This is a genomic window from Kribbella endophytica, assembly GCF_054781295.1.
On the sequence record NZ_BAAGUR010000003.1, the window covers coordinates 954,233 to 1,065,379 of the forward strand.

99 protein-coding genes (2 of these 99 only partly in view) are annotated in these 111,147 nt (G+C 69.4%); 47 read left to right on the top strand and 52 right to left on the bottom strand.

Annotation, left to right across the window (positions count from 1 at the left end; all coding sequences use genetic code 11):
- Positions 1–588: the beginning of a class I SAM-dependent methyltransferase gene (locus ACYVIO_RS30915; RefSeq protein WP_460654447.1), read on the bottom strand. 678 nt of this gene lie to the left of the window's left edge; 588 of the gene's 1,266 nt are visible here — the first part of the coding sequence; its start codon is at positions 586–588; its stop codon lies beyond the left edge, outside the window.
- A gap of 117 nt (positions 589–705) precedes the next feature.
- Positions 706–1,071 (bottom strand): hypothetical protein, encoded by a 366-nt coding sequence (locus ACYVIO_RS30920; protein WP_460654448.1) that lies wholly within the window; start codon positions 1,069–1,071, stop codon positions 706–708.
- A gap of 174 nt (positions 1,072–1,245) precedes the next feature.
- On the opposite strand from ACYVIO_RS30920, the gene ACYVIO_RS30925 reads away from it, so the two are divergent.
- Positions 1,246–1,818: an ArsR/SmtB family transcription factor gene (locus ACYVIO_RS30925; protein ID WP_460654449.1), complete on the top strand. Its 573-nt coding sequence runs from the start codon at positions 1,246–1,248 to the stop codon at positions 1,816–1,818.
- Positions 1,815–3,194, top strand: coding sequence for an MFS transporter (locus ACYVIO_RS30930; RefSeq protein ID WP_460654450.1), 1,380 nt, complete (start codon positions 1,815–1,817; stop codon positions 3,192–3,194). Before ACYVIO_RS30925 ends, ACYVIO_RS30930 begins: the two co-directional genes overlap by 4 nt.
- Here the strand turns inward: ACYVIO_RS30930 and ACYVIO_RS30935 are convergent.
- Positions 3,124–4,230 (bottom strand): hypothetical protein, encoded by a 1,107-nt coding sequence (locus tag ACYVIO_RS30935; protein WP_460654451.1) that lies wholly within the window; start codon positions 4,228–4,230, stop codon positions 3,124–3,126. The two genes, ACYVIO_RS30930 and ACYVIO_RS30935, sit on opposite strands and share 71 nt — an antisense overlap.
- A 156-nt stretch (positions 4,231–4,386) precedes the next feature.
- Entirely contained in the window at positions 4,387–6,054 is a 1,668-nt protein-coding gene (locus ACYVIO_RS30940) for an acyltransferase (protein ID WP_460654452.1), read from the bottom strand.
- 97 nt (positions 6,055–6,151) lie between these two features.
- Between ACYVIO_RS30940 and ACYVIO_RS30945 the strand changes: the two genes are divergently transcribed.
- The 5 genes from ACYVIO_RS30945 to trpC all read left to right on the top strand — a co-directional run bounded on the left by ACYVIO_RS30945 (position 6,152) and on the right by trpC (position 11,592).
- A complete protein-coding gene (locus tag ACYVIO_RS30945) occupies positions 6,152–7,237 on the top strand; it encodes a LacI family DNA-binding transcriptional regulator (protein WP_460654453.1) in 1,086 nt (361 codons plus the stop codon).
- A gap of 210 nt (positions 7,238–7,447) precedes the next feature.
- Complete coding sequence (locus ACYVIO_RS30950) at positions 7,448–8,764, top strand: ABC transporter substrate-binding protein (protein WP_460654454.1); 1,317 nt, start codon at positions 7,448–7,450, stop codon at positions 8,762–8,764.
- Between the two features lie 90 nt (positions 8,765–8,854).
- A complete protein-coding gene (locus ACYVIO_RS30955) occupies positions 8,855–9,835 on the top strand; it encodes a carbohydrate ABC transporter permease (RefSeq protein ID WP_460654455.1) in 981 nt (326 codons plus the stop codon).
- On the top strand, positions 9,828–10,667 hold the full coding sequence (locus ACYVIO_RS30960; protein WP_460654456.1) for a carbohydrate ABC transporter permease: 840 nt from the start codon (positions 9,828–9,830) through the stop codon (positions 10,665–10,667). The genes ACYVIO_RS30955 and ACYVIO_RS30960 overlap by 8 nt, the downstream gene beginning before the upstream one ends.
- A gap of 148 nt (positions 10,668–10,815) precedes the next feature.
- Positions 10,816–11,592 carry an indole-3-glycerol phosphate synthase TrpC gene (trpC, locus tag ACYVIO_RS30965; protein ID WP_460654457.1) on the top strand — a complete coding sequence of 259 codons (777 nt, stop codon included), beginning with the start codon at positions 10,816–10,818 and terminating at the stop codon, positions 11,590–11,592.
- Here the strand turns inward: trpC and efeB are convergent.
- The 4 genes from efeB to thpR are packed head-to-tail and all read right to left on the bottom strand — an operon-like array spanning position 11,585 to position 15,477.
- A complete protein-coding gene (efeB, locus tag ACYVIO_RS30970) occupies positions 11,585–12,853 on the bottom strand; it encodes an iron uptake transporter deferrochelatase/peroxidase subunit (protein WP_460654458.1) in 1,269 nt (422 codons plus the stop codon). The genes trpC and efeB overlap by 8 nt on opposite strands.
- Positions 12,853–13,995, bottom strand: a complete 1,143-nt coding sequence (gene efeO, locus ACYVIO_RS30975) for an iron uptake system protein EfeO (RefSeq protein WP_460654459.1) — start codon at positions 13,993–13,995, stop codon at positions 12,853–12,855. The genes efeB and efeO overlap by 1 nt, the downstream gene beginning before the upstream one ends.
- 39 nt (positions 13,996–14,034) lie before the next feature.
- The gene (gene efeU, locus ACYVIO_RS30980; RefSeq protein WP_460654460.1) at positions 14,035–14,871 is read right to left on the bottom strand and encodes an iron uptake transporter permease EfeU; all 837 of its coding nucleotides are present in this window, start codon (positions 14,869–14,871) and stop codon (positions 14,035–14,037) included.
- Between the two features lie 42 nt (positions 14,872–14,913).
- A complete protein-coding gene (thpR, locus tag ACYVIO_RS30985) occupies positions 14,914–15,477 on the bottom strand; it encodes an RNA 2',3'-cyclic phosphodiesterase (protein WP_460654461.1) in 564 nt (187 codons plus the stop codon).
- Between the two features lie 30 nt (positions 15,478–15,507).
- Here thpR and ACYVIO_RS30990 point away from each other — a divergent pair, with 30 nt between their 5' ends.
- Positions 15,508–16,974 carry an LLM class flavin-dependent oxidoreductase gene (locus ACYVIO_RS30990; protein ID WP_460654462.1) on the top strand — a complete coding sequence of 489 codons (1,467 nt, stop codon included), beginning with the start codon at positions 15,508–15,510 and terminating at the stop codon, positions 16,972–16,974.
- On the opposite strand, the gene ACYVIO_RS30995 is transcribed toward ACYVIO_RS30990, so the two are convergent.
- The 3 genes from ACYVIO_RS30995 to ACYVIO_RS31005 are packed head-to-tail and all read right to left on the bottom strand — an operon-like array spanning position 16,971 to position 20,140.
- Complete coding sequence (locus ACYVIO_RS30995; protein ID WP_460654463.1) at positions 16,971–18,371, bottom strand: mycothione reductase; 1,401 nt, start codon at positions 18,369–18,371, stop codon at positions 16,971–16,973. The genes ACYVIO_RS30990 and ACYVIO_RS30995 overlap by 4 nt on opposite strands.
- Before the next feature lie 21 nt (positions 18,372–18,392).
- Positions 18,393–19,694: an MFS transporter gene (locus tag ACYVIO_RS31000; protein WP_460654464.1), complete on the bottom strand. Its 1,302-nt coding sequence runs from the start codon at positions 19,692–19,694 to the stop codon at positions 18,393–18,395.
- Positions 19,691–20,140: a MarR family winged helix-turn-helix transcriptional regulator gene (locus ACYVIO_RS31005; RefSeq protein WP_460654465.1), complete on the bottom strand. Its 450-nt coding sequence runs from the start codon at positions 20,138–20,140 to the stop codon at positions 19,691–19,693. The genes ACYVIO_RS31000 and ACYVIO_RS31005 overlap by 4 nt, the downstream gene beginning before the upstream one ends.
- Before the next feature lie 95 nt (positions 20,141–20,235).
- On the opposite strand from ACYVIO_RS31005, the gene ACYVIO_RS31010 reads away from it, so the two are divergent.
- The gene (locus ACYVIO_RS31010; RefSeq protein WP_460654466.1) at positions 20,236–21,324 is read left to right on the top strand and encodes a hypothetical protein; all 1,089 of its coding nucleotides are present in this window, start codon (positions 20,236–20,238) and stop codon (positions 21,322–21,324) included.
- Here ACYVIO_RS31010 and ACYVIO_RS31015 read toward each other — a convergent pair.
- Positions 21,266–23,332: a S9 family peptidase gene (locus ACYVIO_RS31015; protein ID WP_460654467.1), complete on the bottom strand. Its 2,067-nt coding sequence runs from the start codon at positions 23,330–23,332 to the stop codon at positions 21,266–21,268. The genes ACYVIO_RS31010 and ACYVIO_RS31015 overlap by 59 nt on opposite strands.
- 185 nt (positions 23,333–23,517) lie before the next feature.
- Here ACYVIO_RS31015 and ACYVIO_RS31020 point away from each other — a divergent pair, with 185 nt between their 5' ends.
- On the top strand, positions 23,518–24,867 hold the full coding sequence (locus tag ACYVIO_RS31020; RefSeq protein ID WP_460654468.1) for an FAD-binding oxidoreductase: 1,350 nt from the start codon (positions 23,518–23,520) through the stop codon (positions 24,865–24,867).
- Positions 24,868–24,990: 123 nt separating this feature from the next.
- Here ACYVIO_RS31020 and ACYVIO_RS31025 read toward each other — a convergent pair whose 3' ends face one another.
- Positions 24,991–27,495, bottom strand: coding sequence for an ATP-binding protein (locus ACYVIO_RS31025; RefSeq protein WP_460654469.1), 2,505 nt, complete (start codon positions 27,493–27,495; stop codon positions 24,991–24,993).
- A 248-nt stretch (positions 27,496–27,743) separates the two neighbouring features.
- Between ACYVIO_RS31025 and ACYVIO_RS31030 the strand changes: the two genes are divergently transcribed.
- Complete coding sequence (locus ACYVIO_RS31030) at positions 27,744–28,913, top strand: InlB B-repeat-containing protein (RefSeq protein ID WP_460654470.1); 1,170 nt, start codon at positions 27,744–27,746, stop codon at positions 28,911–28,913.
- Positions 28,914–28,956: 43 nt separating this feature from the next.
- Here the strand turns inward: ACYVIO_RS31030 and ACYVIO_RS31035 are convergent, their stop codons facing one another.
- Positions 28,957–30,423 (bottom strand): NCS2 family permease, encoded by a 1,467-nt coding sequence (locus ACYVIO_RS31035; protein ID WP_460654471.1) that lies wholly within the window; start codon positions 30,421–30,423, stop codon positions 28,957–28,959.
- 71 nt (positions 30,424–30,494) lie between these two features.
- Between ACYVIO_RS31035 and ACYVIO_RS31040 the strand changes: the two genes are divergently transcribed.
- Entirely contained in the window at positions 30,495–30,815 is a 321-nt protein-coding gene (locus ACYVIO_RS31040) for a DUF2530 domain-containing protein (RefSeq protein ID WP_460654472.1), read from the top strand.
- Position 30,816: 1 nt separating this feature from the next.
- Here the strand turns inward: ACYVIO_RS31040 and ACYVIO_RS31045 are convergent, their stop codons facing one another.
- Positions 30,817–31,725: a DUF3027 domain-containing protein gene (locus tag ACYVIO_RS31045; protein WP_460654473.1), complete on the bottom strand. Its 909-nt coding sequence runs from the start codon at positions 31,723–31,725 to the stop codon at positions 30,817–30,819.
- Positions 31,726–31,811: 86 nt separating this feature from the next.
- Between ACYVIO_RS31045 and ACYVIO_RS31050 the strand changes: the two genes are divergently transcribed.
- Entirely contained in the window at positions 31,812–33,674 is a 1,863-nt protein-coding gene (locus tag ACYVIO_RS31050) for an MFS transporter (protein ID WP_460654474.1), read from the top strand.
- A 4-nt stretch (positions 33,675–33,678) separates the two neighbouring features.
- Here the strand turns inward: ACYVIO_RS31050 and ACYVIO_RS31055 are convergent, their stop codons facing one another.
- Complete coding sequence (locus tag ACYVIO_RS31055) at positions 33,679–35,202, bottom strand: MFS transporter (RefSeq protein WP_460654475.1); 1,524 nt, start codon at positions 35,200–35,202, stop codon at positions 33,679–33,681.
- Between the two features lie 97 nt (positions 35,203–35,299).
- Between ACYVIO_RS31055 and ACYVIO_RS31060 the strand changes: the two genes are divergently transcribed.
- A complete protein-coding gene (locus tag ACYVIO_RS31060; protein ID WP_460654476.1) occupies positions 35,300–36,019 on the top strand; it encodes a TetR/AcrR family transcriptional regulator in 720 nt (239 codons plus the stop codon).
- A gap of 3 nt (positions 36,020–36,022) precedes the next feature.
- Here ACYVIO_RS31060 and ACYVIO_RS31065 read toward each other — a convergent pair whose 3' ends face one another.
- Both ACYVIO_RS31065 and larE read right to left on the bottom strand, forming a co-directional pair.
- Positions 36,023–36,406: a cold-shock protein gene (locus tag ACYVIO_RS31065; RefSeq protein WP_425834935.1), complete on the bottom strand. Its 384-nt coding sequence runs from the start codon at positions 36,404–36,406 to the stop codon at positions 36,023–36,025.
- 212 nt (positions 36,407–36,618) lie between these two features.
- Entirely contained in the window at positions 36,619–38,088 is a 1,470-nt protein-coding gene (gene larE, locus ACYVIO_RS31070; RefSeq protein WP_460654477.1) for an ATP-dependent sacrificial sulfur transferase LarE, read from the bottom strand.
- Positions 38,089–38,172: 84 nt separating this feature from the next.
- Here larE and ACYVIO_RS31075 point away from each other — a divergent pair, with 84 nt between their 5' ends.
- From ACYVIO_RS31075 to ACYVIO_RS31085, 3 genes are read left to right on the top strand one after another with little or no spacing between them, the layout of a single operon-like run.
- Entirely contained in the window at positions 38,173–39,102 is a 930-nt protein-coding gene (locus ACYVIO_RS31075; RefSeq protein ID WP_460654478.1) for a TauD/TfdA dioxygenase family protein, read from the top strand.
- 55 nt (positions 39,103–39,157) lie between these two features.
- Complete coding sequence (locus ACYVIO_RS31080) at positions 39,158–39,736, top strand: TetR family transcriptional regulator (protein ID WP_460654479.1); 579 nt, start codon at positions 39,158–39,160, stop codon at positions 39,734–39,736.
- Positions 39,736–40,695, top strand: coding sequence for a R2-like ligand-binding oxidase (locus ACYVIO_RS31085; protein ID WP_460654480.1), 960 nt, complete (start codon positions 39,736–39,738; stop codon positions 40,693–40,695). The genes ACYVIO_RS31080 and ACYVIO_RS31085 overlap by 1 nt, the downstream gene beginning before the upstream one ends.
- Here ACYVIO_RS31085 and ACYVIO_RS31090 read toward each other — a convergent pair.
- Complete coding sequence (locus ACYVIO_RS31090; RefSeq protein ID WP_460654481.1) at positions 40,626–41,831, bottom strand: MFS transporter; 1,206 nt, start codon at positions 41,829–41,831, stop codon at positions 40,626–40,628. The genes ACYVIO_RS31085 and ACYVIO_RS31090 overlap by 70 nt on opposite strands.
- Positions 41,832–41,940: 109 nt before the next feature.
- Here ACYVIO_RS31090 and ACYVIO_RS31095 point away from each other — a divergent pair, with 109 nt between their 5' ends.
- Positions 41,941–42,810: a LysR family transcriptional regulator gene (locus tag ACYVIO_RS31095; protein ID WP_460654636.1), complete on the top strand. Its 870-nt coding sequence runs from the start codon at positions 41,941–41,943 to the stop codon at positions 42,808–42,810.
- Here ACYVIO_RS31095 and ACYVIO_RS31100 read toward each other — a convergent pair.
- The 9 genes from ACYVIO_RS31100 to ACYVIO_RS31140 all read right to left on the bottom strand — a co-directional run bounded on the left by ACYVIO_RS31100 (position 42,787) and on the right by ACYVIO_RS31140 (position 52,603).
- Entirely contained in the window at positions 42,787–43,854 is a 1,068-nt protein-coding gene (locus ACYVIO_RS31100) for an MSMEG_0565 family glycosyltransferase (protein WP_460654482.1), read from the bottom strand. The two genes, ACYVIO_RS31095 and ACYVIO_RS31100, sit on opposite strands and share 24 nt — an antisense overlap.
- The gene (locus ACYVIO_RS31105; protein WP_460654483.1) at positions 43,854–44,675 is read right to left on the bottom strand and encodes a carbon-nitrogen hydrolase family protein; all 822 of its coding nucleotides are present in this window, start codon (positions 44,673–44,675) and stop codon (positions 43,854–43,856) included. Before ACYVIO_RS31105 ends, ACYVIO_RS31100 begins: the two co-directional genes overlap by 1 nt.
- Before the next feature lie 31 nt (positions 44,676–44,706).
- Positions 44,707–45,543 carry a carbon-nitrogen hydrolase family protein gene (locus ACYVIO_RS31110; protein WP_460654484.1) on the bottom strand — a complete coding sequence of 279 codons (837 nt, stop codon included), beginning with the start codon at positions 45,541–45,543 and terminating at the stop codon, positions 44,707–44,709.
- A complete protein-coding gene (locus ACYVIO_RS31115) occupies positions 45,540–47,108 on the bottom strand; it encodes an MSMEG_0567/sll0787 family protein (protein WP_460654485.1) in 1,569 nt (522 codons plus the stop codon). Before ACYVIO_RS31115 ends, ACYVIO_RS31110 begins: the two co-directional genes overlap by 4 nt.
- Positions 47,105–48,175 carry an MSMEG_0568 family radical SAM protein gene (locus ACYVIO_RS31120; RefSeq protein ID WP_460654486.1) on the bottom strand — a complete coding sequence of 357 codons (1,071 nt, stop codon included), beginning with the start codon at positions 48,173–48,175 and terminating at the stop codon, positions 47,105–47,107. The genes ACYVIO_RS31115 and ACYVIO_RS31120 overlap by 4 nt, the downstream gene beginning before the upstream one ends.
- Before the next feature lie 10 nt (positions 48,176–48,185).
- Positions 48,186–48,698: an MSMEG_0572/Sll0783 family nitrogen starvation response protein gene (locus tag ACYVIO_RS31125; RefSeq protein WP_460654487.1), complete on the bottom strand. Its 513-nt coding sequence runs from the start codon at positions 48,696–48,698 to the stop codon at positions 48,186–48,188.
- A gap of 29 nt (positions 48,699–48,727) precedes the next feature.
- A complete protein-coding gene (locus tag ACYVIO_RS31130; protein ID WP_460654488.1) occupies positions 48,728–49,552 on the bottom strand; it encodes an amidohydrolase family protein in 825 nt (274 codons plus the stop codon).
- A 10-nt stretch (positions 49,553–49,562) separates the two neighbouring features.
- Positions 49,563–50,849 carry an MSMEG_0569 family flavin-dependent oxidoreductase gene (locus ACYVIO_RS31135; RefSeq protein WP_460654489.1) on the bottom strand — a complete coding sequence of 429 codons (1,287 nt, stop codon included), beginning with the start codon at positions 50,847–50,849 and terminating at the stop codon, positions 49,563–49,565.
- 128 nt (positions 50,850–50,977) lie between these two features.
- Positions 50,978–52,603, bottom strand: a complete 1,626-nt coding sequence (locus tag ACYVIO_RS31140; RefSeq protein WP_460654490.1) for an AMP-binding protein — start codon at positions 52,601–52,603, stop codon at positions 50,978–50,980.
- A 188-nt stretch (positions 52,604–52,791) separates the two neighbouring features.
- On the opposite strand from ACYVIO_RS31140, the gene ACYVIO_RS31145 reads away from it, so the two are divergent.
- Complete coding sequence (locus tag ACYVIO_RS31145) at positions 52,792–54,258, top strand: restriction endonuclease (RefSeq protein ID WP_460654491.1); 1,467 nt, start codon at positions 52,792–52,794, stop codon at positions 54,256–54,258.
- Here ACYVIO_RS31145 and ACYVIO_RS31150 read toward each other — a convergent pair.
- A complete protein-coding gene (locus ACYVIO_RS31150; protein ID WP_460654492.1) occupies positions 54,251–55,192 on the bottom strand; it encodes a DUF6454 family protein in 942 nt (313 codons plus the stop codon). The genes ACYVIO_RS31145 and ACYVIO_RS31150 overlap by 8 nt on opposite strands.
- A gap of 113 nt (positions 55,193–55,305) precedes the next feature.
- Here ACYVIO_RS31150 and ACYVIO_RS31155 point away from each other — a divergent pair, with 113 nt between their 5' ends.
- The 4 genes from ACYVIO_RS31155 (at position 55,306) to ACYVIO_RS31170 (ending at position 58,639) form a co-directional block, all read left to right on the top strand.
- A complete protein-coding gene (locus ACYVIO_RS31155) occupies positions 55,306–55,926 on the top strand; it encodes an SIMPL domain-containing protein (protein WP_460654493.1) in 621 nt (206 codons plus the stop codon).
- A gap of 228 nt (positions 55,927–56,154) precedes the next feature.
- Positions 56,155–57,390: an Nramp family divalent metal transporter gene (locus ACYVIO_RS31160; protein WP_460654494.1), complete on the top strand. Its 1,236-nt coding sequence runs from the start codon at positions 56,155–56,157 to the stop codon at positions 57,388–57,390.
- A 1-nt stretch (position 57,391) separates the two neighbouring features.
- Positions 57,392–58,198: a metallophosphoesterase gene (locus ACYVIO_RS31165; protein WP_460654495.1), complete on the top strand. Its 807-nt coding sequence runs from the start codon at positions 57,392–57,394 to the stop codon at positions 58,196–58,198.
- A gap of 63 nt (positions 58,199–58,261) precedes the next feature.
- Positions 58,262–58,639 carry a DUF427 domain-containing protein gene (locus ACYVIO_RS31170; RefSeq protein WP_460654496.1) on the top strand — a complete coding sequence of 126 codons (378 nt, stop codon included), beginning with the start codon at positions 58,262–58,264 and terminating at the stop codon, positions 58,637–58,639.
- Here the strand turns inward: ACYVIO_RS31170 and ACYVIO_RS31175 are convergent.
- Positions 58,626–59,408: an alpha/beta fold hydrolase gene (locus ACYVIO_RS31175; RefSeq protein ID WP_460654497.1), complete on the bottom strand. Its 783-nt coding sequence runs from the start codon at positions 59,406–59,408 to the stop codon at positions 58,626–58,628. The genes ACYVIO_RS31170 and ACYVIO_RS31175 overlap by 14 nt on opposite strands.
- 87 nt (positions 59,409–59,495) lie before the next feature.
- Here ACYVIO_RS31175 and ACYVIO_RS31180 point away from each other — a divergent pair, with 87 nt between their 5' ends.
- From ACYVIO_RS31180 to ACYVIO_RS31190, 3 genes are read left to right on the top strand one after another with little or no spacing between them, the layout of a single operon-like run.
- Entirely contained in the window at positions 59,496–60,275 is a 780-nt protein-coding gene (locus ACYVIO_RS31180; RefSeq protein ID WP_460654498.1) for a GNAT family N-acetyltransferase, read from the top strand.
- Positions 60,272–60,829 (top strand): AAA family ATPase, encoded by a 558-nt coding sequence (locus tag ACYVIO_RS31185; protein ID WP_460654499.1) that lies wholly within the window; start codon positions 60,272–60,274, stop codon positions 60,827–60,829. Before ACYVIO_RS31180 ends, ACYVIO_RS31185 begins: the two co-directional genes overlap by 4 nt.
- A gap of 53 nt (positions 60,830–60,882) precedes the next feature.
- Positions 60,883–63,162: a helicase-associated domain-containing protein gene (locus tag ACYVIO_RS31190; protein ID WP_460654500.1), complete on the top strand. Its 2,280-nt coding sequence runs from the start codon at positions 60,883–60,885 to the stop codon at positions 63,160–63,162.
- A 114-nt stretch (positions 63,163–63,276) separates the two neighbouring features.
- On the opposite strand, the gene ACYVIO_RS31195 is transcribed toward ACYVIO_RS31190, so the two are convergent.
- Both ACYVIO_RS31195 and ACYVIO_RS31200 read right to left on the bottom strand, forming a co-directional pair.
- Positions 63,277–64,149: a DUF2797 domain-containing protein gene (locus tag ACYVIO_RS31195; protein ID WP_460654501.1), complete on the bottom strand. Its 873-nt coding sequence runs from the start codon at positions 64,147–64,149 to the stop codon at positions 63,277–63,279.
- Positions 64,150–64,180: 31 nt separating this feature from the next.
- Positions 64,181–64,804, bottom strand: coding sequence for a TetR/AcrR family transcriptional regulator (locus ACYVIO_RS31200; protein WP_460654502.1), 624 nt, complete (start codon positions 64,802–64,804; stop codon positions 64,181–64,183).
- A 128-nt stretch (positions 64,805–64,932) separates the two neighbouring features.
- On the opposite strand from ACYVIO_RS31200, the gene ACYVIO_RS31205 reads away from it, so the two are divergent.
- Positions 64,933–66,378: an MFS transporter gene (locus tag ACYVIO_RS31205; protein ID WP_460654503.1), complete on the top strand. Its 1,446-nt coding sequence runs from the start codon at positions 64,933–64,935 to the stop codon at positions 66,376–66,378.
- Between the two features lie 74 nt (positions 66,379–66,452).
- On the top strand, positions 66,453–68,093 hold the full coding sequence (locus ACYVIO_RS31210) for a DNA repair helicase XPB (RefSeq protein WP_460654504.1): 1,641 nt from the start codon (positions 66,453–66,455) through the stop codon (positions 68,091–68,093).
- Here ACYVIO_RS31210 and ACYVIO_RS31215 read toward each other — a convergent pair.
- Positions 68,090–68,629, bottom strand: a complete 540-nt coding sequence (locus ACYVIO_RS31215; protein ID WP_460654505.1) for a nucleotidyltransferase family protein — start codon at positions 68,627–68,629, stop codon at positions 68,090–68,092. The two genes, ACYVIO_RS31210 and ACYVIO_RS31215, sit on opposite strands and share 4 nt — an antisense overlap.
- A gap of 181 nt (positions 68,630–68,810) precedes the next feature.
- On the opposite strand from ACYVIO_RS31215, the gene ACYVIO_RS31220 reads away from it, so the two are divergent.
- Together ACYVIO_RS31220 and ACYVIO_RS31225 are read left to right on the top strand one after the other, a co-directional pair.
- Positions 68,811–69,584 carry a phosphatase PAP2 family protein gene (locus ACYVIO_RS31220; RefSeq protein ID WP_460654506.1) on the top strand — a complete coding sequence of 258 codons (774 nt, stop codon included), beginning with the start codon at positions 68,811–68,813 and terminating at the stop codon, positions 69,582–69,584.
- 64 nt (positions 69,585–69,648) lie between these two features.
- Positions 69,649–71,658 (top strand): HelD family protein, encoded by a 2,010-nt coding sequence (locus tag ACYVIO_RS31225; RefSeq protein WP_460654507.1) that lies wholly within the window; start codon positions 69,649–69,651, stop codon positions 71,656–71,658.
- A gap of 190 nt (positions 71,659–71,848) precedes the next feature.
- Here ACYVIO_RS31225 and ACYVIO_RS31230 read toward each other — a convergent pair whose 3' ends face one another.
- The 6 genes from ACYVIO_RS31230 to ACYVIO_RS31255 all read right to left on the bottom strand — a co-directional run bounded on the left by ACYVIO_RS31230 (position 71,849) and on the right by ACYVIO_RS31255 (position 82,010).
- Positions 71,849–73,429: a hypothetical protein gene (locus tag ACYVIO_RS31230; protein WP_460654508.1), complete on the bottom strand. Its 1,581-nt coding sequence runs from the start codon at positions 73,427–73,429 to the stop codon at positions 71,849–71,851.
- On the bottom strand, positions 73,426–74,424 hold the full coding sequence (locus ACYVIO_RS31235; RefSeq protein ID WP_460654509.1) for a hypothetical protein: 999 nt from the start codon (positions 74,422–74,424) through the stop codon (positions 73,426–73,428). Before ACYVIO_RS31235 ends, ACYVIO_RS31230 begins: the two co-directional genes overlap by 4 nt.
- A gap of 27 nt (positions 74,425–74,451) precedes the next feature.
- Complete coding sequence (locus tag ACYVIO_RS31240) at positions 74,452–77,187, bottom strand: alpha-L-fucosidase (protein ID WP_460654510.1); 2,736 nt, start codon at positions 77,185–77,187, stop codon at positions 74,452–74,454.
- 9 nt (positions 77,188–77,196) lie between these two features.
- Positions 77,197–79,839 (bottom strand): family 20 glycosylhydrolase, encoded by a 2,643-nt coding sequence (locus tag ACYVIO_RS31245; protein WP_460654511.1) that lies wholly within the window; start codon positions 79,837–79,839, stop codon positions 77,197–77,199.
- A gap of 12 nt (positions 79,840–79,851) precedes the next feature.
- Positions 79,852–80,748 carry a MurR/RpiR family transcriptional regulator gene (locus tag ACYVIO_RS31250; RefSeq protein WP_460654512.1) on the bottom strand — a complete coding sequence of 299 codons (897 nt, stop codon included), beginning with the start codon at positions 80,746–80,748 and terminating at the stop codon, positions 79,852–79,854.
- A 68-nt stretch (positions 80,749–80,816) separates the two neighbouring features.
- Complete coding sequence (locus ACYVIO_RS31255) at positions 80,817–82,010, bottom strand: MFS transporter (protein ID WP_460654513.1); 1,194 nt, start codon at positions 82,008–82,010, stop codon at positions 80,817–80,819.
- Positions 82,011–82,095: 85 nt separating this feature from the next.
- On the opposite strand from ACYVIO_RS31255, the gene ACYVIO_RS31260 reads away from it, so the two are divergent.
- A complete protein-coding gene (locus ACYVIO_RS31260) occupies positions 82,096–82,410 on the top strand; it encodes an ArsR/SmtB family transcription factor (protein WP_460654514.1) in 315 nt (104 codons plus the stop codon).
- A gap of 12 nt (positions 82,411–82,422) precedes the next feature.
- Here the strand turns inward: ACYVIO_RS31260 and ACYVIO_RS31265 are convergent, their stop codons facing one another.
- From ACYVIO_RS31265 to ACYVIO_RS31295, 7 genes are all read right to left on the bottom strand, one after another.
- Entirely contained in the window at positions 82,423–85,026 is a 2,604-nt protein-coding gene (locus tag ACYVIO_RS31265) for a golvesin C-terminal-like domain-containing protein (RefSeq protein ID WP_460654515.1), read from the bottom strand.
- Between the two features lie 91 nt (positions 85,027–85,117).
- On the bottom strand, positions 85,118–86,245 hold the full coding sequence (locus ACYVIO_RS31270; protein WP_460654516.1) for a mandelate racemase/muconate lactonizing enzyme family protein: 1,128 nt from the start codon (positions 86,243–86,245) through the stop codon (positions 85,118–85,120).
- Positions 86,242–87,057, bottom strand: a complete 816-nt coding sequence (locus ACYVIO_RS31275; RefSeq protein ID WP_460654517.1) for an SMP-30/gluconolactonase/LRE family protein — start codon at positions 87,055–87,057, stop codon at positions 86,242–86,244. The genes ACYVIO_RS31270 and ACYVIO_RS31275 overlap by 4 nt, the downstream gene beginning before the upstream one ends.
- 22 nt (positions 87,058–87,079) lie before the next feature.
- The gene (locus tag ACYVIO_RS31280; protein WP_460654518.1) at positions 87,080–87,907 is read right to left on the bottom strand and encodes a carbohydrate ABC transporter permease; all 828 of its coding nucleotides are present in this window, start codon (positions 87,905–87,907) and stop codon (positions 87,080–87,082) included.
- A complete protein-coding gene (locus ACYVIO_RS31285; RefSeq protein WP_460654519.1) occupies positions 87,904–88,869 on the bottom strand; it encodes a carbohydrate ABC transporter permease in 966 nt (321 codons plus the stop codon). The genes ACYVIO_RS31280 and ACYVIO_RS31285 overlap by 4 nt, the downstream gene beginning before the upstream one ends.
- A gap of 3 nt (positions 88,870–88,872) precedes the next feature.
- A complete protein-coding gene (locus ACYVIO_RS31290; RefSeq protein WP_460654520.1) occupies positions 88,873–90,321 on the bottom strand; it encodes an ABC transporter substrate-binding protein in 1,449 nt (482 codons plus the stop codon).
- On the bottom strand, positions 90,318–91,136 hold the full coding sequence (locus ACYVIO_RS31295) for an IclR family transcriptional regulator (RefSeq protein WP_460654521.1): 819 nt from the start codon (positions 91,134–91,136) through the stop codon (positions 90,318–90,320). The genes ACYVIO_RS31290 and ACYVIO_RS31295 overlap by 4 nt, the downstream gene beginning before the upstream one ends.
- Before the next feature lie 127 nt (positions 91,137–91,263).
- On the opposite strand from ACYVIO_RS31295, the gene ACYVIO_RS31300 reads away from it, so the two are divergent.
- The 4 genes from ACYVIO_RS31300 to ACYVIO_RS31315 are packed head-to-tail and all read left to right on the top strand — an operon-like array spanning position 91,264 to position 94,677.
- A complete protein-coding gene (locus ACYVIO_RS31300) occupies positions 91,264–92,193 on the top strand; it encodes a dihydrodipicolinate synthase family protein (RefSeq protein WP_460654522.1) in 930 nt (309 codons plus the stop codon).
- On the top strand, positions 92,193–93,323 hold the full coding sequence (locus ACYVIO_RS31305; protein WP_460654523.1) for a mandelate racemase/muconate lactonizing enzyme family protein: 1,131 nt from the start codon (positions 92,193–92,195) through the stop codon (positions 93,321–93,323). Before ACYVIO_RS31300 ends, ACYVIO_RS31305 begins: the two co-directional genes overlap by 1 nt.
- A complete protein-coding gene (locus ACYVIO_RS31310) occupies positions 93,320–94,045 on the top strand; it encodes an SDR family NAD(P)-dependent oxidoreductase (protein WP_460654524.1) in 726 nt (241 codons plus the stop codon). Before ACYVIO_RS31305 ends, ACYVIO_RS31310 begins: the two co-directional genes overlap by 4 nt.
- Entirely contained in the window at positions 94,045–94,677 is a 633-nt protein-coding gene (locus tag ACYVIO_RS31315) for a DUF624 domain-containing protein (RefSeq protein ID WP_460654525.1), read from the top strand. Before ACYVIO_RS31310 ends, ACYVIO_RS31315 begins: the two co-directional genes overlap by 1 nt.
- Here the strand turns inward: ACYVIO_RS31315 and ACYVIO_RS31320 are convergent.
- Positions 94,613–95,413: an IclR family transcriptional regulator gene (locus ACYVIO_RS31320; protein WP_460654526.1), complete on the bottom strand. Its 801-nt coding sequence runs from the start codon at positions 95,411–95,413 to the stop codon at positions 94,613–94,615. The two genes, ACYVIO_RS31315 and ACYVIO_RS31320, sit on opposite strands and share 65 nt — an antisense overlap.
- Positions 95,414–95,600: 187 nt before the next feature.
- Between ACYVIO_RS31320 and ACYVIO_RS31325 the strand changes: the two genes are divergently transcribed.
- Positions 95,601–97,862 (top strand): outer membrane protein assembly factor BamB family protein, encoded by a 2,262-nt coding sequence (locus ACYVIO_RS31325; RefSeq protein ID WP_460654527.1) that lies wholly within the window; start codon positions 95,601–95,603, stop codon positions 97,860–97,862.
- 43 nt (positions 97,863–97,905) lie between these two features.
- Here the strand turns inward: ACYVIO_RS31325 and ACYVIO_RS31330 are convergent, their stop codons facing one another.
- Positions 97,906–98,781 carry a Gfo/Idh/MocA family protein gene (locus ACYVIO_RS31330; RefSeq protein ID WP_460654528.1) on the bottom strand — a complete coding sequence of 292 codons (876 nt, stop codon included), beginning with the start codon at positions 98,779–98,781 and terminating at the stop codon, positions 97,906–97,908.
- 135 nt (positions 98,782–98,916) lie between these two features.
- Between ACYVIO_RS31330 and ACYVIO_RS31335 the strand changes: the two genes are divergently transcribed.
- From ACYVIO_RS31335 to tuf, 3 genes are all read left to right on the top strand, one after another.
- Complete coding sequence (locus ACYVIO_RS31335) at positions 98,917–101,298, top strand: hypothetical protein (RefSeq protein WP_460654529.1); 2,382 nt, start codon at positions 98,917–98,919, stop codon at positions 101,296–101,298.
- Entirely contained in the window at positions 101,298–101,981 is a 684-nt protein-coding gene (locus ACYVIO_RS31340; RefSeq protein WP_460654530.1) for a DNA alkylation repair protein, read from the top strand. Before ACYVIO_RS31335 ends, ACYVIO_RS31340 begins: the two co-directional genes overlap by 1 nt.
- 303 nt (positions 101,982–102,284) lie before the next feature.
- On the top strand, positions 102,285–103,472 hold the full coding sequence (tuf, locus tag ACYVIO_RS31345; RefSeq protein WP_460654531.1) for an elongation factor Tu: 1,188 nt from the start codon (positions 102,285–102,287) through the stop codon (positions 103,470–103,472).
- A gap of 79 nt (positions 103,473–103,551) precedes the next feature.
- Here tuf and ACYVIO_RS31350 read toward each other — a convergent pair whose 3' ends face one another.
- Both ACYVIO_RS31350 and ACYVIO_RS31355 read right to left on the bottom strand, forming a co-directional pair.
- Entirely contained in the window at positions 103,552–103,827 is a 276-nt protein-coding gene (locus ACYVIO_RS31350) for a DUF4031 domain-containing protein (protein ID WP_460654532.1), read from the bottom strand.
- Positions 103,824–104,537: a copper homeostasis protein CutC gene (locus ACYVIO_RS31355; RefSeq protein WP_460654533.1), complete on the bottom strand. Its 714-nt coding sequence runs from the start codon at positions 104,535–104,537 to the stop codon at positions 103,824–103,826. The genes ACYVIO_RS31350 and ACYVIO_RS31355 overlap by 4 nt, the downstream gene beginning before the upstream one ends.
- Before the next feature lie 111 nt (positions 104,538–104,648).
- Between ACYVIO_RS31355 and ACYVIO_RS31360 the strand changes: the two genes are divergently transcribed.
- The 3 genes from ACYVIO_RS31360 to ACYVIO_RS31370 all read left to right on the top strand — a co-directional run bounded on the left by ACYVIO_RS31360 (position 104,649) and on the right by ACYVIO_RS31370 (position 106,571).
- Positions 104,649–105,689: a LacI family DNA-binding transcriptional regulator gene (locus ACYVIO_RS31360; RefSeq protein WP_460654534.1), complete on the top strand. Its 1,041-nt coding sequence runs from the start codon at positions 104,649–104,651 to the stop codon at positions 105,687–105,689.
- Between the two features lie 77 nt (positions 105,690–105,766).
- Entirely contained in the window at positions 105,767–105,970 is a 204-nt protein-coding gene (locus tag ACYVIO_RS31365) for a hypothetical protein (protein ID WP_460654535.1), read from the top strand.
- 256 nt (positions 105,971–106,226) lie between these two features.
- The gene (locus ACYVIO_RS31370) at positions 106,227–106,571 is read left to right on the top strand and encodes a hypothetical protein (RefSeq protein ID WP_425835023.1); all 345 of its coding nucleotides are present in this window, start codon (positions 106,227–106,229) and stop codon (positions 106,569–106,571) included.
- Between the two features lie 4 nt (positions 106,572–106,575).
- Here ACYVIO_RS31370 and ACYVIO_RS31375 read toward each other — a convergent pair whose 3' ends face one another.
- Positions 106,576–107,568 carry an aldo/keto reductase gene (locus ACYVIO_RS31375; RefSeq protein WP_460654536.1) on the bottom strand — a complete coding sequence of 331 codons (993 nt, stop codon included), beginning with the start codon at positions 107,566–107,568 and terminating at the stop codon, positions 106,576–106,578.
- A gap of 103 nt (positions 107,569–107,671) precedes the next feature.
- Between ACYVIO_RS31375 and ACYVIO_RS31380 the strand changes: the two genes are divergently transcribed.
- The 5 genes from ACYVIO_RS31380 to ACYVIO_RS31400 are packed head-to-tail and all read left to right on the top strand — an operon-like array spanning position 107,672 to position 110,550.
- A complete protein-coding gene (locus tag ACYVIO_RS31380; RefSeq protein WP_460654537.1) occupies positions 107,672–108,241 on the top strand; it encodes a TetR family transcriptional regulator in 570 nt (189 codons plus the stop codon).
- A 59-nt stretch (positions 108,242–108,300) separates the two neighbouring features.
- Positions 108,301–108,648: a hypothetical protein gene (locus ACYVIO_RS31385; RefSeq protein ID WP_460654538.1), complete on the top strand. Its 348-nt coding sequence runs from the start codon at positions 108,301–108,303 to the stop codon at positions 108,646–108,648.
- Positions 108,645–109,037: a hypothetical protein gene (locus ACYVIO_RS31390; RefSeq protein ID WP_460654539.1), complete on the top strand. Its 393-nt coding sequence runs from the start codon at positions 108,645–108,647 to the stop codon at positions 109,035–109,037. The genes ACYVIO_RS31385 and ACYVIO_RS31390 overlap by 4 nt, the downstream gene beginning before the upstream one ends.
- The gene (locus ACYVIO_RS31395; RefSeq protein WP_460654540.1) at positions 109,034–109,627 is read left to right on the top strand and encodes a multicopper oxidase domain-containing protein; all 594 of its coding nucleotides are present in this window, start codon (positions 109,034–109,036) and stop codon (positions 109,625–109,627) included. Before ACYVIO_RS31390 ends, ACYVIO_RS31395 begins: the two co-directional genes overlap by 4 nt.
- Positions 109,576–110,550 (top strand): multicopper oxidase family protein, encoded by a 975-nt coding sequence (locus tag ACYVIO_RS31400; protein WP_460654541.1) that lies wholly within the window; start codon positions 109,576–109,578, stop codon positions 110,548–110,550. The genes ACYVIO_RS31395 and ACYVIO_RS31400 overlap by 52 nt, the downstream gene beginning before the upstream one ends.
- Here the strand turns inward: ACYVIO_RS31400 and ACYVIO_RS31405 are convergent.
- Positions 110,537–111,147 carry the 3' portion of a DUF998 domain-containing protein gene (locus tag ACYVIO_RS31405; protein WP_460654542.1) on the bottom strand. 1 nt of this gene lie beyond the right edge of the window, so 611 of the gene's 612 nt are visible here — the last part of the coding sequence; only part of the start codon is in view: it crosses the right edge, with 2 bases visible at positions 111,146–111,147; its stop codon occupies positions 110,537–110,539. The genes ACYVIO_RS31400 and ACYVIO_RS31405 overlap by 14 nt on opposite strands.

Below are 111,147 nucleotides of genomic sequence, written 5' to 3' on the forward strand. Positions count from 1 at the left end.
CGCGATCGCCTCGTCGAGGGCCGGCGCGAGCAGCTTGCAGAACTCCTCGATCTGCTTGTACTTCGACTGCCGCGACGGCTTGACCTTGCCGTGGTGGTCGCTGATCCCGAGCTCGACCAGGAACGGCGCGGCCGGGTCCAGCACCCGCTGCTTGGTCCGGTCGTGGTCGGTCCACTGCTCGCGGCTCTCCTGCTCGCGGTGCAGCAGCAGCTTGCCCTTCTTCGTGTACCGCAGGCGCAGCGTCTCGCCGGTCGTCTCCACGTGCCAGTTCCCGTACGGCGTGCGCAGCAGCTCGTCGACCACCGCTCCCGCCTCCGCGCTGTCGGCCGGCGCGTTCCGCGTGTGCGACTGCCGCTCGTCGAACTCGGTGACCTGCAGGTGACGGCCGCCCTTGAGGTCGACGTACCGCAGCTCGACCCGGTGGTACGTCGGCGCTTCCGCACCCCGCCGCCGCCCGGATCCGATCGCGCGCACGAGGGTCTCCCGGCCGAGCAGGGCACCCCGGATCGCCCCCAGTGGCCCGGACTCGTCGTCCGTGACCTCCGGGTCCATGTCCGGGGTCGAGACCGGCTCCAGCTCGGTACGCATCGGGCCATTGTCGCCGACCGCTTCCTCGAGTCACAAAAGGGTCTCGTTCGGAGTGGGAGACGCAGGACGGGGACGAGTGTCCGGACGGGCACGAGAAGGGACTCACCGGCGCCCGCCTCAGGTGATCTTCTCGTCCTCGCCGAGGAGGCCGAGGGCTCTCAGGCGGGTGGCGATGCCGCCGGGCTGGCGGCCGAGGGCGACGACGAGCTCGTCCAGGGTGGCCTTCTCGTGCCACAGCTTGGTGAGCAGCTCCTCCTGGTCCTCGGTCCAGACGCGGAAGGCGTTCGGGTGGGCCTTGCGGGCCTCCTCGATCTTGCGGGTCATCGAGCGGGCGCTGATCACCTCCAGGGAACGGATCCGGAGCTGGCGGTGGCGACCGACCTCCTCGCCCTCGCGCCAGAAGACGACCACGCCGTCGTCGAAGGTCATCAGGTCGGCGGGGACGTCGCAGTAGTCGGCGTCCTCGAGCATCACTCGCAGCATGGTTCCTACCTCCAGGTGTGGTTGACGGTGCTTGCTCTCGTGAACAAGGTGCCGCGATCCCACGAGCTCCCGAGGACGACTTCGCAAGCTGTGGACAACCCACCGGCCAGAAACTGCAAAGAGATTTTGCAAAACCTCTTTGCAAACGCGTTCTGCAGTTCTACAGTCGGACCCATGAGTGAGGACAAGGACGAGATGGTCCAGCTGGACGGCAAGGTCCTGCGGGCCCTGGCCCACCCGATGCGCAACCGCATCGTCGGGCTGCTGCGGATCCACGGCCCGCAGACCGCCACCACGCTGGCCGGGCGGCTCGGGGTCAACACCGGCGCCACCAGCTACCACCTGCGCCAGCTGGACGAGGCCGGGCTGGTGGAGGAGGACGCGAGCCGCGGCAACGCCCGGGACCGGTGGTGGAAGGCATCGCACCAGGGGACGGACTTCGACGCCGCCTCGCTGCTGCAGACCGAGCCGGAGCTGACGATGGGCTTCCTGCACGGCGTCGGCCAGACCTACGCCGAGAACATGTTCCGCGCGATCAACGGCTGGCAGACGCTGGAGCCCGATTGGCGCGAGGCGACGATGCTGTCCGACTGGGCCTTCCACCTCACAGCGGAGCAGGCCAAGGCGCTGAACGAAGACCTCATCGCCGTGTTCGACAAGTACCGGACCGACCTGACCCAGCCGGCGCCCGAGGGCACCGAGAAGGTCACCGTCCAGATCCAGACCTTCCCCTGGGAGCACGAATGAGCACCCAGCAAGCCGGTACGCCGTACCGGGCGCCGCTGATCGCGTTCCTGATCGCCAACGTGGTGTCGATCTGCGGCACCCGCGTGAGCACGATCGCGATCCCCTGGTTCGTGCTGATGAGCACGGGGTCGCCGGTGAAGACCGGCGTGGTCGCGCTGGCGGAGATGCTGCCGCTGGTGCTCAGCAAGGCGCTCGGCGGTCCACTGATCGACCGGATCGGGCCGAAGCGGGTCAGCGTCACCACCGACACCGCCAGCCTGGTCGTCGTTGCGCTCATCCCGTTGCTGCATCACCTGCAGGCGTTGAGCTTTCCGGTCCTGCTGGTCCTGGTCGCTGTTGCGGGTGCACTGCGAGGCCCCGGGGATGCTGCCAAGGGCACGCTGATCCCGGACATCGCGGCTGCGGCCAAGACTCCGTTGGAGCGGGTGACCGGGCTGGAGAGTACGACGGAACGCCTCGCCGGGTTCATAGCGTTCGCGCTGGCCGGGGCGCTGATCGCGCTGGTGGGTGAGGCTAACGCGCTGATCATCGACGCGCTCTCGTTCGGGCTGTGTGCGCTGCTGATCCAGCGCTGGATCCCTGGGCGGCACCAAGCGGAAAAAGCCACAAGCGCGGACGAAACAGCCGAAGAGCAGCACAATGAGGGCAGCTACTTGGAGGACAGCAGCCGGACCGAGCGCGACTCCGTCGAGGGCAGCTACCTGGTGCGGCTGCGGGAGGGCTGGCGGTTCCTCAGGGGTGACAAGTTGCTGCTGTCGCTGATCATCATGATCGCTGTCACCAACCTCCTCGACGCGGCCTTCTCCGTGGTGCTCCTGCCCGTCTGGATCCGGGACCACGGCTACGGCCCCGAGCACTTCAGCCTCGTACTGGCCGTCTTCAGCCTGTCTGCCACTCTCTTCGCTCTGGTCGCCTCGGCGATCGGCGAGCGAGTCCCCCGCAAGCTGGTCTTCACCGCAGCGTTCCTGATCTGCGGCGCCCCCCGCTTCCTCGTCATGGCCTTCGACAGCCCGCTCTGGAGCCTGATGGTGGTCTGCGCCGTCGCCGGAGTCGGTGCGGGCTTCATCAACCCAGTACTCGGCGCTCTGTTCATCGAGCGGATCCCCCGCCCGCTCCTGGGCCGCGTCAACTCACTCGGCGACGCCCTGGCCTGGACCGGCGTACCGCTGGGCGGTGTAGTCGCCGGTGCCGCCATCGCCGGCATCGGCATGGCTCCCGCCCTGCTAGCCGCCGGTGCCGTCTACTTCATCGCCACCACATCACCACTCGTCTTCGGTCGCGGCGAGAACTGGGGCGGCCGGCAACCTAAGCAGATGAGTCCGGATCCTCAGGAAACAAAGGACCGTCAGGCGGCAACTGCGTCATCGCAGTCGTAGCCACACCGGGCTCGGCCTCGCGCCGCAGCCGGTCGCGCTCAGCACCGAGCAGACCGAGCAGCACGAGGTCGAGCAGCATCCCACCGACCGCGGCGAACTGCGTACCGGCGAACTGGAACACCTGAGTCACCAGCAGCGACACCAGTACGGCGAGCTCGAACAGCCGCACCGCCCGCGCCCGGTCGCGAGCCCGCAGCCGCAGCGCCCCTCGTACGGTGAAGGTGGCCGACAGCACGCTCCCAGCGGCCACCCCCAGTACGGGGAAGTCCGTCAGCAACTGCCCCCTGTCGAAGCGGATCCCAGCAGCGATCGCCGGAGCTCCCAACGCCTGCACCACCAGTACGCCGACAGCAACGGTCGGCGCGAGCGGATGCGTGGCCAGCCGGTCGAAGCCCCGCCGTACCGCCCGCCAGGCCGCATCAACAGGCGCAGCCAGCTCCACCTCGTCCGGCTCGACCGCAGCGAGCAGTGCGCGAGTCTCGCGACGCCCGAGAACGTCCGGCCCGACCTGGCGCAGCTGCTCCGACGCCTGAGCCAGCCGGCGCCGCGACAGCCCGCCGGCGACTCCCTCGACGGCGAGGTCGACCACGTTGGCCAACTGCTCGCGCGGGTCGATCGGCCGCCGGGTGGTGACGAACCGGCTGCCCAGCACGATCAGCACGAACACGACGTACACGATCGCGGCGGTGGGTTGGTAGAAGTAGTTGTTGTCCGACGTGACGAACTTGCCGACCTCGTCGATGAACAGGCCGAAGCCGATCCCGCCCACCAGAGCAGCGGCCGGCCGCACCACCGGACCGACGTACGCGAGCAGCAGGACGATGCTGACCAGCATCAGCAGGCCGCCGGGCAGCACGTGCGCGATGTGCAGGCCCTTGCCGCCGATCTGCGGGTAGCCACTGAGCTGCAGGATCAGCCGGGTGATCAGCACGGTCGCCACGCCGGACACCACGAACGTGGTCAGGTGCTCGCCGCTGCGGACGTTGCGGACCAGCCCCGCCCTCATCAAGTACGGCGACCGCGGTGTGCTCGTCATTGGCGGGACGTTACCGCGTGGGCGCTCCGCCCAGGGCAGGCCACGGACCTGCCGGACCAGCTGCGTCAGCGCGTGAGCGAGGCGACCACCACGATGGCGACAAGGGCCAGCAGTACGACAGAGGTGACGAGCCGTCGGGTCCGGGGGTCCACCGGCTCAGGCTAGTAGATGACCTCCGGGCGGCGTGACCAGCGGGTCGGGCCGGTGGACACCGCGGGGCTTGTAGCCGAGGGGCTCCGCGGTGCCGAGGTAGTCGGCGAGCAGCCAGATGATGGCCAGCCACATCTCGGTGCCCTGGAGCCCCGGGATCGCCCGGTCGTCGGTGCCGTCCGGCGCGAAGGCGAAACCCTCGCCGTCGACCCAGCGGTCCAGGATGCCGTCGAGGTACTCCCGGGCCCAGCGCTCGCCTTCGGCGCGTCCGTACGACGTCTGCTTGCCGGCCAGCCAGAGGGGGTGGATGACATCGAGCACGTTGCAGGAGTTGTAGCCGTCGACGGAGAAGGTCGCGCGGTCCTGGGCGTGGGTGAGCACGGTCTTGATCGCCTGCTCCGGGTACGGCAGCGGCAGGCCGAACTGGGCGTAGGTGCCGCGGGTCAGCCGGTAGAACCCGTTGACGACCTGCAGCCAGCCGTCGTCGGGGTGATGGTTGCCCCAGGCGCCGGTCGCCGGGTCGGCCCGGGTGGTCAGCCAGCCGAACGTGGTGAAGAACGTGTCGCCGGGGTTTTCGTTGTGGTCGTGGATGTTCCGGGCCATCGCGGTGCCCAGGGCATCGAGTCCGCTGCCGGAGCTCCAGGCCTGCCGTGCCCAGGGCAACGCGTCGAGCTTGGCCGGCAGGTCGGTGGGCAGGACGATCGGGTGCTCGAAGCTGCTGCCGAGGAGCTGCAGGGCGTAGCCGGCGCAGAGGATGTGGTAGCTGGCCGCGCCCTGGAGGACGTTGAGGCCGGTGAAGTCGGGCTTGTCGTCGCCGGCCAGGTCACCCGGTGCCATCAGACCCGTCGCCGGGTCCTGGCGGGAGCGGAGGCGGCGGATCAGGTCGTCGGTCGTGTGGCCTTCCGGCGTACGGCGGACGAGCAGGTCGGAGAGCTCGATGGCGTCGCACCACGGGCGGATCGCGGGCTCGGCGTCGACGCCGGGGCGGTCGATGAAGCGCTCGCCGTCGTACGAGCGGGCCAGGACGTCGCCGACCTGGTCACGCGCGCGGGCGGCGAAGGCGGCCAGGCGCTCGGGGAGGTCACCGACCGACTTGGAACTGGAGACCACCTTGGAGCTGTTGGAAGAGCGACGGTCGCGGAGGACGCGGGCCGGGTTGCCGGCGGCGATCGACCAGGCCGGGACGTCCTTGGTGACCACGGCGCCGGCGCCGATGATGCTGTGCGGGCCGATCGTGACGCCGTCCAGGACGATCGCGTTCGAGCCGATCCAGACGTCGTCACCGACGGTGATCCCGCGCGCGGTGTGCGGCTGGCGGAAGATCGGCTGGTCGGTCCGGTCGCTGCCGTGGTTGAAGGCCAGCAACGACGTGTGCGCGCCGATCCGGACCCCGTCGCCGATGGTGATCTTGCCGCGGACCACGGCGTACGGGTTGACCGTCGAGTCCGATCCGAGGCTGATCTCGCCGGTCACGTAGCTGTTCGCGGCCAGGTACGAACGCTCGCCCATGCGGAGTTCGTCACAGAAGACGGCCGCCGTCGACGCGATGTACACGTCGTCGGCGAGCTCGACCTTGCCGGCCAGGTCACGCTGCCGTTCGGCCTGCTCGGCACGCTCCTCGGCGGTGGCTCGGCGGGCGTACTCCCAGGGCAGGAAATCCAGGCGATCGACCATGGGATAACGCTATCCGCAACTCGTGACGCGCGCCTCACGACGGCCAGTCGCTGAGACGCGCTGCTACTCTCCGGAACATGTGGGGCGGGAGACACAGATGATCGACACCGGGTCCTCGGACGGCGAGCAGACCGCCGGCGACACCCCGGCCGGCGCTGCCGTACGCCCCGGCCGGCGGGTCACGATCAGCGACCTCGCCCGTCGCCTGGACATCTCGAAGGCCTCGGTCTCCTACGCACTGAACGGCCGGTCCGGCGTCAGCGAGGAGACCCGGCGGCGCGTGCTCGAGCTGGCCGAGGAGCTCGGTTTCCACCCGAACTCGGCCGCCGTCGCCCTGTCCGCGAGCCGGACCCGGACGATCGGCATCGTGATCGCCCGCGACCCCGCGCTGATCTCCACCGAAGCGTTCTACATGCGCACGCTGGTCGGCATCGAGCAGTACCTGAACGAGGTCGACTCGTCGCTGCTGCTGCGGCTGACCGGCGAGCACGGCGAGGACCTGGACGTCCTGCGACGCTGGAGCCGGCAGGGTCGGGTCGACGGGTTCATCCTGTTCGACGAGCACCACGAGGACCCGCGCATCGCGCTGCTGAAGGAGCTGGGCGTACCCAGCGTCGTGGTGAGCTCCAACGCACCGGACGACGGTGTCGGCCGGCTCATCAGCTCGCCGGAGGAGACCGTGGTGCTGCTGCTCGACCACCTGGTCGAGCTCGGTCACCGCGACATCGCCCACGTCAGCGGGCCGTTCCACTTCGTGCACGAGAAGCTCCGGGTGCAGTTGCTCCAGGAGCACGCCGTACGACGAGGTATCCGCGTCCGGCACTACGAGGGCAGCTACCGGTACGAGGACGGCGCCGAGATCACCCGCCAGGTGCTCACCGACAGCGACCGGCCGACCGCGCTGGTGCTCGGCAACGACCTGATGGCCGTGGCCGCGCTGCGGGTGGCCACCGAGCTCGGCACCGTCGTACCGGACGAGCTGTCGATCGTCGCGTGGGATGACTCACCTCTGTGCGAGCTCGCCCGGCCGGGGATCACCGCGGTCGACCAGCAGACGATGCAACGTGGTCGGGCTGCGGCCGACCTGCTGTTCCGGATCGCGGCCGGCGACCCGCGGCTGCATGTGGAGGCCCCCGGCGGGGTACTTCGGCCTCGGGAGTCCAGCGCTCGCGCGCCGTACTAGACCGAAACCGCAACACCACCGCAACCGCACCTTGCGCACTCGTGCGCGAAGCTGCCGATAACCCGCACCGGGTTCCGTTCTGGTCACGGAGCAGTAACGAACACGACCCGACTGAACCGGTTAGGGTTTACCAACTTAACCGGTTAGGCCACTATGGCCGGACCAGCCTCTGCTTCCCTGCCGGAGGCTCGATGGACGAGGGAGTCCGACGTGAAACTGCGTTCGCTTGTAGCCGCAGTAGCGGTGTCCGCCTTGGGAATCAGCCTGGCCGCGTGTGGTGGCAGCGACTCCGGTGATTCCTCCGGCGGTGGTGGCGGCGACGCCACGCTGACCTACTGGGCCAGCAACCAGGGCACCAGCCTGGACAACGACAAGCAGGTCCTGACCCCGGTACTGGAGAAGTTCACCCAGGAGACCGGCGTGAAGGTCAACCTGGAGGTGATCGGCTGGAACGACCTGCAGACCCGGATCCAGACCGCGATCACCTCCGGCCAGGCGCCGGACGTGGTGAACATCGGCAACACCTGGGCCGCGTCGCTGCAGGCGACCGACGCGTTCCTGCCGTTCGACGGTGACGCGATGACGGCGATCGGCGGGAAGGACAAGTTCGTGCCGACGGCTCTGGCGACCGGCGGCAAGGAAGGCACCGACCCGACCTCGGTCCCGCTCTACGGTCTGGCCTACGGCCTGTACTACAACAAGGCGATGTTCGCCGCGGCCGGCGTCCAGCCGCCGAAGACCTGGGAGGAAATGGTCACCGCGGCGCAGAAGCTGACCATCCCCGCCAAGAAGCAGTGGGGCATGGCGCTCGCGGCCGGCAGCTACACCGAGAACGTGCACTTCGCGTTCATCAACGGCGCGCAGAACAAGGCCGACTGGTTCGACAAGGACGGCAAGCCGACCTTCACCAGTGACGGCAACGTGCAGGGCGTCCTGCGGTACCTCGACCTGATGCAGAAGGACAAGGTCGCCAACCCGTCGAACGCCCAGTACGACAACGGCACCAAGTCGGTCAACGACTTCGCGACCAAGAAGGTCGCGATGGTGATCAACCAGAACAATGCCGACTCCTCGATCGTCGCCAACGGCATGAAGGCCGGCGAGTACGGCGTCGTACCGTTCCCCGCCCCGAGCGGTGGCGAGCAGGTCGCCAGCCACGTGGCCGGCATCAACCTGTCGATCTTCAAGAACACCAAGAACAAGGACGCCGCGCTGAAGTTCGTCAAGTACATGACGGACGCGCAGACCCAGACCACGCTGGGCAAGCCGTTCTCGTCGCTGCCGGTGCTGAAGGACGCGAAGCCGGTCTTCACCACCGACGCGGCCGAGGCGGCGACGTTCCAGGACGTCTACAACACCAAGTCCAAGCCGCTGCCGCTGGTGCCGGCCGAGGACCAGTTCGAGTCCACCGTGGGCAAGGCGATGAACAGCATGTTCGCCAAGATCGCCACCGGTGGGACCGTGTCCGCCGACGACGTCAAGGCGGCTCTGCAGACCGCCCAGGACCAGGTCGCCGCGGGCAGCTGACCGTGTGACCAGTGGCCCGGGCGACCTCGTCCGGGCCACTGACCGCGCACGTCCCATCAGCACTCAGAAAGACAGGAGGCGACCTCCAGGATGTCCGTCGCCACACAGGAAGCGACGCCGGCCGCCGCGAAGCCTGCGAAGAAGAAGTCCAAGCGCGGCCTCGAGCACCGGCCCGGTCTGAACCGGTGGCTTCCGTATCTGCTGCTGGCACCCGCGGTGCTGGCAGAACTGCTCATCCACATCATCCCGATGATCGTCGGGATCTGGATGAGCTTCGTGAAACTGACCAAGTTCTTCATCTCGAACTGGTCCGCGGCCCCCAGCGCCGGGCTCAACAACTACAAGGTCGCACTCGACTTCGACAACGCCGTCGGTGAGGGCCTGCTGAAGTCGTTCGGCGTCACGGTGGTCTTCTCGCTCGCCACCGTCGCCCTGTCCTGGGTGCTCGGGATGGCCGCGGCGGTCGCGCTGCAGCCGCCGTTCCGCGGCCGGGGCCTGCTCCGCACGATGTTCCTGGTGCCGTACGCACTGCCGGCGTACGCCGGGATCCTGACCTGGAACTTCATGCTGCAGCGCGACACCGGCGCGGTGAACCACGTGCTCGAGCAGCTGCACCTCAGCGACGGTACGACGTTCTGGCTGATCGGCGGCAACGCGCTGGTCTCCCTGATCGTGGTGGCGACCTGGAAGCTGTGGACGTTCGCCTTCCTCACGCTGATGGCCGGGCTGCAGTCCATCCCCGGCGATCTGTACGAGGCCGCCTCGGTGGACGGCGCCGGCAACATCCGGCAGTGGCGCAACATCACGCTGCCGTCGCTGCGGCCGGTCAACCTGGTGCTCGTGCTGGTGCTGTTCCTGTGGACGTTCAGCGACTTCAACACGCCGTACGTGCTGTTCGGTACGGCGCAACCGCCGGCCGGTGACCTGATCACGTTCCACATCTACAACGCGTCGTTCCTGACCTGGAACTTCGGCACCGGCGCCGCGATGTCCGTGCTGCTGCTGATCTTCCTGATGATCGTCACCGGCATCTACCTGTTCGTCACCGGAAGGAGGTCGCGTCGTGCGTGAGACCCAGGGATTCAAGGTCTACCGCGGGGTCGTACTGGTCGTGCTCGGCCTGTTCGTGCTGGTCCCGCTGTACGTCATGGTCACGTCGTCGCTCAAGCCGCTGAGGGACGTGCAGGGCGCGTTCACCTGGTGGCCGTCGAACCTGACCATCGACCCGTTCATCGACATGTGGAAGACCGTGCCGCTGGCCCGGTACTTCGTGAACAGCACGATCGTCTCGGTCGCCGCGACGGCGTTCTCTGTGGTGCTGGCGATCCTGGCCGCGTTCGCGGTGTCGCGGTTCAAGTTCCGCGGGCGGACGGTGTTCACCACCACGGTGCTGTCCACCCAGATGTTCCCCGGCGTGCTGTTCCTGCTGCCGTTGTTCTTGATCTTCGTGAACATCAACAACGGGCTCGGAGTGCAGTTGGTCGGGACGCGGCTCGGGCTGATCATCACCTACCTGACGTTCAGCCTGCCGTTCTCGATCTGGATGCTGGCCGGGTACTTCGACAGCATCCCGCGCGAGCTGGACGAGGCCGCGATGGTCGACGGGTGCGGTCCGATGGGCGCGCTCTGGCGCGTCGTACTGCCTGCCGCCCGGCCGGGTGTGATCGCGGTCGCGATCTACTCGTTCATGACGGCCTGGGGAGAAGTGCTGTTCGCATCGGTGATGACGACCGAGGCCAACCGGACGTTGTCGGTGGGCCTGCGGCAGTACTCGACCCAGACCAACATCTACTGGAACCAGATCATGGCAGCCGCCCTGGTCGTCAGCATCCCCGTGGTCATCGGCTTCCTCCTGGCCCAACGCCACTTCGTCGCCGGCGTCACCGCTGGGGCCGTGAAGTAGTCCCTCGTACGACGTTGCGCCCGGTCCCCTTCCTGGGGACCGGGCGCTTCGGTGTTCCGGCGCGTCGAGTTTGTGCCGATCGTTTGGTATTGGTTGCCGCAGGCATCGGCGTACGGTGGACAGCGGGGCAACCACTGGAGGGTACGACGTGAGCGTGCTGGACGGGATTCTGGACGGGGTCCGCGAGGATCTGGCCGGGCGGCAGCGGGAGACCTCGTTGGCGGAGTTGAAGGCGCGGGTCGCGGATCTGCCACCGGCGCTGGATCCGCTGCCGGGGTTTCGGGCGGACGGGGTGTCGATCATCGCCGAGGTCAAGCGGCGGAGTCCGAGCAAGGGCGACCTGGCTGGGATTCCTGATCCGGCCGGGCTGGCGGCGCAGTACGCCGATGGTGGTGCGGCGGCGATCAGCGTGCTGACTGAGCAGCGGCGGTTCGGCGGGTCGTTGGCCGACCTGACGGCGGTGCGCGAGCGTGTCGCCGTACCGGTGCTGCGTAAGGACTTCATCGTCGAGGAGTACCAGCTGTGGGAGGCCCGGGCGTTCGGTGCCGACCTTGCGCTGCTGATGGTTGTCTCGCTCGACGACGCTCTGCTCACCGACCTGATCGGGGTGTGCGGTGAGCTCGGACTGACGCCGCTGGTGGAGTCGCACACCGCCGACGAGTTGGAGCGGGCCGTTGGGACCGGTGCTCAGGTGCTGGGGGTCAACGCGCGGGATCTGACCACGCTGCAGGTGGATCGGGCCGTGTTCCGGAAGCTCGCCGGGCAGATCCCGGCGGATCGGGTGAAGGTGGCCGAGTCCGGGGTCGCCGGGCCGGAGGACGTCGCGGAGTACCGGGCGTGGGGTGCGGACGTCGTACTGGTCGGCGAGGCGCTGGTGAAGTCCGGCGACCCCGCCGACGCCGTACGGAAGTTCCGGGCTAGCTGAAGAGCTTTTCGCCCCAGTACGAACCAGCTGGTACGCCGCCTGGGCAGGCGAAGATGCCGGAGCCGACGTGGCGGATGTACTCGTTCATCACGTCGGAGCGGGCGAGCTGGTTCTGGATCGGGATGAACTGCTTGCGCGGGTCGCGCTGGTAGGCGAGGAAGAACAGCCCCGCGTCGAGGCGGCCGAGTCCGTCGGAGCCGTCGACGAAGTTGTAGCCGCGGCGGAGCAGCTCGGCACCGTTGTTGAACTGGGGATGGGCCAGGCGGATGTGCGCGTCGGTCGCGACCTTCGGTTCGCCGTCGGCGTTCTTGGCGGTGAAGTCGATCGCGTCGAACTCGTCGGACTTGCCCAGGGGTGCGCCGGTGCCCTTGCCGCGGCCGACGATGGTCTCCTGCTCGCTGAGCGAGGTGCGGTCCCAGGTCTCGATCGTCATCCGGATCCGGCGCGAGACCAGGTAGGAGCCGCCGACCATCCAGTCGGGGCCGTCCTCGGGCTGGACCCAGAGCTGTTCCTCGAGCTTGGCGGTGTCCTCGAGCTTCAGGTTGTTCGTGCCGTCCTTGAAACCGAACAGGTTGCGCGGCGTCGTCTGCGCGCGCGACGTCGACGACGTACGGCCGAAGCCGAGCTGGGAATAGCGCACGGCCGTGGTGCCGAAACCGATCCGGGCGAGGTTGCGGATCGCGTGCACGGCGACCTGCGGGTCGTCGGAGCAAGCCTGTACGGCGATGTCGCCGCCGCTGCGGGCGGGGTCGAGGTTGTCGCCGATGAAGTGCGGCAGGTCGACCAGCGCCTTCGGCCTGCGCGCTTTGAGACCGAAGCGGTCGTTGCCCTTGGCATCTTGGAAGAAGCTGGGGCCGAAGCCGATCGTCAGGGTGAGCCGGGCCGGGGGCAGGCCGACGGCTTCGCCGGTGTCCTCGGGCGGGGCTTCGGCGGGGCCGTTCACCGCGCCGTACTGGCCGATGTCGCGACCGGCGGTCATCAGCGCCGCGGCGGCGGTCCACTCCTTGAGGAGAGCGATGACGGCGTCGCGCTTGTCGGTGGTGACGTCGAAGGTCGCGAAGTGCAGGCGATCCTGGGCCGGGGTGATGATCCCGGCTTGGTGCGCGCCGTGGAACTCGACCGGCCCGGTGGTGTCGGCAGCCTGGGACTCTTCGCTGCTGAGGACGGAATGGGCGGCGTACCCGGCAACACCGGTGGCAACGGCGGCTCCCGCCGCACCGAACAGGCCGCGGCGGGAGATGCCCTTCTTCTGATCAGTCATTACTTCTTCGCGATCACTCCGGCGACCTTGCTGACCGGTTCGGCCAGCGCGTCGACCACGATGCCGAGCTGCTTCCGCTCGTCGGCGGTGGGCTGGTACGGCTTGAAGCCGTCGCCGACGCGGTACTTGTCGACGGCCGCGAAGACGGCCTTGAAGTTGGTGTCGAGCGTGGTGACCAGGGCGGCGTCGCGCTGCTGCAGCGCCGGGCGCAGGGCCTGGATCGCGGCCTGCGAGCCCTCGACGTTGGCCTGGAAGTCCCAGAGGTCGGTGTGGGAGTAGCGGTCCTCTTCACCGGTGATCTTGCCGGTGGCGACCTCGTCCAGCAGTTCCTTGGCGCCGTTGGCCAGCTGGAGCGGGTTCAGCTGGACGGTCTTGGCCTTGCTGACCACGGTCTTGACGTCCACGAGCAGCTGGTCGGCGTACTTGGCCATGCCCGCGGTGGTGTTCTTCTCCCACAGCGCCTGCTCGATGCGGTGGTAGCCGGTCCACTCCGTGCCCGGCTCGACGTCGTTCACGCGGGCGTCGATCTTCGGGTCCAGGTCGCCGAACGACTCCGCGACCGGCTCGATCCGCTCCCAGTAGGTGCGCGAGATCGGGAACAGCTCCTTGGCCTTGGCCACGTCGCCGGCCTTGACCGCGTTGACGAAGTCGGTGGTCTTCTCCTCCAGCGCGATCGCCTGGGAGTTCACGTAGCGCTGGTAGGAGACGGTGGCGTCCTTCAGCGCGGTGTCGGTGTCGACCTGCGCGGCCGCGTCGCCGGTGACCGTGAGGTCGCCGCGGATGCCGTCGCCGATCATGCCCGGCTTGCAGACCGCCTGGTACTTGCCGGTCGGCAGCTCCACGATCAGGTCGCGCTTGAGGCCCGGGCCGATGTTCTCGACCTCGCCCATCACGCGGTCGCCCTCGGCGTACACGTAGAACTCGGTGACCTTGTTGCCACCGTTCGAGACCGAGAACGTGCTGGTCCCGGACTTCACGTCCCGGCGGCTCAGGTCGCAGCCCTCGTCGGAAGCCTTCACCGCGACCGGACCGGTGTCGTCACCGGGCGCGGCCGCCGGAGTGTCCTCGGCACAGCCGGCGAGAGCGGCCAGCAGCAGTACGGCGCCGGCAGCGAGCCCTCGGCGGGTGGTGATCGGGTTCATGGCGTTCCTTGTCGACGGACGGGTCGTTCGGGCTGTGGTTCAGGCTTGGGCGGGGACCGCGGGCGGTGCCGGCGTGTGCTTGACCGGGCGGAGGTAGAGCACCAGCACCGGGACCAGGTAGAGCAGCCAGGCGGCCAGCTCGATCACGGTCGGGGACGGGTTGAAGTTGAAGATCCCCTTCAGCACCACGCCGTACCAGCTGTCCGGCGCAATGATGTGGGAGATGTCGAAGGCCAGCGTCTGCAGGCCGGGCAAGAGGTTGGCCTCCTGCAGGTCGTGGAAGCCGTAGGCGAAGATGCCGGCCGCCACCAGGATCAGCAGGGCGCCGGTCCAGTTGAAGAAGACGCCGAGGTTGATCTTGACCGCGCCGCGGTAGATGGCGAAGCCGAGGGCGACGGCGGTGGCCAGACCGAGCAGGACGCCGACGAACGGCGTCGCGGTGGTCGCCGTCGCCGCCGAGGCGTAGACGATGAAGGCGGTCTCGATGCCCTCGCGGAACACGGCGAGGAAGGCGAGCAGTACGACGGCGTACGGGCCGACCTCGAGGGCGGCGCCCATCCGGTCGCGCAGCTCCCTGGCGATGCTGCGGGAGGCCTTGCGCATCCAGAAGATCATCCAGGTGACGAAGCCGACCGCGACGATCGACATCACGCCGCCGATCGTCTCCTGGGTGGTGAAGGACTTGGCGGTCAGCGAGGTGATGAACTGCAGCAGGGCCCAGCCGGCGACCGCGACGGCGACCGCCGCGGCCACGCCGGCCCAGACCAGTTTCAGCCGGTCCTTGTGCCCTGACTTGACCAGGAAGGTGGCCAGAATGCTGACCACCAGGGATGCTTCCAGTCCCTCACGGAGTCCGATGAGGTAGTTGGCGAGCATGGCGGTACTCCTGGAGCTTAGGGTTGTCTAACCTTCGGAAGGTTAGCCTAAGAATTCCCATTCGCCCACTGTGTCGTACGCCGCACCGTGGCTCGGCCCCTCGCCCAGGCGCGACGAGATCAGCTGCAGGCTGTCCGCCCGCCAGGTCGGCCCCTGGTACTCGTCGAGCACCCGGACGTACCGCACCACATCCATCGGCTGACGCATCCTGGCCAGCGTCAGGTGCGGCGTGAACTTGCGCCCGTCGACGGTCACACCGGCCTTGTTGGCCGCCGAGCGCGTCGTCATCGCGAGGTGCTTGAGCGCCTCGCTCTCGTCCTGCACTCCCGTCCACAGCACCCGAGCATCCGGTACGCCGGGAAACGCGCCCGCCCGCCCCAGACTCAGGTCGAACGGCTTCTGCTTGGCGGCGGCCCGTTCCAGCCCGTCGCCCAACTCATCGGTCTTCCACTCCGGCACCTCACCCAGGAACGCGAGGGTGATGTGCCAGGTCTCGTCACTGGCCCACCGAACGTCCTCGTCCGGATGGGCCCTGCGCGGTTCCACGTACTCACTCAGATGCTCGACAACCTCCACCGGCGGCACAACAGCCACGAACAATCGCATGATCCAAGGATAGAGACTGCACACTGAGGTATGGATGAGCGGAAGCTGCCTTCTCCGTGCGTGGTGGTGCTGGTGGGGCCGGGGGCGGCGGGGAAGTCCTCGTGGGCGGCGGGGCGGTTCGCGGCGGAGCTTGTGGTGTCGAGTGATCGGCTGCGGGCGTTGGTGGGTGCCGGGGAGGACGACCTGGCAGCCAGTGCTGACGCGTTCGACCTGCTGGAGCAGGTGGTGCGGCAGCGGGTGGGGCGGCGGCTGACGACCGTGATCGACACCTTGGGGATGGATCGGGAGCGGCGGCTCGGGTGGTTGGCGTTGGCTCGGGAGCACGGGGTGCCGTGTGTGGCGGTGGCGTTCGATACGCCGGCGGCCGAGTGCCGACGGCGGAACCGGGAGCGGGCGAAGCGGATCCCGGCGGACGTGCTCACGGCGCAGTTGAAGACGTGGGGTGCGGTGAAGAAGGAGTTGCCGACCGACGGGTTCGACGAGGTGTTGCAGGCGGCGACCGACGTACGGGTCGTGCCGGAGACGTTCGTGCAGGCCGAGGCTGCCGTACGGCGGCAGGTCGAGGCGCCGCGGGGGTTGCGGTTCGGGCTGCAGGTGAGCAGCTACACGCACAAGGGCGGGCGGAAGACGACGGGTGAGTGGATCCGGCAGGTCGGCGTACGGGCTGAGGCCGCGGGGTTCGACGGGGTGTACGTGATGGATCACTTCCGGCAGATCCCGCAGGTGGGACGGGCCTGGGAGGACTTTCTGGAGAGTTGGACGACGGTCGCTTACCTGGCCGCGTGCACCGAGCGGGTTCGGTTGGGGACGTTGGTCAGTGGCATTACCTACCGGAACGTCGCGCATCTGGGGAAGATCGTTGCCACGTTGGATGTGCTGAGTGGTGGACGCGCGGTGTGCGGGGTCGGGCTGGGATGGTTCGAGGCCGAGCACAAGGCGTACGGGTGGGAGTTTCCGGCGGTCGGTGAGCGGTACGCGTTGCTCGAGGACGCGCTGCAGCTGCTGCCGACGATGTGGGGAGCGGGCAACAAACCCTTCAGGGGCAAGGTTCTCGACGTACCGGACACCACGTGCTACCCACGGCCTTTGCAGGAACGCGTGCCCTTGCTGGTGGGTGGAAGTGGGCCAAGGACCCTGCGGCTGGCGGCGCGGTACGCCGATGCGGCCAACGTGTTCGGCGGTGCTGATCAGGTGCGGGAGAAGGCGGAGTACCTGAAGAGCCGGCCGCGGCAGATCGAGCTCACCCACCTGTCGACGACGCTGATCGGCCGGGACCAGCGAGAGGTCGATGCCTTGGTCAACCAGTTGCGGCCACGCAACCAGGACCCGGCCAAGTACGCCGCGGCGGTGAACGCAGGCACGGTTGCCGACCAGGTCAGCCGCTTCCGCGAGCTCGCGGAAGCGGGTGCGGCCGAGGTGATGTTCAGCCTGCCCGACCTGGACGACGACCTCAGCCCGCTGGACACCGCGGGTGAGGTGATTGCTGCTTTCCGCTAGCTCTTCTCGAGCGGAAGGTTGAGCAGCGCGTTCTCGATCAGCTCGGGCAGCGCCGGGTGGATCCAGTACTGGCCTCGGGCCATCGTGTGAGCGTCGAGGCCGAAGCTCATCGCCTGGATGATCGGCTGGAGGATCGCGCTGGCCTGCGGGCCGATGATGTGGGCGCCGAGCAGCAGGCCTGTGGCGGGGTCGGCCAGGAGCTTGGCGAAGCCGGTGGTGTTCTCCATCGCCCAGCCGTAGGCGATGCCGGCGTAGTCGGCGCGGCCCACGACGTACTCGATCCCCTGCTCCTGCGCTTCTTCCTCGGTCAGGCCGACCGAAGCGATCTGCGGCGAGCCGAAAACGGCGGACGGGACGTACCGGTGGTCCGACTCGATCTGCTCGTCCGGGTGCAGCAGGTTGTGCTGTACGACGCGGGATTCGTGGTTCGCGACGTGCTTGAGCTGGTACTTCGACGAGAGGTCACCCAGCGCGTAGATGCCGTCGACGACCGTCCGCTGCTGGGCGTCGACGACGACACGCTCGTCCTCGTCCACCGTCACGCCGGTCGCGGCCGGGTCGAGCAGGTCGGAGTTCGGGCGGCGGCCGATCGCGACCAGGACTTCGTCGACGATGATCTCGTCGCGGCCGGCCGGGCTCAGGGTCTCCAGCCCGATCGAACCGTCCTCAAGCCGGCGGGCGCTGACCGTGTCGTGGTTCAGCCGTACGTCGTACGCCGCAGAAGCGAGCTCGGTGTACCGGGTCGCGATCTCGGTGTCCTCGTGGCGCAGCAGCAGGCCGGAGCGCGCGATCAGCGTGACCTCGACGCCGAGCGACGAGAACACGTGCGCGAACTCGGCGGCGACGAACCCGCTGCCGATGATCCCGAGCCGGGCCGGCAGCTCGCCGAGCCGCATGATCGTGTCGGACGTGTGGTAGCCGACCTCGGCCAGGCCGGGCACGTACGGGATGTTCGGGCGGCTGCCGGAGGCGAGCACGACGCGGTCGGCGGTGATCACCCGGACGGAGCCGTCCGCGGCGGTGACGGACAGCTCCTTCGTGCCGGTGAAGCGGCCGGTGCCGTGGTAGACGGTCACGTTGGCGTTGTCCGCGTGGTGCTCGCGGTACTCCTCGCCGCCGGCCGCGATCGGGTCGATCCGGCCGAAGATCCGGTCGCGGATCTCGGGCCAGCGGACGCCGGTCAGGTCCTCGTCGACCCCGAAGCGCGAGCTGTACGACGGGGTCTTGGCCAGGTCGGCGGTGTGCACGAACATCTTGGTCGGGATGCAGCCGACGTTCAGACAGGTCCCGCCGAAGGTGCCGCGCTCGACGATCGCCGTCTTCCAGTCCGCGAACCGCCCGTCGAGGATCGAGTTGCCCGAACCGGTACCGATGATCACCAAGTCGTAATGAGTCACCCCCTCATTCTGACGGAGTGCTCAAGCGACCTTGGGGTTGGTCTCGACGGTTGCCTTGTCGGCGAGGAGCTCGGTCTGCGGGAGGATCTCCAGGCGCGGCCTCGGGAGGAGGCGCGGCCGGATGGCCAGGCCCTGGCGGCGGGAGAAGTAGAGCACCGAGCCGACCGTGCCGAGGATGGTGAGTCCACCGCCCACGACCAGCGACCAGCGGGCGCCGAACTCCTGGCCGATCCAGCCGATGAACGGCGAGCCGATCGGCGTACCGCCCATCAGGACCGTCATGTAGAGCGCCATCACCCGGCCACGCATGGTCGGCTCGATGCCGAGCTGCATGGTCGCGTTGGCCGCGGTCAGCATCGTCAGCGCGGTGAACCCGACCAGCGGCAGCACCGCGGCGAAGGACAGGTACGTCGGCATCAGGCCGCTGACCACGTCCATCACGCCGAAGGCCAGCGCGGCGCCGATCACCAGTCGGCCCCTCGTCCGGACCCGCCGCGCCGCCAGCAGGGCGCCGATCAGCGAGCCGATGGCGAGGATCGAGCCGAGGATGCCGTACTCCCCCGCGCCCTTGTGGAACGCGCTGGTGGCCATCAGGGCCGACGTCATCTGGAAGTTCAGCCCGAAGGTCCCGGCGAAGAAGACCGCGACCAGCACCATCATCAGGTCCGGCCGGCGCCACAGGTAGCGCATGCCGTCGCGGATCATGCCCTTCTCGCGGCCGGCCATCTTCGGCGTGTGCAGCTCGTCGGGCACCATCAGCCACAGCGACAGGATCACCGCGGCGTAGCTGAAGCCGTTGATGATGATCACCGGACCGGTCCCGATCCAGGCGATCAGCAGGCCGGCCAGCCCAGGGCCGATCAGCCGGGCGGCGTTGAAGGACGCCGAGTTCAGTCCGACCGCGTTCTGCAGGTCGTCCTTGCCGACCATCTCGACCACGAAGGCCTGCCGGGTCGGGGCGTCGAAGGCGGTGCCGACGCCGAACAGGAAGGCCAGCGCGAAGACGTGCCACGCCTGGACCACCCCGGTGACGGCGAGCGTGCCGAGCACGAGCGCGACGGACCCCATCGCCAGCTGGGTGATGGTCAGGACCCGGCGCTTCGGGAAGCGGTCGGCCACCAGACCGGCGTACGGCGACAGCAGGAGGGCCGGCAGGAACTGCAAGCCGGTGACGATGCCCAGCGCCGTACCGGAGTGGGTCAGCTCGAGGACCAGCCAGTCCTGGGCGACCCGCTGCATCCAGGTGCCGGTGTTGGAGATGATCGCGCCGGAGGCGTAGAGACGGAAGTTGCGGACCTTGAAGGCCCGGAAGGTCGGGCTCACGAGCCCGCCAGTCGTTCGAGAACAGGTGCTGCCTTGCGCAGGATGTCGCGCTCCTCGGGAGTCAGTTTCTTCAGCTTGGTCTGCAGCCACTCGTCGCGGCGCCGGCGGTTGGCGCGCAGCAGGGCGTGGGCGGCGTCGGTCAGCTCGACCACGATCTGGCGCTTGTCGGTCGGGTGCGGACGGCGGACCAGCAGGCCCGCGTCCTCCATGTTCGACACGATCCGCGTCATCGACGGGGGCTTGACCTGCTCGTGCGCGGCCAGCTCACCGACCGTCATCGCGTCGTGCTTGCCGAGAGCACCGAGTACGCCGAGCTGGTTCGCGGTCAGGTCGTGCCCGTCCTCGCGCTGCCGCCGGATCTGCCGGGACAGCCGCAGGGTGGACGACCGCAACGCGCTGGCCAGCCCGACGTCGCTCTTCACCTGCTGGGCTACGACTTCGGGCATATCGTTAGCATAACTCATTACCTTTGCTAACGAAAAAGAGTTACGGAACATTCCACCCAGCGGTACGACACCGCCGGCGACTAGGGTGAGCCGCCATGGGGACTCCGGTCGAGCTGGTGAAGTACGAGCAGCGGTTCCGGCGGGCCGGGCTGCCGCTGTTCATCGAGGACTTCTCGCCGACGCACGACATCTTCGCCCGGGCCACGCCGGTGCTGGCGCTGGTCTTCCTCGCCGAGGTGCTCGGCGCGATCGAGCTGACCTGGCACTGGTGGGAGAACGCGCTGGCCGTGCTCGGCGGGCTGGCCGTCCTGATCGGCGGCTTCGGCCTGCTGAACCGGATGCGCGACCGCCCGTTCTGGTCGTTCCCGACCCGGTTCGGGACGCCCGAGCTGGCCGTGTTCGTGCTCCTGCCCGCGCTGCTGCCGGTGGTGTCGCACTTCCAGTGGAAGCAGTTCCTCGGCGTCGCGGTCAGCAACCTGGTCCTGCTCGGTCTCGTGTACGTCGTGGTCGGCTACGGCCTGATCGGTACGACGGTCTGGGGCGTACGACGGCTCGCAAGCGAGCTGGCCAACTCCGTCGCCAGCCTGATCCGGGCGCTGCCGCTGCTGCTCGTGTTCTCCCTGGTGCTGTTCGTGAACACCGAGATGTGGCAGGTCTTCGCGGGCATGCCGATCGCGTTCATCGTGCTCTCCGCGATCGCGTTCGCGCTGCTCAGCGACCTGTTCCTGGTCCTGCGCCTGCCCCAGGAGCTGGACCGGATCGAGCGCGACGCCGGCACCGGCCCGCCGCTGCGCCGGATCCAGCGGCTGAACCTGAGCATCAGCCTGGTGGTCCGGCAGTGGATGCAGGTCCTGGTGGTCAGCGCCGGCGTCGGCGCCTTCTTCGTTGCCTTCGGCATGCTCGCGATCAGCGAGAAGATCTACGGCGAGTGGGGCGTCGACACCGGCTCCTGGTCGTACACGTTCGACCTGCTCGGCCACCCGGTGCTGATCAGTGCGGCCCTGGTGAAGGTCGCGGTCGGGATCGCGAACTTCACCGGGCTGTACTACTCGATCTCACTGATGACGGACGCCACCTACCGCACCGAGTTCCTGGACAACGTCACCGACGAGCTCCGCGAGCTGTTCACCGCGCGGGCGGAGTACCTGGAACTGCGATCCCGAGTGCTTCCCGCAGAAAGTTGAGCTGGTGCCGCATCAGGCCCTCCGAGGTCGCCTCGTCCGTCGGCATGTGCGTCGCTCCGGACAGCGGTAGCACCTGGTGCGGGCGGCCTGCAGCCAGGAGTGCGGCTGACATGCGGAGCGTGTGGGCGGCCACCACGTTGTCGTCGGCCAGTCCGTGCACCAGCAGCAGCGGGCGGGTCAGCTGAGCTGCCTCCGGGAGGGGTGAGCTGCGGTCGTAGGCCTCGGCGTTCTCGTCCGGGTGGCCGAGGAAGCGCTCACGCCAGTGCGTGTCGTACAGCCTCGGGTCGCTCGGACCGGCACCGGCGACGGCGGCGTGGAACACGTCCGGCCGACGCAGTACGGCGATGGTCGACAGGATGCCGCCGTAGCTCCAGCCGGTGATGCCGACGCGGGTCAGGTCCAGGTCGGGGCAGTACTCCGCTGCTGCGTGCAGTGCGGTGACCTGGTCCTCCAGCGGCAGCGACAGGGTGTCGCCGTACACGGTCTTGTCCCAGGCCGGACCGCGGCCCGGCGTACCGCGACCGTCCGCGATGATCACGGCGAAGCCTGCCTCGGCGTACCACTGCGCGGTCGGTGAGAGTGGGGTGCTGGCGCGGACCGCGACCTGCAGCGCCGGACCGGCGTACGGGGTCATCAGGACGGGCAGCCTGGTCCCCGGCTCGTACCAGGTGGGCAGGACGAGTGCGGTCCGGAGCTGCAGGTCGCCGGCGCGCAGCCAGGTGATGCGTGGCTGCAGAGTCGGCCGCGCCGCCAGGGACTTGAGCTGGCGACCAGTACGTCGTACGGCGAACGCCTGGCCGGTCTCGGTGTTGGAGACGACCACACCGCCGGCTGCTGTGTGGACGCCTGGGCTGTTGGTCAGCTGGTGGAGTCCGGTGGGGTCGTGCAGCCACAGGTGACGCTCGGTCGGCTCGTCGTTGGCCTGGAAGAGGACTGCCTCGCCGGTGACGTCCAGGACCGCGCGGAGCTGGAGGCCCTCCGGAGTCACCGGCTGGCCGTCCACCAGGAGGCGGCGAGTGGAGGGGGTGTCGTCGGCGACGATCAGCTTGCCGGAGGCGGTCCTGGCCGGAGTGCCGGGCACGAGCTCGACCCAGGCGTCGTCGCGCTGCTCGTGGAGCACCGAGGTTTTGCCGGTGGTCGGATCGGCGGCCAGGACCTGCACGGTCTTCTGGTCGCGGGACTGGACGCTGAGCAGTACGCCGTGGGCGTCCCAGGCGGCTGTTGGCAGGTACTCGAAGTCGCCCGAGTCGATGTCGACGCGGCCGTCGTCGAGGTCGAGGACGTGCAGGGTGACCGCGGCGTTCGCCGTACCGGCTGCTGGGTAGGCGACCTCGCGGGGACGGCTCGCGGGGTTGGCCGGGTCGGCGATCCACCAGCGCTGGACCTGGGTCTGGTCGACCCGGGTGGCGAGCAGGCGGGTGCCGTCCGGCGACCACCAGTGGCCGCGGGTGCGGTGCATCGACTCGGAGGCGACGTGCTCGGCCAGGCCCCAGAAGACGTCGGGACCGTCGGCGGCGGCCAGCTGGCGATCGTTGCCGTCGGCAAGTTCCAGGACGTGCAGGCTGCCGTCGGTCACGTAGGCGACGCGGTGGCCGGTCGGGTCGAGCCGTGGGTCGACGACCGCGCCTGCGGTCTCGAGCGCGCGGAGCGCACCTGTCCCGAGGTCGAGGTGCCAGAGCTTGCCGCTGACCGGGAAGACGGCGACGGTCAGGGCCGTGTCGGTGGAGAAGGCGACGATGCCGCTGCTGCGTTCCCGGGTGCGTTCGCGGCGGATCTTCTCGGCCTCGGGGATCGGGCCGTCGGCGCCGAGCTGCTCGGGAGCGACCAGCAGGCGTTCCTCGTCGCCGTCCAGGATCCACAGGCAGCTGGTGCGATCCTCGGGGCCGCGAGTGCGGAGGAAGAGCACGCGCTCGCCGTCTGGAGAGGTGGCGAAGGCCTTCGGCAGGCCGAGGGTGAAGCGTTGGGTTCGGGCGGACTGGACGGGATAGGTCTCTAGATAGTCATCCATAACCGAGAGTCTTCGCGTCGTAGCAGCAACCGCGGAAAGGGGGATTTTTGCTGTGACATTTCTCGAATCGGAGAACCCGAAGACACCGTCAGTTTACCAACCCTCGCGATGTGGGTATCCACCGGGCCAAAGATGAGCAGGAACGACCGATGTGGGCGCGGTCGGCATCCACTGCAATGGACGGTATGAACAACGATCTGACCGCCCACCTGCGCACCGCGATCCGTGGCCCGGTGGTGACGCCCGACGACCCGGCCTGGGACGCCGAACGGCTCCCTTGGCACATGCTGGTACCGCAGCAGCCGGCCGCGATCGTGCACGTCAACGGGGTCGAGGACATCCAGGCGGCCGTCCGGGCCGCTCGCACGTACGGCGTGAAGGTCGCTGCCCAGCCACGCGGCCACGGTGCGACCGCCGACACCGCGACCGGCACGATCCTGCTCCGGTTCGACCGGCTGAAGGGGATCGAGCGGCGCGACGACGTCGTACGGGTCGAGCCCGGCGTGCAGTGGAGGGAGCTGAACGCCGCACTCGAAGGCACCGGCTACATCACGCTCCCGGGCAGCAACGGCGACACCAGTGTCGTCGGCTACTCGGTCGGCGGCGGGCTGAGCTGGTTCAGCCGCAAGTACGGGCAGGCCGCGCACCAGATCCGTGCGATCGACCTGGTCGATGCCGAAGGCAACCATCGGACGGTGACCGCAGAGAGCGACCCGGACCTGTTCTGGGCGGTCCGCGGGGGCGGCGGCGAGTTCGGCGTGGTCACCGCGCTGGAGCTGCAGCTGCTGACCGAGGAGCAGGTGTACGGCGGCCGACTGCTCTGGCCGACCGAGCACGGACGCGAACTGCTGCGGGCGTTCGCCGCGGTCGGCGACGACGCGCCGGACGAGCTGAGCGTGTGGGCCTGGATGCTGAACATGCCGGACGCCGACTTCGTCCCGGAGCCGATGCGCGGCCGCTGGTGGATCGCGATCGACGTCACCTTCCTCGGTGACGGCGACGACGCGGAGAAGCTGCTCTCACCCTTGTACGACGTGGCGGCGCCGACGTTCGGTGGGCTGGGCGTCGTACCGTTCGGGCAGGTCGGTGCGATCGCGCAGGAGCCCGAGGACCCGATGCCGGCGATCGGGCGGATCCGGCTGCTGAACGAGTTCGGCGGCGAGGCCGTCGACGCGCTGCTCGACCTCGTGCTGGACGGGCCGACGCCGATCGCGATGGTCGAGATCCGCCGGCTGGGTGGGGCGTTCGCCCGGCCGCGGGCCGGGGACGGATCCGCTGGGGTGATCGAGGAGCCGTACCTGCTGCTCGCCGGGGCGATCGCGATGGCGCCCGGTGACGCCGACGAGATCGAGAAGGCGTTCCACAGCTTGCACACGGGGATGGACCGCTTCCTGAGCGATCGGGTCCCGCCGAACCTGGCTACGGTCGAGCCGATCGAGCAGCTGTACCCGGCGGCCACGCTGGACCGCCTGCGCGAGATCAAGCGCAGAGTTGATGGGGACGACGTCATCCGCGGCAACCACCCACTGCTGTAACCCGTCGGCACCTACCAAGTTCCGGCCACCGATCGGGGGTTGGTACTTGGTAGGTGGTTGGTGATGGTCCTTCAGTTCATGGGTCCACGGCGTACCGCTCTGTCGCCGTGGGCCCATGGTTCGTCAGGCGGACTGCTGTTCCCTCGAGAGGCCGAGGGAGCGGGCGGCAGCTGCGGCCTCTCGTCGGGAGCCGGTGCCGAGACGGTCGAGGATGGCGGAGACGTGCCGGTCCACCGTTCGCACCGACAGCACCAGCTCGGCCGCGATCTGCGGATTGGTCAGTCCGTCGGTCAGCAGCACCAGTACGTCGAGTTGGCGGTCGGTCAGTCCACCAGGGTTCTTCCGCGTCCGCGCCTGCGCACCCCGCGGGATCCGCAACGCGCCCAGCTCCTTCAGCCGCCGCCGGACCAACGCTGCAGCGGGTACGGCGCCCATCCGGTCCAGGGTCTCCAGCGCCCGCAGCATCGGCTCGGTCTCACCGGAGTCGGCCAGCCGCAGCGCGTCCTCGTACGGATCAGCGTCACGCTGCCACCCCGGCGTACCGGGCAGCAGGTGCATCATCTGATCCACCACCGGTACGTCGCTCAACTGGTCGACGTGGTCCCGGACGGAGTCCAGCAGGTCGGTCTGCTCGTTCAGCCAGGCCCACTCGGCCAGGGCAAACGCGGCGTACCCCTGCCCGGCCAACGATCCCTGCTCCACCGCACGCTCCCACGCACCTACCACCAGCTTCTCGGCGTCCGGATCACCCCGCCGAGCCAGCAGCCGGCCAAGAGCCGAGTGGCTCATCACCGACATCATGCCGTCGTCGTCCACGTTCTCCAGCAGCTGCCGCAGCCGCTGCTCGGCCTCGTCCCACCGGCCGAGGCGCAGGTCCAGCAGCGCCTGGTGCACCTCCAGGTTGTACGCGTGCGAGCCGAAGCCGTGCTCGCGCACGAAGGCCAGCCCGTCCCGCAGGCACTCGGCCAGCTCGTCCCAGCGGTAGCCGCGGTACTGCATCTCGGCCAGGTTCGTGTAGCCGCGGGCAACGGCCTCGTAGTCCCCGGTCGACCTGGCCAGGTCGATACTCGTGCGCAGCTGGGTGAACCCGAACGGCGACCCGAGATCGCACCAGGCGATGCCCAGGTAGTTGTGGCAGAGCGCGTCGATGTCCGTCCGGCCCGCCTCGACCGCACGGTCGTGGGCCAGCTCCAGCGCCGGGATGGCCTCACGCGCAGCACCAGTGAGCACCATCAGCATCGCCTGGCCCGCAGCAGCCGACGCCTGCACGGCCGGTGAACCGGTGTACTCAGCGACCTCGACAGCGCGCTCTCCCGCCTTCACCGCAGCCGGAGTATCGCCAGCCATGTAGAGGAACCGGGACTGCCGCAGCAGAGTCTCGGCCAGCGCGGTCGACTCCCCCAGCTGCTCGAACAGCCGCACCGCCTCCTCGCCGGCCTCGACTGCCTCGCCGAACCGGTGCGCGATGTGCAGCTCCCAGGCGTAGGCGTCCAGCAGGTCGGCGCGATCAGCCAGCACCAGGCGGTCGGCGTACGGGAGCACTGCCTCCAGGTTGGTCAGCGCCTGCCGGTGCGACCCAGCTCGGCTGGCCTCCCGGGCTGCGAGCGGGGCATGCGCCAGCACAGTCTCGACATCCCCGGCCTCCACTGCGTGGTGGACCAGCCGGAAGCGCTGCCCTTCTGGGTAGGCCAGCATCACCTTGAGGACCCGGGCATTCAGGTAGCGCCGGCGTAGTGGCGGCAGCGCCTGCTCGATCGCCCGGCGGGCCAGCTCGTGGCGGAACGCGATCCGGTCCCCTGCTGTCTCCAGCAGGCCGATCTCCTCGGCCTCGCTCAGCCCGTCCGGTCCGGAGTCGAGCACAGTGTCGACGTACTGCAGCTCGACCGAGGAGGGGATCACAGAGAGCTGCTCGACAGCAGCCCGGCTCTCCTGCGACAGCCGGCGGATGCGAGACAGTACGGCGTCCACAACCGTTGCAGGGATGGTCTCCTCCGCTCCGGCGAGCACCTCGGTCAGGTAGAACGGGTTGCCCCCGGTCAGCACGTGGAGCTCGTCGGCGTCGCGCCCACTGCCGGCAGCGAGCGCACCGACCGCAGCACGCGACAGCGGAGCCAGCGGGATCCGCCGCATCGGTACGTCGGCCAGCGCACCGAGCCAAGCCCGCAGCGGGTGCCGGGTGTCGATGGTGTCCTCGCGGTAGGTCAGTACGACGACCGAGCCGGGCAGCTGGTCCAGCCGGCGTACGACGTACCGGAGGAGGTCGAGCGTCGCGTCGTCGGCCCAGTGCACGTCCTCGACGATCAGCACCGTCGGCCGCTCGAACTCCCGCAGTACGGCGTCGAAGACCAGGTCGGCCGGGACCGGCCGGTCCATCGGCCCGCCGGACCCGCGGAACGCGTCCCGGATCGGCTGCAGCAACGGCGGCACCAGGAAGTCGTCGCAGGAACCGATCAGGACCCGGCGCTCCGGACCGATCCGCCCGACCAGCTCGCGCACGAGCGTGGTCTTGCCGATCCCGGCCTCGCCGGTGACCAGCACCGTCGACCCGGTTCCGTGCGTGAGCACCTGGAGCAGCTCCTCGACCTGCTGCTCCCGTTCCCAGACGTGCGTCATTGTTCCCTGGCTCATTCCGAACCCCCGGCGGTAGCCGGCGACACGCCCCCGAGTCGCCGTGACCTCGACAGCCTAGCCACCGCGCGAGGGGCGGAACGCCGCTGTGGTTGAGACCTTGACGAGAATCAGCCAAGTTGCGGCCTGGTCTGCCCTTTCGGCCCGATCGGCCGGTCCCGCCGGGCATCCGTGACCTTGCCCGGCCCCTATCGTGCTGGGCCAGTGCGGCTTCGCAGGGAAGCACCGCACGCAGCGAAGGGGGCTTCATGCTGACTCGAACCGGAATCGGCCGAGCGGCGCGGACAGTGGTCGCGCTCGGCGCCGCCGCCGCGCTCACCGCCGGCGGCACCGTCACCGCGAGCGCCGCCTTGCCGAAGGTCACCGGCCCGACCCTGGCCGGCACCGCCAAGCCGACCTCCGCCAAGTACACGGCGCTCAACGGCGGGGTCACCGACGGCACGTACTGGTACAGCGTCGTGTCGGAGCACGCCAAGTCCGGCTCCAAGGTCTACGACTCCACCCAGCTGATCAAGACCAAGCTGTACGCCGCCAAGCCGACCAAGATCGCGACGTTCCGGATCCGCTCCGGTCACCACACGAACCTGCTCGGGCACGGCAACGACATCGCCTACAACGCCGACACCAACCGGCTGCTGATCCCCGCCTGGACCAACGACGACTCGGTCCAGGGCGAGACCCAGGCGCGGGCCGTCCGCATCATCAACCCCGGCACGCTGGCGATCGAGAAGACCATCAGGCTGCCGCACACGACGACCGGCCTGTGCTACGACGCGGTCAACAACCGGTACGCCGGCGGCGTACTGAACCAGTACTACGCCTACGACAGCGCGTTCGAGGAGACCGGGAAGTCGGCGAAGCTGGCGATGACCGGCCTCGGCCAGGGCATCGACTGCGACCAGAGCTACGTCTACGTCATCACCAGCCCGAAGGGCGCGCAGAAGACCAACCGCATCTTCGTCTACGACTGGTCGTTCAAGCTGGTGCGCACCTACGAGTACGCCTCCGGCTCGGAGAGCGAGCACCTCACCCACCAGCACGGCACCTACTACCTGGGCTTCAACATCGGCGCGGGCAAGCTCTACCGCCTCGACGGGTTCCAGTTCACGGTGACGTACGCCAAGAACGGTGGCACCGGGTCGATGGCGTCGACGGTCGTGCTCTACGACCGGTCGACGGCACTGCGCAAGAACACCTTCACCCGCGCCGGCTACACCTTCGCCGGCTGGACCGCGAAGCGGTCCATCGACGACAAGACCCGCTACCAGAACCCGAAGGACACCGGCAAGACCGGCTGGTACGCCGCCGGCCACCAGCCCTCGGGCTGGAAGGCGTACGTCTACAAGAACGGCGCGACCGTCCTGCACACCACCAAGCGCGGAGCCGTCGCGCTCACCGCGGTCTGGCGCAAGGCGTAACACCGCTCTGCTCCCCCGGCCCGCCTCGGGCCGGGGGACGCCGTCAGGTCAGCCAGTCGCCCAGCGGGCCGATCGCGAAGTAGACCACGAACAGCGCCGACACGATCCACATCAGCGGGTGCACCTGACGGGCCTTGCCACGGACCACCTTGAGCAGCGTGTAGGAGACGAACCCGGCGCCGATCCCGGCCGAGATCGAGTACGTGAACGGCATCAGGATGATGGTCAGGAACGCCGGGATCGCGACCTCGAGGTCGTCGAAGTCGATGCCCTTCACCTGGGTCATCATCAGGAACCCGACCAGCACCAGCGCCGGCGTCGCGGCCTCGTACGGGACCAGCGTGACCAGCGGCGCGACCACCATCGAGATCAGGAAGCAGATCCCGGTGACCACGCTGGCCAGTCCGGTCCGGGCTCCTTCGCCGACGCCCGAGGCGGACTCGATGTACGACGTGTTGCTGGACACCGACGCGGCACCACCGGCCGCCGCGGCGACGCTGTCGACGATCAGGATCCGCTGCGCGTTCGGCGGGTTGCCGTCGGCGTCGAGCAGGTTCGCCTCGGCGCCGATCGCGGTCATCGTGCCCATCGTGTCGAAGAAGTCGGCCAGCATCAGCGTGAAGATCAGCAGGATCGCCGACACCGCGCCGATCTGCGCGAACGAGCCGAACAGGTTGAACTCCCCGAGCAGGTCGAGGTTCGGCTTGCTGAACCAGTTGTCCGGCAGGGACGGCACGCTCAGCCCCCAGCCGCCGGGGTTGTCGGCGGTGCGGGCGCCGACGTCGGTGATCGCCTCGATGACGATCGCCAGCACGGTCGCGACCAGGATGCCGATCAGGATCGCGCCCTTCACCTTGCGGGCGTACAGCGTGACGATCAGGACCAGGCCGACGACGAAGATCAGGACCGGCCAGCCGCGCAGGCTGCCGCCGACGCCGAGCTCGACCGGCGGGCCGGTGGGCGCGGCCGGCCGTCGTACGAAACCGGCGTCGATCACGCCGATGAACGCGATGAACAGGCCGATGCCGACACTGATCGCGACCTTCAGCTGGCGTGGAACGGCTTCGAAGACGGCTTTGCGGAAGCCGGTCAGGACCAGGATCAAGATGATGATGCCCTCGAGCACGACCAGGCCCATCGCGTCGGCCCAGGTCATCTTCGAGGCGACCGAGTAGGCCAGAAAGGCGTTCAGGCCGAGTCCGGTGGCCAGTGCGAGCGGGAAGTTCGCGACCAGGCCCATCAGGATCGTGATCACACCCGCGATCAGCGCGGTGGCGACGGCGACCTTCGCGATCGAGGCGGTCGGGTCGGTGCCGCCGCCGACGTACTGGCCGGTGCTGTCCTTGACCGTGCCGATGATCAGCGGGTTCAGCACGACGATGTAGGCCATCGTGAAGAAGGTCACCAGTCCGCCGCGGATCTCCCGGGGGACGGTCGAGCCGCGATCGGTGATCTTGAAGAAGGAGTCCAGGAAACCGGGGCGGGAGGCAACAGCCGGGCGCTCGCTCATGACCGCATCGTGCCAGTTCCGGGCGGGCCTGCGCGAGCGATCCTGTCGAGCCGACGCGTTAAGGTGATGACGTGGCAGACGAGAAGGCGGCGCCGGCGCCGAAGAAGCGCAACGACCCGACCAGTCAGCTGGCCCGCGGCGAGCTGGTGCACGCCGAGGTCAAGCCGCTCGACCTGTCCGGCATCCCGACCGTGATCGCCGGGATCGTCGCCTGGGCGCTGGCGTTCGTGGTGGTGCTGATCTTCCACGACGACCTGAAGCGGTCCGGCGACGAGTGGTGGCTGTGGGTCACGGTCGCAGGCTTCGGGCTCGGCTGGATCGGCTTGGCGTACTGCAAGCGCCGCTGGTCGAGCATCCAGGCCGGGCACGGTGCCCCGGCCCACGAGGACTGAGTCAGTCCTTCTCCGCGACCTCTTCGACCTCGTCGTCCGACGTGGGCTCGGCGGCTGCCTCGACCTCGGTCTGTACGGCGTCCGCCTCGGCGACCTCGTCGTCGGCCTCGGCCGGCGTGAGGTCGGTCGACGTCGCGTCGGTCGGCATCGCCAGCTCGTCGTACCCGGTGGTGTCGAACGCGTGCTCGGTCGACGGGTGGTCCGGCGCGTCGATCACGACGTCCGAGTGCGCACCGCAGCCGTAGTCGTAGGCGACAACGCGTCCCTCGCCCGGAGCCATCTCGTTCGCGCACGCACCGAAGGCCTGACCGAGGCTGTCAGCCAGGCGGATCCAGTACCCGCAGGAGTTGCACTTGAACGGCACGGCCTGCGCGATCGGTGAGGCCGGGCCGAAGTCCCCGGCGTACCAGCGCTCGGCCGCGTCCTCACGGCCGGCCGGCGACAGCACCCGCTCGCGTCCCAGCCCGAGCTCCTCGACGACCGCGAGCACCTCGTCGGGCGCACCGGTGGTGTCGGTGTAGCCGGGCTCGAGCCGCGGGTCCTCCGGCAGCGTCGGGAACAGGTCGCCCGGCCGCAGGTCGCCCGGCTTGACGCGGTCCGACCACGGCACCCACTCGGGCGCGACGATCGCGACGTCGCCCGGCAGCATGACGACCTCGTTCACCGTGACGGTCTTGGCGCGGGACGCGCGGGTGACCGTGACCGCCCAGCGCCAGCCCTTGTAGCCGGGGTGGGCGGAGGCGAAGTAGTGGGTGACGAGCCGCTCGCCTTCGACCGAGTAGCCGAGGTGTTCCCCGACCTGCGCGGCGCCGGCTTCCTCGATCGCGGCGTCGCGGGCAGGTTCCACCGCCCCGACGCAGACGGCGTCGGGCTTGGCGCGGACCGGTTCCGGAGCTTTGACGGGAGTCACAGTCGGTCATTCTCGCATGCCGTACCAACGGAATCCGAACCGTGCCGCGCCTGCGGTCTGTCCCCCGCACAAGGCAGGATGGGTCCATGGAGACTCCCGACCCGACGAACACCGGTCCGACCGGTACGCCGGGCGCGGGCGATCACACGTCGAACAGCACCAAGAAGACTGCTGGTGAGCGGTTGGGGACGGCGGGGCAGCGGCTCGGGAGTGCGAGCAAGAAGGTCGGGCACGCCTCGAAGGTGGGCGCGACCGGGTTCGCCTCGATCTCGAAGAAGACCGCCGGGGTGACCGGGCGGATGGGCAAGGCGACCGGGCGGCGCATCTCGGGACTGACCGGCGCGCAAGGAGCTCGGGAGTCCGGGCTGTCGCGGCTGATCGAGCTCGGCGCGGTGAACGCCGCCGGTGACACTGCCTTCGCGGTCTCTCTGGCGGGCACCGTGTTCTTCGCCGTACCGAGTGAGCAGGCGCGCGACCGCGTCGCCCTGTTCCTGCTGCTGACGATGGCGCCGTTCGCGCTGATGGCTCCGCTGATCGGCCCGATCCTGGACCGCTTCCGGCACGGCCGCCGGTGGGCGATCGGCGCGACGCTCGGGCTGCGCGGCTTCCTCGTCTGGAGCCTGGCCGCGTCGATCCACGACAGCTCCACCTGGTTGTACCCGGCAGCGCTCGGGTGTCTCGTCGCTTCCAAGGCGTACGGCGTGACGCGCGCTTCCGCCGTACCGCGTCTGCTGCCGAAGGAGATCACCCTCGTCACGGCCAACTCGCGGATCTCCCTCGCGGGCGTCGCCGGGGCGACGGTCGGCGCGGGCATCGCGGGCGCGTTCGCCGCGATCGGGCCGGAGTGGTCGCTGCGCTGGGCAGCCGTCGTCTACACCGTCGGCCTGATCCTCGCGATCCGCCTGCCGAGCCGCGTGGACTCACCGGCCGGCGAGGAGATGACCGGCTCGGCCGGACGCGAGGCGCGTCGCCGCGCGATCACCGCGGCGGTCTCGCGGGGCATCCGGTGCAACCTCGGGCTGCGGTTCGTCTCCGGCTTCCTGACCATGTACCTGGCGTTCCTGCTGCGCGACAAACCGATCAGCGGGCTCGACGGCGTGGTCGCCGCCGGTGCGGTGATCGCGGCGGCCGGTATCGGCAACAGCCTGGGAACCCTCGCCGGATCGTTGCTCAAGGCAAGAAAACCCGAGGCCGTCGTACTCGTCGTGCTGCTCGCGGACGCCGCCATCGCGCTCACCGTCGCGATCCTCTACGGCTTCCCGACCCTGATCCTGCTCGGCCTGGTCGCCGGCCTGTGCAGCTCGCTCGGCAAGCTGTCCCTGGACGCGATGATCCAGCGCGACGTCCCCGAAACCGTCCGCACCTCGGTCTTCGCCCGCTCCGAAACCGTCCTCCAACTCTCCTGGGTGATCGGCGGCGGCTGTGGCATCGTCCTCCCGCTCATCCCCCGCCTCGGCTTCGGCTTCCTCGCCGCGGTCCTGCTGGTCGTGATCTTCCTGGTCGTCCGCCACAAGCCCGCCCCACAACCTCGTATGGCGAACAGCCCGTCGGCCCCTCGCACTCCAGCGCCGCACGCCGAGACCCGCCCGGTCCGCCGCCCCACGCCCGACGAGCCCGGCACCACCCGCACGGTGATGACCAGCCCCCAGGACCCCACCACCACGCGCATCAGCGAACGCCGAGCCCAGGGCCCCCGCACCGACACTCCCCACACGACCGAACCCACCGTCGAGCTCCGCATCAAACCGAAGCCCGAGCAGGCACCCGCCGCCGGCCGCTGGTGGAGCGGCCAGCCCGACGACGACGACACGGTCGCCGAGCCAGCCAAGTGGGCCGAAGAACCAACCGTAGAACGCACCGCCGAACAACCCGCCGCCGAACGACGTACGAACGACGAGACACGCGTCGAGCGGCGGACCGGACTGTTCCGGCGCCGCCGCTCGCGGTGAGGTTCTAGGCCTCAACCAACTTCTCTGTCTTCTTCTCAGCAGTTCCTCGGAGTACGAGGGTGATGGTGATCGCCGTGGCGATCAGCAGGACTGCTCCAACGACCGCCGCGGTGTTGAGGCTGTGATTGAAGGCGTGGCGGGCGGCCGCCAGTACGGCGTCGTGGAGCTGACCCGGGAGTTGGGCTGCGACGGCGGTGGCGGCAGGCAGACCTTCGCGGGCACCATCTGCGGCCGCAGCAGGAAGGCCAGCCGGCAACTGAAGGTCGGAGCGATACGCCGCCGTACCGATGCTCCCGAGGACGGCGATGCCGAGAGCGCCGCCGAACTCACTGCAGGTCTCCATCAGGGCGGACGCCGAGCCGGCTCGTTCGGGAGCGACAGCACCGACGACTGCTTCGGTGACCAGCGCCATCACCATCACCAGCCCGGCGGCGAGCAGCCCTGAGCCGGTGAGGAGGACCCACAACCCCGAGGTCACCTCGATCTGAGTGAGGACGATGAAGCCACCGGCCGACAGAAGGAAGGCACCGCCGAGAACGTTGGCCCGGTCCATCCGAGCCGCCAGGACAGTCGACAAAGGCGCGGCACCACCAACGGCAACCGACGGAACGAGCGCCCACAGAGCAGCCTTCAAGGGACTCAGCCCGAGAACCAACTGCAGGTACTGCGTCATGAAGACCGCGTTGCCCACCAGCGCGAGCATCCCGATCGTGTTCGCCGCGAGCGCCCCACTGAAGGCCCGGTTGCGGAACATCCCCAGCTCGACCATCGGGTACGCCGCAGTGCGCTGCCGCTGCAGGAACGCGGCCCCCATCAGCAGCCCGACCACGATCGAGATCACCGGCACCGTGTCGACCCCGTGCGCCGCGATCTCCTTGATCCCCCAGATCACCGGCAGCACCGCGGCCAGCGACAACACCGATCCCAACAGATCGAACCGCCCAAGAGCAGGCGCCTTGAACTCCGGCAGCAGCACCGGCGCGATCACCAGCAGCAGCACCATCGCGGGAGTGTTGATCAGGAACACCGAGCCCCACCAGAAGTGCTCGAGCAGCACCCCGCCGAGCACCGGCCCGAGCGAGATCCCGCCGAGCATCACCGCGCTCCAGAACGCGATCGCCTTCTGCCGCTGACCGGCGTCGTGGAACATGTTGCGGATCAGCGCCAGCGTCGACGGCATCAGCGTCGCACCACCGATCCCGAGGACGGCCCGCGCGGCGATCAACTGCTCCGGGGTCTGCGCGTACGCCGCCGCGACCGACGCCAAGCCGAACGCGACCGCGCCGATCAGGAGCAGCCGGCGCCGGCCGATCCGGTCGCCGAGCGCGCCCATCGTGATCAGCATCCCGGCCAGCACGAAGCCGTAGATGTCGAAGATCCACAGCTGCTCGGTCGCACTCACCCCGAGGTCGGCGGAGATGAACGGGACGGCGAAGTAGAGCACCGACACGTCCATCGAGACCAGCAGCAGCGGCAGCGCGAGCACCCCCAGCGCGATCCACTCCTTCCGGCCGGCGCGTTCGGTCATGACCCCTCCAGGTGATCTGCGTACGACGCACACTGTGTGCGCCATACGCAGACCATAGCCGCTATCTGTCTATGTTGTAAACAGATAGACTGCGGCCATGGAGATGAGCGAGCTCGAGCTGCCGAGGGTGCTGCAGCAGCTGTGGGGACTGGAAGGGCCGGCCCGGCCGGGGCCGAAGCCGACGTTCCACATCAGCGAGATCGGCGCGGCCGCGGTCCGGCTGGCCGACGCCGGCGGGCTCGGCGCGGTCTCGATGAGCAAGGTGGCCGCCGAGCTCGGCTTCACCACGATGTCGCTCTACCGGTACGTCGAGGCCAAGGACGACCTGTACGTCGTGATGCTGGACGAGGCGTTCGGTCAGCCGGCGCCGGTCGACGAGTCGCTCGGCTGGCGGGCGCGAATCACCGCCTGGGCCGAGCACTTCCGGGACGCGCTGGTGCGGCATCCGTGGGTGTTGCAGGTGCCGGTGTTCGAGCCCCCGCTGTCACCGCAGCAGCTGGACTGGATGGAGGCGGCGCTGCGGGCCTTCGAGGGCACACCGCTGACGCCGAACGATCAGCTGTCGTCGATGATGCTGGTCAACATCTACGTCCGCGGTACGGCGCAGCTGACCACGCACCTGCGGACCGACGACGGCGCCGACCAGCTCTACGGGCGGCGGCTCGCGATGCTGGCGACGCCGGAGCGGTACCCCACGATCGCGGCGAACCTGAAGCCCGGAGAGCTGGACGTCGACTACGCGGGCGACGACTTCCAGAACGGGCTGGACGTCGTCCTCGACGGCATCCAGCAACTGATCGAACGGCGCAAGAAGTAGGGGTCAGATGTCGAGGCGGTCGGCCACTCCGCGCAGTACCGTCGCGACCTGGCGGGCCGCTTTGCCGTCGGGGTGACGGCCGCGGCGGTAGCCCTCGCCGAGGTTGTCGAGCAGCTTGATCAGGTCCTCGACGACCAGCGACATCTCTTCCGGCTTCGGGCGCATCGCCTTGGCCACCGACGGCGGCGGGTCGATCAGCCGGACCTGCAGCGCCTGCTCACCCTTGCGGCCCTCGACGACGCCGAACTCGACCTTCTGGCCCGGTTTGAGGCTGGTCACTCCGGCCGGTAAAGCCTCCGCGCGCACGTAGACGTCCCCGCCCTCCTCCTTGCTGAGGAAGCCGAACCCCTTCTCGGAGTCATACCACTTGACCTTGCCAACAGGCACGGGAACCTCTTCGATGTCGATCGACGGAACAGGACGGAAAAGGGGACCGGACAGGCTGCCCGGGCCGGCTACCCAGCGTACGTGAACAGGGTTCGCCGCGCCTGTGGAAAACTACCTGATCAGGCACCGATTCCACACTCCCGGTCTCGTAATTCCGGGTCATCACCTGCTGCGACCGCGTCGCCGATGGAACGATCCCCCGGCGGCGCCGCTCACCGATACTTTTCGGGCTCCTTGAGCCGCTCGTTCATCGAGCCGGAACGGAAGCCGCGCGGATCGACCGCGGCCGCCAGGAAGCCTTCGGCGCGGACCAGTTCGACCAGTGCCGCACTGTCGACCGCGCCGAGCAGCGCGGCGTCGATCTCGATGCTCGCGGACTGGCCGAGGTCGCGGACGCGGACGTTCTGCACGCCGTACGGCGCCAAGTGCTCGCGGACGACCTGCTCGGCCCGGTCGACCCGGGCGAGCAGGTTCGGCGTGATCCGTACGCCGTACGCGATGCGGCTCGACAGGCAGGCCGCGGCCGGCTTGTCCGACGTCTCCAGACCCCAGCTGCGCGACGCCTCGCGGATCTGCGCCTTGGTCAGCCGCGCGTCCTTCAGCGGCGTGATCGCACCGCGCTCGAACGCCGCGCGGATGCCCGGCCGGAACCCGGCGATCGCGTCGTCGGCGTTCGTCCCGGTCGCGATCGCGGTAATGCCGAACTCGTCGGCGATCGGCTGCAGCGTCTCGACCAGCTCCGCCTTGCAGAAGTAGCACCGGTCGCCGGCGTTGGCCTGATAGCCCTCGCGGTCCATCTCGTGCGTGTGCGGCGTGACGTGCCGGACGCCGACACCGTCGGCAAAGCGCGCCGCGGGTTCCAGCTCCGCGACCGGGAGGCTCGGGCTGACCGCTGTCGCCGCGACCACGTTGGCCGGGCCGATCGCGCGGGCCGCGGCCGCCAGCAGGAAGGCCGAGTCGGCGCCGCCGCTGAACGCGACGACCAGACTCGGGTACGTCGCCAGGCGGGCCATCAGCGCCTCGAGCCGCTGCTCCAGCACGTACGCGTCGAGCCAGGCAGGGAACTCCGTCAGATCGTTCAGTACGACGTCCGCGCCGTACGCCCGCAGCTCGTCGGCGGTGAACGGCCCGGTCGCCACGCTCACCGCGACCGCTCCGGCCGCGTGGGCTCCGTCGATGTCGGCCGTGTGATCGCCGACGTAGATCGTCGCCTTGTGCTCGCGCAGCGCGATGCCCTTGTCGGCGCCGTGCAGGTCACCGACCGGCTCGTCGACGTCCAGGCCGAGGTGATCCAGGTGCAGCTTGACGCTCGGGGCGTACTTGGCCGAGACCACCATGGTCCGCCCACGCAGCGCGCGGATCGCGGCCAGCGATTCGGCGACGCCGGGCAGCGGCAGGCTCCCGGTGATCGCGTGCGCCGGGTAGACCTCGCGGTACCGCGCGACCATCGCGTCGACCTGGTCCTCGGGGAACCAGTGCGCCATCTCCCAGGTCAGCGGCGGCCCGAGCCGGCTCACCACCAGGTCGGTGTCGATCTCGGCGCCGGTCTCGGCGGCCAGCAGGTCCCAGACCGCCTGGATCCCCGGCCGCGAGTCGATCAGCGTCATGTCCAGATCGAACCCGACCACGAGTTCCGGTACGTCGGTAGTGGCGGCAGCGGACGGCATCTCGGCGGTTGACACACCCCAGATCCTACGTCGTCGGGCTCGCCGTCTCAGATGCCGAACCCGCTTCAAAGTCTACTAACTTAGTTGGAATATGGAGTTATGACCACTCAACTGACAGCACCCACCGTGACCGTCACCAAGGCCGGCAGCGCGATCGGGGCGGTGATCGGCGGCGTCCAGCTCGGCGGCGACCTGGACTCCGCGACCGTCGCCACGATTCGGCAGGCCCTGCTCACCCACAAGGTGATCTTCTTCCGCGACCAGCAGCACCTGGACGATGCCGGGCAGCTCGCGTTCGCCCGGCTTCTCGGTACGCCGACGCTGGCTCACCCGACCGCGAAGAGCGTCGAGGGCGCGAGCAGCGTGCTCCCGATCGACTCCGACTACAGCAAGGCGAACAGCTGGCACACCGACGTGACGTTCGTCGACCGGATCCCTGCGATCAGCCTGCTCCGGGCGGTCACACTTCCGGCGTACGGCGGGAACACGAGCTGGGCGAACACCGTCACGGCGTACGAGAGTCTGCCGGTCCCGCTCAAGGCGCTGGTCGACAAGCTCTGGGCGGTACACAGCAACGTGTACGACTACGCCGGGGCGCGCGACGAGACGCGGATCGGTGGGATCGACGTGAAGTTCCAGGAGTACCACGACCAGTTCGTCTCGCAGCTGTTCGAGACCGAGCACCCGGTGGTCCGCGTGCACCCGGAGACCGGCGAGCGGTCGCTCGTGCTCGGTCACTTCGTACGGCGCTTCGTCGGACTCAGCTCGGCCGAGACGACCCAGCTCTTCCAACTGCTGCAGAACCGGGTGACCAACCTCGACAACACCGTCCGCTGGCAGTGGCAGCCGGGTGACCTGGCGATCTGGGACAACCGCGCGACCCAGCACTTCGGCGTCGCGGACTACGACGACCAGCCGCGGCGGCTGCACCGGATCACGCTGGCCGGCGACGTCCCGGTGAGCGTCGACGGGGTCCGCAGTACGCCGCGAACGGGCGACGCGGCGCACTTCTCGTCGCTTGACATCTGAGTTGCCAGCGTCTGATCTCTTGACACCGAGGACAGATATGTAAACCCTGGGAGGCATGGACACCTTCGCCGATCGGACCAAGCGGCGCTTGCACGACGAGCTGCTCGACGCGGCGTACGACGTCCTGGTGGCCGGCGGCTACGACGGCCTGAAGATGGCCGAGGTCGGCCGCCGGGTCGGGGTGTCCCGGCAGACGGTCTACAACGAGTTCAAGGATCGGTGGGGCCTGCTGCAGGCGGTGGCGGCGCGGGAGACCGAGCGGTTCCTGGTCGAGGTCAACGCGGCGCTGAGCGAGCACGGCGACCCGATCGACGGGCTGCGGGCCGCGGTCGAGCGGGCGTTGACGCTGGCCGCGGACAACCCGCTGGTGAAGGCCGCGCTCGGCCAGCCGGGCTCGGACCAGGCCAGTCAGCTGCTGACCACACGGGGCCAGCAGGTGCTGGAGCTGAGCCACCAGCGGCTCGACGCGCACGTCCGGGAGCACTGGCCGGCGGTGCCGGCGCAGGACGCGACCACCTGTGTGGACATCGCGCTGCGCGTCGTACTGAGTCACATCGTGAACCCCGGCGCCGCGCCCGCGGTCGTCGCGTCCCAGGTGGCTCAGGTGCTGGGCCCGTTCCTCAGGAGGCAATGATGACCACCACGGCGAACCCCCTGCACCGCAAGGGTTTCAACTCGCTGCGCGAGGGCGGCTTCAACTGGGACGCCCTGCCGCTGCGGCTGTTCGACAAGGGCAACCGCAAGTTCTGGAACCCGCGTGACATCGACTTCAGCACCGACGCCGAGGACTGGCAGCGGCTGACGCCGAACGAGAAGGACAACGCGATGATGCTGTGCGCGCAGTTCATCGCCGGCGAGGAAGCGGTCACCGAGGACCTGCAGCCGTTCCTGCAGGCGATGGCCGCGGAGGGCCGGTTCGGCGACGAGATGTACCTGACCCAGTTCTGCTTCGAGGAGGCCAAGCACACCGCGGTCTTCCGGCTCTGGCTGGACGCGGTCGGCGTCACCGAGGACCTGCACCGGTACGTCGAGCACAACCCCGGCTACCGCGCGATCTTCTACGAAGCGTTGCCCGTGGCACTCAAGTCGCTGGCCGACGACCCGTCACCCGCCAACCAGGTCCGCGCCTCGGTCACGTACAACCACGTGGTGGAAGGCACTCTGGCCCTCACCGGCTACCACGCCTGGAACCTGCTCTGCACCGCCCGCGGCATCCTGCCCGGCATGCAGGAGCTGATCCGGCGCATCGGTGACGACGAGCGCCGCCACATGGCCTGGGGCACGTTCACCTGCCGCCGTCACGTCGCGGCCGACGAGTCCAACTGGAAGGTCGTCACCGACACGATGGAGGAACTGCTCCCGCACGCGCTCGTGCAGATCCAGTGGGCGCTGGAGAACTCCCCCGAGCTGCCGCCGGAGATCAACCCGACCGCCCTGATGACGTACGCCGGCGACCGCGCGACCCGACGCCTCGGAGCGATCGAGTCGGCGGTCGGCGCGGACGTGGCCGGGATCGACCTCGACTACTCCCCCGAGAAGCTCGAGGACGACTTCGGCGACGAGGACTCGGCCGCGCTGGCCGCTGTCCGGTGAAGAGCTACTACTGCCAGCGCAGCCAGCGCCAGTAGGCCGGTCAGCCAGGTCACGGCGGTAGTACCCAGGTGGTCGATTACACGGCCGCCTGTGAAGGCGCCCAGGGCGATGGCTCCGTTGAACACTCCCACCAGGAGTGCTGACGACGCCTCCGGAGCACTGGGCGCTGCGGCGTGGTTCCAGGCCTGCGTGGTGACTGTGGTGCCGCCGTACCCGAAGCCCCAGATCACCAGCAGGACAACGGCTCCGGGGACGGTGGTGCCGAGCAGTGGCATGGCGAGAACAGGCAGCGCGATCAGTGCGGCGATCAGACCGAGCATGACTCGGTAGGACTTGACCGAGCCGGCGACGAAGTTGCCGGTGACGCCTGCGACGCCGTACGCGAGCAGCAGGGTGCCGACCAGCGAGGGGCCGAGCCCGTCCAGCAGCGGGCGGATGTAGGTGTACGCCGAGAAGTGGGCGGTGACCACCAGCGCCACCAGGACGAGGCCTACTCGGACCTGCTTGATGCGCAGGGCTGCTGCGACGTCTGCGAGGCGTACGGCGGCTGCGGCGGGCAGGGGTGGGAGGAGGGCAGCGATAGCTCCGGCGAGGACCAGCGACAGGACGCCGATCGAGGCGAAGGCCCAGCGCCAGCCGACCAGCTCGCCGACGTACGCGGCGGCGGGGATGCCGAGCACGGAGGCGATGCCGATGCCGCTGAAGATCAGTGAGGTCGCCGGGCCGACCGACTGCTGCGGGACCAGCCGTGCGGCCAGGCCGACGGTCAGCAGCCAGACACCTCCCATCGAGACGCCGGTGACGACGCGAGCAGCGACCAGTACGCCGTACGTCGGTGACCACGCGGCGAGGAGGCTGGCACCGGCGAGCAGGAGCATCAGACCGACCAGCACGGTTCGGCGGTCCACCTTGCCCAGCAGCAGCGGCAGCACCGGTGAGGAGAGCGCTGCGACCAGGCCGGTCACTGTGAGGGTCAGACCGGCGGTGCCCTCGCTCACGCCGAGTGAGGCACTCATCGGGGTCAGCAGGCCGACCGGGAGCATCTCGGCGGTGACGACGGTGAACACGGTGACCGCCATCGTCACCGCGGCGGCCCAGCCGTCGGTCCGGGTCTCGTCGACGCACAGGGTTGTCATGGTTCCAGCCAACGGGACCTGCTGGACGGGAACAACGACGATGTGCTCATCCTTGGAGTAGTCACACTCATCGATCGAGGAGGCCGTCATCAGCCTGGAGCTCCGGGAGCTGGAGTGCTTCCTCGTGCTGGCCGAGGAGCTGCACTTCGGGCGGACGGCCGAGCGGCTCTACCTGACCCAGAGCCGGGTCAGCCAGCTGCTGCGTGCCCTCGAACGCCGGATCGGCGGCCGCCTGGTCGAGCGGACCAGCAGGCGGGTGTCGCTGACGCCGCTCGGGCAGGAGTTCCTCGAGTCACTGCGCCCGGCGTACGCGGCGTTGGAGCGGGTGGTCGCGAACACACAGGAGACGGCAGCCGGTGGTGGCGGGCAGCTGCGGATCGGGTTCCAGGGGACGGCGAACGACAACATCCTCGCGGCGGTCGCCGCCTTCCAGGAGGAGCACCCGTGCTGCCTGATCGAGGTGACCGAGCTGCCGCTGAACGATCCGTTCGGAGCGTTGCGGCGCGGTGAGGTCGACAGCGCGGTCGTACTGCTGCCGGTCGCCGAGGACGATCTCATCCTCGGGCCGATCTTCTCGGAGCAGCCGCAGACGCTGACCGTCTCGGTGAAGCACCCGCTGGCCGACCGATCGGTCCTGGACGTCGAGGACCTCGCCGGCCTGGTGCTGATCTCGGTCGCGCCGCCTGCTCCCGGGTACTGGCGTCAGGCGCAGGCGCCCACGCAGACACCGTCGGGTGCATTGGTCTGCCGCGGCCCCGAAATCCGAACCCTCCAAGAGGGCCTGTCGATGATCGCTGCCAACCGCGGCAGCATGCTGCTGTGCCGGCCGACCGCCGAGCAGAACCAGCGCACCGACATCGCGCACATCCCGATCACGGGTCTGCCCGACTCGGCGCTCGGCTTGGTCTGGCGGCGGGGCGAGGAGACGCCTTCGCTGAAGGCGTTCGCCGCTGGGCTACAGGGACCGGTAGAACGCTAGGTGGGCCTGGGCTGCGGCCTGCCAGGTGTAGGACCGGGCCAGCGCCTGGCCGGCTGCTCGGCGTTCAGGGTCGGTCGGAGTGGTGAGCGCGGCGGCCAGCTCGGCTGCGCTTGCGGCGTACGTCGCTGCTGATCCGAAGATCTCGTGGAAGACCGGCAGGTCGGAGACCACCAACGGGACGCCGGCAGCGAGGGCCTCCATCGGCGCGAGCCCGAAACCTTCTTTGACCGAAGGGAAAGCGAACGCCTCCGCGCCGGCGACCAAGGTGGGCAGCCGGTCGTCGTCCACCGGGCCGAGGACGATCGGCGCCACGCCCAGCTCGGCAGCCCGCCGGTCCCACGCCTCGCGATAGGGCCGGTAGTCGAACAGCGTCTCGCCACCCGCAATCACCAGCTGCACCGTCGGATCTTCAACCAGCGCAAAGGCCTCAAGTAGTTCCAGCGACCCCTTCCGCGGCTCGATCCCTCCCACAGTGACGAGATACCGCCCAAGCTGCTCCCGCCAGGCAGCCCTTCCCCGCTCACCTTTTGGCCCGCCCGCCGCGGCGAAGCGCTCAGCATCCACCCCGTTCGGAATAACCGTTGCCTTAAGCCCCCATCCTGCGGCCAGCTCGTCGGCCACCGCCGCCGACACGCACACATGCGCGTACGGCTCCACAATCGCCCGCTCATGACAAGCCACCAGTTCCGGCGTCGTGAACCGATCCAGATGATGCGCAGTCCGCACACACCGCCCAGCAGCATTCGCACTGATGCAGTCCTGCGCGTGCACCACGTCGTACGCCGTACCGTCGAACGCGTCCCGCAGTACGGCGATCGACCGCAGGATCCGCTCCCCCATCCCCTCGCCGTCCAGCTCGGGGAACGGGACGACCGACAGCGTCACCCGCGGATCGACCGCCCGGAAGAACGACGTGTCACCACCGCGGCCGAGCGACCAGACCGTCACGTCCTCGCCGGCCGCAGCCAGCGCCTCCGCGAGTGCGAGCGTGTGCACGACCCCGCCGCGCGGCTTGGTCGAGTAGCTGAGCAGGGCGATCCGCATCAGTAGACCTCCGGGCGGCGTTCGTCGAGGTGGTGCAGGACGCGGCGCGCGGTCTCGAGCTCGGCCCGTACATCGACGTCCGCGATCGCGATGCCCGCCTTCGACCAGGTCCGGGCCACGATGTCGCCGCCCGGGCCGACGATCTTCGACTGGCCGAGGAACCGCATCCCGCCGATCGAGCCGGTCAGGTTGGACGAGACCAGCACGACCTGGTTCTCGGCCGCGCGGGACCGGTCGTACAGGTCGAACAAGCGCGACTGGCGGTCCTCGTTCATCCGGGCGGCGCGGTTGGTGATGCTGGTCGGCCACGCGTTCAGGCAGGCGATCACCTCGGCGCCGCCGACGGCCAGCGCGCGAGCCGATTCGGGGAAGGTCTTGTCATAGTCGATCATCAGGCCGATCCGCCCGACCGGGGTGTCGAACGGCGTGAAACTGTTGCCCGCGGCATAGACCCCGCGCTCGGCCGGTGGCTGGTGCACCTTGCGGTGCCGGCCGAGTACGCCGTCGCCGGTGACGCAGAGCGCGGTGTTGTACCGGTCGTCGCCGTCGGCCTCGCAGAACCCGAAGCAGACCACCATCTCACCGGCCATCGCGATCACCTTGGAGATCAGCGGATCGTCGAGGCCGAGCGCGGGCGGGAGATCGGTGGCCGGTTGGTCAGGGCTGAGGTCGAGCAGGTAGCCGCCGAGCGCTGCATCCGGCAGCACCAGCAGCTGCACCTCTTCCCGCCGCCCGTGCCGGATCAACGCCTCGATCCGGGAGAGATCGAACTCGAGATCCCTGGTGAACCCGGCTGCCACGGCACCGATCTTCAGTCCCATCGGTCTCCCCTCCTCTCCCGCATGGTGGTCGTCAGGACCGGGCGAGTTCGGGGGCGCCGTAGGTTTCCGGGCGGCGGTCGCGGAGGTGGCCCATGGAGCGACGGGCCAGATCGAGAGACTCGGCGACGTCGAGCTCGGCGATCGCCATGCCCTCGGTGACGCCCGTGTCGGCGAGGATCTCGCCGCCGGGGTCGACCACCTTCGCACTCGCCACGAACCGCAGCGAGCCGAACATCCCGGACTGGTTGGCCGACAGCCAGACCACCTGGTTCTCCAGGGCTCTCGCCCGGTCGAACAGGTCGAAGCGCCGCTTCCAGCGGTCCTTCGCGAGGTCCGGGTCCGGGTTGGTCCGCGCGCCCGGCCAGGCGGACATACAGACGATCACCTCGGCACCGTCCAGTGCGAGCGATCGCGCCGCCTCCGGGAACGCCTTGTCGTAGCAAATCATCATCCCGAGCCGTCCGACCGGCGTATCGAACGCCTCGAACCGATCACCCGCCGCGTAGTGCGCGTCCTCGTGCAGCGGTTGATGCACCTTGCGGTGATGCCCGAGTACGCCGTCACCGCTGACGCAGACAGCGCTGTTGTAGATGAACCCACCGGCCGCTTCGGCGTACCCGACAGTGACGACCAGATCCCCCGCCAGCGCGACCAGCCGAGCGATCTCCGGGCCGTCGAGGTCGAAGGCCGGCGGCGGATCGGCGCTGCCGTCGAGGCTCAGCAGGTATCCGCCGAGCGCTCCCTCGGGCAGCGCCAGCAGTTGCACGCCTTCGGATCTGGCCTGTTCGATCAGCCCCGCGATGCGGGCGAAATCGGCCTCCAGGTCCCGGTCGAAGTTCGCGGCCACGGCCGCCATCCGCAGCATCATGCCGCTCCCATTCCGGTCACCCCGGCCGGCACGGCCACGGTGAGCTCCCCGTCGGGCCAGCGCAGTGAGACGCCCTGCCCGCTCGTCAGTTCACCGCAGACAGCACTGTCCGCCGGTCCGGCCGGTAGTTCCTGGTCTCCCGCCGTCAACATCGCGAACCCGGGGAAGCAGGTCAGCCAGTCCCCCATCGACGCCTCGTTCGGCTTCGGCACGTCGCCGACATCGAGCACGGCTGCGCACCCGCTGGCCTCGGCCAACATTCCCAACGTCCCCACAACGCCTGCCATCGAGACGTCCTTCGCCGCTGATGGTTGCGCCTTGCCGACCGCCGCGATCATCGTCCGCAGTTCGTCCGTACGCCGTCCGCTGGTCGAATCCCACTGTCGACCCGCATAGCCCGGCCGCCATCCACCGCCCAGGTCAGCCGTCAACCTGAGAGCCTCCCCTGGCCATCCACCTCCGCCCGGCACGGGTCGCTCCGCCCGGCCCAACGCCGTAACACTCAACGCCGCCGGCACACCGAACTGCGTGTGCCCGCCAAGCACCGGTACGCCGTACGCCGCCGCTGCCTTCCGCAACCCGCCGAGCACCCGAGCCGCGAACGCCGCGTCCCTGGCCCCCAACGCATCCAGCAACCCCACCGGCTCAGCCCCCATCGCCGCCAGATCGTTCACGTTGACGAGGACCGAACACCAGCCCGCCCACTCCGGATCCCGCTCCACCATCGCCGGCACAATCGCGTCACACGCCGCCACCAGATCACTCCCCGGCACGGGAGCCCCGTCGTCGCCGACGAACCCCTGCGGCCCGGTCCCTTCGAGCAAACCCCCCAGCTCAGCCTTGGTAGCCGCCACCAACTGAGCCACCCGCCCGATCGGCCACCGCATCAACACATGCGGCCGCCCAGCAACCTGCACTCCCCGAACGGTCTCCCACCCAAGCCGCTGGAAGAACCGATGGGCGCCGATCTGCACCGTCGCATCAAACCGAAGAGCCCCCGCGGCTTCAGCAAAAGCACAAGCCGCGCGCACGAGCGCCGCACCAACTCCCGTCGGCGCCGCCCGGCTGGCGCCGGGCGGCGCCGACGGGGAAAGGAGGGGAGAGGCGGAGGCGCCGCCCTGGCCGCAGCCTTCGGCGCGGCCGATGTGGCCGCGGGCCGGCGGAGAACCGGAGGCTGGCCGAGACCCGGCCAAACCGGGGGCCGGCGCAGGACCGGAGGCCGGCCGAGGCCTGGCCGAGCCGGGGGCCGTGACCAGGCGGCCGCCCTGCCACCAGCCGATGTCCGGGCCGGCGTTGGCCGGGCCGAGCCTGACGCCTCCTACTACCTGGCCGGTGTGGTCTCGGGCTACCAGGACGATTGTGCGGGGGTCCTCGTCGCGGTCGTCCAAGTCTGTTCCCTCGAAGAGGCCCTGGGACTCGACGAAGGCCGCGTGGCGGAGGTGGTGGTAGGCCTTCAGCGCCAGGCGGTCTGCTTGTTCGATCAGGAAAGGCGGCGGGGTCGGGCCAAGGAGGGCTTCTACATCCGCGGCTCGGCGGACGCCGGTCGACTGCTCGAGGACCTTCATGAGCCGGCTGCTGACAGCAAGCTGCAAGCACCGCAGGCCGCGCATCCTGCACCCTGGTCAGCGCCTCGCATCTCGGCAGCGGACAGGAGCGCGGCGACTCGGGTGGTGACCTCCTCGACCAACGCAGGCGAAGGCGGCAGTACGCCGTCAGCCCGCGCCAGCGTGCCGAGCATCGGGCGAAGGGGAACGACGAACGGATAGACCCCGCGCTCGATCAGCCGCCCGGCGCCGGCGACCAGCTCGTCCACGTCTTCGCCCAGACCGATCAGCAGGTACGTCGACACCCGGTTGCGCCCGAAGACCCGAACGGCCTCGTCCCACGCAGCGTCGTACTCGGCCAAAGGCACCGTCGACTTCCCCGGCATCCACCGCCGCCGGACCTCGTCGTCCAGCGACTCCACGTGGATCCCGATCGACGTCGCACCGGCGGCGCGCAGATCGGCAAGAACCGACAGATCCCCCGGCGGCTCGATCTGCACCTGGATCGGCAACCCCGGAACGGCCTGCAGGACGGCCTTCACGCACCGCACCAGGTTCCGCGCCCCACGATCACGCCCGGTCGTCGTACCGGTCGTCATCACCATCTGCTTGACGCCGTCCAGCCGCACGGCCGCCTCGGCGACCTCCGCGAGCTGGGCGGGCGTCTTCGCCGCGACCGTCGCCCCGGCGCGCAGCGACTCCTCGATCGAGCAGAAGCGGCAGCGCGTCGACTCGTCGTACCGGATGCACGTCTGCACGACCGTCGTGGCCAGCACGTCCTTTCCGTGCAGCAACGCGATCTGCTGGTACGGAACGCCGTCCACGGTCCGCAGGTCGTAGAACCGCGGCCGCTGGACGGGCTCGACCGACAACCCGAGCGACCGCCCCGATCGGAACACCTGCCCGTCCCGGACCTGATAGGGGCTGTCCGCAACGATCGGCAAAGTGGCGTTGGCACCGTCGACGACCAGGTGCCCGTCGTCGCTCGGCCCGGCCCCCTTGCTGCGGCGGACCGGCGCGTCCACCTGTACGCCGTACACGGCCATCTCGGCCCGCGCGGTCAACTGTCCTTCGGTGCCAACGCTCATCATCGACCCCTCAGAACATGTACGTCGAGTTGATGATCGAGCCCTTGCGCGCGTAGTGGATCAGCGCGTCCTGGACGTCGAGTGGGTGCGTCGGGATGACGCCCTCGATCAGGTCCTCCTCGCGGGCCCCGTGCAGCGACAGCCCGAAGCGGCAGCAGTAGACCTTGCCGCCCTCGGCGATGAACGTCTTCAGCGACTCGTTGATGTTGTGCTCGCCGGGGAAGGCCGAGTTGCCGGTGGTCGGGAAACCGCGCGTGGCCAGGCAGTTCAGCGAGCCCGGTCCGTAGAAGTAGATCGCCGACTCGAAGCCCTTGCGCTGCGCGCGGGTCGCCTGCAGGATCGCGACGAAGCTCACCGACGACTCGTGCGCGATGCCGTGCACGAGCGTGAAGTAGGTCTCGCCGTCCTCGGCCTGATAGTCGGGGAAGACCTTCGTGCCGCCGTAGATGCTGGAGCCCTGCGGCAGGGACGGGTGCGGGATCTCGTCCAGGCTCTTGGTCTCGAGCTCGGTCAGTTCGGGCATGGCTGTGCTCCTTGCTGGGTTGGGGAAAATCAGTCGTAGAGGTGGCTGAAGGTCCGGTGGAAGACGTGGTCGGCGAGTTCGCCGTCACCCATCGCGGCGCGCATCCGGGCGAGCTCGCCGGCGTGGTCGCCCCACGGCTGGTCACTGGCGAACAGCACCCGGTCGTGGCCGACGCCGCGGCGTTCGATCTCGGCGGCCAGCCAGCCCGGGGCGAAGCCGATCGCCCAGGACAGATCGGTGTAGACCTGCTTGCCGCTCTCGATCCAGTCGAAGAAGCGGGAGCCGATCAGCTTGATGTGCCCGCTCATCCCGCCGCCGAAGTGCACCAGGTGCAGCGCGACCTCGTCGGCGTACGTGTCGACCAGGTGGCCGACGTGATCGATGTCGGACGCGGCGCCCGGCGACGTGTGCACGTGGACGACCAGCCCGTACCGGCGTGCGGTCGCGAAGATCTCGTCGAGCTGCGGCCGTACGTCGTCACCGGTCGGGTGGCCGCCGAGCAGGAAGCTGATCTTCAACGCCTTCACTCCCGGCTCACCGGCGAGCGCGAGAGCTTTGGTCGTGTACGCCGAGTCCTGCGGCCGCGGTGACACCCACAGCCCGGCCCGGATCCGGTCGTCGCGGGCCGCGGCCTCGACGACCAGGTCGTTCAGCGCGAACGAGACCGCGACGTCCGGGACACCGTAGTTCGGAATCACCAGAGCGCGTTCGGTGCCTTCGGCATCGAGATCGGCCACCAGTTCATCGATCGTGGCGCGGGCGGTGACGTCGGGGTTGACCGGCGGGCCGCCGTAGAACGGGTACGCCGGCAGCTTGCCGAGGTGCCGGTGCGCGTCGGAGATCTTTGTCGACATGTCGCTCTCCTCAGGCCACGGTCCGCTGCGGCGGTACGCCGGCGATCCAGCGGACGCCGTACTGCATCCGGTGGGTGAGGATCCGCTCGGTCAGGTACGCCGCGTCGTCCGCGACGCCGCCGAACCGGCCGGAGCCCCAGGTGTGCTGCCAGGGCAGGCCGACGAAGTAGAGGCCGGGGACGCTGGTGACGCCGCGACGGTGGGTCGGGTAGCCGCGGCCGTCGAAGACGGGGACGCGGATCCAGGAGTCGTCGCGGCGGAAGCCGGTGCTCCAGATGACGGCTGAGATCCCTTGCAGGGTTAGGGATTCTGGGGTCTTCGATGGTTGCCAGAGCGGGTGGTAGCGCGGCTCTTCCGGGGCGTCCAGTCCTTTAGTGGCGATGAAGGCGTCGATGGAGTCCTTGATGCCCTCGGAGACCGCGTCGGCGTGGTCGAGGTTGGTCTGCAGGTCGTCGGCGAAGCGCAGCTCGCCGTCGATGTCGACCAAGCGGCCGTACAGCCGCATGCCTTCGAGCGCGAACTTCCGCAGGTCGATGTCGCGCCCGCCGTCGCGGCCGGTGACGTAGTGGTTCACCCGGAACCGCACGGCGTCGGCGTCGTCGAACTCGTCGATGCCCTTGGCGTAGTAGCCCATCCGGTCGAGCCAGGCGACGACGTCGAGGCCGCGGTAGAACCGCGCGACGCGTGGGGCACTGCCGGTGGCCAGGTGGACCGTTCGGCCGGCGAGGTGCAGGTCCTCGGCGATCTGGCAGCCGGACTGACCGGTGCCTACGACCACTACCTCGCCGGGCGGGAGCTGGTCGGGGTTCTTGTACTGCGAGGAGTGCAGTTGGTGGACCGAGGGCGGTAGCCTCTCCGCGATTCGGGGGATCCTGGGTCGCTGGTAGGGGCCTGTCGCCACGACTACTTGGTCTGTGGTGAGGGTGCCGGCCGAGGTTGTGATGCGAAAGCCCTGGTCCGGCCTCTCGTCGAGCGATGTCGCGCGGACGCCTTCCACCAGTGGTACGTCGTACGAGTGGACGTAGTTCTCCAGGTAGGTGACGATCTCGTCGCGCACCATGAAGCCGTCCGGCGACGGACCGGCGTACGGGAAGCCCGGGAGGCGGCACTGCCAGTTCGGGGTGACCAGGCAGAAGGAGTCCCAGCGCCGTTCGCGCCACTCGCTGCCGACCCGGTCGGCCTCCAGCACCAGGTGGTCCACGCCCTGCCGGGTCAGGTGCCAGCTGGTCGCCAGCCCGGCCTGCCCGCCGCCGACCACGACGACCGACCGGTGCGTTCCGTCGACGATCTGCGCCATCCGAGCTCCCGAGGTGGTTCCGACTGGATGACATCCAGTGAAGAACTCCCCGATTGCCCCACGATTGCCCCCGGAACAAACTCAGGTTTCCGAACCACCCACCGGTGTTTCGGGTGGGTAACCAGGAATCAGTTGGTGAGACCCAACAGTTCTACCGACTTCTCGCGCATCTCGATCTTGCGGATCTTGCCGGTGATCGTCATCGGGAAGTCGTCGACGAGCAGGACGTAGCGCGGGATCTTGTAGTGGGCCAGCTTGCCGGTGGCGAACTCGCGGACGGCGTCGGCGTCGAGCTCCGGGGCGCCGTCCTTGAGCTTGATCCAGGCACACAGCTCCTCGCCGTACTTGGCGTCGGGGACGCCGACCACCTGGACGTCGGCGATCGACGGGTGGGTGTAGAGGAACTCCTCGATCTCGCGCGGGTACACGTTCTCGCCGCCGCGGATGACCATGTCCTTGATCCGGCCGACGATGTTCACGTAGCCGTCGTCGCGCATCGTCGCGAGGTCGCCGGTGTGCATCCAGCGGGCCCGGTCGATCGCCTCGGCGGTCTTCTCCGCGTCGTCCCAGTAGCCGAGCATCACCGAGTAGCCGCGGGTGCACAGCTCGCCCGGCTCACCGCGCGGTACGACGAGGCCGGTAGCGGGATCGATCAGCTTCACCTCGACGTGCGGCATCACCTGCCCGACGGTCGACGTACGGCGGTCGAGGTCGTCGTCGCGGCGGGTCTGTGTGGAGACGGGCGACGTCTCGGTCATGCCGTAGCAGATCGCGACCTCGGCCATGTGCATGTCGGCGACGCAGCGCTTCATCACCTCGATCGGGCACGGCGACCCGGCCATCACGCCGGTCCGCAACGAGGTCAGGTCGTAGTCGGCGAAGTCCGGCAGCCCGAGCTCGGCGATGAACATCGTCGGTACGCCGTACAAGCCCGTGCAGCGCTCGTCCTGAACGGCTTTCAGCGTCGCCGCCGGGTCGAAGGCCGGCGCCGGGATCACCATGCACGCGCCGTGCGTGGTGCAACCGAGGTTGGCCATCACCATGCCGAAGCAGTGGTAGAAGGGCACCGGGATGCAGAGCCGGTCGTCGGCGGTGAAGCCGATCAGCTCGGTGACGAAGTAGCCGTTGTTCAGAATGTTGTGGTGCGAAAGCGTTGCACCCTTGGGGAAACCGGTCGTGCCTGACGTGTACTGGATGTTGATCGCGTCGTCGAAGGCCAGCGACGCCTCGCGCTCGGCGAGCTGCTCGTCGGTCGTCCCGCCGGCCGCGTCGACCACGGCGTCCCAGTCCGGCGTACCGATGTAGATGGTGTCCTCGAGCGCCGCGCAGTCGCCGCGGACCTCGTCGACCATCGCCCGGTAGTCGCTGGTCTTGAACTCGGTCGCCGAGATCAGCAGCCGGACGCCGGACTGGTTCAGCGCGTACGACAGCTCGTGCGTCCGGTACGCCGGGTTGATGTTCACCAGGATCGCGCCGATCGTCGCCGTCGCGTACTGCGTGATCGTCCACTCGGCGCAGTTCGGCGCCCAGATCCCGACCCGGTCGCCCTTGCGGATCCCGCGCGCCATCAGGCCCTTCGCGAAGGTGTCGACGGCAACCCCGAACTCGGCGTACGTCCAGCGCCGGCCGGAGGCGACCTCGACCAGCGACTCCTTACCGCCGTACGTCGCGACGGTCCGGCGCAGGTTCGCGCCGATCGTCTCGCCCAGCAACGGAACCTCGGACATCCCGGACGCGTACGACGGCAGGCTCATGGCGCCATCGTGACTCGCGAGTAGGCGTCCGACAACCCCGGCGGCCTGTCGCGTGGCGCGGGCGAACACGTGTTCGAGTGAAGGCGAACAGGGTGTGGACGGCAAGCAATGTCATGACCAACTCTGCGTCATCGCCGGTCGCAGAGCGTGAAGATCTGCTTACGCTGGTCGGAGAGAGGTGTGAGGCCATGGGCTGGTCGCTGGATCGACATGCCCGCAGCGAGCGTCCGCCCGGACGTACGGCCGAGGCGGCGCAGCGGACCGCTGCGGTCCACGAGCGTGTCCGGCTGCTGGAGGGCGTGCTGGCCTCGGCACTGGCCGAGCAGGTCCGGTGTACCGACCTGCAGACCCTCAAGCGGGCACCGCGCCGCGCACCCCCGCGAGTGGCAGTGGCGGATCTGCAGCCGCACCCGGGCCCGGTGTGGGCGGCGTTCCTGCCGAGCCCACCAGGCCCGTTCGCGAGCTGGGTCGGTGGCAACAGGCGGTACGCCCGGCGATTGCGCGACGCCGAGGACAGGTTCGCCGAGGCCATCGAGCGGCACCGGCTGGCCGAGGAGGCCCGGCAACTGCGGGTCGCCCGGGCGGTCCGGGAGCAGGCGGACCAGCAGCGCCGGCTGGACGAGGCGACTGCCGAGCAGCACACCCGCGTCGACGAGTACGAGCGGTGCGTGCGCGCCAAGGACCGGCGGGCGGTCAGACGGTACTTCCAGAAGGCACTGGACCGTACGCCGGAGCCGCTCGACTTCCCACGGCACCGGCGGGCCGGTTACGTGCCGGAGTCGACGCTGCTGGCGCTGGAGTGGGACCTGCCGGACATCGGGGTGATCCCGCCAGCAGTTGCCTACCGCTACGACGAGGCGTCCGACGCCGTGCTCGCCGTACCGCGGGAGGAGCGGGAGCTGCGGCTGCTCTACCAGCAGCTCGTCTCGCAGTGTGCACTGCGAGCGCTGCACCTGGTCTTCGCACACGACCGGTACGGCGTGGTGGACACCGTCGTCTTCAACGGGATGGTCGAGGCTGTCGACGCCGCGACCGGGCGGACGGTCCGGCCGTGCCTGATCACCTTGCGGGCCACGCGGGAGCAGTTCACGTCGCTGGTGCTCGACCAGCTGGACCCGGTCGCCTGTGTCCGGCACTACTTCGGCGCGGAGGTTTCCCGGCACCCGGAGGAGCTGCAGCCGGTGGAGCCCGTGCTGGAGTTCGACCTGACCGACCCGCGCACCGTGGAGGCGATCGATGTAGTCAGTGAGCTCGACACCCGGCCGAACCTGCTGGAGCTCAGCCCTGAGGAGTTCGAGCACCTGGTGCACAACCTGCTGAGCCGGATGGGGCTGGAGACGCGACTGTTCCGCCGTGGCAACGACGGTGGGATCGACTGCGTGGCGTACGACCCGCGGCCGATCACCGGGGGCAAGTTCGTCGTACAGGCCAAGCTCTACACGCGGACCGTGCCGCCCAGCGCCGTACGGGACCTGTTCGGCACCGTGGTCGATGCCGGGGCGACGAAGGGGATCCTGGTCACCACCAGCGGGTTCGGCCCGTCCAGCTACCAGTTCGCAAACGGCAAGCCGCTGCAGCTGATCGACGGGACCGGGCTGCTCGCGCTGTGCCACCAGCACGACATCCCGGCCCGCATCGTCCCCCGGGCTAGCTGATGGGTGACTCGTACACGTACAGCTCTGTGCCGTTGGCCTCTTCGCCGTCGTCCGGGGCGGTGAACAGGCGGAGCTTCTTGTCCGCGACCTCCAGCGCCACCGGGTTGCGGGTCGCGCTGTGCCCGGCCGAGGAGAACGCCGGGAACGGGATCTCGTGCAGGATCCGGTTGTCGTCCTTCAGGTCGATCAGGGCCAGCCCGCCGAGCTCGTAGCCGCCGCCGGTCGCCGTCGGCAGTCCGGTGACCCCGCCGCAGAGCTGCTTGCTCCGGCTCACGTAGTCACAGTCCTGGTAGTCCAGCAGGTGGCTCTGGTTCGGCTGGGCGTCCAGCTGCTTGCCGGAGGCCGTCCACTCGTACAGGGTTCGCGAGCCCCAGCTGACCCCGTGCACCAGGCCGGTACGGCGGTCGCGGACGACTCCCCCGACGTGGTCACGGACGCGGAACTGCTCGGTGACCCGGTAGGTCTTCGGGTTCACCTTGTAGACGATCGCCTTGCTGTCCGGCCGGTACTCCGCGGCCGGCACCCACACGTTCTCGCCGTCGAAGTCGATGCCGCCCGGGTGGTAGACCGTGCCCTCACCGAGCCGGATGTCCTTCTTCAGCCGGCCCTGCCGGTCGATCACGAACAGGTGCCCGATGCCCTTGCCCGGGCTCCGATCGTACCCGTCCACAGGCACCGGGTACTTCACCGGCGCCTCCAGCACCTCGACGCTGGACAGGTAGATCAGGTCGCCGACCAGCGCGAAGCCCTGCGGGTGGTACGTCGGGAACTTCAGCGGGATCTTGGCCACCTGCGTCCACGGCGTACTGCGGGTGGTGGCCTCGAACGCTCTGGCGACCTGGTCGTCGCGTCCGTTCGCCTCCGCCCCGGCAGTGGTCAGTCCGACGAGCAGTGCACCCGCCATGACGGTGGCGAGCAAGGTCTTGCGGCGCATGGTGTCTCCCTGGGCGGTCTGGTGGTCCGGGCAGCTTGTGCCCGGCCGGAGAAGGTCCGGCCGACACCAGCTGACCAGAGGCTGTGCGCCGGGTGAAGTGTCAGACTGCACGCATGGACACTGGGATCACCGTCACCGGGACCGGTCAGGCCACCGCGCCGGCCGATCTGCTGCGCCTCACGCTCAGCGTCGGGCAGGACGCACCTGACGTCGCCGACGCCGTGGCACAGGTTGCCGAGAAGACCGCTTCCGTCATGGCTGCCCTGCTGGCCGAGGGCGTCGAGGCGGGCGACATCGCCACCAGTTCCGTGTCCGTGCACCCGCAGTACGGCGAGACGATGACCGTGACCGGGTACCGGGCCTCGCACTCGATGGCGGTGACCACGCGCGACCTGACCGGCTTCGGCCGGCTGCTGAACGCCGCGGTCGCTGCCGTGGGCAACAGCCTAGGACTGGACTTCCTGCAGTTCGACGTGGCCGACAAGGCCGCGCTGGTCGACAAGGCCCGCCAGCTGGCGTTCCAGCAGGCGCGGCAGAAGGCCCAGCAGCTGGCGGAGCTGACCGGCCAGTCGATCGGCGGGATCGCGGCGGTCAGCGAGAACCAGGGATACGTGCCGATGCGGGAGATGTCGGCCAAGGCCGCCAGCACGGGCGGTTACGCCGCCGACATGGGAGTCAGCCCCGGTGAGCAGACCGTCGACGTCACCGTCGAGGTCCGCTGGAACTGGGCCTGAGTTCTAGGGGGTGTCTGGTAATTCCCCGCCGTAGCGAGCAGGTGCTCGGTGCGGTAGCTCGGTGTGCGGGAGACGAGCGTGGCGATGCGCAGCATCGTGAGCTTGGCTCCCGTGCAGCGAGATGCCGCACCGAGTGCCGCGCAGTAGGCGGGGAATTACCAGACACCCCCTTCGTCTCAAAAGTAGACAGTTGGCCCAGATGTCGGTCTGGTCAGCCATAGTTCTCCCATGTACGCACCGGCGCCGCTTCGACGACAACTGAACCGTTCGGGTCTGTTGATGCTCGGCCCTGCCTTCGTGGCGGCCGTCGCGTACGTGGATCCGGGCAACTTCGCGACCAACATCGCCGCGGGAGCGACGTACGGGTACCTGCTGTGCTGGGTGGTCGTCGGGGCCAACCTGATGGCCGTCCTCGTGCAGTACCTCGCGGCCAAGGCGAGCATCGCGACCGGGAAGACATTGCCGCAACTGTGCCGGGAGCACTTCCGGGCTACGACGTCACGTGGGTTGTGGGCGCAGGCTGAGTTGGTGGCGATCGCGACCGACCTGGCTGAGGTGGTCGGTGGGGCGATCGCGCTGAACCTGCTGTTCGGCGTACCGCTGCTGCTGGGCGGTGCGATTACCGGGGCTGTCTCGTTCGGATTGCTGATCTATCAGTCGAAACGCGGGCAGCGGCCGTTCGAGGCGGCGATCATCGGGCTGCTGGCCGTCGTCCTGGTCGGGTTCGTGGTGTCGACGATCCAGTCGGAGCCGTCGGCGTCCGGCGTGATCGGCGGGATGGTGCCGCGGCTCGACGGGACGGAATCGCTCGTCCTGGCGGCCGGGATGCTCGGCGCGACGGTGATGCCGCACGCGATCTGGCTGCACGGCGCGCTCGTCACCGACCGGCACTGGAAGTCCATCCGCTCAGCCGCGGGCAAGCAGCGTGTACTGCGAGCCACCCGCATCGACGTCGCCGTGGCGATGGCACTGGCCGGCGCGGTCAACCTCGCGATGGTCGTTCTGGCCGCGGCCGCGCTGAGCGGATCAGGCGCTGACTCACTCGATGCAGCCCACGCGGCGATCGGCGACCGGCTCGGTCAGCTGCCCGCGCTGCTGTTCGCGCTGGCTCTGCTGGCGAGCGGTTTCGCGTCGTCCTCGGTCGGCACCTACGCCGGATCGGTCATCCTGGAAGGGTTCTGGCAGCGGCACGTCCCGCTCGCCGTACGCCGCCTGATCACGCTGCTCCCGGCGCTGATCATCCTCGCGATCGGCATCGACCCCAGCCGCGCGCTGGTCGTTTCGCAGGTCGTGCTGAGCTTCGGGATCCCGTGCGCGCTGTGGCCGTTGGTGAAGTTGACGGCAACACGGCGCATCATGGGCAGCCTGGTCAACCGGTTGCCGACTACTCTCACCGCATGTCTGGTCGCCACCGCCGTCTCGGTCCTCAACGTCGTACTGATTGTGCTGACGCTGCGAGGCTGACATGACCGCGTCGTTCGTGGTGAGCGACGTGCACGGGCACCCGGACAAGCTGGCCGCCTCGCTGCTGGAGGCCGAGCTGGTCGACGCCGAGGGCAACTGGTCCGGCCGGGACGCGCGGCTGTGGCTGCTCGGCGACTTCTTCGACCGCGGCCCGGACGGCATCGGCGTACTGCGCCTGGTGCAACGCCTGAGCGCGCAGGCTTCGCAGGGCACCGGCGAGGTCCGGATGCTGCTCGGCAACCACGAGATCCTCGCGCTGGGCATGCACAAGTTCGGCGACGAGGCAGTGCCGCACGACGGGATCACGCTGCGCAGCTTCGAGCGCAGCTGGGCGCTGAACGGCGGCATCGACCGCGACCAGGAGCTGCTCACCGACGAAGACGTCGACTGGCTGCTCGACCAGCCGATGCTCGGGCTGGACGCCGGGCACCTGCTGATGCACTCCGACACCGCGGAGTACGTCGAGTGGGGTAGCACGATCGACGAGATCAACGCGGCCGCGCGGGCCGACCTGCACAGCGACGACATCACCGTGTGGTGGGAGATCTGGCGCCGGATGACCTCGCGCTACGCGTTCCGCGGGCCGGAAGGGCCGGAGCTTGCACAGACCCTGCTGCACCACCTGGGCGGCGAGCGGATCGTGCACGGGCACAGCATCGTCGCCGACCAGATGGGCATCGACCCCGCCTGGGTCACCGGCCCGCTGCTGTACTGCGACGACCTCGTGCTCGGCATCGACGCCGGGACCTTCGACGGCGGGCCGTCGCTGGTGGTCGAGCTCGAACCACTGGGCGACTCCGGGGAATGAATCCGGCCGCCGCCGGGGTTGCTCCTTCGAGGACGTATTTGCCTGCGGAGAGCGGAGACCCAGATGTCGGACAAGCCGGTCAAGATCCCTGGCCCGGACCACCCGATCACGGTGGAGAAGAACCCGGACCGCGTGCTGGTCAAGGTGGCCGGCCAGGTGCTGGCGGACACCCGTGGCGCGCTGTCGCTGCAGGAGTCGACGTACCCGGCCGTGCAGTACGTCCCGCGCGGTGACGTCGACCTGAAGCTGCTCGAGCGCACCGACCACACGACGTACTGCCCGTACAAGGGCGACGCGGCGTACTACAGCATCCCGGCGCTCGGCGAGGCCGGCGTGAACGCGGTGTGGACCTACGAGCAGCCGTACGACGCGGTGACCGACATCAAGGACCACGTCGCGTTCTACGCCGACCGGGTCGAGCTGGAGATCATCGCGGACTGAGGAATTCTCTTACGACGGGCGCCAACAGCTCGGGCGGTACGACGTGGTGCTGGCCCTCCAGCTCGGCGTACTGCCCGTTCGGCAACGACTTGGCGACCAGCCGGGCGGCGTCGACCATGAACGGCGGGCTGACGCTGCCGCACAGCGCCAGCGCCGGTTGGCTGACGTGCGCGAGCTTGTCGACCGGTACGGCGCCGCCGGGTGCGCTGTCCATCACCGCGAAGTCGTGAAGGATGGTCGGCGCCAGCTCCGCGAGGCCGTTCGACGCCGCCCACTCCTTGGCGGCGTCCTCCGGCATGCCCGTCATCTGCAGGAACTCCGTGACGGCCAGCAGGTTCTGACCCTCCGCAATGAGCCGTTCAACGACGACCGCGCTCTCGTCGGACTGCTGCTGCGCCTCGGCGTCGTCCGGGCTGTACGGCGGCTCGTGCAGCACGACCTTGCTGATCGGCAGGCCGGCCGCCGCGGCCTCGACGAGTAGGCCCGCACCGGACGAGTGCCCGTAGACCGCGGCCGTCCCACCGAGTCCGGTGATCAGTGCGGCGAGGTCCTCGACCTCGCGGGCGACGGCGTACGGGCTGGTGTTGCCGCTGTCGCCTCGGCCGCGCCGGTCGTACGAGACGACGGTGAAGTCGGGCTCCAGCGCCTGGGCCAGCGGCCGGGTGACGCTGCGGTCGCAGAGTGCGCCGCCGATCAGGATCAGTGGCGTGCCGCGGCCGGAGCGCTCGTAGGCGATCCGGGTGCCGTCGGCGGATACAACGTTCTCCATCGGTTCCTCCCTGAGTCTGTCGACCGGTACGTCGGAGCCGACGAAATTTGCTCGACATGACCCGCCGATTGCGCTTCACTGCGGGCGATGACTGAGCTCACGCGCGTTGACGAGTACTTGCATGCGGTTCCGCTGTCCGGTGCGACCGGTGAGCAGATCGGACCGTTCACCCTCTTCCGGACGACCACCATCTGGCCGTACTACGCCCGCCCGCTGCCCGGCGGCAGTGTGGTCGAGCAGGCCGACGTGGAGCGGGTGCGGGAGCGGTGCACCGAGCTGGACCTGCCGCTGAGCTTCGAGTGGGTCGTGGAGACCTGCCCGTCGCTCGGACCGGCTGCTGAGGCGGCTGGGCTGACTGTGGTCCAGTACCCGTTGCTGGTGCTCGAGCGCGCGGACTTCAAGCCAGTCGAGACCGCTGCGCGGTGCGAGATCCTGCCCAATGACCTGGAGCTGCTGCGGCAGGCCCGGGCCGTGGCGAACGTCGGCTTCGGCACCCCGGGCACCGAGGTCGGTGAGGCCGGCGTCGCCGAGCGGGACGCGTACGAGGTCTCGGACGAGACGGCGACCGCGCTGCTCGAGCGGGCGGAGGCCGGGGTCTCGGTGACCGCTGCAGCTTTCGGCGACGACGGGATGCTGGCGTCCGGCGTACACCAGCCGGTCGGTACGACGTCGGAGATCGTCGGAGTCGCAACCCTCCCGTCCGCCCGCCGCCAGGGCCTCGGCGCCGCGGTCACCAGCTGCCTGGTCGAGCACGCCTTCGCGAACGGCGTCGAGCTGGTCCTCCTGTCCGCCCAGAACGACGCGGTCGCCGCCGTCTACGAGCGCGTCGGCTTCCGCCGCATCGGCCACGCCGGCGGCGCTGAGTGAGTCTTGGCACGACCGAGTCACGCCTGGTCGTGCTGCGGGGCAACTCCGGCTCCGGCAAGTCGACGACCGCCCGGCAGCTGCGCGCGCGACTGGGACGTGGCACGGCGATCGTCGAGCAGGACCAGATCCGCCGGGTGCTGCTGTGGGAGAAGGACACCCCCGGCAACGCCGCGATCGACCTGATCGGGCTGAACGCCCGGTACTGCCTCGACCGTGGCTTCGACGTGATCGTCGAGGGCATCCTGAGCGCCGACCGGTACGGCGACATGCTGCGTGGGCTGACCGCCGACCACCGCGGGACGACCGCGCACTACTACTTCGACATCCCGTTCGAGGAGACGCTGGTCCGGCACGCGACCCGGTCCTGGGCGGCGAACGTGGCGCCGGAGTCGATGCGCGAGTGGTACGAGGCCCGCGACCTGCTGGCCGGGGTGGACCAGCACGTGTTCGACGAGCACCAGGACCTGGACGCCGTACTGGCCAGGATCCTGAAGGACCTCGGTCTGCCGCCGGACCTGCCCGCCGATCCGGGAGCGACCTCGTTCGGTCGGTGAAGATTTAGGCCGCGAGTCGTCCGGGCTGGACCGGTGGCCGTACCGTGGGAGGGATGAGCAACACCGAGCGGACCCGCCCCCGTACCCTCGCCGAGGCACTGCGGAGTTGGGACGACGCTGCTCTCGGGCACCTGCTGCGGCACCGGCCCGACCTGGCGACGCCGATCCCTGCCGACACCGGCCAGCTGGCGGCGAGAGCGACCACCAACGCCTCCGCCGCCCGCGCGATCAACCGCTTGGACGAGTTCGGCGTCGACCTGCTGGAAGCGCTGTCGGCGCTGCCCGAGCCGGTGGACGTCGCCGGACTCGCCGCAGGCGTCGGCCAGGCTGTGGAGATCGTCCAGCCCCGAGTGATCGAGCTGCTGGCGCTGGCACTGGTCTGGGGCACCGAGGACGACCTGCGCCCGATCCGAGCCGTGCACGAGCTGCTCGGCCCGACCCCTGCTGGGCTGGGTCCTGTCACGACCCGGCACTTCGGCGACCTGGACAAGCTGATCGAGGAAGCCGGTCCGGAGGCGCGCGAGGTGCTGGCCAAGCTCACCTGGGGTCCTCCGACCGGCACGGTCGAGAAGGCCGAGCGCCCGGTGACCATCGCCTCGGCGAAGAGCCCGGTGGAGCAGCTGCTCGCCCGCGGGCTCGTCGTACCGAAGGACCCGACGACCGTCGTACTGCCTCGGCAGATCGGTCTGCATCTGCGGGGTGGGCGGGTGCTGCCGTCGACCCGGCCGACTCCGCCGCCGCTGGACGGCAAGCAGGTGTCGGCGTCGATCGCCGACCGGGCTGCTGCTGGTGCTGCGCTCGATCTGGTCCGGCTGGTCGACCGAGCGCTGGAGCAGCTGGGGACTGAGCCGCCGCCCGTACTGCGGACCGGTGGCATCGGAGTCCGTGAGCTGCGTTCGCTCGCTGGGCGGATCGGTGTGGAGGAGCAGACCGCCGGCGCTGTGCTGGAGATCGCGTACGCCGCTGGGCTGGTCGCCGCCGTCGAGGTCGGCTCCAGCGACATGTGGCTGCCGACTGGTGCGTACGACGACTGGCTGGAGCTCGACACCGCACACCGGTGGGCTCAGCTGGTCATCGCTTGGCACACCGGCCTGCGGGCGATCGGTCTGATCGGCCGGCGCGACAGCGGCGGTGCGACGGCTGCTGCACGCGAGCGACTGGTCAACGCGCTGGCGCCTGACTTGGAGCGGCTGCTGGCGCCGGAGGTGCGCCAGCTGACGCTGGAGGCGCTGGCTGAGGCAGGAACGGGTTCAGCGCCGGCGACCGAGTCGGTGGTGACGTGGGTGGCGTGGCACCGGCCGCGGCGCGGTGGGCAGTTCCGGGACGACCTGGTCGAGTGGACGCTGACGGAGGCCGCGCTGCTCGGCCTGACTGGGCTTGGCTCGCTGGGCGTTCACGCGCGGCCGTTGCTGGGCGAGGAGCCGACTGCTGACGATTTGGCCGCGGCGATCGAGCCGATGGTGCCCGCGCCGGTGACGGAGTTCCTGCTGCAGGCTGACCTGACCGCTGTGGCGCCCGGGCCGTTGGTGCGCGCCGTACAGGATGATCTGGCGGCCATGGCTGATGCCGAGTCGCACGGTGGTGGTGGGGTCTTCCGCTTCAGTGAGAGCTCGGTACGGCGTGCGTTCGACATGGGCCGGACCAGCGACCAGCTGCACAAGTGGCTGGCCGAGCACTCGCGCACTCCGGTGCCGCAGCCGCTGACCTACCTGATCGACGACGTCGCGCGGCGGCACGGCGTACTGCGGATCGGTACGGCGACGACGTACCTGCGCTGCGACGACGAGGACGTGCTGACGCATCTCCTCAACTCGAACCTGCCCGGAGTGCGGTTCCGCCGGCTCGCGCCGACGGTCGTCGTCTCGCCCTCGCCGCCGGACATGGTCCTGGCTCGCCTGCGCGAAGCGGGCCTGGCGCCGCTGGCCGAGACCTTCGACGGTGTCGTCCAGATCAGTACGGCGACCGCGCGCCGCGGTGACGCGCCACGTCGTCGTACCAGCCGGGACTTCGTCGACACCCCCACCGAGCTCACCGAGGACCAGGTCAAGGCCGTCATCGAGAAGGTCCGCAACGGCGACCGCCTCGCCGCCGAACGCCCCGAGGACGCCGGCCAGGAACCCAGCGCTCCGGCCGAGACCATCAGCATCCTCACCAACGCGGCAGAGTCCAACAGCCGCACGTGGATCTCGTACGTCGACCACAACGGCAACGCCTCAGAACGCGTCGTCGAACCGGTCCGCGTCGCCGACGGCTGGCTCACCGCCTACGACGACGGCGCCGACCAGCCCCGCACCTACGCCCTCCACCGCATCGCCACCGCCCGCCCGGTCTGATCCGGCACCGGCGCAGCCGGTAGCCGTCCGGGGGCCGGGCTCCCCTCGCCACCCCCCGTAGTAACCGGTGAAGCCCGCGGCGGGGTGGGGGCAGGTGGGTTGCTAGTGACGCCGTCAGAACAGGGCGTCCTGCTCGATCTCCGGTGGTGGCAACGCTTCTACGGCTTCGAGCGGGACGGTGAGCTCGGCGTCGGGTTGAGCTCGTTGCAAGGACCAGCCGGCCAGCAGGTGGGTGTCCAGCAACACCAGCCCAGCCGACGTACGCAGGTAGACATCTGCACCGATGGTGCAGGCGATCTCTCCGCTCAGCGTGCTGCCTGCAGTCGGTGACCGCAGAGCAGTGTCGGGGTGGAGTCCACCAGCAGGCAGGCCGTACGTCGTGGTGTGGTCGCGGATCGGTGACTCGCAGCGGGTCTGACCCTCCGGCCACGACAGTTCACCTGCTCGACTGACCAGGTCGGTCAGAGCGGCTGTGCGCTCAGCACCAGTCACCGGACGGCCGCGGGCAGCGCGCTTGCGAGTGGTGGAGACGCGATCCGGCAAACCCAGCGTGGTCATCAGCAGGTTCTCGATGCGCCGAGCGCCGAGCAGCGAGCCGCTGGAGATGAACGTCGACGACAACGCGCCCTGCTCCAGCAGCCGCGCCTCCCCGCGCTCGGTCGCCGTGATGCCGACCTTCACCACACTCCCGTGGTGCGCGAGATAGACCGAGAACGACCGCGGATCGTCCAGCCGCGTATCAGCGGCGATCGAGTTCGACCGTTCCATCGCCTGACAGTCCGGGCACTGCGGACTCCGACTCGCCGGCTCCAGAACCGTCGAGGTCGAGCACGCCAACCGCCGCCCCGACCGCCAGATCCCGATGCATCGCCGATCCGACCCGAACACGAACGCCAACCCGGTCCCGAGCACCAGCGGACTGACCTTCCCCGTGGCCCACTCCAGCTGCGCTTCCCCACCACTCCACAGCAGCCCAGTCACCCGCATGCGCGAAAGCTACAGCAGCCCTCCGACAACCTCAGGACACCGGCGCGAGCAGCAACCCGGTGATCGCGTCAGTCAGCCCAGTCGCCAGCCGAGACCAGGTCGGACTAGGCGTCGGCACACCCTCAGCAACAGCCCGCTCGTACTCAGCACACGTGTGCACGATCAGGTGCCGAGCCATGTCACCCCGCTCAGCCCGCACGTTCGCCGGTACGGCGGGCAGACACGTGTTGAGCCCGTTCCGCACCTGCTGGAGCTGCGGCGACGTCATCGCCTCCTCGACGATGATCTGCCGCAGCGCAGGGTCGGTCATCACCTGCGCACCGAACCGCGCGTACCAGGTCGGCGTACTCAACGTCCCCAGGTACTCCGGGTTCGGCCGGACCATGCACCCCACCCAGTCCCGCAGCTGCGGCTCGGCCGGCAGCTCGGCCAGCATCCGCGCACGGATCTGCTCGATCGGCTCGCTGTGCCGCCGTACGACGGCCCGCACGAGGTCGGCCTTGGTGCCGAAGTGGTAGCCGACCGCCGTGTTGTTGCCCTGGCCGGCCGCCTCGCTGATCTGCCGGTTGGAGACCGCGCCGACGCCGTGCTCGGCGAACAACCGCTCGGCGGCGGCCAGGATCAGCTCGCGTGTCTGCTGCGCCCGGACTGCCATCGCCCCACCCTGCCCCACCTGTTCGCCGGTTGTGGCATCAGATTGCCGATTCACTTGCTTTAAGTCAACTGACTGACTTACCGTTAGTTGTATTCCGCAACCAAACATCCCCGCCCGGAGGCTCCTGCATGTCCGCTGTCCCTGCCGCGCCGCGCCCCAACGCGGTGGTCGCCGCGCTGGCCTGCGCCGGCATCACGGTCTCGCTGATGCAGACCCTGATCATCCCGCTGGTCCCGCAGCTCCCGGCGCTGCTGCACGCCACCCCGAGCGACGCCACCTGGGCGATCACCGCTACGCTGCTGGCCGGTGCGATCGCGACGCCGATGATCGGTCGCCTCGGTGACATGTACGGCAAGCGCCGGATGCTGCTGCTCAGCCTGAGCATGCTGGTGATCGGTTCGGTCATCGGCGCGCTGAGCGACTCGCTGACCCCGATGATCGTGGCCCGCACGCTGCAGGGCCTGTCCGCCGGCGTCATCCCGCTCGGCATCAGCATCATGCGCGACGAGCTGCCGTCGGACCGGCTCGGCACGTCCATCGCACTGATGAGCGCCTCACTGGGCATCGGCAGCGCACTGGGTCTGCCGGCGGCGGCACTGATCGCCGAGTACACCAACTGGCACGTGCTGTTCTGGACGGCGGCAGCAGCAGGCGCAGTGGTCCTCGTCGTGGTCGTCTCACTCGTGCCGGAGTCCTCCGTACGGACTGGAGGCCGCTTCGACGCGCTCGGCGCAGTCGGACTGTCCGTCGGGCTGTTCTGCCTGCTGCTGGCGATCTCGAAGGGCGCTGACTGGGGTTGGGGCAGCGGACTGACCGACGGTCTGTTCGCGGCCGCCGTACTGGTCCTGGTGCTGTGGGGCTGGTACGAGCTGCGTGCCAAGCAGCCGCTGGTCGACCTGCGGACCACCGCGCGTCGCCAGGTACTGCTGACCAACATCGCCTCGGCAGTGTTCGGCTTCGCGATGTTCGCCATGTCCCTGGTACTCCCCCAGCTGCTGCAGCTGCCGAAGGCCACCGGGTACGGGCTGGGCCGCTCGATGCTCGCCGTCGGCCTGGTCCTGGCGCCGTCCGGCCTGGTGATGATGGCGACGGCTCCTCTGTCCGCCAAGATCTCCCGCACCCGCGGCCCGAAGGTCACGCTGATGCTCGGCGCGGTGATCGTCGCGCTCGGCTACGGCCTGGGCATCGTCATGATGTCGGCGGTCTGGCAGCTGGTCGTGATCGCCTCGGTGATCGGCGCCGGCATCGGTCTCGCGTACGGCGCGATGCCGGGCCTCATCATGGCCGCCGTACCGGTCTCCGAGACAGCAGCGGCGAACAGCCTGAACACGCTGATGCGGTCCATCGGTACGTCGGTCTCCAGCGCCGTCGCCGGGCTGGTGCTCGCGCAGGTGACCATCTCGTTCGGCGGGTTCCAGGTGCCGTCGCAGAACGGGTTCCGCCTGATCCTGGCGATCGGCTGCGGGGCGTCGCTGCTGGCGCTGGCGATCGCGGCGTTCCTGCCCAAGCACACGCCGCCGGTGGTGCAGCCGGCCGTCGTACCGGGGGCTCTGGAAGCTGACCCTGTCGGCTGATTTGCGGGACGAGGCACAATGGAGGGTCGGGCAGGGTGTCCTGCCCGGCTCATCCGTCTGACGGGAGATGTTGCGTGACCGACGGACCGTTGATCGTGCAGTCCGACAAGACCCTGCTGCTGGAGACCGCGCACCCGGACGCGAACGACTGCCGCAAGGCGATCGCGCCGTTCTCGGAGCTGGAGCGGGCACCGGAGCACGTGCACACCTACCGGCTGACTCCGCTCGGCCTGTGGAACGCACGGGCCGCCGGGCACGACGCGGAGCAGGTGATCGACGTCCTGCTGCGCTACAGCCGCTACCCGGTCCCGCACTCGCTGCTGGTCGACATCGCCGAGACGCTCGACCGGTACGGCCGGCTGCGGCTCGAGAAGCACCCCGACCACGGGCTGGTCCTGGTCACGACGGACCGGCCGGTGCTGGAGGAGGTGCTGCGCTCGGCCAAGATCAAGCCGCTGCTGGGCGACCGGATCGACGACGACACCGTGCTGGTGCACCCGTCCGAGCGTGGCCACCTGAAGCAGACCCTGCTGAAGCTGGGCTGGCCCGCCGAGGACCTGGCCGGGTACGTCGACGGTGAGAAGCACAAGATCGACCTGGTCACCGACGGCTGGGAGATGCGGCCGTACCAGCAGCAGGCCGTCGACTCGTTCTGGCACGGCGGCTCCGGCGTCGTCGTCCTGCCCTGTGGGGCCGGCAAGACGATCGTCGGCGCGGCCGCGATGGCCCAGGCCTCGGCCACCACGCTGATCCTGGTCACCAACACGGTCTCCGCGCGGCAGTGGAAGGACGAGCTGCTCAAGCGGACCAGCCTGACCGAGGAGGAGATCGGCGAGTACTCCGGCGCGCGCAAGGAGATCCGGCCGGTCACCATCGCGACGTACCAGGTGATGACGACCCGGCGGAAGGGCGTCTACTCGCACCTGGAGGTGTTCGACGCCCGCGACTGGGGCCTGATCGTGTACGACGAGGTGCACCTACTGCCGGCTCCGATCTTCCGGATGACCGCGGACCTGCAGACCCGGCGGCGGATCGGCCTGACCGCGACGCTGGTCCGCGAGGACGGCCGCGAGGGCGACGTGTTCTCGCTGATCGGCCCGAAGCGGTACGACGCACCGTGGAAGGACATCGAGGCGCAGGGCTGGATCGCACCGGCCGACTGCGTCGAGGTGCGGGTCGACCTGGAGCAGACCGAGCGGTTCGTCTACGCGACGGCCGAGCCGGAGGACCGGTACCGGCTGGCCGCGTCGACCCCGGCGAAGTCCCGGCTGGTCCGGCGGATCGCCGACCACCACAAGGGCGAGCCGATGCTGGTGATCGGCCAGTACATCGACCAGCTGGACGAGCTCGGCGAGCGGCTGGAGTGCCCGGTGATCAAGGGCGAGACGACGGTCAAGGAGCGCCAGCGGCTGTTCCAGGCGTTCCGGACCGGCGAGATCGACCGCCTGGTGGTCAGCAAGGTCGCCAACTTCTCCATCGACCTGCCCGAGGCCTCGGTCGCCGTACAGGTGTCCGGGACTTTCGGGTCACGTCAGGAGGAGGCCCAGCGCCTCGGTCGCGTCCTGCGCCCGAAGGGTGATGGTCGTACGGCGCGCTTCTACTCGATCGTCGCCCGCGACACCGTCGACGCCGAGTTCGCCGCCCACCGCCAGCGCTTCCTGGCCGAGCAGGGCTACGCGTACACGATCGTGGACGCGGAGAACCTCTTCGCCTAAAGCAAGTCGTCGCAAGGAATCAAAGGGCACGGAACGCGTTTGAGGTAAGGACCCATGGAGCGGTCGCCGGTCGCGGCGGCCGCTGCGTCCTTCCAGTGGTCCCGGCCGATCAGCACCGGGTAGCCGGCGAAGCCGTTGAAGCCCGCCCGGGCCAGCGCTGCAGGGCCGGGCGGTGAGGCGGCTACTACTCGTTCGAGGACGGCCGGGCCGACCTCGGGGCGGTCGACCATGTGGAAGAGGGCTGTCTGGGCTTCGGTCTGCTCGGCCCAGGCGAAGCCGGCTTTGACCGAGTGGGACAGGCCGTCGGACCAGTCCGGCGACGGTACGACGGTGACGTCCTCCCCGGAGAGCAGGGCGACCACGTCGGGCGCAGCTGCTCCGACGACCACGCCGATCGGCCCGCAGCCGGCCGCTCGGAGAGTGGCGACGGTGGTCACGACCCACGGCGTACCGTCGGCCGCGCGCATCAGACCGCCCGGCATCCCGAGCCTGGTCCCGGCGCCGGCGGCCAGCAGGACGCCCACCAGTTCTCCCATCCGGACAGTGTGGACTGTGATCTACGAGTCATCCAGGAATTGACCCGCCACCGGCGTGGGTTGCACCCCAGGAGAGGGGGTGACGGACCGGTAGCGGACCGTGGCTCGGGGGTTGCCCAGGGCAACATCAGGGGTCGAGCCTGGGCCATTCCGGAGGCTTCGACCGGTACCGTCGAAAAGTATGGGAACACAGGCACTGGAGCCCGTCGGGCTGGGGGAACGCCACCGTTCTGCGGGCCCGGTGGTCTGGCGAGTGGTCCGGGAAGCAGTCCTGCTGGCGACGCTCTTCCTGGTCTACACAGCGGGCCGGCAGATCGCCGCCAAGCACACCGGCTCGGCCTTCGACCACGCCGACCAGGTGCTGTCGCTCCAGCGTTGGCTGCACCTGCCGAGCGAGTCAGCACTCCAGCAGCACGCCCTCCAGGTCCCCCACCTGGTCGAGGGCGCCAACCTGTACTACGCCTCCGTCCACGCGCCGCTCACCGCGGTTGTCCTGCTCTGGTTGAGCATCTGGCGGCCCACGGCGTACCCGCGGGTGCGCTGGACGATGGTGTCGGTCACCGCCCTCGCCCTGATCGGCCACATCGCTTACCCGCTGGCGCCGCCGCGGATGATGCCCGGCTTCGTCGACACCGGGCTGCGGTTCGGTCAGTCGGTCTACGGACCGGACCACTCCGACGGCGTGGCGAACCAGTTCGCCGCGATGCCGAGCCTGCACGTCGGCTGGGCCGCACTGATCGCGCTGTCGATGATTCTGATCACCCGCACGAAGTGGCGCTGGCTGTGGCTGCTGCACCCGATCATCACGTTCGGCGTGGTGGTAGTGACAGCGAACCACTACTGGATGGACGGGATCGTCGTCCTGGTGCTGCTGGCGGTCAGTCTGCCGTTGCTGCTGCGACCCGGGCTGCGCGCCGCTGGTAATTCGGTACCGCGGGCGGTGGCCGTCAAGTAACGTGGCCTGGCTTCCTTTCGGAGCCAAGCCCTGACCCCGTCGACCGCTTTGCGGAGGTTCTGTCATGCCCCCCGACGATCCCACTCTCGACGACGAGCGCTCCTACCTCGCCACCTCCCGCGCCGCGCTCGCGGTGATGCGGGCGAAGACCGGCTCGCTGGAGATCGCCAGCGCGGACCCGGTGAACACCGAGTTCCTCAAGCAGGCGATCTGGCGGCGGATGAAGGAGCTCGAGGACGACCCGGACGTGCCGCTGTTCTTCGGCCGGCTGGACTACCTGGAGCCCGCGCCGGAGACCTTCCACATCGGCCGCCGGCACGTGAACGACGAGGCCGGCGAGCCGCTGGTGGTCGACTGGCGGGCCGAGATCTCGGTGCCGTTCTACCGGGCCAGCAAGACCGAGCCGATGGGCGTCGGCACCCGTCGGCGGTTCGGGTTCACGCACGGCGAGATGACGGCGTTCGAGGACGAGGACCTCACGTCGGTCACCGCCGTCGAGGAGCACAGCGACATCCTGGACGCGGAGATCGAGCGTCCGCGCTCCGGCCCGATGCGCGACATCGTGGCGACCATCCAGCCCGAGCAGGACGTGATCGTCCGGGCCGGTGTCGAGCAGACCATCTGCGTCCAGGGCGCGCCGGGCACCGGGAAGACCGCCGTCGGCCTGCACCGCGCGGCGTACCTGCTCTACGCGTACCGCGACCAGCTGAGCCGGGCGGGCGTCCTGGTGGTCGGGCCGAACGCGAGCTTCCTGCGCTACATCGGCGACGTGCTCCCGGCGCTCGGTGAGATCGAGGCGAAGCAGACCACCGTCGAGGAGATGGTCGCCCGGGTGAAGATCGCCGGGCCGGGTCCGGCGCCGGTCGACGTGCTCAAGGGCGACGCCCGGATGGCCGAGGTACTGCACCGGGCGGTCTGGTCGGGCATCCAGCTGCCGAAGGAGTCGCTGGTCGTGCCGCGCGGCTCGCACCGATGGCGCGTTCCGGCGTACGAGGCGGAAGAGCTGGTCACCGAGCTGCGCACGAGAGGCATCCGGTACGGCGCCGGGCGCGGCATGCTGCCGCAGCGGCTCGCGCACGCCGTACTGCTGCGGATGGAAGCTGCTGGGGACTCACCTGACGACCGGGTGCAGGACGCGGTCGCGCGGAGCCGTCCGGTGAAGCAGTACGCCGAGGTGCTGTGGCCGGCGGTTGATCCGGTGAAGCTGCTGTTCCGGCTGTTCACTGATGCTGAGCTGCTGGCCTCGCATGCCGACGGAGTACTCACCGAGGAGGAGCAGCGGCTGCTGCTGTGGGAGAAGGCGCCGCGCTCGGCGGGGGCCGCCAAGTGGTCGGTCGCCGATGCCACGCTGATCGACGAGATCGCCGACCTGGTCGACCGGACGCCGAGCCTCGGTCACGTCGTACTGGACGAGGCGCAGGACCTGTCCGCCATGCAGCTGCGAGCTGTCGGGCGCCGCTGCTCGACCGGCTCGATGACTGTGCTCGGGGACATCGCGCAGGGCACCACGCCGTGGGCCACACCGTCGTGGGACGAGGCGCTGACCCACCTGGGCAAGTCCGGCGCCCACACGGAGGAGCTGACGGCCGGCTTCCGTGTGCCTGGTCAGGTGATCGAGTACGCCGCTCGCCTGCTGCCGCAGATCGCGCCGCATCTCACTCCGCCGACCGCCGTACGACGTGCACGCGGTGAGCTGACCATCACCCGAGTCGCCGACAGCCTCGCCGCTGCTGTCTCCACGGTCGCCGAGGTGTCGGAGCGCTTGGGCTCGATCGGCCTGATCGTCCCCGACGCGCAGGTCGCCGACACCCGAAAAGCCCTGCAGGACAAGGGCATCACCTTCGCCGTCCTCGGCGACGAGGACGACGTCGAGACCCACCTCGACGTCGTCCCAGCCAGCCTGGCGAAGGGCCTCGAGTTCGACCACGTAGTCCTCCTGGAACCCGCCGCAATCGTCGCCGGCGAAGCCGACGAACGCACAGGCCTCCGGCGCTTGTACGTCTGCCTCACCCGCGCGGTCACCTCCCTGGCAGTCCTCCACGCCGAGGATCTCCCAACGGTGCTGACTACTTGAGCACTCGCGCCCACGGGAAGCGCGACGCGCAGGCGGGTGCGCATGGGCGCAGGATCCGCACACTTGAGCACTCGCGCCCACGCGAAGCGCGACGCGCAGGCGGGTGCGCACGGGCGCAGGATCCGCACACGGCAGGCGCACGCGCGAAGCGCGTAGCGCTCGGGGGCGCGCCGTTCCCCTTCCCCTCCTCTTAGAAACCTCTCGAACCGCCTGAGCGGCGGGAGGAGCGGCGGCTGCTGCCGCCTCCGCTGGAGCGGGTTCGGGAGGAGAAGGAGCGGCGGCGGGAGCTGCCGGAGCTCCAGCCTCCTCCGTCGGAGTCGTCGGAGTTGGAGCTGGAGGACCAGCTGCCGATCGAGCTGCCGATGTCCGACGTGGCTCGGCTGAACCGGGCGCCGGCTCGGCGGGAGGCCCAGCGGGATCGCATCTCCTGACCGGCTCGGCGGGCGTCCTCATCCGGGAACCACCAGCGGTGCCCGTCACCCCGCGACCAGTAGCCGTCCATGTACGACGCCAGCTCCTCCCCCAGCGTCCAGTACGGCCGAGCCCGGTCCCGCACGGTCACCATCCGGATGTCCGGCTGCTCGTTCGCCGCCAGCCGGGCAGCACACGCGTCGCAGACATCCACACCCCGCTCCCGACCACCCTCAGGCGTCCAGTTCGCTGTACCGGTACTAGGCCCGTGCCGCGGGTCGAAGAAGCACGGCGCCGTCGGCTCCGGCATCGGCTTGCCAGCCCGTACGGCGTCCAAGCACAGCAGCCCGTACCGAGCCGACCCGAGCAGCGTCGCCACCGCCTCGGTATCGCTGTCCCCCGAAGCCTCGTCCAGCCGGTGCCGCGCCTTCTCCACCGTGTCGAGCACATCCTTCGACAGCTTCGACTGCTGCGGGTCCGACGTCGTCGGCAGCCCGGACACGTGCTGCGACAGCGCGATGATCTCCTCGTTCAGCAGCGGCTTGGAGATCTCCAGGTGCGCCTGCTCCTCCTTGCGGCGAGCCCTCCGAGCACCCAGCGTCGTGACACCCCACCACAGCCCGCCCAGCCCGGCAGCACCACCGGCCCACGGCGCAGCGTCGATGTAGAACGGCTTGTTGATCTCCTGCCCCCGCTGGATGAACCGCTCGAGCATCTCCTCGTAGTCCGGCGCACAGCAGTCCACCGCCTGGTCGACCGCACTCCCCACGTGGTACGTCGGCCCTTTGTCGGCGCGCTGCACCGCATGGAACCCACGCCCGGCCGACTCCGACCGCGCATCAATCAGTACGGCGTACACACCTTCCACACCGACCCGGTCGTACAACTGGTCGGCGATCTCCTCGCCCTCCCACGCCAGCCGGGCGGTGGTGGAGAAGCTGGAGCTCGGAGCAACGTTCAGCGCACTGGCCGGGATCACGGCGATGCGCATCGGTGCGGCTGACGCCTTGGCCGCGGCGTCGAGCTTGGATGTCTCCGAAGCGGTCAGCTTCTTCACCCCCGGATCGACCCAGAGCCCGGGCGAACCAAGGGCCGCGGCGACCTGGTCCATGTAGAGGCCGGCCTTCTCCATCGCCCTCCGCTTGTCCCCCGCCGTGTCGGGCGGGGTGTAGCGGTAGGTCGGCCTGGTCCTGGTCGAGCTGGGCTTACCAGGGGTCGGCTTGGTCGCGCTGGGCTTGCCAGGCGTCGGCGTCGGGGTGGCGGCGTGTGCGGCAGCCACCGGAAGAGCGGTCAGGGCAACTACGGCCAGGAGCAGCGGCAGGCGGACGTCGTACCGGGTGTGCTTGCGGGGCGGGTTCATCGGGCTCCTCCCGAGAGGCGGGCTTGGCAGGCGGCGCAGACAGGGACCTCGCGGGCCTTGCCGCCCTGCGGCGTGTACATCCAGTCCGTCACGGAGGTCCCGTGCGACGAGTCGAAGAAGCAGTGCGCGCGACGGGCAGGCTTCGGCGTACCGGCAACTAGCGCCTGGGCGCAGGCAAGCCGCCACCGCCCGTACTCGACCGTGCCCCGCACCGACCGCAGCTGCTCGTCAGTGGGTTCAGAGTCGACCACGCGCCCGGCGTCGGCGTACGCATCCATCGCCGCCTGCACATCTGCTCCCGTGTCCACGCCGTCCAGACGCACGTCGGCGGCATCCAGTTCCTCGCCGAAGCGCGTCACGTCCTCCCGCGCCAGTGCCTGCCGCTCCTCCAGGCTGTCGGCCTCATCAGGCAGTACGTCGTACGACGGCCGGTAGAGCGCAGGCCCTTCATCCTTACCGGGCCGACGCTTCCACCACCGAAGTCCCAGGAAGCCGGCGACGGCCAGGACCACCAGCACGAGCAGCACGATCAACCAGACCGGGAAGCTGCCCTGGCTCTTCGGGACATCCATCTGGTCGAGCACACCGTTCAACGTGCCGACCGGGTCGGACCGACTGTGCTTCCCCAGCTCGTCGGTGAGGATCTCCGCGATCGGAGTGTCCACCCCGACCGCACTCCCCCACACGATCGATCCGCCGAACACGACCAGGTAGACGCCGTCCTGCCGTTGCAGGTCCACCACCTGGTCGACGTAGGCCCGCGCAGCCTGCTCACGCGTCCCGGTGGTCGCCAGCGAAGCCGCCGGCACCACAGCGATCAGGATGGACCGGTCCTGCCCCTCCACCCGCTCAGTGAGCCGCTGGGCCTCCTTGTCGGGGACCAGGGCTCGCTGCGTCGGGTCGACGTACACCGGACTGCTGTCCCACCCCTGGACGACGGTGCTGGGACCGGTCAGAGGCGTGGTGAGCAGGAGCAAGCCAGCCAGAAAACGCATGCGCGCTAGCTTGCCCCACCCGGGGTCCTAGTAGATCGACAGGGCCGCCAGCCTCACCTTTCCACGGGACTGGGTGATCCTCACGCGGACCTGATCGGTGGTCACCGGGCTGTCCAGCGCGAGGATCCGTTTGTAGCCGACGGCACCGAACGTGGCGACCTGCTTCCAGCCTCCCTGCTCACGCACCTCAACCACACCGGCCTCGATCTGCTGGCCGTAGCGGATGTCCTCACCCAACGACACTCGCCGAACCGTTGCCTTCTTCGGCAGCTGGACGGTCACCGTGCCGGTGCCTTCGCCGCTGACCCGCGCACCCCGAGCCAGATCGCGCGGCATGTCAGCAGCGAGCTGGGCTCGCCACTCCGCCAGCCGGGTGACGTCCTGGTCGTCCAGCCGTCCCTGCCGGTCCGGTGGGATGTTGAGCAGCAGCACGGAGTTCCGGCCGACCGACTTGTAGTAGATGTCAGTCAGCTGCTCCACCGAACGCGGCGACTGCTCCGGGTGGTGGAACCAGCCCTCCCGGATCGACACGTCCGACTCGGCCGGCCACCAGGCCAGCTGGGTCGCACCAGCGTCCCGCCCAGCCAGCAGGGCCTTCCGGCTGCCCTGGTCGGCAGCGGCGTACCCAAGTGCGTAGTCAGGCGAGCCGTTCGGCTTGGTGATCGTCGGTACGACGCTGAACTCGTCCGGCCGGGCCAGACCGGACTCGTTGCCGACCCACCGCACGTCCGGCCCGCTGACGGCGATCGTCGCCTGCGGAGCGAGCTTGCGGATCAGCTCGTACCAGCTGGGGAAGTCGTAGGTCTCCACCTTGTCCGGTGGGATCCGGCCCTGTGCTCCGTCGAACCAGACCTCGTCGACCTGCCCGTACTCGGTCAGCAGCTCGTACAGCTGGTTCAGCATGTAGGCGCCGTAGTCCGACGCGGTCAGCGTGTACTGCGGCAGGTCCTGCCCGGTCCGGTCGTCGCCTGGCACCAGAGTCGGAATGGTCCGCGGGGTGTGCGCGCTGCCGTTGGCGTAGACGCCGTCCAGGTACTGGTTCTCGTCCGCCGGTGACAGGTACAGCCCGACCTTCAGCCCGTACTTGCGCATCGACTTCACGAACGCCGCGACCACATCGCCCTGACCGCCCTGCCACGAGCTGGACGCGACGCTGTGGTCGCTGTAGCGCGACGGGTAGAGCAGGAACCCGTCGTGGTGCTTCACGGTGAGGATGGCGAGCTTGAAGCCCGAGTCCCGCAGCGTGCGCGCCCACTGGTCGGTGTCCAGCCCGGTCGGTTGGAACAGGTTGGGATCCTCGTCGCCGTGTCCCCACTCCAGCCCGGTGAAGGTGTTCACCCCGAAGTGCAGGAACGCCGTCTGCTCCATCCGCTGCCAGTCCACCTGCCGCGGCTCCGGCCGGATCGCCGACGCCTTGGCCACCAGGGACGTCACGCACTCCCCCTCCGCCACCGGCATCGTCTGCGCGGGCTTCAGCTTGCCCACCACACACGGCAACGCCTTCAGCCCAGCCGACGGCTCGCCGAAGTAGCTGCTGACACCCACCCCGTACGCCGTACCGTGCCCACCGGTCAGCCACCGGATCTCCTCCACCTGGCTGCTCGCCACATCCACACTGACCGCAGTCGCCCCAGGCGCGATCAACACACTGACCTTGCCCTCCTCAACCGCCAACCCCAAGTAGTGGTAGGCGACACCTTCCTTCACCGCCGCGGCCGGCAACCTCACCTCGGTCGTCTTCCCACCCGCCCGCAACTCCACCGACTGCTTGCCCCGAGCAACCAACTGCACCCCACCGAGCGCGATCAGCTCAGTCCCACGATCGAGCAGGTCAGGCGACACCACGGTCTCCGCCAGCACCCCACCGTCCAGCTCCCCACGCCAGCTGACGCCACCACCACTCAGCTTCAGCCGCCCAGGCTCGGTGATCCTCCCGCCGGCAACCGCCAGCTGTGACGCCTTCTCACCAAGCCCCGGCTGATACTGCCCCTGACTGATCGTCCCCTCGAAGCCGACGCTCACCTTCGCCGTCGACCCCACCGGCTTCGCCAGCCGCAGGTCGCCCGGGTTGAACGCCCCACTGAACGTCGCCAGCCGCACCTGCCGGACCGAGCCCGCCAGACCGCGCTGCAGCGCCGACGGGTGCACCTCGTTGCCCAGACCGATCTCCGCACCCGCATCGGGGTGCCAGGTCGCCGTACCGGCCGTGCTGACGGCAGGCGGGAGCTGCTGCCCGTCCAGGAACGCGTGCAGCGTCGCACCGCCGCCGTCGACCTCGTAGGCCAGCGCCAGCACGTGCTGCTCCCCAGCACTCGGCACAGGCACCGACTGGACGACGTCCTGCCACTCGCCGTTGACCTCAGAGCTGAAACCGTACTGGAGGTTGCTGCCGCTGTACCGCCCGAAGATCGCGCCACCGACAGCAGTCACCGTCGCCAGACTGGTCTGCGTCGCCGCCGGCGTGAAGGCCGTCTCGACCAGGAACGAGCGCTGCACCGAGCCGCCGCTGATCGGCGTACTGGACTGGAACCGTACGCCGTCAGCCCCACCCGCGAGCACCAGCCCGCGCGCCGGGTCCTGCGCCTCCGCGCCGCTGCGACGGGTCAGCGTGCCACCCATCACCTCGCCGGTCGCTGCCGTGTAGGTGTTGCCGCTCGAGAACGAACCTCCGAACGACACATCGAGCACATCGGGATCAGCTGCCACAGCGGGCACGGTACTCACCACTCCGATCAGCAGGGACAACGCCAGGAGGATCCGCATGCCTCTCACCTACTTCGCGTCGACGGTGATCTCGGCGGCGGTCCCGAACGGGTTCCCGCTCGCCTCGCTGAGCTGGACCAGCCGCACGTACCGGGCGGTCGTCGCCGCGACCGGCACCCACTTGGCGTCCGGGCTGTTGCCGAACGTGCCCTTCGACGCCGGCTGGCCCCAGCTGACGCCGTCGGTGCTCAGGTAGATCTCGTAGTCGGCGATCCGGCCGTTGGTCCCGTTCTGCCGCGTCAGGTAGGTGACCGCACAGACCGACTTGGCGCTGCCCAGGTCCAGCTGGATCTCGTGCGGCGGCTGCGGCTGACGCGCCGACCACTCCGTGTGCCAGAACGTCGCCGGGTTGCCGTCGATGGCGTTGACGGCCCGGCCGTCCTCACCAGCGGTCTCCTCGCTGTCCACGAACTTCACCGCGACCGGACTTGTCGCAGCAGGCACACAGCTCAGCCGTACGCCGGCTGTCGTGCTCAGCCGGTGCTTCGCACCGCTCTGCCTGTACGACGTGGTCGCGCCGAGCGCCGCCGTACCGGCTGGTGCGTCAGCCGGTGGGGTCGCGGTGAACGTCGCCGTGAAGCTGCCGCCTGCCTGGATTGCGTTGGTGGACCGGCTGGCCGGGGTGATGCTCCAGCCGGCCGGAGCCGTTGGGCGCACGGTGACGTCGGTCGCGCGGTCCTTGGCGGTCACGGTGACCGTCAGCTGCGCAGTGGAACCCGACACGACCGTCTGGCGATCGACGGAGGCAACAGCACGCAGTACAGGCTTGAGCGTCAGCGGAGTCGCCTGGTGGCCGTCGGGGATCTGCTGGATCAGACCGCCATCACGATCAAGTGTGGCGACCATGCGGGTGATCGCGTTGACCAGTGTGATCCGGCTGCCCGACTTGGCGAGCTGCCAGCGCTGCAGGCGGTTGGTGCTGTCGCAGGACTGTGCGGTGATCGGTGTGCCCGGCTGCAGCGGGGTGTTGAGGTAGCGAACGCCGACACGGGACTCGGCGCAGCGGCCGGTCGCCAGGTTGGTCAGCGTGTAGTAGCCGTCGGTGGTGGGCGTGACGTCCCAGGCGGACTCGGCGCTCTCCAGCTTCAGCTGGGCGCCCTCCGTGGCTGCCGCGCCGAGGTAGTCGCGGCCGGCGGACAGCGAGTAGGTGCCGGCGGCAACCGGCGTACGGTCGACGTTGCCGAAGCCCGGCGCGCGGCCGACGGCATCGGCGCGGGCGGTGAAGGCGGCGTACGTCGGGTCGGGCTTGACCTTGCTCCAGGTGGCCTGCGCGACCAGACGCAGCGGCATCCGGACCTCGGCCTCGATCTCGTTCTCGGTGTTGCCGGAGCCGTTGTCCGGCCAGAGCGAGACCTTCGCGCCGGTCACACCGTTGCTACTGGCAAGCGTTTCGCCCTCGAAGCGCAGCGGCGTCCAGTTGGAGTCGTAGAGCTGCTGGGCGTTGGTCTTGAAGCCGCCGCGCACGTTGTAGAGGGCGTACGCCGAGTTCATCACCTTGCGCCCCTCGGCGATCAGCTTGCTCGGCTTCACGCCGCCGCTGAGCCAGTGCTCGACGACGATGTCCTTGTCGAGCGGCACGGTCGCGGCGTCGGTGATGCCGTCGTTCCAGATCCGCAGGGTCTTGTCCTGGGCCTTCACGTGCGCGTTGACCCGGTTGATGAAGTCGACGAACGCGTCCTGCGGGACGGCGTCCGGGCCGAACTTAGCTCGCGCGTACTCGAGGAGCTGCGGGTACTTGGCGTAGTCCGAGCCGAGCATGTACTCGTCGGCCCCCATGTGCCAGTACGGCGTACGGAACGTCTTCAGGTTCTCGTCGATGATCGCGGTGAGGAAGTCGAACGACTCGGGCTTGGTGATGTCGAGCCGGCTGACCTGCTTGGCGCCGGTGTTGTCGGTCAGCTGCAGGTCCGGCCGGTTGCGGATCCACGGCTCGATGTGGCCGGGCGAATTGACCTCCGGCACGATCGTCACGTGGTACTTGTCCGCCAGCCGTTGCAGGGCAGCGATCTGGGGCTTCGTGTAGTACCCCCACTCGACGGACTCCGGGTGGACGTCACTCTTCACCTTCAGCTCGACCCACAACTGGTTGAGCTTCAGGTAGGCCGCGTCCTTCACCAACCGCTCGAACCACGCGGTCGAGACGTTGATCAGGCACGCACACACACCGACCCCACGCTCGGCGTACGCCGGTACGTCGACCACGCGCCCCGCCGGCACGCTCTTCCCCTTCAACAACTGCAGGACAGTCCGCGTCCCGTAGAACACCCCCGCGTCGGTCTTCGCGGTGATCGCAATCGTCTTCCCCACCGAAAGCTCATACCCCTCGGCACCAAGCTCGGTCCTGCGGGAGTCAACAGCCAGCACGATGTCGCCGGTCTTCGCCTTCCCTCCAACCACAGGCAACCGCTGGCCGACAACCTCCCGAGCATCCTCAACAAAAGTTGTTGCTTCAGTCCGAGCAGAGTTGGCAACCACTCGACTCTTCTTACCCAAGGTGTACTGCCCAGCAGTCGACTGCCAGCCGGACAGAGCAGGCAGTACCTGCGGAACGCTCTTCACTTCAACCGCTTGTGCTGGAGCAGTCAGGGCGGTGACTGCCAGGAGTGCGACCAGTAGAAGGCGGATGGTGGGCTGCGGGCGGTGCAGCTTCATCGGTGGGGCTCCTCAGCGGCGGCGGGTGGTGTGGCGGGGGCTGATGGTTTGGGTTAGTTCGATGGAGTGGGCTGCCTGGGCGGACGTGAGCTGGGCTACCCGGATGTACAGGCAGTCGGTGACGACCAGTTGGGAGTGGCGGGCGGCCAGGCCTCCGCTGCGGAAGGAGGTTTCCAGCACCGCGGTGGCGAGGACCTCGTCAGCTACCGACGCCAAGGGCGAGCGGGGGTCGCTGGTGATGGCTATGACCTTGGCGCCTCGGTCCCTGGCGAGCTCTACCGGCTCCATGACCTCGGTGGTGGAACCGGAGTGCGAGATGGCGACCACGGCATCTGCGGCAGTCAGCAAGGCTGCTGAGGTCGCAGCGCCGTGCACCTCCGGCCAAGCACGCACCTGTACGCCGATGCGGAACAGCCGCATCTCCAGCTCGGCGGCGATCGTGGAACTACCACCCACGCCGTACACGTCGATCCGGCGCGCACCAGCCAGCACGTGCGCGGCCCGGTCGAGCGCCTCCAGGTCCAACTGGTCGACGGTCTGCGTGATCGCCCGGATGTCCGCGTTGGCGACCACCGTGGCGACCCGTCCGACCGTGTCGTCGTCGTTGATCAACGGCCCGAGGTCCGTACTCCACCCAGGCACCTCCGCCCGCCCCAGCTGCGCAGCGAGCGCGATCCGCAGCTGCTGGTGACTGGACAACCCCACAGCCTGCGCGAACCGCGTCACACTCGCCTGCGACACTCCCGCCCGCTCAGCCAGCGCGGCGGTCGACAGCTCAGCGGCAACAGCCGGCTGAGCCAGCACGAAGTCCGCGACCAGTCGCAGGGCACCGGTCAGTCGGGGCAGCGTCGCCCGCACCCGGTCGGCGATATCCGGACCGGCACCGACCGCAGAGTGTTCCGTCGACATGAAACAACCATTCATCGAAGGGCGGGTTCGATGAATGGTTGCGTCAGAGTCGGGCAGGTGTCAAGGGATCAGTCCGCCAAAACCCCCACGACCTCGTCAGCGGACTCCAGGTGCTCGACCTCCTGCAGCTGCGGGTTCCGCCGCAACTGCAGCACCAGCCCGAGCACGATCAACCCCAGTACGGCGGCGATCGGCGGCAGGAACTCGACGCCGACCAGGTTGATCACCACCCCGCCGATGATCGCCGAGAGCCCGGCGCCCAGGTAGATCGCCGACGCGTTCAGCGCGAGCAGCAGCCCACCGCCGGACGCCATCTCCAGCAGCAGGTTCTGGATCGGTGGGTTGAACGCCCAGGTGAACACGCTCCACACGAACAGCGCGACCGCAGCCCCACCAACATTCACCGCGGTCAGCGACAACGACCCGATCACCACCACGAACCCGACCATGGTCACCGTCAGAGTCCGCAGACTCCCGAACCGGTCCGTCGCCCGCCCACCAAGCCAGTTCCCCAGTACGGCGCCCAGCCCATAGACCAGCAGCAGCACGCCGACCACTCCACCGTGCAGGTGAGCAGTCTTGTCGAGCAGCGGCACCACGTAGATGTAGACACTCATCGTCCCGAGTACGCCGAGCACAGTCATCACCAGCACGGTCTGCACCCGCCGGTCCGCCACACCAGCGAACCGCTCCTTCAGACTCACCGCAGGCGGCGCATCCACCCGCGGCAGCGCCAGCCGCACAGCCACAGCGAACAGCGCAGCAACCACAGCGATCAGGGCAAACACCCCGCGATACCCCAGCGGCCCACCAAGCAGACTGCCCGCCGGTACGCCGAGCACCAGCGCGAACGTCAGCCCACCGAACACCACAGCAACAGCCCTACCTCGCTCACTGGGCGGCAGAAACCCTGTGGCGAACAGCGTCGCCGCCGGCGTGTACGCCGCGGCCCCGAAGGCCGCCACCACCCGCCCGACGATCAGCAGCGGGTACGTCGTCGCCACCGCCGCGATCACATTCCCCAGCGCGGCCAGCAGCAGCGCGGCGATCAGCAGCGTCCGGCGCTCCCAGCGGCCGGTCAGCGTGGACAGCAGCGGCGCACCGACGGCGTACGAGAGCGCGAACGCCGTCGCGAGCTGCCCCGCGGCGGTCAGCGAGACGTGCAGCTCGGAACTGACCGACGGCAGTACTCCGGACACGACGTACGCGCTGGTCCCGACGGCGAAGGCCCCGCCGGCCAGCAGGTAGATGCGTGCGGACATCAGCAAACCCCTCCAAGTCGAATGATTCGATGTCGATCGTACTACGATCTTCATCGAACTTCGATAGGGGTCGTACTATGGCACCGTGAGCATCTCGAAGCAACTGCCGCAGCCCGACCGCGGCGAGATCCGCGTGGACGCCGTGCTGCAGGCCCTGGGCGAGCCGGTCCGGCTGATCATCGTCCGCGCGCTGGCCGGCGCCCCCGAAGGCATCGCCTGCGGAGAGCTGGAGCTGCCGGTGACCGCCTCGACCCGCGCTCACCACCTGCGCACGCTGCGCGAGTCCGGCGTCCTCACCACCCGCACCGAGGGCACCCGACGGATCAGCAGCCTCCGCCGCGAGGACCTCGACGCCCTCTACCCCGGCCTGCTCGACGGCGTACTCGCCGCCGAGCAGTAGTCCGCTAACGCATCAGGGCGTCACAGGAACGAACTTGGTGAAGCTGGTCCGCAGGTAGCCGCTGCCGGACGGGTTGGACACCGTGACGTGCCCAGCCGTGCCCGCGGCGAACTGGAAGCGCCCGAGCAGCATCCACTGCATGCCACCACTCCGCTGGTCGATGTCCTTGGACGCCGTGCCAGTGGCGTGGGTGACGACGTAGTGCGCGGCCGCGGTGCTGTTGGTGTGGTTCGGAACCCAGGCATACACGTCGTACTGGCCGGCACTGGGCAGGTTGGGCCGCCAGTCCGCGGTCCGGCCGACGCCGTTCGAGGCCCTGGTCGGCGAGGTGAGCCAGCCGGGGATGCTGGACGGCGCCCAGACCCCTGTCTCGGTGTAGGCGGTGGTGTCGTCGACCCCGACGATCGCCATCGGCAGCGGCGTCACCGACACCGACGCCGACGCGGACTCGTTGCCCGACAGGTCAACCGTCCGCACCTGCAGGCTGTGCGGGACGTTGTTGGCCAGGTCCGGCACCGGGATGCCCTGGGCCACCAGACCGGGGTTGCCGATGTTGCCGACCGGCTCGTCGGTGTTCACCAGCTGCCCGTCCGCGTAGAGGTTGTAGCCGAGCAGGTCGACCTCGGGGTTCTGCGTCCAGTAGAGAACGGCCTGACCGTTGGCAGCCTCCCCCACCAATCCGGCGGGTGCAGTAGGCGCCTGGTGATCAGCAGGTACGTCGACAGCGACCGGTGTGGAGGCAGGCGACTCGTTGCCCGACCGGTCGACCGCTGTGACCGACACCTGATAGGTCTGCCCGGCCACCAGCTCGTGCAGCTCGTACGACCCCCGCCGTACCGGGTTGGCAGTCTGCAGACGCCCATCCAGGTAGACGTTGTGGCCGACCACGTCAGCACCGCTCACCGGTGTCCACTGCAGATTCAGTACGGCGTCGCCCGTGGCCGGTGTGGTTTGGACGGACTCGGTCACGTTGGCCGGAGTCGCCGGAGCCACCGCGTCCGGAGCAGGCGCCGGAACGAACTTCACCGCATCCGCCCGCAGGTAGCCCTCGTCCCCGACGTCCTTGCCGAGCTCGACCCACCCCGCAGTACCCGCAGCGAACTGGTAGTTGCCCAGTCGCACCCACCGGTCGACACCCACCGACTCGGGCGGATCCACCGGACTGCTCAAACCGCTGCTGCTGTTGACCGTGTAGCGCGCCTCGAGGGCGTTGAGCGAGTTGCCCGGCACCCACGCGTACACGTCGTACCGGCCGGCTGCAGGGAGCTGCGGAGTCCAGCGGGCCGCGCTGCTCGAGGTGGACGAGTAGCGGGTGTCGCTACCGCTCCAGCCCTTCACCGTGGTCGTGCTCGCCCACGTCCCGGTCTCGGTGTAGCCGGCGCCGCCGTTGTCGACCTGGACCGTCGGAACGAACTTCGCCGCGTCGGCGCGCAGCGTGCCGACCGCTCCGGCGTTGTTGACCAGCTGGACCTTCTGCCCAGCACCCGGTGTCATCGCGTACGAGCCGAGATCGATCCACTGCTGCCCGGCGGTCTGCTGGTTCACCACGACGTTGCTGGTGCCGCCGTCGTGCGTGACGGCGTACCGGGCCGCAGTACTGCCGGTGCGAATGAAGTCTGGGTTCCACGCGTACACCTGGTAGGTCTGCGCGCTCGGCAGCGTCGGAGTCCAGCTGGCTGTCGCTCCGGTCGGCGCAGCGCGCCGGGTCAGCTTGTCCTGGTAGCCGTAGGCGTCGTTGGCCGCCGACCAGGTGCCTGTCTCCGCGTAGCCCGAGTCGCCGTTGTCCACCAGCACAGCGCCCGTCGCGACGTCATCCGGCACGCTGATCGGCTTGTAGTAGCGGAAGTAGTCCCAGGTGGTCTCAGCCGGCAGGTGCGTCTCGTCCACAGGCTCCGTGTAGCCGAGCGTGGTGAGCCAGACGTTCTGCAGGGCGTGCGGGCCGGGGTAGGCCAGCGTCCGGACCAGCAGGCCGTCGACGTAGAACTTGATTGCTGACGGCAACCACTCGTAGCCGTAGGTGTGGTAGCCGTCGGCCGAGTTCGGCCCGGCGTACACGCCGCCCGGGTTCCCGATGTGCTGCGGCACGGTCCAGTGCGTGTGGTGCTGGATGCTGTTCGGCGCGTGCGAGTCGATCTCGAACCCGTCGATCTCGTTGAACCGGTTGTTCGGCCCCTTGTACGCCGGGGTGTCCGGCACGTAGTCGGACAGCCCCATCTGCCAGAAGGCCGAGTGCCAGCCCTTCTCACCCCACAGCTGGGCGCGGGTCTCGTAGTACCCGTAGCCGAAGGTCTTCTTCGAGATGATGCCGCCGCAGGTGTAGTCCTTGCCGGCCAGGCTCTCCTTGCGCAGGGCGATGTGCATCGTGCCGGAGCCGACGCTGACGTTCGCCGGCTTGTTCGCGCAGATCGCCTTGGCGCCGTCGCGGCGGTACCAGTCGGCGTCATTCAGGGCCGACCCGGCGAACTCGTCGGACCAGCTCAATTGGTAGCCGGCGGGCACGTCATCGGGCCCCGGTGGTGGATCGGCGGCGGCCGGTCCAGCGGTCACGGCAGTCACCAGACAGCCGGACACCAGGGCCAGAGCAGCCAGTAGGCGGGCAGGACGACGAAGGGTCATGGGGAACTCCCAACGGGTTCAGGCGGTGGCTCGACCCTAGAACGCGTTGGGATTGAAGTCCATAGTACGGATGCTTAATCCGCACTGTGCATCACCAGTTGGTGACCGAGCCGTCCCGCCGGTGCAGTCGCGGGATCGTCGTGGTCTCCGGCGCGGTCGCCCGGGACAGATCGGCGGTGATCCCGAGCCCAGGCGCGTCCGAGGCCGTCAGGCGTCCCGGCTCGGCGACGATCGTGGAGGTGAAGGCGCCGAGCGGAGCCGTCGCGCGCTGGGCCTGCTCCTGCACGCTGACGTTCGGGAGCGCGGTGTTGAAGTGCGTCGAGGCCGCCGTACAGAGCGCGCCGATCGAGTTGTGCAGCGCCAGCTGGACGTGGTGCGTCTCGCAGAGCGCGGCGATCTTGCGCCCTTCGGTGATCCCGGTGTGTCCCAGGTCGATCCGGGCGTGGTCGATCAGCTCCTCCTCGACCAGCTGGCGGAACTCCCACTTCGTGCACAGCTGCTCCCCTGCGGCGATCGGTACGCCGGTACGCCCGCGCAGTGACCGGTACGCCGACAGGTGCTCGCTGCGCAGCGGATCCTCGACGAAGAACGGCCGGACCGGCTCCAGCTCGCGGCACAGCTGCACCGCCTCGGCCAGGTCGAGCCTGGTGTGCGCGTCGACCAGCAGCTCGATGTCGTCGCCCAGTCCGGCCCGCAGCTCCTGCATCAGCTCGACGGTCCACCGGACCGCGCGCCGGGCGTCGTACTCGGGCTCGTTCGGGTCCCAAGCGGTCAGCCGGAGATGCCGCCACCCCTGCTCAGCCAGCTCGCTGGCGTGATTGAGCACGTCGTCCATACTGCCGCCACGGACATGCGCGTACGCCGGTACGTAGTCCCGCGACCGACCGCCCAGCAACGCGTGCACCGGTACGCCGAGCGACTGGCCCCGCAGGTCCCACAGCGCGATGTCGATGCCGGCCAGTACCGACGCGTGGTGCCGGTCCGACGGGAAGAACACCGACCGGAACCCGAGCTGCCAGATGTGCTCGATCCGGGTCGCGTCGACCCCGACCAGCAGCTGGCGGAGATCCTCGACCAGTCCGGCAGCCGCACGCTCGCGGCCGCGCATGCCGACCTCGCCGATACCGGTCAGGCCGTCGTCGGTGCGGACCACCGCGGTCAGGAGCGGCCAGTCGTCCGCAGCGGGCAGGGACACCAGGTCGAGCTGCTCGATCTTCATGCCTTCACCCCATCACACCAGCTGCGAGCCGCTGGACCGGTCACCCCCACGTCGACCGCGAACAGGTGGCCGCTGCCCGCCGGTGGATCGGCCAGGCCCAGCGACGCAGTGGTGATCACCAGAGTGCTGCCCTGGAAGCAGACCGCCGTCGGCCGCGGCACTGGCAGCTCCACGGTCGCCAGGAGCTCACCTGTCGGCGCGTACCGGCGTACCTCGCTCGCATCCCACACCGCCACCCACACACAGCCCTCGTCGTCCAGCACCAGCCCGTCCGGATTGCCACCGTCCACCTGTACGACGGTGCGCCGCACACCTGTCGATACGTCGATGGCCTCCAGCAGCCGGTGCGGCAGTGTGTCGACGAAGAACATCGTCCGGCCGTCCGGAGTGAAGTCGATGCCGTTGGCCACGGTCAGCCCGGCCAGCACTCGTCGTACGGACCCGTCCGGGTCCAGCCGGAACAGTCCGGCGCGCGGTGCTCGCGGAATCGCCTGTGAGCCCGCCCAGAAGCTCCCGTCCGGATGGCAGGCGCCGTCGTTCATCTGGTCCTGCCCGCTGGTCAGCCCGGTCACCAGCGGCGTCGTCGTACCGTCCTCTGCCAGCCGGGCGAACCCGTCCTTCACCGCGAGCACCCAGCCCGCCCCTGGCTCAGCACACGGCACGGCGACGCCAACCGGCCCACCGACGTCGTACGTCCGGCTCACCCCAAGCACTCCGCCTTCCAGCCGACCGCAGTGCACCCGCCCCGCCTGGATGTCCACCCAGACCAGCTCACCGGTCCTCGCGTCCAGCCGGGGCGATTCGCCTTGCACGTAAGAGGTTGTGGAGATCTGGTCAGCTCTTGACCGCACCCGCGATCCCCTCGACGAACGTCTTCTGCAGGAACAGGAACACCACGACGATCGGGATCACGCTGATGCAGGCCGCGGCCGCCAGTCCGGTCCAGTCGGTGGTGTCCTGCCCGTGGAACCCGTACATGCCGACGCCGAGCGTGCGCAGGTCCGGGTTGCCGAGCGTGAAGACCAGTGGGATGAAGAACGCGTTCCAGGCGCCGATGAAGTTCATCAGCGCGACGGTGCCGAGCACCGGCTTGGCCAGCGGCAGCATCACCCGCCAGTACGTCCGCAGGTAGCCGGCGCCGTCCATCCGCGCCGCCTCCTCCAGCTCCTTGGGGATCCCGCTGAAGAACCCCATGAACAGCAGCACCGGTACGACGAGCGCCGGCCCGGCCTGCGCCAGCGCCGCCCCCAGCAGCCCGTTGCCCAGGCCGAGCCCGTTCACCACGACGAAGGTCGGGATGATCGTGTAGCCGTGCGGGATGAACATCGTGGCGATCAGTACGCCGACCAGCACCTTGCGCCCCGGCAGCCCGGGCCGCGACAACGCGTACCCGGCGGCCGAGGCGACCAGCAGGACCAGGACGACGACGGCGATCGAGAACGTGATCGTGTTCGCCGTGTACGTGCTGAACTTCGCCGTCGTCCAGGCCCGCTTGAAGTTGTCCAGCGTCGCGTCGTCGGGCAGCAGCGACAGTCCGCCGATCAGCATCTCGCGCGGTGTCTTGAAGGCCGCCGAGATCATCCAGACGAACGGGTAGACCCAGATCAGGCACAACGGGATCAGCAGCAGGTGCCAGACGTTGCGCCGTACGAGCCGGTTCATGCCTTGCCCCCGCTCAGCCGGCGCCGCAGGAAAGGTGCCTGCAGCAACGTGATGACCAGGGTCAGCAGACCGAACACGACACCGGCCGCCGAAGCGAACCCGTACCGCGGAGCCTGCAGCGACGGATCGAACGCGTACCGGTAGATGTAGGTCGGTACGACGTCCGTCGCGTAATCCGGTCCACCCTCGGTCACCGCGCGGACCAGGTCGAACGTGTTCAAGCTGCGCTGGAACACGAGCAGCAGGATCACGATCGCGATCGGTGTGACGACCGGCAGCGTGACGAACCGCAGCGATCGCCAGAAGCCGGCGCCGTCGATCGCGGCCGCCTCCTGCAGGTCCTTCGGCACGGTCTGCAACGCGGCCAGCCAGTAGATCAGCGTGATCCCGAATCCCTTCCACACATCGATCGACAGCAGCGTCGGCAGCGCGGTCGACGTACTGCCGAGGAAGTTCACCGGTTGGTCGACCAGGCCGGTGTCGAGCAGGATGCGGTTCACCAGACCGCCGGCCGGGTCGAGCAGGATCGCGATCACGATGCCGATCACCGCGGTGGTCGCGACCACCGGCAGGAACAGCACCAACCGGTACAGGTTGCGGAACCGCAGCCAGCTGCTGTTCAGCAGGATCGCCAGCACCAGGGCCAGCGGCATCTCGATGAAGATCGCGGCCAGCGAGAACGCGAACGAGTGCCAGAACGCCCGCCAGAAGGCTTCCGACTGCAGCACCTCACGGAAGTTCGCCAGCCCGACCCACTCGGTCGGTGACCCGACGCCGTCCCAGTCGAAGAACGAGTACCACCAGCTGGCGATCATCGGCCAGATCGTGAACCCACCGAACAGCAGCACCAGCGGAATCAGGAACACGTAGCTCCACAGGTGCCGGCGGAACCGGCCGGGCCGTCGTACCGGCCTCGGTTGGTCCGGCGCCCGCACCGCCGGACGCTCGACCGTCGTGGTCATCGGTCAGCCTCCCGGGGTGAAGTCCTTCAGCGGGTCCCAGCCCGCGAAGGTCAGGTCCTTGGCCGAGCCGGTCTTGCCCTTGGTCTTCAGGTCGGCCGTGGTCTGGTCCAGGAAGGTCTGCAGCTGCTGGTCCAGCTTGGCGGCCGCCGGCGCGAACGGCTGGTTCTTGATGATCGAGCTGAACGCCGCGTCGGTGGACTTGAGGTCGGGCTTGGCCGCGAGGGCGTCGGTGATCGCCTTGCCGCCGGCACTGGCCAGCCCCGGGTTCGGTGCGCGACGCATGGTCTCCTGGGCGACCTTCAGGATCGCGGCCTGGTCCGGGTTCTTCTCCGCGTCGGCCTTCCAGGCACCCTCGAGCGCGGTCAGCGTCCCGAACTTCTTGTAGTACGCGCTGTGGAAGGCGTCCGAGGACAGGAAGTCCATCACCTTCCAGCTCTCCGCCTTGTGCTTGGACTGCGCCGACATCGACCACAGCGGGCTGAACGACTTGCTCAGCGGCAGGTACGCGCCGCGGCCGGCGTCCGGAACCGGCAGACCGGTGATGCCCATCTTGATCTCGGGCGCGAGCTTGCGGACCTCGGCGACGTGCCACGGCGGCGTCGGGTACATCGCGAGCCGACCGGCCGCGAACTCCTTGAACGCGCGGCTGCCGTCCCAGCTCTCCCAACCCGGCATCATCACCTTCGCGGCCTGCATCCGCCGGTGCAGCTCGACGGCCTCGACCAGACCCGGGCTCGCGGTGGCCGGCTTACCGGTCCGCAGGTCGATGCCGCTGGCGGGTACGGAGTACGGGACTGCGGTGTCGGCGAGCATCTCGACCGCGAGTGCCTTGGCCGCGGTCGGTGCGTAGCCGAACGACTTGCCCTGGCCGTCGGCGGTGATCTTGGTGGCCATCCGCTCGAGCTCGGACCAGGTCTTCGGCGGCGCGTTGAAGCCGGACTTCTTCAGCAGGTCCTCGTTGTAGAGGAAGACCCGCAGCGTCGACCACGGACCCCAGACCAGCGGCAGGCTCATCAGCTTGCCGTCGCGATGCAGCCCGGACGTGGCCGGGTCCATGCTGCCCTTCGGGAAGCGGGCCAGGAAGTCCGGCGTGACGAACTCGTCCAGCGGCGCGACCCAGCCGCGGGCCGCCATCCGGTCCATGCCGTCGTCCTGCGCGCGGAACAGGTCCGGCGCATTGCCCTGCTGGAACATCAGCTCGACCGCGTTCAGCTGCTGGTCGGACGGGTTCTCCAGCACCTTGACGACGATCCCGGGGTTGGCCTTCTCGAACTCGTCGAACTGCTGCCGGTAGAACTCACTGGCACCGGGCGGGTCCGGGACCAGCGCGACGGTGACGGTGACCTGGCCGGCGCTGCCCTCCGGGTCCGGACTGCCGCCGACGAGGTTGCAGCCCGACAGGGCTAGCGCCACCGCGCAAGTCAGCACGGTGAGAGCTGGGCGGATCTTCATGATCGGCTCCGTTGGTCGAGGCGCCGGGTCGGCGCGGAGATCTGGTGATCTGCTGGGCCGTGGTGCCCCAGCTGCGAGTTGATGGCGTCGGCGGTCTCCACCACGAGCCGGGACAGCTCCTGCTCCCGGGTGGCGAGGTCGACGACGCTGGACGGGCCGGACAGTGACAGTGCGGCGACCACTCGGCCGGAGCGGTCGCGCAGGGGTGCTGCCAGGCAGGACCGGCTGAGCGACAGCTCCTCGGTCTCGGTCGAGTAGCCCTGCCAGGCGACCTGGCCGAGCGCGGTGTCGAGTACGGCGTGGTCGGTGATGGTGCGTGGCGTGTAGCGCTCCAGCTCCCCGAGCAGCTCCCGGCGTCCGTCGACGTCGAGCAGCAGGCACTTGCCGAGCGCGGTGGCGTGCAGCGGGTTGCGCCGACCGGTGAGCGCGAACGCCCTCGGCGCGAGCCGCCCCTCGAAGTTGCACAGGTAGAAGGCCTCGCGCCCACGCCGTACGGCGACGTTGGCGCCCAGACCGGTCGCCGCAGCGAGCGACTGGGCCGGCTGCCGAGCGGCGTGGTGCACGGGATGCCCGTTCACCGCGACGCCGGCCAAGGTGATCAGGTCGGCGCCGAGCCGGTACTGGCCGTCGGCGTCGCGCTCGACGAACGCGGCCTGCTCCAGGGTGCTGAGCAGTCGCGAGGCGGTGGACTGGCGCAGGCCGGTGAGGTGCGCGACCTCCGTGACCCGCAGGGTGCCGGCGCTGCTGCCGCCGAACGATCGCAGGACGGCCACGGCGCGCTCGACGCTCTGGTTCGTCCCGGCTTCGGTGGCCACTGTGCACTCCTGAGGTTTCACTCCTGAATGATGGACGTTGTCATCCACCATGTGGCAGCCTTACGCACATGATGGATCTCGTCAAGCGTCTGCCGGATGCCGAATGCTGAACAGTGAGGAGCCCGTCGTGCCGCCCACCGTCCGAGGTCTGGTGCCGATCCTGGCCACGCCCTTCCTGCCCGACGGCAGCCTCGACCTGCCGAGCCTGCGTCGGCTGACCGAGTTCCAGCTCGCCGCCGGAGTCGACGGCGTCGCCGTGCTCGGGATGGCCAGCGAGGCCTTCGCCCTGACCGCCGAAGAGCGCAGGACGATCACCCGGGAGGTCGCCGGTGTGGTCGGCGGAGCGGTCCCGCTGGTCGTCGGTGTCGCGGCTACCTCGACGGTGACCGCCGTCGAGCAGGCCGAGGCCGCCGCGATCGGTGGGGCGAACGCCGTCATGGTGCTGCCGCCGTTCATGGTCGCGCCGAGTCCGGCGCAGCTGCCCGACTTCTACGCGACAGTGGCCGCGGTCGGCGTCGAGGTGATGGTGCAGGACGCTCCCGGCGCGACCGGTGTGGCCATGTCGCCGCAGCTGATCGCCGAGCTCGGCCGGCTGACCGGAGTGACGTCGGTGAAGGTCGAAGCGCCTCCGACCGCGCCGAAGGTGGCTGCGGTCGTGGACCGGATCGACGAGCCGGGCTTCGTCGTACTGGGTGGGCAGAACGCGCAGTTCCTGCTCGACGAGTTAGCGGCCGGTGCTGTCGGCTCGATGCCTGCCTGTGAGATCCCCGATCGGCTGGCACCGGTCTTCACAGCCTGGCTGGCTGGGCAGTACGACGAAGCGCGGGCACTGTTCGAGCCGCTGCTTCCGCTGCTGGTGTTCGGCCTGCAGTCCGGTATCGCCTGGGCCGTCCACAAGGAGGTGCTGGTCCGTCGCGGGCTGATCGACCACGCCGCCGTAAGGGTCCCGGCCCGCGACCTGGACGACCGGACCCGAGCCGGTCTCACTGCGATACTCGACCGGCTGGACCTACCTGCCGTCACCACCTCATCTGCTCCGCTGACTGGGATCCGCTGATGCCGAAGATCACCGACGTAGAGGTCTTCCCGCTCGTACTGGCCGGGCCGGACGCTCCCCCGCGGCACTACAGCACCAAGCCGCCGTGGCCGAGCATCTACGCGTCGTCCCGCGAAGCCCTGCTGGTGAAGCTGACCGCCGACGACGGCTCGGTCGGCTGGGGCGAGGCGCTGGCCCCGGTGGCTCCGGAGGTTCCCGCCAAGATCATCGAGCTTCTGCTGACGCCCGCGCTGCTTGGTGCCGACCCGACTCGAGTACGGCCGCTGGTGACCTCGCTGCGCGCGCTGATGCGGGAGCGGGGGCACCTGGGTGGGCACCAGGGCGATGCGGTCGCGGCGATCGACGTGGCTCTGTGGGACCTGGCCGGGCGGATCGCCGGCGTACCTGTGCATCAGTTGCTCGGCGGTGCGCAGCGGGACGTCGTACCGACTTACGTGTCCGGGCTGCAAGGGGCGACGGACAGCGAGCGGGTCGCACACGCGCAGGACTGGGTGGCACAAGGTGTGCGGCAGGTGAAGATCGGACTCGGCCACGGAGTCCGCGAGGACCTGGCGACTGTCGAGGCTCTGCGCGCTGTCCACGACGACCTGCAGATCGCCGTGGACCTCCACGGCGTATACGACGTCGCGCAGTCGGTCCGGCTCGGCCGCGGGCTGGACAGCCTCGGCGCCTGGTTCCTGGAGGCGCCGGTCGGGTTCGAGGACGTGGCCGGGCATGCGGAGATCGCCCGGCGGATCGACACCCCGGTGGCGATCGGCGAGAGCCTGCGGCACCGGCAGGAGTTCCGGCCGTGGCTGGAGGGCAAGGCCGCCTCGATCCTGCAGCCCGACGTGGGCCGGACCGGGATCACCGAACTGGTGGACCTGGCCGCCGTTGCCGACACGTGGTTCACGCCGCTGGCGCCGCACCACTCGTCGGGGCTCGGCGTGGTGATGGCTGCGAGCATCCACGCCTCTGCTGTGGTTGGGAATCTGCTCGCGTACGAGTTCCACCCGACGCTGTTCGGCCCGGTGAACGACGTCCTGGTGACACCGATCGAGGTCGGCACCCGCGGGTTCGCCGTACCGGCCGGGCCGGGGCTCGGGATCGAGGTCGACGAGGACGCCGTGCGCGCGGCGAGCGTCCGATGAGCCGCCGCGCCCTGGTGATCGGCGCCACCACTCCGATCGGCACGGCGATCGTGGCGGCACTGGTCGCGGACGGTTGCCGGGTCGCGGGAGCTTCGCTGGAGGACCATGACGGACTCGAGCTCCACTTCGCGGCTGACTGCTCCCAGCCGGAGGTAGCGACCGCTGTGGTCGACCAGGTGGCGGAGCAATTCGGCGGGCTGGACGTGCTGGTCACCGCGGCCGGGCAGATGCCTTTGGCACCGGCGCATCGGACCAGCGACGAGCAGTGGACCGGCGCATTGGCCAACACGCTGGACACCGTCTTCTTCCCGGTCCGCGCCGCACTGCCTTACCTGCTGGACAGTACGGCGGCCGCCATCGTCGCCGTCTCGTCGGTGAACACACTGGTCGGCGCTCCCTGGGCCGCGGCGTACACGGCGGCGAAGGGCGGCGTCGACGCACTCGTCCGGCAGCTCGCTGTCGAGTATGGCGGCCGCGGCGTACGGGTGAACGCGGTGGCGCCGGGCATGGTCGGCGGTCCTGCACTGCCCGACGCTGCGGCCGGGTACCCGATCGGCCGGACCATCGAGGCCCGGGAGGTCGCCGACGCCGTGGCCTTCCTGGCCGGGCCGAAGGCGTCCGGGATCACCGGAGTCGTCCTGCCCGTCGACGGTGGGCTGTCCGTGCTTTCGCCTGCTGTGGTTGGACGGGCGGACCTGCAAGCCAGGCTGCGGGAGAGCTGATGCCTGAGGTGGAGCTGACCGGCCGCAGTGCGCCGCTGTACCGGTGGCTCGACTGGCCACTCCGGCTGGCTCTGGTCACGTTGCTGTGGTGTCTGGGTGTCGCTGCAGGTCTCGTGCTGGCCGGAGTCGCACCGGCCACGATCGCTGCCCACCAGGTGCTGGCCGACTACCGAGACGAGCCTGAGGTGCGCCCCTGGGCAGCCTTCTGGTCCAGCTGGCGCTCGTGGCTGGGCCGAGGGCAACTAGTACTCGGACTCCCGCTGGCCACCGTGTGGGTGCTGGCCTTCTACCTGGTCGCCGCACGGCAGACCGTCTGGGCGGTGCCGCTCTCGGTCGTCCTGCTCGGCTACCTGGTCACGCTGTGGCTGCTTCCGCCGGTCCTGCTCACCGCTAGGACGCCGAGAGCCTCAGAGGCCTGGCTGCTCACTGTCCACCTGGCCTGGCGCCGGCCGGTGCTGCCGCTGGCCGTCTTCGCCGCGCTCGTCGTGGCGGCGATCGGCACTTGGTACGTCGTACCGGCTGCGCTGGTGTTCGGGCCGGCGATGGCCGCCTTGGCCGCCGTACTGGTCAGCTCACGGCGGCTGACGCGTGATAGCCCAGACCCGACGAGATCTGGTCCGCCTGCTCGATGACCTGCATCGCCAGGGACTCCTCGCGGGTCGGCAGGTCCATCGCCGACAGCGGACCCGAGACCGAGAGCGCCGCCACGATGGCACCGGTCCGGTCCCGGATCGGCGCGGCCAGGCAGGCCCGGCCGAAGGCGAGCTCCTCCAGCTCCAGCGCGTAGCCGCGTTCGCGCACCTGGCGCAGGATCTTCTCCAGCTCGTCCGGCTCGGTCACGGTGTGCGGGGTGTAGCGCGCGAGGGTGCCGCCGAGCAGCTCCTCCCACTCCGGCCTCGGCAGCTCGCTGATCAGCGCCTTGCCCATCGCGGTCGAGTGCAGCGGACCGGTCCGGCCGACCAGCGTGGAGGACCGCCCAGCAGCGCGGCCTTCGAAGTGACACAGGTAGAACAGCTCGGCACCACGCCGCTCGGCGACATTGGCGCCCAGACCGAGGTCGGCGGCCAGGTTCTGCGCGACCTGACGCGACTGCTGGTGCACAGGCATCTCGTTCAGGCCGATGCCCGCCAGCGTGATCACCTTCGGGCCGACCCCGTACAGCCCGCTGCGCTGGTCGTAGGCCAGGAAGCCCAGCGCGACCAACGCACCGACCAGCCGGGAGACCGTGGACTGGCCCAGCCCGGTCGCCTCGACCAGCTCCGACACCCGGCGCTGCGGGTGCGCCTCGGTGAACTCGGACAGCAGTGACAGCGCCCGCTCGACACTCTGCGTTCCCGGCCCGGCCTCACGGCCGATCGCACGTGCCACGGGGGTCACCTCTCAGACTGCTGGACTTTGGTTCTCTCATCCGCATCGTAGATGGCACAGGTCCCGCATTCCATCACCTCGCGGGCCCGCCGGTGTCCGGAGCTGTGGCCTGAGTTGTGCCCCGAGTTGTGCACAGCTGCCGCTGGACCTGTGCGCGGCTGTGACAGACGGCTGGCAGACTGTGGCGGTGGTGGCCCTGCGCGAGCGATGGAACGAGCCGATTCCCGGCTCCGAGGCGTTGGCCGACGATCTGATCGCCAGGTACGTCGGACGCAACCGCCGCGCCTACCGCGACCACTACCTCGACGCGGTGCTGTCGTCGCTGGACAACCTGCTGCAGCTGAGCACCGACCCCACCTCCGTCCGGCTGGCCGCCTGGTTCCACCGGGCGGTGCACGAGCCGGGCGGCGATCCCAGCGAGGACGCCGAAGCCTCAGCCCGGTTGGCCGAGCAGCTGCTCCCGCAGTACGGCGTAGCTCCGATCCGCATCGCCGAGGTCGCCCGGCTGGTCCGCCTGACCGGTGAACTGGCCACTCCCCCGACCGACTCGTACGCACCACCCCGTCGCGACGCGAACGGCGATGTCCTGCTGGACGCCGTGAACTCCGTCCTCGCCACCGACCCGAGCCGCTACGCCGCCCACGCTGCCGAGCTACGCCGCGACGCAGGCGAGCGGACCATCGCCATGGCCCGCCGGTACGACGAAGTGCGCGCCCTGCTCGACGGCCACCTCTACCGGACCCAGCTGGCCCGACAACGCATGGGCGCGATCGCCAGGGTCAACCTGGAGACCGAGCTGGCCGGCCTCGACAGCGAACTCCCTGCGCCGTGGCGTGGCTGGCAGCAGGCCGCACTGGCAGCAGCTGCGACCTTCGGCGCGATCGCCGCCGTCGTGGTGGCCATCGCCGCGGCCGGTGCTCCCTGGCAGGTCCCGGTGGTCGACGTCGAGTCCGGTTGGCCTCCGATCGGTCTGGCTGTCTTCTCCTTCTTCTCCGCGCCACTGCTCTTCCGCAGCGCGCGCAGCAATACCCAGCGCGCCAAGCTCATCTCCGGCACGGTCATCGCCGTCGCCACGACCGGACTGCTCGTCGCGTGGGCGCAGGTCCCGACGACCAACCCCGCTGTCGGTGTGGGCCTCCGGATCCCGCTGCTGATCTCCGCACTGATCCTGCTGCTCGTGGCCGGCGCCGCCGCGATGGTCGCCTCCCTGCTGCGGACCAGAGCCGCCCGCTACACCCCGACCCGGAACGTCGGCCAGCAACTCGCCTGGCTGGCTGTGCCCGGCGTGATCGCCCTGACCCTGCTGCTGATCGTGCAGCCGCTCTCCAGGAACTACGTGCTCGAGTCCAACGAGCGAGTGGAAGGCTCAGCGCCGCCGGCTGGTGCTGCGCCGCGCTCAGTACTCGACGGCCGGGTCGCCTGGGTTAGCCGGGCGCTGACCGGAGCAGGAGCCGAGGAGGCCGTCAGTACGCCGTACGGGATCGCTGTGCCGCGGCAGACCGGTTCGGTCGAGATGCTGGACGCTGCGACGGGTGAGCTGCGCTGGCGGTACAGCCGGTCCGACTCGGACGAGAAGCCGAACATCGCGGCGACCGGCGACGGGCGGTACGTGCTGGCCGAGTTCACCGACATCGGGTACCTGCTGCTCGACGCCGAGACCGGCCGACGCCAAGCGGCCTGGCCGGGGCGGACCAGGGACCACGCGATCGTCCAGGCCGACCCGCTGCTCACCCGGCAGGAGGTGGGCAAGGGCTCGGACACGCTCCGCGGCGTGGACCCGGACGGTAACGAGCGCTGGTCCTACGAGCCCGGCCGCTGTACGTCGGTCGAAGCGGCGGCCACCGCCGACGCCGTGGTCGCGTTCCTCGGGCACAGCTGCGACGACCAGCCGGACGACATCGTCGGGCTGGACCTGAAGAGCGGCAAGGAGCTGTGGAGCAAGTCGCCGAGCAACCTGTTCCGCCGCTCGGTCGTGGTGGCCGGACTGGTGATCGTGGCCGAGCAGGGCGAGGAGGCGAACGCGCCTGGTGCGCTGGTCGCTGTCGAGCCGCGCACTGGTGAGATCAAGTGGCGCTGGCCGGTGCCACGCACCTGGTCCTGCCGGACGTTCCTCAGTCCGGCCGGCAAGCAGCTGGTCGTCGTGGACTGCCCTGGCCCGGACACCCGGCAGAACAACAAGACCGTCGTCACCGCGATCGACGCCGCCAGCGGCCGGACCGCCTGGCAGACCACAGCGCCCGTCAGCCCGCGTGCTCGAGTGGCCGTCACCGAGGACGCCCGGGTGGTCTCACTGGCCCGCGGCTTCGACGGCTGCTACGCCAACAGCATCAGTCGCACCGGCCTGCGCCGGACCCGTCTGCCCGAGGGCATCTCCTGCAGCCGGGACATCCGGGCTGTGGGCAACCTGCTGCTGACCTCGGGCAACAGCAGCATCATCGCCCTGCGCTGAACGGACTCAGCCCGCTGAGCCAGCCGCGATCCGCTGGGGCCGGCTAGGCCAGCTGGGACTCCGCGGAGGCCAGCAGCTCGACCACGCGGGTGCCGAAGGCCGCGTCGATCTGGTGCGACTCACCGGACTCGGCCGCAGCGACCAGCTCCGACGCGGCGATCGCGAAGGCGTCGACCGACGAGGTCTCCGTCGGCGGCAGCAGCGCCGTACCGGTCTCGCCCCAGATGCCGGTCTCGAAGTTGCTGCCGGCCGGTGGCGCGGACAGCGACAAGCTCGCCGTACTGGTCGCGCCGGACTCGTGGGTCAGCACCAGGTGGACCAGATCGCCCTCGCCTCCGGCAGCCTGCAGCGACTCGATCGGCCCGAGCATGGCGCTCAGGTTGGACAGTGCGTGCGGCCCGACGTCCCAGAGCGCTCCGCGCTGCTCGCGACGCCACTTGGACTCGCTGTACGGATTGCCAGGCGCGTCCAGCGACGCGAGCATCCGGGCCCAGCCCCCCTTCCAGCCGCCGCGCTCGCGCACCTCGGCGAAGAACGACCGCAGCTCCGGCTGGAACCGCCCGGTGAAGAAGACCACCGACGCGATGCCTTCGTTGGCCACCTCGTCGGCCAGCGCCCGGGCGTCGTCCAGCGAGTCCGCCACCGGCTTGTCCAGCAGCAGGTGCTTGCCAACAGCCGCCGCCTCCAGCGCCATCGTGGCCTGCACGCGCGGCGGTACGGCGAAGGCCACCGCATCGACGACCTCGAGTAACTCTGCGTAGTCGTCGTACCCGGTCGTCCCGAGGTCTGTAGCCAACGCGTTCGCGCGGCCGGCGTCGCGTCCCCAGACGCCCACCAGCTCGACGCCTTCGGTGGCCCGCAGACCGGGTCCGTGCGTCCGCCGGGCCCAGGGACCGGTGCCGACCAAGCCGAACCGCATGCTGTTCTCCCTTTCGAGACCCGCCCGGCTCGGGCAGCGGTCTGGTGACGAGCCGATATCGCTTTGGCCACGACCCTAACCGTGGACCCCGGATCGGTCGGTCCGGGGTACTTCGGAGTGCCAGACTCCATAACCATGGACCTGCGCGACCAGTGGAATCGCCTGCTGCCGCACGCGCAGCCGCTGGGCGAAGACCTGCTGGCTCGTTACGCAGAGTCGCATCGCCACTATCACGACCAGCGGCACCTGTCCGAGATGCTCACCACGATCGACGAGCTGGCCGCCGTGGCCGACGACGCCGACGCGGTCCGGCTGGCCGCCTGGTTCCACGACGCGATCTACGACCCGCAGGCCGAGCCCGGCGAGAACGAAGAGGTCTCGGCGCAGCTGGCCGAGCTCGAGCTGGCGGCGTACGGCGTGGACGCGGAGAAGGTCGGCGAGATCGGCCGGCTGATCCGGCTGACCGCCCGGCACGACTGCGAGCCCGACGACGCCAACGGCGCGGTGCTCTGCGACGCCGACCTGCGCATCCTCAGCCTGGACGCCGAGCGGTACGACGAGTACGCGGTCGGGATCCGGGCCGAGTACGAGCACATCGCCGACCGGGACTTCGCCCGCGGCCGGATGACCTTCCTGCAGAACCTGGCCGAGACCCCGCTCTACGCGACCAGCCACGGCCGCGAGCACTGGGAGAAGGCCGCCCACGCGAACCTCGACCGCGAGGTCACCCGCTGGGCGCCCAAGGCGGCCCGGCCGATCTCCGGTCTGATCCCGATGGTCTACCTGGGGGCAGCGCTCGGGGTGGTGATCGCCGCCTCGGTCCTGCTCGGCCGTGGCCTCGGCGCCGCCGCCCACTGGCCGGTCGCCCCGGACGAGTCCACCGGCTTCCCGGTCTGGGCACCGATCGCCGGTACGGCGGTCGCGGCCGGACTGGCCTGCGCCTGGTTCCGGCGGGCCCAGCCGAAGCTGATCACGATCCCGGCGATCGTCTTCTGCGCTGTCGGCGTCGCCGCCATCGGCGTCTGCTGGTGGCGCTGGCCGGCCACCGCACCCGGTGCCGCGATGAGCGAGCGCTGGCCGTACCTGATGCTCGCCTCGGTCGCTCTGCTGATCGCCGGAGCCCTGCTGGCTCTGGCCCGGCGCCTCCGACTGGCTCCGCCGTACGCCGTGGCTCCGCCGCGAGCACTGGGCCTCGGCGTGACCGTCGTCTGCGCCGGCGTGCTCGCCTGGATCATGGTGTCCGCCGGTGAGCCCTTCGTGCAGGCCCGGCTGGAGACGGCGAACACGGTGAGCACCACCGCGACCATGCCGGCCGGCGTACTGCCGGTGCAGCTCGACGGCGAGCTCGCCTGGAGCCGGGAGGTCCCGGCCACCGGTGCGATCGCCGGGACCGTCGGTGGGGTCGCCGAGCTCCGTCCGGACGGTGTGGTGATGTCCGACGCGACCACTGGGCAGATCCGCTGGCGCTACTCCCGGGCCGACGTCGTCGACGCCGCCTCCAACGGCTCCCGCGGCCTCCTGGTCTCCAGCGACGGCCGGACGATCGCCGCCCACCTCCCGTACGGCAGTAACCGCGCACCCAGCGGGATCGACCTGCCGACGTACGCCGTACTGGATGCTGACACCGGCGACGTCCTCACCGAGGTCCACACCGACGGGACCGCACTGGCCGTCGACAGGAATCAGCTGCTCGTCGCCGAGGGCAAGTACGTCGTGGCGCACGGCGTGAGCAACCCGACCCACTGGCGGACCAGACTGCAGTGCGCGGTGACGCAGGGCGTGCTGCTGGCCGACCAAGCCGTGGTGGTCGACGCCTGCGGCGGCAACGGCGCGGAGGTTCGCGGCCTCGACCTGAGCAACGGCGAGCTGAAGTGGGACGTCGACCTGGGCATCCAGTTCGAGCTGAGCGCCGAGCTGGACCCGTCCACCTGGATCGGCGACCTGGTCGCCGTACCGGACACCCGCGAGGTCTCCGGCCTGGTCTGGACCAGCGACGCCGGCGGGACCCTGCACCAGTGGTCGGTCGACGTCGGCGAGGGCCGGATGCTGTGGACCACGCCAGTGCCCGGTACGCCGAGGCCACGGCTCGGTACGGCGTCCTGCGACGCGCAGCTCGCCGCGACCCACACCACGATCGTCCTGGTGACCTGCAGGACCAGCACCGAGCCCGGTGAGCCGCAGACGTACGACGTGTCGGCCGCGAGCCCAGCGGACGGTACGCCGCAGTGGCACCACCTGCTGGAGGTCCCGCCGAAGCTGCAGCACCCGTCGTTCCCCCGGGACGGCTTCGGCCTGCTGCCGGACGGCCGCGTGGTCACACTGATGCCGCAGGCGAACGGCGTCTGCTCCCCGGTCATGGTCGGCACCACCGGTGTCCAGCCCTGGCCGATCGTCGCCAGCCCCGACGCAGCCAAGGCCTCCGAGCGCGACAAGGTCACCTGCGACAAGCCCGCCGTCGCTGTCGCGGGCGGTCGCCCGATCTTCAGCGACGGCGTCCGCCTCTTCGCCATGAACTGATGAACGCGGCGGCTGTTGTCGACGCGCTCGGGTCACACGCGGACCCGGCGGCGCACCCCCAGCGCCACTACCACGGCGACGGCGGCGTGCTCGGGGTCCGGATGGGCACGGTGTTCGAGGTCGCGAAGAGCTTCACCGAGCTGCCGCTGAGCGAGGTGGACCGGCTGCTCGACTTCGCGCCGTACGAGCCGCGGATGGCGGCGTTCTGCGTGCTCGACTTCAAGGCCCGCAAGGCGAGACTGCCGGCGGACGAGCGCGCGGCGGCGTACGAGTTGTATCTGCGTCGGCACGACCGAATCGACGCCTGGGACATGGTCGACCGGTCGGCGCCGCGCGTCGTCGGCGGCTACTTGCTCGATCGGCCGCGGGATCCGCTGTTCGAGCTGGCGCGGTCCGAGGACCCGTTGCGTCGTCGTACGGCGATGACCGCGCCGCTCGGCTTCGTCGGCTCGGGGCGGCCGCAGGACCTCGCCGATGTGTTCGCGCTGGCCTTGATCCTCGCCGGTGACACCGATCCGGTGGTCTCCAAACCGGTCGGGATCGCCTTGAAGTACGCGGGTCTGCGGGACGAGTCAGCACTGCTGGGGTTCCTCGACCAGCACGCTCAGGTCCTTCAGCGACCTGCGCTCCGGTACGCCGTGGAGAAGCTCGATGCGGGCGTACGCAAGGCCTATCTCGCCTAGGGAATTCCTTTGCCCCCGGCACGGTTGATCCCTATCGTGATGACCATGTTCCGCGCGGATTCTGCTGCGTACCTGTCGGCCCTGGGCCTGACGGGCGCTGTCGCGTGGACTCTGGCGTCAGCGGATTCAGATCTGTGCACCGGCGCGCGAAGCCGACCCTCCTCCTGCTGAAGCAGGACCCGCGGAGGAGGGTGGCACGGCAACCGGCCCCCTCCCTCGCAGCACTTCTTGCTGTGCGGTGAAGTCGTGGCCGGGGGTCCTGGCTCTCGTCGAATCTTCTGACCAGCAAGGGGAAACTTCATCATGGCCAAGAGCCAGTTCGTGCGGACCAAGCCGCACCTGAACATCGGAACCATGGGTCACGTCGACCATGGCAAGACCACGCTGACCGCCGCGATCACCAAGGTGCTCGCCGAGCGCGACCCGAGCCTGAACTCGTTCGTCGCCTTCGACGGGATCGACCGGGCGCCCGAGGAGGTCCAGCGCGGGATCACCATCAACATCTCGCACGTCGAGTACGAGACCGCCACCCGGCACTACGCGCACGTGGACATGCCGGGCCACGCCGACTACGTGAAGAACATGATCACCGGTGCCGCCCAGGTGGACGCCGCGATCCTGGTCGTGTCGGCGCAGGACGGCGCCATGCCGCAGACCCGTGAGCACGTGCTGCTCGCGCAACGCGTCGGGGTTCCGTACCTGGTGGTCGCGCTGAACAAGGCGGACGCCGTCGACGACCCCGAACTGCTCGACCTGGTCGAGCTGGAGGTCCGGGAGCTGCTGTCGGAGTACGGCTTCCCGGGCGACGAGGTGCCGGTGGTGCGCGTCTCCGGACTGCGTGCTCTCGAGGGCGACCCGCACTGGTCGGCCTCGGTGGGCGAGCTGCTGGACGCCGTCGACAGCTACGTGCCGACACCGGACCGTGAGCTGGGCGAGCCGTTCCTGATGCCGATCGAGAACGTGCTCACCATCAGCGGTCGCGGCACCGTCGTCACCGGCGCCGTCGAGCGCGGCGCGCTGAAGATCGGCGAGGCCGTCGAGGTGGTCGGGCTCGGTCCGACGGTCGTCAGTACGGCGATCGGCATGGAGACGTTCGGCAAGTCGCTGGAGTCCGCGGAGGCGGGCGACAACGCGGCGATCCTGCTGCGTGGCGTGAAGCGCGACGAGGTCCGTCGCGGTCAGGTCGTCGCCCTGCCAGGCAGTGTGACGCCGCACCGGAAGTTCCGGGCGACGCTGCACGCGCTGTCGACCGCCGAGGGCGGCCGGCACAGCCCGTTCGGCGCGGAGTACCGGCCGCAGTTCTACATCCGGACCACCGACGTGGACGGTGGCATCGACCTGGGCGAGATCGCCCTGGTGATGCCCGGTGACACGATCGAGCTGGGTGTCGAGCTGGCCAAGCCGGTCGCGCTGAACGTCGGCCTCGGCTTCGCCGTCCGCGAGGGCGGCCACACCGTCGCCGCCGGCACAGTCACCGAACTGCTCGATTGAAGAGAGGGTGCCTCGGGCTAGCCGCCCGGGGCACCTTTTCGGTTGTCCTCCGCCGCCCCAAGTAGTTGCGGCGAAGCAGTCACGGCTCCCGACTCGACTGCTCCGACTTCCTGTGTCTGAGCCCCGACTCGATCAGCCGCCGAACCAGCACCCGGCTGGCGACCGGCGTAGCACCCGCGGCCACCATGTCGTCGTACTTGTCCGACGGGACGTCGTAGTGATCGCGGTCGAACCCCCGCGCAGGGATGCCGACCTTGCGGGCGAACGCGTGCAGTTCGTCGTACGACTCGTCGCTGACCAGGTGCGACCAGACCCGGTCCCAGCCCGGCCAGACCGGTGGGTCGATCAGGATCACGCGGTCGTCTCCTTGGCGTCCTGGGCGTCGAGCAGGTTGCGCCACGCCTTCACGAAGCGCGAGTTCACGTACGCCTTCGTCCACGAGCCGTCTTGCCGCACCGACGACCCGACGTGGAACCTGCGCACACCGGCTTGGTAGAGCCACGGCACATGCTCCGGCTGCAGCGAGCCGCCCGCCATCATCACCCCGGCCACCGACGGATCGGCCTTGGCCAACGCGGTCAGCTCATCCAGCCCGTGCCGTACGCCGAGCGAAGAGCCCGCGGTCAGCACCGTGTCGAGCCCCGGCAACGTCCGCAGCGCCCGCCAGGCAGGCCGCTGCTCCAGCACGTTGTCGATCGCCCGGTGGAACGTCCACGGCGTACCGGTGAACGTACTGACCAGCGCAGCCGTCGACTCGACGTCGACCTCGTTGTCCGCCGTCAGAAACCCCAGCACGAACCCGTCCGCGCCGGCACCGAGGTACGACTGAGCCATCGCGGTCAGCCTGTTCAGCTCCGCGCCACTCACCGCGAACGAGTCACTCAACCGCAACATCACCCGCAACGGCAGATCCGTCACCCGCCGAATCGCGCTCACCGTCGACACCGACGGACTCAACCCGTCCGCCTCCATCGACGCGCACAACTCCAGCCGGTCCGCCCCACCCTCCTGAGCCGCCTCCGCATCCGCCGGATGCAACGCGATCACCTCGAGCAACGACCCCATGGACACCATCATCCAGGACAGCCGCGGGGAATTAGCTGTTGCACTACCCACGGGTCTTCTGTATCGTTTTTCTAGAACGATACAGAAGATCGATGCAGAAGGGTGTGGGAGATGTCGCCGGGAGTGACACTGAAGACCGTGGCGCAGGCCGTCGGGGTGTCGCCGTCGACTGTCTCGAACGCCTACAACAAGCCGGACCAGCTGTCGGCCGCGTTGCGGGAGCGGATCCTCAGCACGGCGCAGGAGCTGGGGTACGCCGGGCCGGATGCTTCGGCGCGGGCGTTGCGGAGCGGGAAGGCGGGGGCGGTCGGGGTGCTGTTCACCGACAAGCTCGCCTACGCGTTCTCGGACCCGTACGCCGTGGGCTTCCTGGCCGGGCTCGCCGAGGTGGCCGAGGAGTTCGCGACCAGCTTGCTGCTGATGCCGCTGAGCTCGTCGGACATCCAGGGCGGGACGAACGCCGTGCAGCAGGCGGCGATCGACGCGGCGGCGATCTTCTGCGTCGCGGGCGGGCACCCCGCGCTGGACATCCTGCGGCAGCGGGGCGTCGCGATGGTGTCGACCGATCGGGGTGACCACCCGGACCTGTCGTGGGTCGCGATCGACGAGGTCGAGGCCGCGGCGAAGCTCGGCAAGCACCTGGCGCGACTCGGGCACCGCGACATCGTCGTACTGGTCGACAACGCCGAGGCGGCCGGGACGCGGGCGGTCGAGATGACGCTTGACGAGGTCGGGTACACCGACTGCGAGCTGCGGATCCGCGGCCTGCAGAAGGAGATGCCGGACGCGCGGATCCGGCTGGTCTCGGGCGGGCACAACGCGTTCAGCTCCGGGGTGATCGGGGCCGAGTGGGTGCTCGACTCGCAGGAGCGGCCGACCGCGATCGTCGGGCTGAGCGACGTACTGGCGCTCGGTGCGATGGAGGCGATGAAGGCCCGCGGACTGGTGCCCGGACGGGACCTGACCGTGGCCGGCTTCGACGACATCCCGCAGGCCGAGACGGCCGGGCTGACGACGATCCGCCAGCCGATCAAGGACAAGGGCCGGGCGGTCGGGCGCGTGCTGCTCGATCCGTCGGTCGAAGAGCGCCAGATCCTGCTGCCGACCGAACTGGTCGTTCGCGCCAGCAGCGGGCCCGCTCCGCGCAACTGAACCTCACCCCCACCTGATCCACCGACGGCCGATCGGCCGCCGGACACTCCACCACGCTCTTTCGAAGGGAGCACATCATGTTCATCGCCGGAAACACCGCCGTGGAGAACGCGCGGTCGCTGTCCCAGTCCGCCCTTCCCGACGCTCCCCAGCAGCCCCACGAGCCGCGCCGCGCCTTCAACCTGCGCAGCCGCTTCGTCGCCGTACTCCGTACGGCGGCCGACCGCGAACTCCGCCTCGCCAACCGCCTCGACCCCCACTGCGAGCCGGTCACCCACTGACCCTCCACGCCGGCCAGCCCGGTCCCCCGCCCCACATCCGACCCCGACGTCCATTTGGTGGGTCAACCCGTCAAAGACCCCGTTGGCCTACCGAATTCCGGTGGGCCAACGGGCAACTTCATGGGTTGACCCACCAAATGCCCTCAGGGCGAAGGGGATGGCGGGTTGATGGGTTTGGCCTTGGTGGTTGGGGATGTCGGGAGGGCGTGAGCTGTGGACTTCGGTTTGTCGGTGGGGTCTGGCACTCTGAAGGGCGATGAGTGAGCCGAGGATCCTGCTGACCGCTCGCGCGCTGGTGCTTCACGACCTGGCCGCGCGGGGATTCGACGACGCCGCGATGGTGTCCGCGCTCGAGGACGCGGTCGCCGAGCGGCAGTGGTGGCTCGACCAGTGGCCGGACGGCGCCGAGCACATCGCCGGCCTGGTCGCGCAGGACGTGCAGGACCGGCTCACCGACTCCGGTGTCCGCTGGCCGCGCTGCACCGCCTGCGACGACCTCAACGATCACGAGCTCCGGATCGAACCAGAGCTCGGCCCCGACCCGCACTGGGTCTGCGAAAGAGCGGGCATCTCGGTCTCTCGACTAGGTCAGCTCACCTAGCAGCTCAGCGCGTCCACTCCGGCATGTGCTGGGCCAGGTAGCGACTCCCGTACGAACCGTGCGGCAGGATCTCCCGGATCCGATCCAGATCGGCCGAGGTCAGCTCCACCGCGACAGCCCCGGCGTTCTCCTCGACCCGCCCGACCTTGCGCGTCCCCGGGATCGGCACGATGTCGTCGCCCTGCGCCAGCAACCACGCCAGCGCCAGCTGCGTCACCGTGATCCCCTTGCTCTGCGCGAACGCCTTCAACTCCCCCACCGCGGCGACGTTCGCGTCGTAGTTCTTGCCCTGCCACCGATCGTCGAACCGCCGCATGTCCGACTCCGGGTACTCACCGGCCGGCCGCACGTCGCCGGTCAGGAACCCACGCCCGAGCGGCGAGTACGGCACGAACCCGATCCCGAGCTCCCGTACGACGGGCAGCACGGTGTCCTCGACCATCCGCTCGAACAGCGAGTACTCGGTCTGCAGCACCGACACCGGCTGCACCGCGTGCGCGCGCCGGATCGTCTCCGGCCCGGCCTCGCTGAGCCCGAAGTACCGGACCTTGCCCGCCTGGATCAGCTCGCCGACGACCCCGGCGACCTCCTCGATCGGCACCTCCGGGTCGGGCCGGTGCTGGTAGAAGACGTCCAGGTAGTCGGTGCCGAGGTATCGCAGGCTGTTCTCCGCGACCTGCCGGATGTTCTCCGGCCGGCTGTTCAGCACCTCGCCCTCCCACTGGTTCTTCGTCATGTCGAAGCCGAACTTGGTGGCCAGCACCACCTCGTCGCGGAAGCCCTTCACCCCCTCCCCGAGCAGCTGCTCGTTGCTGCCGGTCCCGTTGCCGTACAGCTCGGCGGTGTCGAAGAAGGTGATCCCGAGCTCGTACGCCCGCCGGATCGTGGCCAGGCCACCTTCGGGGTCGGCGTCGCCGTACGCCATCGTCATGCCCATCGTGCCGAGCCCCAGGGCGGAGACGGTCAGGCCCTGCCGGCCCAGTGTGCGCTGCTGCATGTCACTGCTCCTCATCCAGAAACAAACCAGTTGGTTTCTCGACCATAGAGCCGCTCTCCGCGAAAAGCAAACGAACCAGTTTGTTTTTGCTAGACTCGACCCCATGGGAGACGGACAGGCCACCAGGCGGCGCATCCTCGAGGCCGCCACCGCGGAGTTCGCCGAGCACGGCATCGCCGGCGCGCGGGTCGACCGGATCGCGGCGAACGCGAAGGCGAACAAGGCGCAGCTCTACGCCTACTACGGCAACAAGGACGCCCTGTTCGACGTCGTCCTGGCAGAGCACGTCGGCTCGAACCTCGACCAGGTCCCCCTGACCGCGCATGACCTGCCCGGGTACGCCGTACGCCTGTACGACGCCTACGTCGCACACCCCGAGCTGACCCGGCTGGCGACGTGGTCGCGGCTCGAGCGGACGCCGACCGGCGATCTGTTCGGCGCCTGGGAGGGCCACGACAAGGACAAACTGGCCGCGATCGAGACGGCTCAGCGCGACGGCCACGTCGTCGCCGACCTGACTCCGCTCGACGTGCACGCGCTGCTCATCTCGCTCTCGACCACCTGGGCCGCCGCGAGCCTCACCCACGCAGCCGGCCCGGAGGATCCCGCCGAGGTGCACGACCGTCGCCGAGCAGCCCTGGCCGCGACCGTCCGGAGGGCGCTGACTCCCTAGGGTCGAGCCAGGGATTTACCTGGTGCCGCTACATGTAGACAGGCTACTACTGTGGCGGCATGAAGCTTCTCCGTGCCGTCGCCGTCCTGCACGCTGCCGCCGTCTGCGCGCAGCCGCTGCTCGCCGGCCTCTACCTGAACGGCGAAGGCAGCGCGATCCCCATCCATGAGGCGGTGGGCCTGACCGCCGCCGCGCTCTGCCTGGTTCAGCTGGTGCTGACCTGGCTCACCACTCGGCTGGCCTGGCCGTCGCTGCTGACCGGTGCGGTGCTCGCCGGCGAGGCACTGATGATCCATGCGGGCTACGGCCGGGACCTGGCGGTCCACGTCCCGCTGGGCATGGCAGTCGTTGCGGGCGGCGTCTCGCTCGCCGTCTGGGCAGTACGTCGTACGGCGGTGGCCGCATGAAGCAGGAAGTCTCCAAGCGACCCCGGGTCACGTTGTGGATGCTGCGGATCGTCCTGCTGCTGCACGCCGGGCTGGTGATCGCCCAGCCGGTGCTGGCCGGGTACTTCCTGTCCGGCGAGGCCGACGCGATGGACGCCCACGGACCGATCGGGTCGACGGTGTGGATGGTCGCGATGCTGCAGTTCGTGGTCGCGGTCCTCTACTGGCGACCAGGGCACGGCCGGCTCTGGCCGGCGCTCGTCACGATCCTGCTGTTCCTCGCCGAGATGACCCAGATGGTCTTCGGCTACCTGCAGAACTTCGCCGTCCACGTGCCGCTCGGTACGGCGATCGTCGTCACCGTCGTCGCCCTGACGATCTGGTCCTTCCGTCAGGAGATTGCTCGATGAGGTTGTCCCGCCGCGGGTTCCTGGGAGTAGCCGGCGCCGCCACGCTGGCCGGCTGCGGCCTGGACCCGTCACCCGGTCAGACCGCCGAGCTGCTCACCAGCGCCGTACCGCTGCCGGAGGCCTTCCAGGTCCCGCTGCCGATCCCTCCGGTGAAGCGACCGGTTCGCAGCGACGCCAAGGCCGACTACTACCGCGTCGTACAGCGCAAGACGTCGCTGGAGATCCTGCCTGGGCTGCGGACCGAGGTGCTCGGGTATGACGGGTTGCTGCCCGGGCCGACGTTCGACGTACGGAGTGGGCGGACCAGTGTGGTCGAGCAGGTCAACCAGCTCGACGTACCGACCGTCGTACACCTCCACGGTGGGCACACCCCGGCCAGCAGCGACGGCTGGCCGCTGGACCTGCTGATGCCGAACGGCCAGCACCACGACCACGCAGGGCATCACGGGATGACAGGCGGCGACGTGAAGACCGGCAGCCGGAGCTACACGTTCCCGAACAGCCAGCGGGCCGCCACACTCTGGTACACGACCACCGGATGGACTACACCGCTCCGCAGGTCTACCGCGGGCTGTTCGGCCTGCACCTGATCCGGGACGCCGAAGAGGACGCGCTTCCTTTGCCTGCAGGCGATCGGGAGATCCCGCTGGTGCTGGCGGACCGGTCGTTCAACGAGGACGGGTCGTTCCGCTACCCGGCACTGAAGGACGGGCCGGGCGTGGAGCCGCGGTACATGGAGGGAGTGATCGGCGACGTCCAGCTGGTCAACGGCGCACCCTGGCCGGTGCTGGAGGTGGACACCGCCCGCTACCGCTTCCGCATCCTCAACGCGGCCAACGCGCGCCGGTACGAGCTGGAGCTCGACGGGCCGGCCCGGTTCGTCCAGATCGGCAGCGACGGCGGCCTGCTCGGCGCACCGGTCGAGCACGAGACGCTGGTGATCGCGCCGGCCGAGCGGTTCGACGTCGTCGTCGACTTCTCCCAGTACGCCGTCGGCACGACTGTCACGCTGAAGAACAAACTCGGCACAGGTCGAGCCGCCGAGGTGATGCGATTTGTCGTTGCCCGCAAGGCGGTTGACGACAGCAACGTTCCGGCCAAGCTCTCGTCGTACCGCCAAACACCTGAACCCAAAGGCCTGGTACGGCGCAAGTGGCGCTTCCGCCGCGGCACGGCCGGCGAGCACAAGGGCTGGACCATCAACGGCAGACCCTTCGACCCCGAGGTGATGCAGGCGACGGTGAAACTCGACCAGTACGAGCTGTGGTCGTTCGTTACCGATGTGCACCACCCCGTTCACGTGCACCTGGCGCCCTTCCAGGTCCTCCGTCGCGGTGGAGGCGCGCCCAGCCCGTACGACGCCGGCTGGAAGGACACCGTCGACGTCCGCCCGGCCGAGGTCGTCGACGTTCTGGTCCGCTTCACCGCCCACCAAGGCAAGTACCTGATCCACTGCCACAACCTCGAGCACGAAGACATGGCCATGATGGCCGCCTTCGCTACGGTCGACTGATCAGCCGGTACGCGAGGGCGACCGTCCAGGCGAAGCCGGTCACGACCGCGAGTCGCTGGAACAGCCCGGCGACGTCGACGAACGGCTCGGTCTGCGCGAAGCCGCTGCTGGCCAGCAGGAAGCAGACCACGAAAGCCGTTGCACTGAGCAACGAATAGATCAGCCAACGGCGGCTCCCGCCTCTGGCGAGTACCACCTGGGCCGCGGCCAGAGCGAGGAATCCGGGGAGGGAGAAGCCGTCGTGCAGGGCGCCGCTGGTCGTGTACTCCGGGAGGACAGCGGGCGTGCCGATCGGATACCCGCTGACCGGATCGGTGACGAAGAGTCCGGCGCCGACGAGGGCGATCCCCCAGACGGCGATCAGGACCGCGCCGACTCGGCCTGCGGCTGCTCGCCAGAGGCCGACGGCGAAGGCGATCGTCAACGCGCCGCAGAGCAAGAAGTTGACGGTCTGGGTCCAGCCGGTGGGGCCGAGCGCGAGTGAACTGACCGGGTGCCGGAAGAAGTCGTAGCCGTCACGGGTCCACCCCTCACTCAGGAAGACAGCGACGAACAGCGGGCCGGCGACCAGACCGCAGGCCAGCAACAAGCGGTCCA

Excerpts from the sequence above, each read along its gene's own strand:
- ACYVIO_RS30920 (WP_460654448.1), bottom strand. The coding sequence starts at position 1,071 with ATGCTGCGAGTGATGCTCGAGGACGCCGACTACTGCGACGTCCCCGCC.
- ACYVIO_RS30925 (WP_460654449.1), top strand. The coding sequence starts at position 1,246 with ATGAGTGAGGACAAGGACGAGATGGTCCAGCTGGACGGCAAGGTCCTG.
- ACYVIO_RS30930 (WP_460654450.1), top strand. The coding sequence starts at position 1,815 with ATGAGCACCCAGCAAGCCGGTACGCCGTACCGGGCGCCGCTGATCGCG.
- ACYVIO_RS30935 (WP_460654451.1), bottom strand. The coding sequence starts at position 4,230 with ATGACGAGCACACCGCGGTCGCCGTACTTGATGAGGGCGGGGCTGGTC.
- ACYVIO_RS30940 (WP_460654452.1), bottom strand. The coding sequence starts at position 6,054 with ATGGTCGATCGCCTGGATTTCCTGCCCTGGGAGTACGCCCGCCGAGCC.
- ACYVIO_RS30945 (WP_460654453.1), top strand. The coding sequence starts at position 6,152 with ATGATCGACACCGGGTCCTCGGACGGCGAGCAGACCGCCGGCGACACC.
- ACYVIO_RS30955 (WP_460654455.1), top strand. The coding sequence starts at position 8,855 with ATGTCCGTCGCCACACAGGAAGCGACGCCGGCCGCCGCGAAGCCTGCG.
- efeB (WP_460654458.1), bottom strand. The coding sequence starts at position 12,853 with ATGACTGATCAGAAGAAGGGCATCTCCCGCCGCGGCCTGTTCGGTGCG.
- efeO (WP_460654459.1), bottom strand. The coding sequence starts at position 13,995 with ATGAACCCGATCACCACCCGCCGAGGGCTCGCTGCCGGCGCCGTACTG.
- efeU (WP_460654460.1), bottom strand. The coding sequence starts at position 14,871 with ATGCTCGCCAACTACCTCATCGGACTCCGTGAGGGACTGGAAGCATCC.
- thpR (WP_460654461.1), bottom strand. The coding sequence starts at position 15,477 with ATGCGATTGTTCGTGGCTGTTGTGCCGCCGGTGGAGGTTGTCGAGCAT.
- ACYVIO_RS30990 (WP_460654462.1), top strand. The coding sequence starts at position 15,508 with ATGGATGAGCGGAAGCTGCCTTCTCCGTGCGTGGTGGTGCTGGTGGGG.
- ACYVIO_RS31005 (WP_460654465.1), bottom strand. The coding sequence starts at position 20,140 with ATGCCCGAAGTCGTAGCCCAGCAGGTGAAGAGCGACGTCGGGCTGGCC.
- ACYVIO_RS31010 (WP_460654466.1), top strand. The coding sequence starts at position 20,236 with ATGGGGACTCCGGTCGAGCTGGTGAAGTACGAGCAGCGGTTCCGGCGG.
- ACYVIO_RS31015 (WP_460654467.1), bottom strand. The coding sequence starts at position 23,332 with ATGGATGACTATCTAGAGACCTATCCCGTCCAGTCCGCCCGAACCCAA.
- ACYVIO_RS31020 (WP_460654468.1), top strand. The coding sequence starts at position 23,518 with ATGAACAACGATCTGACCGCCCACCTGCGCACCGCGATCCGTGGCCCG.
- ACYVIO_RS31025 (WP_460654469.1), bottom strand. The coding sequence starts at position 27,495 with ATGAGCCAGGGAACAATGACGCACGTCTGGGAACGGGAGCAGCAGGTC.
- ACYVIO_RS31030 (WP_460654470.1), top strand. The coding sequence starts at position 27,744 with ATGCTGACTCGAACCGGAATCGGCCGAGCGGCGCGGACAGTGGTCGCG.
- ACYVIO_RS31035 (WP_460654471.1), bottom strand. The coding sequence starts at position 30,423 with ATGAGCGAGCGCCCGGCTGTTGCCTCCCGCCCCGGTTTCCTGGACTCC.
- ACYVIO_RS31050 (WP_460654474.1), top strand. The coding sequence starts at position 31,812 with ATGGAGACTCCCGACCCGACGAACACCGGTCCGACCGGTACGCCGGGC.
- ACYVIO_RS31055 (WP_460654475.1), bottom strand. The coding sequence starts at position 35,202 with ATGACCGAACGCGCCGGCCGGAAGGAGTGGATCGCGCTGGGGGTGCTC.
- ACYVIO_RS31060 (WP_460654476.1), top strand. The coding sequence starts at position 35,300 with ATGGAGATGAGCGAGCTCGAGCTGCCGAGGGTGCTGCAGCAGCTGTGG.
- ACYVIO_RS31075 (WP_460654478.1), top strand. The coding sequence starts at position 38,173 with ATGACCACTCAACTGACAGCACCCACCGTGACCGTCACCAAGGCCGGC.
- ACYVIO_RS31080 (WP_460654479.1), top strand. The coding sequence starts at position 39,158 with ATGGACACCTTCGCCGATCGGACCAAGCGGCGCTTGCACGACGAGCTG.
- ACYVIO_RS31085 (WP_460654480.1), top strand. The coding sequence starts at position 39,736 with ATGACCACCACGGCGAACCCCCTGCACCGCAAGGGTTTCAACTCGCTG.
- ACYVIO_RS31090 (WP_460654481.1), bottom strand. The coding sequence starts at position 41,831 with ATGACAACCCTGTGCGTCGACGAGACCCGGACCGACGGCTGGGCCGCC.
- ACYVIO_RS31100 (WP_460654482.1), bottom strand. The coding sequence starts at position 43,854 with ATGCGGATCGCCCTGCTCAGCTACTCGACCAAGCCGCGCGGCGGGGTC.
- ACYVIO_RS31105 (WP_460654483.1), bottom strand. The coding sequence starts at position 44,675 with ATGGGACTGAAGATCGGTGCCGTGGCAGCCGGGTTCACCAGGGATCTC.
- ACYVIO_RS31110 (WP_460654484.1), bottom strand. The coding sequence starts at position 45,543 with ATGATGCTGCGGATGGCGGCCGTGGCCGCGAACTTCGACCGGGACCTG.
- ACYVIO_RS31115 (WP_460654485.1), bottom strand. The coding sequence starts at position 47,108 with ATGAAGGTCCTCGAGCAGTCGACCGGCGTCCGCCGAGCCGCGGATGTA.
- ACYVIO_RS31120 (WP_460654486.1), bottom strand. The coding sequence starts at position 48,175 with ATGAGCGTTGGCACCGAAGGACAGTTGACCGCGCGGGCCGAGATGGCC.
- ACYVIO_RS31125 (WP_460654487.1), bottom strand. The coding sequence starts at position 48,698 with ATGCCCGAACTGACCGAGCTCGAGACCAAGAGCCTGGACGAGATCCCG.
- ACYVIO_RS31130 (WP_460654488.1), bottom strand. The coding sequence starts at position 49,552 with ATGTCGACAAAGATCTCCGACGCGCACCGGCACCTCGGCAAGCTGCCG.
- ACYVIO_RS31135 (WP_460654489.1), bottom strand. The coding sequence starts at position 50,849 with ATGGCGCAGATCGTCGACGGAACGCACCGGTCGGTCGTCGTGGTCGGC.
- ACYVIO_RS31140 (WP_460654490.1), bottom strand. The coding sequence starts at position 52,603 with ATGAGCCTGCCGTCGTACGCGTCCGGGATGTCCGAGGTTCCGTTGCTG.
- ACYVIO_RS31145 (WP_460654491.1), top strand. The coding sequence starts at position 52,792 with ATGGGCTGGTCGCTGGATCGACATGCCCGCAGCGAGCGTCCGCCCGGA.
- ACYVIO_RS31150 (WP_460654492.1), bottom strand. The coding sequence starts at position 55,192 with ATGCGCCGCAAGACCTTGCTCGCCACCGTCATGGCGGGTGCACTGCTC.
- ACYVIO_RS31155 (WP_460654493.1), top strand. The coding sequence starts at position 55,306 with ATGGACACTGGGATCACCGTCACCGGGACCGGTCAGGCCACCGCGCCG.
- ACYVIO_RS31160 (WP_460654494.1), top strand. The coding sequence starts at position 56,155 with ATGTACGCACCGGCGCCGCTTCGACGACAACTGAACCGTTCGGGTCTG.
- ACYVIO_RS31165 (WP_460654495.1), top strand. The coding sequence starts at position 57,392 with ATGACCGCGTCGTTCGTGGTGAGCGACGTGCACGGGCACCCGGACAAG.
- ACYVIO_RS31170 (WP_460654496.1), top strand. The coding sequence starts at position 58,262 with ATGTCGGACAAGCCGGTCAAGATCCCTGGCCCGGACCACCCGATCACG.
- ACYVIO_RS31175 (WP_460654497.1), bottom strand. The coding sequence starts at position 59,408 with ATGGAGAACGTTGTATCCGCCGACGGCACCCGGATCGCCTACGAGCGC.
- ACYVIO_RS31180 (WP_460654498.1), top strand. The coding sequence starts at position 59,496 with ATGACTGAGCTCACGCGCGTTGACGAGTACTTGCATGCGGTTCCGCTG.
- ACYVIO_RS31190 (WP_460654500.1), top strand. The coding sequence starts at position 60,883 with ATGAGCAACACCGAGCGGACCCGCCCCCGTACCCTCGCCGAGGCACTG.
- ACYVIO_RS31195 (WP_460654501.1), bottom strand. The coding sequence starts at position 64,149 with ATGCGGGTGACTGGGCTGCTGTGGAGTGGTGGGGAAGCGCAGCTGGAG.
- ACYVIO_RS31200 (WP_460654502.1), bottom strand. The coding sequence starts at position 64,804 with ATGGCAGTCCGGGCGCAGCAGACACGCGAGCTGATCCTGGCCGCCGCC.
- ACYVIO_RS31205 (WP_460654503.1), top strand. The coding sequence starts at position 64,933 with ATGTCCGCTGTCCCTGCCGCGCCGCGCCCCAACGCGGTGGTCGCCGCG.
- ACYVIO_RS31215 (WP_460654505.1), bottom strand. The coding sequence starts at position 68,629 with ATGGGAGAACTGGTGGGCGTCCTGCTGGCCGCCGGCGCCGGGACCAGG.
- ACYVIO_RS31220 (WP_460654506.1), top strand. The coding sequence starts at position 68,811 with ATGGGAACACAGGCACTGGAGCCCGTCGGGCTGGGGGAACGCCACCGT.
- ACYVIO_RS31225 (WP_460654507.1), top strand. The coding sequence starts at position 69,649 with ATGCCCCCCGACGATCCCACTCTCGACGACGAGCGCTCCTACCTCGCC.
- ACYVIO_RS31230 (WP_460654508.1), bottom strand. The coding sequence starts at position 73,429 with ATGAACCCGCCCCGCAAGCACACCCGGTACGACGTCCGCCTGCCGCTG.
- ACYVIO_RS31235 (WP_460654509.1), bottom strand. The coding sequence starts at position 74,424 with ATGCGTTTTCTGGCTGGCTTGCTCCTGCTCACCACGCCTCTGACCGGT.
- ACYVIO_RS31240 (WP_460654510.1), bottom strand. The coding sequence starts at position 77,187 with ATGCGGATCCTCCTGGCGTTGTCCCTGCTGATCGGAGTGGTGAGTACC.
- ACYVIO_RS31245 (WP_460654511.1), bottom strand. The coding sequence starts at position 79,839 with ATGAAGCTGCACCGCCCGCAGCCCACCATCCGCCTTCTACTGGTCGCA.
- ACYVIO_RS31250 (WP_460654512.1), bottom strand. The coding sequence starts at position 80,748 with ATGTCGACGGAACACTCTGCGGTCGGTGCCGGTCCGGATATCGCCGAC.
- ACYVIO_RS31255 (WP_460654513.1), bottom strand. The coding sequence starts at position 82,010 with ATGTCCGCACGCATCTACCTGCTGGCCGGCGGGGCCTTCGCCGTCGGG.
- ACYVIO_RS31265 (WP_460654515.1), bottom strand. The coding sequence starts at position 85,026 with ATGACCCTTCGTCGTCCTGCCCGCCTACTGGCTGCTCTGGCCCTGGTG.
- ACYVIO_RS31270 (WP_460654516.1), bottom strand. The coding sequence starts at position 86,245 with ATGAAGATCGAGCAGCTCGACCTGGTGTCCCTGCCCGCTGCGGACGAC.
- ACYVIO_RS31280 (WP_460654518.1), bottom strand. The coding sequence starts at position 87,907 with ATGAACCGGCTCGTACGGCGCAACGTCTGGCACCTGCTGCTGATCCCG.
- ACYVIO_RS31285 (WP_460654519.1), bottom strand. The coding sequence starts at position 88,869 with ATGACCACGACGGTCGAGCGTCCGGCGGTGCGGGCGCCGGACCAACCG.
- ACYVIO_RS31290 (WP_460654520.1), bottom strand. The coding sequence starts at position 90,321 with ATGAAGATCCGCCCAGCTCTCACCGTGCTGACTTGCGCGGTGGCGCTA.
- ACYVIO_RS31305 (WP_460654523.1), top strand. The coding sequence starts at position 92,193 with ATGCCGAAGATCACCGACGTAGAGGTCTTCCCGCTCGTACTGGCCGGG.
- ACYVIO_RS31310 (WP_460654524.1), top strand. The coding sequence starts at position 93,320 with ATGAGCCGCCGCGCCCTGGTGATCGGCGCCACCACTCCGATCGGCACG.
- ACYVIO_RS31315 (WP_460654525.1), top strand. The coding sequence starts at position 94,045 with ATGCCTGAGGTGGAGCTGACCGGCCGCAGTGCGCCGCTGTACCGGTGG.
- ACYVIO_RS31330 (WP_460654528.1), bottom strand. The coding sequence starts at position 98,781 with ATGCGGTTCGGCTTGGTCGGCACCGGTCCCTGGGCCCGGCGGACGCAC.
- ACYVIO_RS31335 (WP_460654529.1), top strand. The coding sequence starts at position 98,917 with ATGGACCTGCGCGACCAGTGGAATCGCCTGCTGCCGCACGCGCAGCCG.
- ACYVIO_RS31340 (WP_460654530.1), top strand. The coding sequence starts at position 101,298 with ATGAACGCGGCGGCTGTTGTCGACGCGCTCGGGTCACACGCGGACCCG.
- tuf (WP_460654531.1), top strand. The coding sequence starts at position 102,285 with ATGGCCAAGAGCCAGTTCGTGCGGACCAAGCCGCACCTGAACATCGGA.
- ACYVIO_RS31355 (WP_460654533.1), bottom strand. The coding sequence starts at position 104,537 with ATGGGGTCGTTGCTCGAGGTGATCGCGTTGCATCCGGCGGATGCGGAG.
- ACYVIO_RS31360 (WP_460654534.1), top strand. The coding sequence starts at position 104,649 with ATGTCGCCGGGAGTGACACTGAAGACCGTGGCGCAGGCCGTCGGGGTG.
- ACYVIO_RS31365 (WP_460654535.1), top strand. The coding sequence starts at position 105,767 with ATGTTCATCGCCGGAAACACCGCCGTGGAGAACGCGCGGTCGCTGTCC.
- ACYVIO_RS31370 (WP_425835023.1), top strand. The coding sequence starts at position 106,227 with ATGAGTGAGCCGAGGATCCTGCTGACCGCTCGCGCGCTGGTGCTTCAC.
- ACYVIO_RS31375 (WP_460654536.1), bottom strand. The coding sequence starts at position 107,568 with ATGCAGCAGCGCACACTGGGCCGGCAGGGCCTGACCGTCTCCGCCCTG.
- ACYVIO_RS31380 (WP_460654537.1), top strand. The coding sequence starts at position 107,672 with ATGGGAGACGGACAGGCCACCAGGCGGCGCATCCTCGAGGCCGCCACC.
- ACYVIO_RS31385 (WP_460654538.1), top strand. The coding sequence starts at position 108,301 with ATGAAGCTTCTCCGTGCCGTCGCCGTCCTGCACGCTGCCGCCGTCTGC.
- ACYVIO_RS31390 (WP_460654539.1), top strand. The coding sequence starts at position 108,645 with ATGAAGCAGGAAGTCTCCAAGCGACCCCGGGTCACGTTGTGGATGCTG.
- ACYVIO_RS31395 (WP_460654540.1), top strand. The coding sequence starts at position 109,034 with ATGAGGTTGTCCCGCCGCGGGTTCCTGGGAGTAGCCGGCGCCGCCACG.
- ACYVIO_RS31400 (WP_460654541.1), top strand. The coding sequence starts at position 109,576 with ATGGACTACACCGCTCCGCAGGTCTACCGCGGGCTGTTCGGCCTGCAC.